At 51.7% G+C, this 87,990-nt stretch carries 71 protein-coding genes, 9 tRNA genes and 1 other RNA gene; 32 read left to right on the top strand and 49 right to left on the bottom strand.

Translation table 11 applies throughout. From position 1 onward, the window contains the following. The first annotated feature begins 130 nt into the window (after window positions 1-130). From NZ653_02840 to selB, 3 genes are read left to right on the top strand one after another with little or no spacing between them, the layout of a single operon-like run. On the top strand, window positions 131-1,114 hold the full coding sequence (locus NZ653_02840; GenBank protein MCS7286069.1) for a L,D-transpeptidase family protein: 984 nt from the start codon (window positions 131-133) through the stop codon (window positions 1,112-1,114). 16 nt (window positions 1,115-1,130) lie between these two features. Then, entirely contained in the window at window positions 1,131-2,300 is a 1,170-nt protein-coding gene (locus NZ653_02845; GenBank protein MCS7286070.1) for a hypothetical protein, read from the top strand. A 3-nt stretch (window positions 2,301-2,303) separates the two neighbouring features. After that, a complete protein-coding gene (gene selB, locus NZ653_02850) occupies window positions 2,304-4,211 on the top strand; it encodes a selenocysteine-specific translation elongation factor (GenBank protein ID MCS7286071.1) in 1,908 nt (635 codons plus the stop codon). Here selB and NZ653_02855 read toward each other — a convergent pair. The 4 genes from NZ653_02855 to NZ653_02870 form a co-directional block, all read right to left on the bottom strand. After that, on the bottom strand, window positions 4,126-4,698 hold the full coding sequence (locus NZ653_02855; GenBank protein ID MCS7286072.1) for a DUF1850 domain-containing protein: 573 nt from the start codon (window positions 4,696-4,698) through the stop codon (window positions 4,126-4,128). The two genes, selB and NZ653_02855, sit on opposite strands and share 86 nt — an antisense overlap. After that, window positions 4,699-5,691, bottom strand: coding sequence for a TAXI family TRAP transporter solute-binding subunit (locus tag NZ653_02860; GenBank protein MCS7286073.1), 993 nt, complete (start codon window positions 5,689-5,691; stop codon window positions 4,699-4,701). A gap of 1 nt (window position 5,692) precedes the next feature. After that, window positions 5,693-7,567 carry a TRAP transporter fused permease subunit gene (locus NZ653_02865; protein ID MCS7286074.1) on the bottom strand — a complete coding sequence of 625 codons (1,875 nt, stop codon included), beginning with the start codon at window positions 7,565-7,567 and terminating at the stop codon, window positions 5,693-5,695. A gap of 98 nt (window positions 7,568-7,665) precedes the next feature. Next, the gene (locus NZ653_02870) at window positions 7,666-9,378 is read right to left on the bottom strand and encodes a long-chain fatty acid--CoA ligase (protein MCS7286075.1); all 1,713 of its coding nucleotides are present in this window, start codon (window positions 9,376-9,378) and stop codon (window positions 7,666-7,668) included. Between the two features lie 625 nt (window positions 9,379-10,003). Between NZ653_02870 and NZ653_02875 the strand changes: the two genes are divergently transcribed. Continuing rightward, window positions 10,004-10,141: a hypothetical protein gene (locus NZ653_02875; GenBank protein MCS7286076.1), complete on the top strand. Its 138-nt coding sequence runs from the start codon at window positions 10,004-10,006 to the stop codon at window positions 10,139-10,141. A gap of 122 nt (window positions 10,142-10,263) precedes the next feature. Here NZ653_02875 and NZ653_02880 read toward each other — a convergent pair whose 3' ends face one another. Then, window positions 10,264-11,007, bottom strand: coding sequence for a metallophosphatase family protein (locus NZ653_02880; GenBank protein ID MCS7286077.1), 744 nt, complete (start codon window positions 11,005-11,007; stop codon window positions 10,264-10,266). Between the two features lie 438 nt (window positions 11,008-11,445). On the opposite strand from NZ653_02880, the gene cmk reads away from it, so the two are divergent. From cmk to NZ653_02895, 3 genes are read left to right on the top strand one after another with little or no spacing between them, the layout of a single operon-like run. Next, window positions 11,446-12,147, top strand: coding sequence for a (d)CMP kinase (gene cmk, locus NZ653_02885; protein MCS7286078.1), 702 nt, complete (start codon window positions 11,446-11,448; stop codon window positions 12,145-12,147). Next, window positions 12,140-12,769, top strand: a complete 630-nt coding sequence (locus NZ653_02890) for a 1-acyl-sn-glycerol-3-phosphate acyltransferase (GenBank protein ID MCS7286079.1) — start codon at window positions 12,140-12,142, stop codon at window positions 12,767-12,769. Before cmk ends, NZ653_02890 begins: the two co-directional genes overlap by 8 nt. A 15-nt stretch (window positions 12,770-12,784) precedes the next feature. After that, window positions 12,785-13,534, top strand: a complete 750-nt coding sequence (locus tag NZ653_02895; GenBank protein ID MCS7286080.1) for a glycerophosphodiester phosphodiesterase — start codon at window positions 12,785-12,787, stop codon at window positions 13,532-13,534. Here the strand turns inward: NZ653_02895 and NZ653_02900 are convergent. The 6 genes from NZ653_02900 to NZ653_02925 form a co-directional block, all read right to left on the bottom strand. Then, window positions 13,531-18,252, bottom strand: coding sequence for a hypothetical protein (locus NZ653_02900; GenBank protein ID MCS7286081.1), 4,722 nt, complete (start codon window positions 18,250-18,252; stop codon window positions 13,531-13,533). The two genes, NZ653_02895 and NZ653_02900, sit on opposite strands and share 4 nt — an antisense overlap. 65 nt (window positions 18,253-18,317) lie before the next feature. Then, window positions 18,318-20,468, bottom strand: coding sequence for a VWA domain-containing protein (locus tag NZ653_02905; protein ID MCS7286082.1), 2,151 nt, complete (start codon window positions 20,466-20,468; stop codon window positions 18,318-18,320). Window positions 20,469-20,481: 13 nt separating this feature from the next. Next, complete coding sequence (locus NZ653_02910; GenBank protein MCS7286083.1) at window positions 20,482-20,925, bottom strand: pilus assembly protein; 444 nt, start codon at window positions 20,923-20,925, stop codon at window positions 20,482-20,484. Continuing rightward, complete coding sequence (locus tag NZ653_02915) at window positions 20,925-21,320, bottom strand: hypothetical protein (GenBank protein MCS7286084.1); 396 nt, start codon at window positions 21,318-21,320, stop codon at window positions 20,925-20,927. Before NZ653_02915 ends, NZ653_02910 begins: the two co-directional genes overlap by 1 nt. Window positions 21,321-21,521: 201 nt before the next feature. Then, window positions 21,522-21,665: a Flp family type IVb pilin gene (locus NZ653_02920; GenBank protein MCS7286085.1), complete on the bottom strand. Its 144-nt coding sequence runs from the start codon at window positions 21,663-21,665 to the stop codon at window positions 21,522-21,524. A 22-nt stretch (window positions 21,666-21,687) separates the two neighbouring features. Further along, entirely contained in the window at window positions 21,688-21,831 is a 144-nt protein-coding gene (locus NZ653_02925) for a Flp family type IVb pilin (GenBank protein ID MCS7286086.1), read from the bottom strand. 422 nt (window positions 21,832-22,253) lie between these two features. Between NZ653_02925 and NZ653_02930 the strand changes: the two genes are divergently transcribed. Then, entirely contained in the window at window positions 22,254-22,394 is a 141-nt protein-coding gene (locus NZ653_02930; GenBank protein ID MCS7286087.1) for a hypothetical protein, read from the top strand. Beyond that, complete coding sequence (locus NZ653_02935) at window positions 22,376-23,743, top strand: MFS transporter (protein MCS7286088.1); 1,368 nt, start codon at window positions 22,376-22,378, stop codon at window positions 23,741-23,743. The genes NZ653_02930 and NZ653_02935 overlap by 19 nt, the downstream gene beginning before the upstream one ends. Here the strand turns inward: NZ653_02935 and NZ653_02940 are convergent. The 3 genes from NZ653_02940 to trpD are packed head-to-tail and all read right to left on the bottom strand — an operon-like array spanning window position 23,711 to window position 27,440. Beyond that, window positions 23,711-25,591, bottom strand: coding sequence for an immune inhibitor A (locus NZ653_02940; protein ID MCS7286089.1), 1,881 nt, complete (start codon window positions 25,589-25,591; stop codon window positions 23,711-23,713). The two genes, NZ653_02935 and NZ653_02940, sit on opposite strands and share 33 nt — an antisense overlap. Next, on the bottom strand, window positions 25,588-26,415 hold the full coding sequence (locus NZ653_02945) for a hypothetical protein (protein MCS7286090.1): 828 nt from the start codon (window positions 26,413-26,415) through the stop codon (window positions 25,588-25,590). The genes NZ653_02940 and NZ653_02945 overlap by 4 nt, the downstream gene beginning before the upstream one ends. Window positions 26,416-26,429: 14 nt before the next feature. Beyond that, a complete protein-coding gene (gene trpD / locus NZ653_02950) occupies window positions 26,430-27,440 on the bottom strand; it encodes an anthranilate phosphoribosyltransferase (protein ID MCS7286091.1) in 1,011 nt (336 codons plus the stop codon). Window positions 27,441-28,083: 643 nt separating this feature from the next. Here trpD and NZ653_02955 point away from each other — a divergent pair. Further along, window positions 28,084-28,157: transfer RNA gene (locus NZ653_02955), tRNA-Val, on the top strand. Between the two features lie 10 nt (window positions 28,158-28,167). On the opposite strand, the gene NZ653_02960 is transcribed toward NZ653_02955, so the two are convergent. The 6 genes from NZ653_02960 to ssrA all read right to left on the bottom strand — a co-directional run bounded on the left by NZ653_02960 (window position 28,168) and on the right by ssrA (window position 34,105). Continuing rightward, window positions 28,168-29,445, bottom strand: coding sequence for a DUF6206 family protein (locus tag NZ653_02960; GenBank protein MCS7286092.1), 1,278 nt, complete (start codon window positions 29,443-29,445; stop codon window positions 28,168-28,170). After that, complete coding sequence (locus NZ653_02965) at window positions 29,432-30,760, bottom strand: aspartate aminotransferase family protein (protein ID MCS7286093.1); 1,329 nt, start codon at window positions 30,758-30,760, stop codon at window positions 29,432-29,434. Before NZ653_02965 ends, NZ653_02960 begins: the two co-directional genes overlap by 14 nt. A 3-nt stretch (window positions 30,761-30,763) precedes the next feature. After that, complete coding sequence (cdd, locus tag NZ653_02970; GenBank protein MCS7286094.1) at window positions 30,764-31,171, bottom strand: cytidine deaminase; 408 nt, start codon at window positions 31,169-31,171, stop codon at window positions 30,764-30,766. 21 nt (window positions 31,172-31,192) lie between these two features. Beyond that, window positions 31,193-32,599: an LCP family protein gene (locus tag NZ653_02975; GenBank protein MCS7286095.1), complete on the bottom strand. Its 1,407-nt coding sequence runs from the start codon at window positions 32,597-32,599 to the stop codon at window positions 31,193-31,195. Between the two features lie 15 nt (window positions 32,600-32,614). Further along, entirely contained in the window at window positions 32,615-33,679 is a 1,065-nt protein-coding gene (locus NZ653_02980) for a site-2 protease family protein (protein MCS7286096.1), read from the bottom strand. A 67-nt stretch (window positions 33,680-33,746) separates the two neighbouring features. Then, window positions 33,747-34,105: a transfer-messenger RNA gene (ssrA, locus tag NZ653_02985) on the bottom strand. A 308-nt stretch (window positions 34,106-34,413) separates the two neighbouring features. Between ssrA and NZ653_02990 the strand changes: the two genes are divergently transcribed. The 3 genes from NZ653_02990 (at window position 34,414) to NZ653_03000 (ending at window position 36,967) form a co-directional block, all read left to right on the top strand. Next, a tRNA-Glu gene (locus NZ653_02990) sits at window positions 34,414-34,485 on the top strand. A gap of 28 nt (window positions 34,486-34,513) precedes the next feature. Then, on the top strand, window positions 34,514-35,851 hold the full coding sequence (locus NZ653_02995) for a TldD/PmbA family protein (protein ID MCS7286097.1): 1,338 nt from the start codon (window positions 34,514-34,516) through the stop codon (window positions 35,849-35,851). Window positions 35,852-35,872: 21 nt separating this feature from the next. Next, window positions 35,873-36,967, top strand: a complete 1,095-nt coding sequence (locus NZ653_03000) for a fructose-1,6-bisphosphatase (GenBank protein ID MCS7286098.1) — start codon at window positions 35,873-35,875, stop codon at window positions 36,965-36,967. Between the two features lie 18 nt (window positions 36,968-36,985). Here NZ653_03000 and cas4 read toward each other — a convergent pair whose 3' ends face one another. Then, the gene (cas4, locus tag NZ653_03005; protein ID MCS7286099.1) at window positions 36,986-37,486 is read right to left on the bottom strand and encodes a CRISPR-associated protein Cas4; all 501 of its coding nucleotides are present in this window, start codon (window positions 37,484-37,486) and stop codon (window positions 36,986-36,988) included. Window positions 37,487-37,505: 19 nt separating this feature from the next. On the opposite strand from cas4, the gene NZ653_03010 reads away from it, so the two are divergent. Further along, window positions 37,506-38,675, top strand: a complete 1,170-nt coding sequence (locus NZ653_03010) for a DUF2029 domain-containing protein (protein ID MCS7286100.1) — start codon at window positions 37,506-37,508, stop codon at window positions 38,673-38,675. 36 nt (window positions 38,676-38,711) lie between these two features. Here NZ653_03010 and NZ653_03015 read toward each other — a convergent pair whose 3' ends face one another. After that, a complete protein-coding gene (locus tag NZ653_03015; GenBank protein MCS7286101.1) occupies window positions 38,712-39,788 on the bottom strand; it encodes an ABC transporter permease in 1,077 nt (358 codons plus the stop codon). A 2-nt stretch (window positions 39,789-39,790) separates the two neighbouring features. Beyond that, complete coding sequence (locus NZ653_03020; protein ID MCS7286102.1) at window positions 39,791-40,903, bottom strand: ABC transporter permease; 1,113 nt, start codon at window positions 40,901-40,903, stop codon at window positions 39,791-39,793. A gap of 278 nt (window positions 40,904-41,181) precedes the next feature. Between NZ653_03020 and mutL the strand changes: the two genes are divergently transcribed. The 4 genes from mutL to NZ653_03040 are packed head-to-tail and all read left to right on the top strand — an operon-like array spanning window position 41,182 to window position 47,645. Further along, on the top strand, window positions 41,182-42,813 hold the full coding sequence (gene mutL, locus NZ653_03025) for a DNA mismatch repair endonuclease MutL (GenBank protein ID MCS7286103.1): 1,632 nt from the start codon (window positions 41,182-41,184) through the stop codon (window positions 42,811-42,813). A gap of 16 nt (window positions 42,814-42,829) precedes the next feature. Beyond that, window positions 42,830-44,254 (top strand): B12-binding domain-containing radical SAM protein, encoded by a 1,425-nt coding sequence (locus NZ653_03030; GenBank protein ID MCS7286104.1) that lies wholly within the window; start codon window positions 42,830-42,832, stop codon window positions 44,252-44,254. A gap of 1 nt (window position 44,255) precedes the next feature. Further along, window positions 44,256-46,814 carry a penicillin-binding protein 1C gene (pbpC, locus tag NZ653_03035; protein MCS7286105.1) on the top strand — a complete coding sequence of 853 codons (2,559 nt, stop codon included), beginning with the start codon at window positions 44,256-44,258 and terminating at the stop codon, window positions 46,812-46,814. Between the two features lie 24 nt (window positions 46,815-46,838). Continuing rightward, window positions 46,839-47,645: an MBL fold metallo-hydrolase gene (locus tag NZ653_03040; protein MCS7286106.1), complete on the top strand. Its 807-nt coding sequence runs from the start codon at window positions 46,839-46,841 to the stop codon at window positions 47,643-47,645. 172 nt (window positions 47,646-47,817) lie between these two features. On the opposite strand, the gene NZ653_03045 is transcribed toward NZ653_03040, so the two are convergent. From NZ653_03045 to NZ653_03080, 8 genes are read right to left on the bottom strand one after another with little or no spacing between them, the layout of a single operon-like run. Then, window positions 47,818-48,498 (bottom strand): hypothetical protein, encoded by a 681-nt coding sequence (locus NZ653_03045; protein ID MCS7286107.1) that lies wholly within the window; start codon window positions 48,496-48,498, stop codon window positions 47,818-47,820. Next, window positions 48,468-49,232, bottom strand: a complete 765-nt coding sequence (locus NZ653_03050) for a hypothetical protein (GenBank protein MCS7286108.1) — start codon at window positions 49,230-49,232, stop codon at window positions 48,468-48,470. The genes NZ653_03045 and NZ653_03050 overlap by 31 nt, the downstream gene beginning before the upstream one ends. Then, entirely contained in the window at window positions 49,232-50,167 is a 936-nt protein-coding gene (uvsE, locus tag NZ653_03055) for a UV DNA damage repair endonuclease UvsE (GenBank protein ID MCS7286109.1), read from the bottom strand. The genes NZ653_03050 and uvsE overlap by 1 nt, the downstream gene beginning before the upstream one ends. A 9-nt stretch (window positions 50,168-50,176) precedes the next feature. Further along, entirely contained in the window at window positions 50,177-50,785 is a 609-nt protein-coding gene (locus tag NZ653_03060) for a YbhB/YbcL family Raf kinase inhibitor-like protein (GenBank protein ID MCS7286110.1), read from the bottom strand. 40 nt (window positions 50,786-50,825) lie between these two features. Further along, window positions 50,826-51,929, bottom strand: a complete 1,104-nt coding sequence (locus NZ653_03065) for a geranylgeranyl reductase family protein (GenBank protein MCS7286111.1) — start codon at window positions 51,927-51,929, stop codon at window positions 50,826-50,828. A gap of 12 nt (window positions 51,930-51,941) precedes the next feature. After that, a complete protein-coding gene (locus NZ653_03070; protein ID MCS7286112.1) occupies window positions 51,942-52,763 on the bottom strand; it encodes an MBL fold metallo-hydrolase in 822 nt (273 codons plus the stop codon). Next, the gene (locus NZ653_03075; protein MCS7286113.1) at window positions 52,760-54,418 is read right to left on the bottom strand and encodes an NAD(P)H-hydrate dehydratase; all 1,659 of its coding nucleotides are present in this window, start codon (window positions 54,416-54,418) and stop codon (window positions 52,760-52,762) included. Before NZ653_03075 ends, NZ653_03070 begins: the two co-directional genes overlap by 4 nt. Before the next feature lie 15 nt (window positions 54,419-54,433). After that, a complete protein-coding gene (locus NZ653_03080; protein MCS7286114.1) occupies window positions 54,434-55,048 on the bottom strand; it encodes a hypothetical protein in 615 nt (204 codons plus the stop codon). A gap of 212 nt (window positions 55,049-55,260) precedes the next feature. On the opposite strand from NZ653_03080, the gene NZ653_03085 reads away from it, so the two are divergent. Next, window positions 55,261-56,496 carry an acyl-CoA/acyl-ACP dehydrogenase gene (locus tag NZ653_03085; GenBank protein ID MCS7286115.1) on the top strand — a complete coding sequence of 412 codons (1,236 nt, stop codon included), beginning with the start codon at window positions 55,261-55,263 and terminating at the stop codon, window positions 56,494-56,496. A gap of 15 nt (window positions 56,497-56,511) precedes the next feature. Here NZ653_03085 and NZ653_03090 read toward each other — a convergent pair whose 3' ends face one another. From NZ653_03090 to NZ653_03125, 8 genes are all read right to left on the bottom strand, one after another. After that, a complete protein-coding gene (locus NZ653_03090; GenBank protein MCS7286116.1) occupies window positions 56,512-57,333 on the bottom strand; it encodes a M23 family metallopeptidase in 822 nt (273 codons plus the stop codon). Window positions 57,334-57,496: 163 nt separating this feature from the next. Next, window positions 57,497-58,825 carry a transcription termination factor Rho gene (gene rho, locus NZ653_03095; GenBank protein ID MCS7286117.1) on the bottom strand — a complete coding sequence of 443 codons (1,329 nt, stop codon included), beginning with the start codon at window positions 58,823-58,825 and terminating at the stop codon, window positions 57,497-57,499. Window positions 58,826-58,905: 80 nt separating this feature from the next. Then, window positions 58,906-58,977: transfer RNA gene (locus tag NZ653_03100), tRNA-Gly, on the bottom strand. Between the two features lie 5 nt (window positions 58,978-58,982). Beyond that, window positions 58,983-59,055 (bottom strand) — tRNA-Thr (locus tag NZ653_03105). Window positions 59,056-59,066: 11 nt separating this feature from the next. Beyond that, window positions 59,067-59,139, bottom strand: a tRNA-Thr gene (locus NZ653_03110). Window positions 59,140-59,145: 6 nt separating this feature from the next. Continuing rightward, a tRNA-Ala gene (locus NZ653_03115) sits at window positions 59,146-59,218 on the bottom strand. A gap of 10 nt (window positions 59,219-59,228) precedes the next feature. Further along, a tRNA-His gene (locus NZ653_03120) sits at window positions 59,229-59,301 on the bottom strand. A gap of 7 nt (window positions 59,302-59,308) precedes the next feature. Beyond that, window positions 59,309-59,382, bottom strand: a tRNA-Ile gene (locus NZ653_03125). 151 nt (window positions 59,383-59,533) lie between these two features. On the opposite strand from NZ653_03125, the gene NZ653_03130 reads away from it, so the two are divergent. From NZ653_03130 to NZ653_03150, 5 genes are all read left to right on the top strand, one after another. After that, a complete protein-coding gene (locus tag NZ653_03130) occupies window positions 59,534-60,379 on the top strand; it encodes a tyrosine-type recombinase/integrase (protein MCS7286118.1) in 846 nt (281 codons plus the stop codon). Window positions 60,380-60,383: 4 nt separating this feature from the next. Continuing rightward, complete coding sequence (locus NZ653_03135) at window positions 60,384-61,241, top strand: purine-nucleoside phosphorylase (protein MCS7286119.1); 858 nt, start codon at window positions 60,384-60,386, stop codon at window positions 61,239-61,241. Continuing rightward, window positions 61,242-61,964 (top strand): hypothetical protein, encoded by a 723-nt coding sequence (locus tag NZ653_03140; protein MCS7286120.1) that lies wholly within the window; start codon window positions 61,242-61,244, stop codon window positions 61,962-61,964. Between the two features lie 358 nt (window positions 61,965-62,322). Further along, a complete protein-coding gene (locus tag NZ653_03145) occupies window positions 62,323-62,751 on the top strand; it encodes an Rrf2 family transcriptional regulator (protein ID MCS7286121.1) in 429 nt (142 codons plus the stop codon). Between the two features lie 18 nt (window positions 62,752-62,769). Next, window positions 62,770-64,197, top strand: a complete 1,428-nt coding sequence (locus NZ653_03150; GenBank protein ID MCS7286122.1) for a phosphoglucomutase/phosphomannomutase family protein — start codon at window positions 62,770-62,772, stop codon at window positions 64,195-64,197. Here NZ653_03150 and NZ653_03155 read toward each other — a convergent pair. Continuing rightward, entirely contained in the window at window positions 64,194-65,105 is a 912-nt protein-coding gene (locus NZ653_03155; GenBank protein MCS7286123.1) for a sugar phosphate isomerase/epimerase, read from the bottom strand. The two genes, NZ653_03150 and NZ653_03155, sit on opposite strands and share 4 nt — an antisense overlap. Window positions 65,106-65,756: 651 nt before the next feature. On the opposite strand from NZ653_03155, the gene NZ653_03160 reads away from it, so the two are divergent. Together NZ653_03160 and NZ653_03165 are read left to right on the top strand one after the other, a co-directional pair. After that, on the top strand, window positions 65,757-67,988 hold the full coding sequence (locus NZ653_03160; protein ID MCS7286124.1) for an alpha-galactosidase: 2,232 nt from the start codon (window positions 65,757-65,759) through the stop codon (window positions 67,986-67,988). A gap of 213 nt (window positions 67,989-68,201) precedes the next feature. Further along, window positions 68,202-69,488, top strand: coding sequence for an MFS transporter (locus NZ653_03165; GenBank protein MCS7286125.1), 1,287 nt, complete (start codon window positions 68,202-68,204; stop codon window positions 69,486-69,488). A gap of 431 nt (window positions 69,489-69,919) precedes the next feature. Here the strand turns inward: NZ653_03165 and NZ653_03170 are convergent, their stop codons facing one another. The 9 genes from NZ653_03170 to NZ653_03210 all read right to left on the bottom strand — a co-directional run bounded on the left by NZ653_03170 (window position 69,920) and on the right by NZ653_03210 (window position 78,830). Then, window positions 69,920-70,876 (bottom strand): tyrosine-type recombinase/integrase, encoded by a 957-nt coding sequence (locus NZ653_03170; GenBank protein ID MCS7286126.1) that lies wholly within the window; start codon window positions 70,874-70,876, stop codon window positions 69,920-69,922. 4 nt (window positions 70,877-70,880) lie between these two features. Then, the gene (gene clpX / locus NZ653_03175) at window positions 70,881-72,146 is read right to left on the bottom strand and encodes an ATP-dependent Clp protease ATP-binding subunit ClpX (GenBank protein MCS7286127.1); all 1,266 of its coding nucleotides are present in this window, start codon (window positions 72,144-72,146) and stop codon (window positions 70,881-70,883) included. A gap of 19 nt (window positions 72,147-72,165) precedes the next feature. Continuing rightward, entirely contained in the window at window positions 72,166-72,786 is a 621-nt protein-coding gene (locus NZ653_03180; protein ID MCS7286128.1) for an ATP-dependent Clp protease proteolytic subunit, read from the bottom strand. Continuing rightward, window positions 72,752-74,029, bottom strand: coding sequence for a trigger factor (tig, locus tag NZ653_03185; protein ID MCS7286129.1), 1,278 nt, complete (start codon window positions 74,027-74,029; stop codon window positions 72,752-72,754). The genes NZ653_03180 and tig overlap by 35 nt, the downstream gene beginning before the upstream one ends. 94 nt (window positions 74,030-74,123) lie before the next feature. After that, window positions 74,124-74,207 (bottom strand) — tRNA-Leu (locus NZ653_03190). Between the two features lie 92 nt (window positions 74,208-74,299). Continuing rightward, window positions 74,300-74,983 (bottom strand): phosphate signaling complex protein PhoU, encoded by a 684-nt coding sequence (gene phoU / locus NZ653_03195; GenBank protein MCS7286130.1) that lies wholly within the window; start codon window positions 74,981-74,983, stop codon window positions 74,300-74,302. A 181-nt stretch (window positions 74,984-75,164) separates the two neighbouring features. Then, window positions 75,165-76,250 carry a PstS family phosphate ABC transporter substrate-binding protein gene (locus NZ653_03200; protein MCS7286131.1) on the bottom strand — a complete coding sequence of 362 codons (1,086 nt, stop codon included), beginning with the start codon at window positions 76,248-76,250 and terminating at the stop codon, window positions 75,165-75,167. Between the two features lie 110 nt (window positions 76,251-76,360). Further along, complete coding sequence (locus tag NZ653_03205; protein ID MCS7286132.1) at window positions 76,361-78,136, bottom strand: cell wall metabolism sensor histidine kinase WalK; 1,776 nt, start codon at window positions 78,134-78,136, stop codon at window positions 76,361-76,363. Window positions 78,137-78,140: 4 nt separating this feature from the next. After that, the gene (locus NZ653_03210; protein ID MCS7286133.1) at window positions 78,141-78,830 is read right to left on the bottom strand and encodes a response regulator transcription factor; all 690 of its coding nucleotides are present in this window, start codon (window positions 78,828-78,830) and stop codon (window positions 78,141-78,143) included. A 198-nt stretch (window positions 78,831-79,028) separates the two neighbouring features. Between NZ653_03210 and larA the strand changes: the two genes are divergently transcribed. Genes larA through NZ653_03240 form a run of 6 tightly spaced genes read left to right on the top strand, consistent with a single transcriptional unit; the run spans window position 79,029 to window position 87,692 of the window. Then, window positions 79,029-80,324, top strand: a complete 1,296-nt coding sequence (gene larA, locus NZ653_03215; protein MCS7286134.1) for a nickel-dependent lactate racemase — start codon at window positions 79,029-79,031, stop codon at window positions 80,322-80,324. Then, window positions 80,321-81,619: a (Fe-S)-binding protein gene (locus NZ653_03220; GenBank protein MCS7286135.1), complete on the top strand. Its 1,299-nt coding sequence runs from the start codon at window positions 80,321-80,323 to the stop codon at window positions 81,617-81,619. The genes larA and NZ653_03220 overlap by 4 nt, the downstream gene beginning before the upstream one ends. Next, window positions 81,613-83,016, top strand: a complete 1,404-nt coding sequence (locus NZ653_03225; protein ID MCS7286136.1) for an FAD-binding protein — start codon at window positions 81,613-81,615, stop codon at window positions 83,014-83,016. Before NZ653_03220 ends, NZ653_03225 begins: the two co-directional genes overlap by 7 nt. A 4-nt stretch (window positions 83,017-83,020) precedes the next feature. Continuing rightward, window positions 83,021-83,836, top strand: coding sequence for a competence/damage-inducible protein A (locus NZ653_03230; GenBank protein MCS7286137.1), 816 nt, complete (start codon window positions 83,021-83,023; stop codon window positions 83,834-83,836). Then, entirely contained in the window at window positions 83,833-85,980 is a 2,148-nt protein-coding gene (locus NZ653_03235; GenBank protein ID MCS7286138.1) for a 6-pyruvoyl-tetrahydropterin synthase-related protein, read from the top strand. Before NZ653_03230 ends, NZ653_03235 begins: the two co-directional genes overlap by 4 nt. Then, window positions 85,977-87,692: a glycosyltransferase family 39 protein gene (locus tag NZ653_03240; protein MCS7286139.1), complete on the top strand. Its 1,716-nt coding sequence runs from the start codon at window positions 85,977-85,979 to the stop codon at window positions 87,690-87,692. Before NZ653_03235 ends, NZ653_03240 begins: the two co-directional genes overlap by 4 nt. Window positions 87,693-87,990: the final 298 nt, after the last annotated feature.

Consider the following 87,990-nt stretch of genomic DNA (forward strand, 5'->3'; position numbering starts at 1 on the left):
AGGGGGGCGAAAGCCCCCATCCCGGAAGTTTGGGGGTGCCCCCAAAACCACTTGTAACCCACTGCGAACAAAAACATTTGGGAATGCGAAACGGCAATGGTATAATTTCCCCTAAAAGAGGGAGCCCTTTATGGACGTCCATCAGGAAAGGATAGAATCCCTCCTCAAAGCTGCGGCCAGAGCTCGCAAGGAAAATAACCCAAGGCTTGCCGAGCGTTACCTGAGAATTGTCCTGCGTCTGGCTCCGGATCACCCTGGCGCCCTCAAACTCAAAAAACAAATAGAATCCGACAACACCCTTTACTTTTCCAACCTCCTCCTTTTTCTGGCTGGCCTCATCTTTCTGGCCATCCTCTGGATCTTGGCGCCTCCAGCTGGAAACCTAAACTTCCCCAGGGAACTTTCCTCCTCTGAGCCTTCGGGAAGTATGGCCTACGGTATTGCCATGATCGCCCTAGCTGAAGGAAAACTTCAAGAAGCTGCCAAACTTTTGGAAGAAGCCGCCAGAGAAAACCCAGAAATACCAGGCATTGAGGATAAACTTGCTTCCCTCTACTATAGGCTCGGCCTTGAGGCCCTGGAGCAGGGCAATAAAGACCTGGCTGGCCTGTGGTTTCAGAAAGCCTTTACACTCTTCCCGGGATGGAAAGAACCCGCTGTAGCACTGGCAAAACTGACCCCAACCCCCACGCCAACTCCGGTTCCATCCCCAACCCCGATCCCCACTTCCAAAACCCACAAGCGCATTGAGGTGATAATCTCGCAACAAAAGCTTTACGCCTGGGAGGGGAACAGACTCGTTTACAAATTTGTCTGCTCCACCGGAGCCCCAAGTTCTCCCACGAAAACTGGAACCTTCTCCGTAATAAGCAAAATCCCTATGGCCTACTCCTACAGATGGAGGCTCAAAATGCCCTACTGGCTCGGAATTTACAGGGTAGGCGATCTGGAAAACGGGATACATGCTCTACCCATACTTCCCAATGGCCAAACCCTATGGGCTGGTTATCTGGGGAGACCTGTGTCTTTCGGATGCATAGTCCTGGGCACAGAAGAAGCTCGCCTCCTTTACGATTGGGCTGAGATAGGGACACCGGTGGAGATAAAACCGTAGATTTGGGAGGAAAACTATGGAAATGGACCTTCCCCAGCTTGCTCAAATGGTTACCTGGCTTGATGAAGAAAGAAGGCGGGATCGATCCGAGCTAAAACAGCTCCTACAAAGAGTCGAAGCGCTATCTTTGGAAACCCATGGACAGAAGGAAAGCCTTCAGGAACTGGACAAAAAGCTTAACGAATTAAGGGCAGGGCTTGCCAGACTGGGCGAACTGGAAAGCTCTCTGGAAAACACTAAAAAAGAAATCATGCTCCTGATCCAGAACTACGAAGAAGAAAGGCGCAAGGCTTCTATGGAATTGGAGCGCCTCCATCAAGCAGAAAGGGCACGCCTGGCCAGAGCGATTGATGATTTGAGAAAAGAGATGGAACAATTCAGGAAAATTTCTGAAGAAATTAACATCCGTAAAGCAGAGGGTGCCAGGCTCAACGAAATGCTCCTGGCCTTGAGGGATCGCCTAGGCAATCTGGAGAAGGCCCTGGAAAATATGGAACACTCCTTAGCCTATGCCGAAGAGAGAGGCGATTACCTTCTCAAACGCATGGCTCAGGTCCAGCAGGAAAACGCTGGGCTTTTAAAGCGAGCCGGCGAACTGGAAAACCGCCTCGATTACCTTGCGGAACAACTGCATAAATTGAGCAAAAAGCAGGAAGAGATAATCCTTTTTCAGCAAAACCTCCGTCAGGAACAGGAGCGCTGGCTTGAAAGCCAGCAGATAACTGAACAGGAACGTCGTCGTCAAATGGAGGAATGGGCCAAACAGTTCGCTAAATTTGCGGAAAAAATGGCAGAATACTCTTCACTTCTGGATTTATATTCCCAACAATACGAAAAAAACCGCAAAATAGCTGAACAAACCGCTAAACTCCAGGAAAGCGTGGTGGCCACTGAAAGAGAGATTATGGAATTGCTGAGGGTAGCTGAAGAAAGGTTCAGGAAAGAATGGGAATCCTACCGCGAAGACACCGAAAGGCGCTGGAAACAGCAGGAAATGTTTATAGAGGAAAACCGAATCCGCCAGGAGACTAAAAACAGGGACTTCATGGTTAAGATCGAAGCCCTGGAAGAGGCCTTAAAAGGCCTTAGGGAAGAAGTCTCTTCCCTCCGCAGGATCCAGGAGGAAGGCTTGAGCAAAGTGCTATCAGCCTTTCAGGAATTTCTGGCAGCAACCATGGAGGATTGAACAATGTATGTCGTGGGCACGGCCGGCCACGTAGACCACGGAAAATCAACCCTGGTCAAAGCCCTCACTGGCATAGACCCCGACAGGCTTAAGGAAGAGAAGGAACGGGAAATGACCATAGACCTGGGCTTCGCTTGGCTCACGCTCCCCAACGGGGAAAAAGTGGGGATTGTGGACGTTCCGGGACACAAGGATTTCATTGAGAACATGCTGGCTGGTGTAGGAGGGATAGATGCCGCAATCCTGGTCATCGCAGCCGATGAAGGAGTTATGCCTCAAACAAAAGAGCACCTGGCTATACTGGACCTTCTCCAGGTCAAGGCAGGCCTCATAGCCCTGACCAAAATTGACCTGGTAGAAGACAAAGAGTGGCTAGAGCTCGTTCAGGAAGAAATAAGGGAGACAGTTAAAGGGACAGTTTTAGAAAACGCCCCCCTCGTCCCGACTTCCGCTAAAACTGGGGAAGGACTTGATCGGTTGGTTCAGGCCCTTCAGGATGTCCTGACACGAACCCCTCCCAGGATTGACCTCGGAAAGCCGCGTTTGCCCATAGACCGGGTTTTCACCATTGTCGGGTTTGGGACTGTGGTGACCGGAACTCTGGTGGACGGTTGCCTTCAAGTGGGACAAGAGGTTGAAATCCTGCCTCAGGGGTTAAGGGCTAGGATAAGGGGCCTACAATCTTACAAAGAAAAAATTCAGGAAGCACGGCCTGGAAGCAGGGTGGCCGTGAACTTGAGCGGCGTTGATAAAGAACAAATAAAGCGGGGCGATGTCCTCACGATCCCCGGATGGCTTGTTCCAACTTCCCTGGTGGATGTCCACCTCCGCTACCTGGCCGATGCCCCATTTCCTCTGCCTCACAGCGGCGAGGTCAAATTCTTCAGCGGTGCCGCCGAAGTTATAGCCAAAGTCCGGGTTCTGGACAGGGAAAAGGTCGGGCCTGGAGAAGAAGCTTTCGTTCAGCTGGTTCTGGAAAGGCCAGTCCCCCTGGTGAAAGGTGATGGTTTCATAATTCGCTGGCCTTCCCCACCCGTTACAGTGGGAGGAGGTAAGGTTATTGACCCCCACCCAGGGAAGAAACATCGTCGTTTCCGAGCTGAAGTGGTGGAAAAACTCAAAATTTTGGCCAGTGGCACCCCTGAAGAAATTTTCTTAAACACCTTAAGGGCACTGGAGCCGGTTCGCTTTCAGGAAATTCTCCCGCGCCTCGGCCTTGCCCGAGAGGAAGCCCTGGCTATTTTACAAAAACTCATGGAAAAGGGCGAAGTCATTACCCTTAAGCCCGAGATCGCAGGGGAAGAGGGATACATCCTGACGAAATCGGGCTGGGATAAACTCTTTAGCCGTATGGTTTCTTTTCTGGAGGATTACCACAGGCGTTATCCTTTGAGGAAGGGGATGTCTAAAGAAGAGCTGCGAAGCCGGCTTAAAATTCCTTCGGGGATCTTCGGAGAAGCACTGGCCAGGGCATCGGCAGAGGGAAAAATCCGAGAAGAAGAGGGGGTCGTAGCTCTATCATATCATGAGGTGAAATTCGCTCCCGAGCAAAAAGAGGCGGTGGAAAAGCTCCTGGCTCGCTTCAGAACCAGCCCCTATGCTACCCCATCAGTAGCAGAATGCGAAACTGTTCTGGGAAGCGAACTCTTTTCGGCCTTGCTGGAGATGGGAATCCTGGTGAAGGTCAGCCCCGAGGTGGTCTTCCTGGCGGAAACCTACAGGGAAATGGTTAGAAGGGTTATAGAAAGGCTCGAGCGGGAAGGGAAAATAACCGTGGCGCAGGTCCGGGATATGTTTGGAACAAGCCGTAAGTACGCCCTGGCCCTTATGGAGCACCTGGATGAGAGGAAGATAACCAGAAGAGTAGGCGATGAACGAGTGCTCTTGCAGAAGCCAGCAAGAGGTTTATAGGTTTTGCCTTCTTCACCCCCAGGGTTACTTTCCCCCCAAAACTCGCTTCTTCCTGGAAATTCAGCTCCTGACCCTTTATCTTAAGCCTGGGATTGCCGATTGCCCCTATAAGGAAGATAATTTGACGGAAAGGCTTCTTCACCCCTTTTATCCCAAAACCCCCACCGGTGTGATATAGATCTAGCAGGTCTTCAGGGGTGGCCACCATAGTATAGCCAGAAGTTTTATCATCAAAGTTAACCTCTTCCAGCCAGAGGATCCCATCCCGAACTACAAAATGCTCCGTAACTTGCTGACCGAACAGGGAATTCTTCCATGTTAACTGGACAGCCTCGCCTTCTCGGAGAAGAAAGAAAGTTTTCCTGGAAGGACTTTCTAATTCCACCAGGGTGTACCCTGGTAGCGGCAGGAAAAGCAAGAAAGGGGTTAAAAAAAGGGCCTTGCAGAGGCAAGGCAACCTCCACAAGGCCCCCAAAGCTTTTACCATTTATTTGAGAACCCCCTTCTCCTTGAAGAATTTTTCCGCACCAGGATGGAGGTACTTTAGAGCATCAGGAGTGACCTGCCCGAGAGACTTCTCAGGAGTGAGTTTGGCAGCGCCTTTCCACACGGCCGCCAGCTCGTTCAGGTTGGCAAAGATGACGTTAAGGATCTGATACAGCCTGTCGGCGGGGAATGTATCCATAGTCGCCAGCACAGCCGTGATTCCTATGGTCTCCACATCGCTTTCCACGCCCTGGTAAGAACCGGCGGCGAACTTAGTTTTGTGGAAGACGCCGGGGTTAGCAGCCATGATTTTCTCGGCCTCCTCTCCAGCTATGGGCACCAGCACCATCTTCAAGCCAGGGGTGGAAGCCAGGTCAATAATGGCCGAAGTGGGAACAGCCCCGCTCCAGAAGAAGGCATCAATTTTGCCATCCTTCAAAGCGGCTACGGATTCGGAAACCCCGAGCTTTTCCCTGGTGAAGTCCTTATCCCAGTCAATTCCCAGGGCCTTAAGGACGTAACCAGCCTGCTCTTCGGTACCGCTGTTGGGGGCTCCCGTTGAAACCCTCTTACCTTTCAGATCGTAAATGGTCTTTATACCTGTGCCTTCCTTGGTAACAATGTGGAGAGGTTGCTCGTAGAAGCCCATAACGAGCCGAACGGGCTTTTTAGCTCCGAGAGCTTGAATCTTGCCCTCGTTGGCCCAAACCACGTGGTAGTCATAACAGAAGGCCAGACCAGCTTTTCCCGTGGTCAGGAGCAGAAGGTTGTCAATGGCGGCAGTAGTGGACTCAGCCGTGGCCTCAGTATTGGGGACGTGCTTGGTTATGAGGCCTCCTATAGCCCCTCCCAGGGGATACCATACTCCCCCTGTTCCACCAGTGGCAATGCTGAAGGAGAGCTTTTCAGGCTTTTTAGCACATCCAGCCAACGTTGAAAGGAGAAGGGATAGGAAAAGCGCCAGTGCTAACAATTTTACTGTTATGGCTTTCATTTTACCCCCTCCTTAATAGGTTTAAAATTAAAAACGCAAATCCTGCGGCTATGCTTCCCCAGCTCAAGGCTGAATAACCAATGGGATAGACCACTAAGAGCAAAGCTCCTGCTACCAGAACGGCCCTTTCCACAAGGCTCATTCGGGTTTTAAAGTAGCCCACGATCCCAACGCTTATAAAAAGAATAGCCAGCAGGCTATTGAGAGTTGCCATCAGAAATGGCTTTGTCTCAGAGTTTATGATTAGCAAATTGAAACCCAAAGGCGTGGCGGAAAAGAGGAAAGGCACCAGAAAGGTGGAAATGCAGTATTTCCAGGATTGAAGCATGGCCTGGAAGGGATTACCACCTGTTATAGCAGCAGCGGCCGAGGGAGAAAGTCCTACCGGAGGGGAAACCTCGGAAAGAACGGCGAAATAAAAAACGAGGATGTGAGCCACGTAATCGGGTATACCAAGTTTAACCAGAGCTGGCGCAACCATTATTATTGTCATTATATAAGTGGCGGTGATGGGCAAGCTGAGCCCGATTATGAGGGAGGTTATGAACGCCAGGAACAGGGCTACAATCTTATTTCCTCCGCTCAGAGCCATAATTAAGCTGGAAATCTTAAGCCCCAATCCCGTCAGGGAAAAGGTTCCTACTATCAGGCCCGCAGCTGCCAGCAGTACAGCTACTGGCACCATATTCTTGCCCCCCTCAATGAGGGCTTCCACTATTCTACGAGGAGTAAGCCATTCATTTCTGTCCCGGCTCAGGAAACTGGTTAGAACTGTGGTTACAATTGCCCAAATGGCTGCTGATTCTGGGGAGCGTCCAAGAGCCAGAAGGACTACCAGCACTATCAGGGACAGAAGATGGTAGCCACGCTTCAGCATAACTTCCTTGAAAGTTATCGGAGGCACCGCAGGAGGAGAAAACCTGTGCTTTCTGGCTTCAAGCTCCACTATGAAGAAGGCGCCAAGGTAATAAAGCAAAGTGGGCATCAAAACCATTACCACCACACTCCAGAAAGAGATCCCCAGAAACTGCATTATGAGGAAAGCAGCAGCTCCCATGAGCGGGGGTGAAATCACCGCCCCGATGCCTCCAGCTGAAATAAGGCCAGCAGCCATATTAGGGGTGTACCCAGCTTCTTTGAGCACTGGCCACATAATAGGAGTCACAGACATTGTGGTGGCCACGCCACTGGCCTGTGGGCCCCCCAGTAAAGCTGTAGTTAAAATTGCACCCCTACCAGCGCTTGATGGCTTGCGCCCCATAAGAGAAATGGCCAGCTCCAGCCAGAATTTCCCGGCACCTGCTATATCCATAAAAACACCATAAACCACAAAAAGGATCACAAAAGAAGCGCTTACAGCTAAGGGGACCCCCAGCACTCCTTCCAGAGTCATATACATGTGGCCCACGATTCGATCGAGGCCGTAACCCTTATGTCCAAGTCCTCCAGGGACATAGTACCCGAATAGATCGTAAAGGAGGAAAAAGATGAGCACAAAGGTGAAAGTATTGCCCACCACGCGACGTGAGAATTCCAGCAGTAAAAGAATGACGATTAACCCCATAGCCACATCCAAAACGTTAGGAATCGTAGAGCGACGGAGGAAAGAATCCAGATCACGCAATGGGTAGTATATAGCCAGAAAGCCCACCAGGGCAAGAGGCAAGTCCACAGCCCACCGCCACTTCTTAGCCTCTTTTGACACTGGATAAGTCAGGGCCACCAAGACCAGAATGAAACCCAGGTGGATTATGCGGAATTTGTAAGTTTCTACAGGCCTGACAGCTCCGTAGAGAGACCAGCCCACAAAAGCAATATAAAATAAACCAGTTATGAAGGGGAAAATTTTCCCTTTCAGACTGGACCATTTAGGCATAGTTAAAATCCATCGTTGGAATTTCGGAGTTCATTTAAGGAAAATGAGGCATGGGGCCTCAGGAACCCTGCCCCATGCCTCGTTGCCGGAAAGGCTCTTTATTTCTTAGCCTGAAGCTTCTGCTTTTCTTCTTCCACCAAGACACGCCGCAGGATTTTCCCTACAGTGCTCTTGGGGAGCTCCTTCCGGAATTCCACTATCGTGGGGACCTTATAACGGGCCAGGTTTTTACGACAGAATTCAATTATTTCCTCTTCAGTGGCCGTCTCCCCTTCCTTGAGGACTATGTAGGCCTTGACGGTCTCGCCCCTGTAAGGATCAGGAATTCCGACTACCGCTGCCTCCTTGACCTTGGGATACTGGTAAAGGACTTCCTCAACCTCTCGCGGGTAGACGTTGTAACCACCAGCGATTATCATGTCTTTCTTGCGGTCCACAATGTAGAAGTAACCATCCTCGTCCATCTTGGCGATATCGCCTGTGAGGAGCCAGCCCTCTTTGAAGACCAATTCTGTTTCTTCGGGCATCTGCCAGTAACCTTTCATCACCTGAGGGCCTTTTATAGCCAGTTCACCTATTTCTCCAGGAGGCAGCTCTCTTGTGCCCGTCTCTAGGTCCACAATACGGGCATCAGTGTCGGGGAAGGGGAGGCCAATGGAACCTGCCTTGTTGAGGCCGTAGATGGGATTACAGTGAGTAACTGGAGAGGTTTCGGTAAGGCCATAACCCTCGCAAAGTTTACCGCCAGTTATCTCTTCAAATTTTTGCTTAACCTCAACAGGAAGAGGCGCAGCACCACTTATACAGGCTTTCACAGAGCGCAGATTGTATTTGGGAGTATCAGGGTGATTGTTGATGGCCACATACATGGTGGGCACCCCTGGGAAGAGGCTGACCTTATACTTATCAATAAGGATGAGCATTTCTTCGATATCGCGGGGGTTGGGCATAAGGATAAGGGTTCCAGCCGAATTTATGCCGAAGTTCATGCAAACGGTCATCCCGTAGGAGTGAAAGAGCGGAAGCGCCGTCAAAGCGATTTCCTGTCCCTCCCGCACGTCAGGAAGCCAGGAGCGAACCTGCAATGTGTTAGCAACCAGGTTATAATGGGTAAGCATAGCGCCCTTAGGAACTCCAGTGGTGCCGCCTGTATAGAGAAGGCAGGCAATATCTTCTTCGGGGTTTATCTCAACAGGAGCAGGGTTGGGGGGATACCTGGCCAGGAGGTCCTGGAACATTATGGTTCCTTCCACCAGCTCTCCCTCAAGGCGGTGCCCTTCCTTCTTTTCAACAGCCAGGGTGAAGAGAAACTTCAGTAAAGGCGGGAAATATTCCTTGATGTTAGTCACTATTATGTGCTTGAGGGGGGTCCTGGGCTTTATATTGCGGATAAGCGGATAGAACTTGGTTAGAGTTACAACTGTTTCCACCTCGGCGTTGTTGAATTGGTATTCCAGTTCTCTTTCCACATATAGTGGGTTTGTAGGGACGACGGTGGCTCCGGCCTTAAGGGCACCATAATAAGCTATAATGAATTGAGGGCAGTTGGGGAGGTGAATTGCTACCTTGGAACCCTTTTTTACCCCCAGAGCCTGAAGAGCAGTGGCAAAACGATCAACAAGTTCTTTAAGCTTCTTATAAGTGATCTGGCTCCCCATGTATCTCTTACCGATCTTTCCCCCAAAGATAAGTGCAGTTCGGTCGGGGTATTTTGCGGCGGTATCATCGAGGAATTTGTATAGGGGGATGAGGGGGTAAGAGATAGTACGAGGAACTCCGGTGTCATAAAACTTAAACCACACCTTTTCCATGGCCTCTCCTCCTTTGGGTTTTTAAGGCCTTTCCGGCAACATCGCCTTTATTTAGGAGTAATTTTACTATAAACTGGCTATTTATGCAAGCCCCACATCTTTGGATGCCTGAACAAATAAGCCAATTTAAATCGTGATAAAGGCGCTCCTGAGAACTCAACAAACCCATCCAGAGGGCCCACAGTGGATCATGCCTTAGTCTATCTTTCATGTTTCATGACCCGGCTGGGCGAGCATCTCCTCCGGCCGATGCCTCTTCCGGGGCTTTGCTCAGGCTCTCGAGGAGAGGGAAAAGTTATACTCTGAAAGCCATCCGGCAGTTGGTAAATCTCTGTCATCTGCTGCTTGTTCTGGAAGGCAAGCGAAGGTTGAAGAGTGAACGGGACGAGTCCTATCTGGTGCTGAAAGAATGGTATAGCCACCCCGGCCGTAATTGGACTTCTTCAATCCAGGGATACCAGAATTTTAAACCAGTGCCCTTTCGCTTTAATAAGGGTCTTAAGGCATGGTAAGCACAGAAGGAGCAGATTTCATATCCCCGCAGGGCAAAAGATTCCCCATATAGGGCCAATTCGACTGGCTGCAGCGCCTTCTGATAGTGGGGTAAGTCCAGCAAGGCAGACATGTGGGCTCCTGGATTTCCCTGGAAGAGGAAGCAGATTCGGCCAGAGGCGAGTTTGAGGCGATCTCAAGGCCCGATTCGGGAATTCTGGCCCCGGGATTTAGCAACGGCTATGCAATGATAGCTCTTTTGATAGCTTGAGCGAAACAACAGATAAAGCCTTGGCCGGGGGGTAAAAAGCTGACCTTTATACAAAGAGAATGAAGAGGCTTTAACCTTCATTGTGTGGATAAGCCAGATAAGATGCTGCACAGGCCTTTTGCTTACCAGCCGAAGGTAAGTCTGGCGATCAAACGGGGCGGGAGTCCTACTTTTTCCATTTTGTCCTGAGTTTTATTAACCGGATAATAAACCCTTCTGAGCTCCACAACACCACTGTTCAAGTCCAGTAAAGCGTAGCTTGCCCTCGGGTCTCCATCTCTAGGCTGGCCTACACTTCCAGGATTTATTATGAACCGAAACTCAGGATCTAAGGAGAACGGCTTGTTTTCCTCCAGAACAATGGTTTCACAAGCCCTCTGGTTAGCTTCGCGTAAGGCAAAGATCACCGGAATATGGCTGTGACCCACAAGACACCAGGGAGTGATAAAATGCTGGAAATTCTCCAGAGCTACCGTAGAGGTCAGGATATACTCCCATATTGGATAACGGGGGCTTCCGTGCACGATGGTGAGTTTATCTTCTAAAATTATCCTTTCGGGGAGACTGTTAAGGTAAGTTACGGACGTAGGGGTTAAAACGCTCTGAGTCCACAAAGTAGCTATTCTGGCATCAGTGTTAAATTCCTCAACCCCAAGCTTGCCAATAGCTGCCCAATCGTGATTGCCGGCCACACATGAGAGAGACGGTAACCCCTTTACACGTTCCACGCATTCATTGGGATCTGGTCCATAACCCACTATGTCTCCGAGGCAGAGCACTGCCTCATAGAGGCCTTCAGCATCTTTAAGGACAGCTTCCAAGGCTTCTAAGTTTGAGTGGACGTCGGATATAACAAGGAAACGCATTATTTCATTACCTCCTACGGAATTATAGACTTAAAGGAGTTTTTGTCAAAAAGCCCGCCCGTATAGTTCATGGGGGCTTTGCCCTCTGGGCTCTCAAAATTCCCCCACCCTTGTGGGCTTTGGGCTTGCCGCGGTTAAGGCCACTCGTGGGCGGGATGTAAGAGGTTATTGATCGCTCCCTTTTGGGGGTTTTCTGGGGGCACATCCCCCAGACCCCCTGCCAGGGGGCAAGCCCCCTGGACCCCCCGATTTCCCCCACCCTCGTGGGCTCAGGGTTCGCCACGGTTCCGGGTCCCACTCGTGGGCGGGATGCAAGAGTTGGCTGATCGCTCCCTTTTTGAAGGTTTCTGAGGGCACATCCCCCAGACCCTCGCCAGGAGCTTTGCCCTTAAACTTCCTTAAAGCACGATTTGCTCTCTAAAGCTCAGGTGTAGATAATTGATAACGAGGGAAGGGGATAGGATGAAACCCTCTATCATCGCAATAGACGGGCCAGCAGCTTCTGGCAAAAGCACTCTGGGCGAGAGGCTCGCCCGAGAGCTTGGTTATGTCTACTTTGATACCGGGGTTATGTACAGGGCAGTGGCCTGGATTGCTCTCAAACGCGGGATACCTGTGGAGGATGAAAAGGCTATTACTGCTCTTGCCCAGGCTATCCAGATCGAAGTTACTCCCCCTACTGTCCATGATGGCAGGCAATATTCAGTTTTCGTGGATGGAGAAGACGTAACCTGGGATATACGAAGGCCCGAGGTGGACAGAGTGGTTTCACCTGTTTCCGCCTATGCCGGGGTAAGAAAAGCCCTTACAGCCCAGCAACGACGCATTGGCCTCAGAGGAAAAATCGTAATGGTGGGAAGGGATATAGGAACTGTAGTTTTACCCGAGGCTGACCTCAAAATTTACCTTGAAGCTTCCCTGGAGGAAAGGGCAAGACGACGCTGGAGAGAGCTCTTAGCTATGGGCAAAAACATTTCTTACGAAGAAGTGTTGGCCATTATGCGCGATAGAGACCGTATAGACAGCACCCGCTGGCTGGCTCCATTGCGCCCGGCTGAAGACGCCGTGGTCATTGATACTACTTACCTAGATATAGAAGAAGTTTTCCAGAAAGTTATGGAAATCATTGGCGATGATTAAGAGGATTTTCCGCCGGATTGCAGTTCCAGTTTTGAGATTCCTTTTCAAGCTTCTGAGCAAAGTTGAAGTGCGGGGAAGGGAGAACGTCCCCAGAGAAGGGCCCATTATCATAGCCATAAACCACCTGGGACACCTGGATGCCCCCCTCGTTGTGGCTTTTACTCCAAGGGAAGTGGAAGGCATAGCCCTGGTTGACCTTTACAGGGTACCTGTAGTAGGACAGCTTCTGCGGCTCTACGGTGTAATTCCGGTGCATCGCGACCAATTTGACCGTAACGTAATAAACCTTTCATTGAAAGTGCTCGCTCAGGGAAAAGCCCTTGCTCTAGCCCCAGAAGCCCGCCGTAGCCCCTCTAAAGCCTTGGAAAAGGCCCGAAATGGGGTAGCATACCTGGCTATGAAAGGGCAGGTTCCAGTGATTCCCGCCGCAATCACAGGAACCGAAGATGCGCCGGAAAAGCTCCTTAAGTTCCAGAGGCCCCGAATTACGTTAACCTTTGGAAGACCCATTACCCCTCCGCCTTTCTCACGAAATAAGGCTGCATTGGAGAGTTTCACGGAAAAAATCATGAGGGAAATAGCAGCTATGCTCCCTCCCCGATACAGAGGCTATTATTCCTGAACAAGGAGGATGCTTATGGCTTTCCCCCTAAGACCACAGGGAAAGACCCTCATCCTTGGCCACCGCGGAGCTAAGGGATACGCCCCGGAAAACACTTTCCCTTCCTTCCAGAAAGCTCTGGAACTGGGAGTAGATATTATCGAGCTGGATGTTCACATAACCAAAGATGGCCGAATAATAGTCTGCCACGATGATTCCCTTGACCGCACCACAGGGCTGCGAAAGCTGATCGGAGAATCTACCTGGGATGAAATCCGGAACCTGGACGCCGGAAAATGGTTCGGGCCCGAATTTGCCGGAGCTAAAATCCCTCTTTTAGAGGAAGTATTGGAATGGGCCAGAGGGAGAATACCGCTCGTAGTGGAAATAAAGCGGGGCTTCGGGGAACGGGAAGATATAGTGGAAAAGACGGTTGAGATAATAAAAGAGTGTAAAATGGAACGCGAGGTAGAATTGATTTCCTTTGACCATCGCTTCGTCAGAAAGGCTAAAGAAATCGCCCCGGAAATACCTGGAGGTATCCTTTACGTGGGAGCACTCATAGACCCCGTCAGAGCAGCCAGAGATGCCCTCGCCGATGCCCTTCACCCCCACTTCGCCTATGTGGATAAAGCATTAATAGAGAAAGCTCATGAAGCCGGCCTTGCGGTGAGTGCGTGGGTGGTAAATGACCCAGAAACAGCGCGCCTTTTAGCCTTGTGGGGAGTGGACTGCATCGGATCTGACTACCCCGATAGGGTTAAGAAGGCTCTGGAAAGCCTTTAGCGTCCGCCCCAGTTCCGCAAGACCAGTGGGAGGAAAATTTTGCGCATTGCCTCACCCGTTATTTGCAAGTTACGCCGGCCCGCCCAGTTATTGACTTCACAGCTTTCCGATACGCACCCATTGCTATCGTGGCAATCCCAACTTTTATCACCCACGTCCACATAGGCATAGAGGTCATACGCCCCGGGCCTATCAACAGCAAACCCAGGTCTCACGTCAAAGTAGACTGTCTTGGATGTTCCGGGCCCAAGGTCTAATTTGGAGAGCCACTCAAAGCAGTATCCTTGATATTTATCCGGACAGGCCTGCAGAAGTCCATCCCAATCTCCTGAACGAGCTGGCGGAGATGAAGGATAGGCTTTGAGATAGAGGGCAAGGCCTACATAGCCACTCTGATTGATGGATCGATCGCCTTGATTGAGCACTGTTACAGTAACCCTCATAGTTCCAGTGAGGGGCACAGCACTCGGTGAAACCTCCAGCTTTTCCACCACCAAATCCACCCCGCCGGTTACGTTCCAATCGCTGGCTACATTGTTCCACGGATCCCACTCAGGCTGAGAAGTGTAAATGGTAACCGTAACCCCGACGCTTTCCGGAGGCGAGGAAGCAACCGATGCTGAAAAGCTAAAGGCAGAGCCCCTTCCTCCCGGTATCGGGCCAACAGTGCGGGTGAAGTAGTTCCCGGAGCCAGACCAGCCAGGGTTGGAACCCGCAATAAGACCATTGCTCAAAGTTATTCCCAAAACGGCACTACCCACTTGAATTCCGCAAACGTTAGTGTAAGCGATGGTATAAGTGAGAGATTCACCCCTGGAAACCAAACTTTTACCATCGCTCACGGAAACTGCAAGGTCGGGCACGAACTCGACAGGGTGCTCAACTTTCATTCCCCGTAAGCCCGGGAAGGTTCCATAGCTTTCCCGAGCTTCTATCCCGTAGAATTCATTGGTGATGGTGTGAACCTGACAGCGGGTAATGGAGGGATCAACCTGAACGACAAAACTCCTCTGGCCTGAAGCCCCCTGTCCGACAACTAACCCAGTCCAGGAAAGGACCCTATCGCTAACGCTGGCCCCTCCGGAGTTCACTAGGATAACCTTGGCAGGAAGCAGATCCGTCACCACCGTGTTCCTGGCAATCCCCCCCGAATTGGTGAAATAGAGGGTGTAAGTTATGAGGTCGCCTGGAAATACGAAGGAGCCGGATGGAGGCACTGAACCCTTACTAACCGAAAGGGCCGGGCATCCTGCTATAGCGTGGGTTATCAACCCAGAGGAGGCCAGCCCGAGACCTTGCCCGGTGGCATAGGCAACGTTGGAAATCGTCCCTGTAGTGCAAGTTATAACCTTAGCAGTAAAGGTTAGCCCAACGGAAGCTCCCACGCCCAAATTACCCAATTCCCAGCGAAGGACCCCACCTGAAAGGCTCGGGGGTGGGCTTCCTCCCACAAATTCCAGCTTAACATCCAGCGGGTCTGTGACTACCACGCTGAGAGCTTGTGCTGCGCCTGTGTTTGTGATGCGGATGGAATAAGTGATCAAATCGCCGGCCTGAACGGTGTTGCCGGCTCCGGGCAGGGAAGCTTTGCTGAGGACAAGATAGGGGGTTGGGGCTGTTACAGTATGAGTTACCGGGTTGCTCCGAAGAGTCTCCAAACACTCAGCCCTAATGTAAGCGTAGTTGGTTATAGTGCCTGAAGCATCTCCCTTTACCCGAGCGGTGAAGGTAACGGAGCCCGAAACCCCAGGCTTGAGGGTTCCTACACTCCAGCTTATCACATCTCCATCCTTTGTCCCTCCTCCAATATACTCAAGCCTTAAATCAATGGGGTCTGTTATCACTACGTTCCCGGCTGGCGATTGGCCTGTGTTAGTGTAGCGGATGGTATAAGTGATGGTGCTGTTGGGAGGGATTGAAGAGCCGGAAGGGGGTGAGGCCTCTTTAGTTATAATCAAAACAGGTGGACCGGCTACAGGATGAGTTATGGAATTAGAGGAAAAAACATCGGACTGCGCAGCTGTGGCGCGAGCTACGTTAGCTATTTCATAGCCTTCCTGAAGCCCGCATTTGACCCTAGCCGTAAGGGTTACAACTCCTGAGGAACCCGGCCCTAAAGGCCCTACCGTCCAGGTGACTGTACCGCCGGAGTGAACACCACCTGGGGCAGTGAGGAAATCCAGCGCGCTTGTATCCAGAGTATCGGTTAAGGCGATGGTAAAGGTATAGTAGCCAGTGTTGGTTACAGCGATGGAATAGGTTATGAGGTCATACCAGCGGACTCGAGAGCCAGGAGGTGGCGTTGAGGACTTAGAGAGGGAAAGAGTCGTGCCTTTCACTCTATAGGAAACCTCGTTGCTGAGCTGGGAGAGAACCGGTTCTACTTCATCAGACACAAAGGCCTGGGAATAGGCAACGTCGGTTATGAGGGTGCCAGCTGGGAGGCCTGGGGTTATACGCGCCGTGAAGCTCAACCATTTAGTTTCACCGGGAGTCACATTGCTTAGGGTCCAGGAAATGACCCCGTCCTTCAGGACTCCCCCACCAAAAGGAACAACGTTGAAAAGATAAGAGAGGTTTACCGGATCAGTTATGTTTAAGGTGGAGAATGTAGTGCGGTAGAGGTTGGAGAAAGCAATGGTGTAGGTAACAGGCTGTCCCCAATAGACGATACTCCCTGGCTCCGGATAGGCGCTCTTGTGGAGAGCGCGAATCCCAGTAATCTGAAGAGTGTATGTGGCAGATACGGGAGCGAATGTGTAAACTCTACCTAAGGCATCGGTGACAGGTGGATGGGCGATCCAGGCAGTATTTGTGATGTATTCCGAAGTGATGCCTTCCCTGATTCGGATGCGGAAGCGGGCAATACCCAACTTACCGTAGCTTTCAGCTCTGACAGTTCTTGTGTAATAGTTGCCACCGGCTGGGCTCCATCCCCAACCCACAAAGCTTGTGTCCGGGGGAAGCTCTTCGGTTATAACCGTTTGGGGCAGATCGACTCCTCCCGTGTTGGAAAAGATCAGGATGTAGTCAAGGATGTCGCCTGGAGAAGCTATACCGAGATAGGAAGTTTTAGTTATGCCGAGCTGGGGATCTGGCACTTCGTAGTAGAACTCAATCCAATCCAGAGACGGTGTAACGGTAATAGCCTGGCCTCTCGTGAGCTCCAATTGATACTGGAGTTTAAGCACCCCCGAAAGGTTCAGATTTATCGAGTTAGTCCCGGTAATAAAACTGCTCCAGCTTGACCAACCGCTCCATCCGCTTTCAGTTTGATGGCGCTCCCTGAACCTCAGCCCGGTATCCTGAGGGACAGAAGCGCTGTACCTTATCTGGGTGACCGTAACGGGCTTTCCTGGCTCAAATGAAATTATGCTGGAAAAGTAAAATCCCCTGGGAGCATAATAAGGTTCACCGGCCCCTGCTTCGTCTATGTTTCCCCTGTAGATGGTGTTTTTCCTCTGAGGTGGGGTCTCAGGCCCGTCTCCGCCTATGACATAAATATAGCTCCGCCAAATTGCGGTAGCGTGGAGGGAACGCTCCTGAGGTAAAATAGGTCCCCCAACCCATGCTCCAATGCCGGAGCCCCAGTCGTAAAGGCGTGTATCGGGGCTATTTTCATCCACCAGAGCCAACTGAACAGTATTAGACACCTGTTGTCCAAGCCCAACCTCTCCACCGGTGAGGAAAATTTCACCCCTTGCCTCAGCGACACCATGGCTGGAAAGGGGCTGAGGCAATCCACCTCCGGCGGAAGTATACCACCCAGTGAGGGTGGGAGTTGGCGGCGTTGATGAAGTAATCACATCCGCAAAGAGCACTTCACTCCTTGAACCATCAAGATTTTCTCCACCGATGACATAGATGGTCCTGCTCAGTTCACCAGTGTAGTAAACAGCGGCAAAGTTCCTGAGAGGCCACGGCAGTTTTTCGCTGGGCTCACAAAACCATTCACTCAGTGAACCGTCGGGATTTATACGAGCTTTACAAACTTCATCGGTTGGTTTGGCGTTGCCTGCACCTGTTCCTAAGTTACCTCCTATCACAAAGATAAACCCTTCTACCGCAATAGCTGAATGGTAATAACGTCCATATTCTTCCTCCAAAGGTGTGGTTTCTACCCATCTGCTTATCTCCCCCGTGGCTCCATTCACAGTGGCCGTGTAAACCTTGCTGGAGATAGAATTATCGTCCCTGATCCCGCCTATGTAATACAAAGTGGCCGTTAATTCGGAGTGAGGGTGAAGGACAAGGGCACCACTGCTCAGACCATCGTGCCCCACTCCTCCACACTCATACCTTCCTTTATTCTGTTTAGGGAGCCATGAGTCTTGAGGAAGAGTAACCCATGGCTGGAGAGAACCATCGGGGTTGATGGTGGTGCTGTAAACCTCGCGGCGACGGCAGCCATTGCTATCATCACCGCCCACCACGAAGATTTTGCCCTGCCAGGCTACTGCACTCAGGCTGCTTAACGCTATGGGTAAACTCTGAGTATCGGTTACCCATCGCCCCCCCTGCCACAGGGGAAGCAACCTTACTCCTCCCTCAGGGGTAAGGGCTGTGAAACGGAAAGAGCCGTCGGCAAAGTCCTCTGTGGAGTCTTCCTTAACCTTGAGAGCGAATGAAAAGGAGGAAATAGGGAGTAAAAACAGTAGAACGAACAATAAAAACATGGCCTCCATGAAGAGGACAAGAAGCCATTTACTCCTGACCATTTACTCCTCCGGGACAATCTACCCCCTCTACCTCCACCGGCAAGGGGGTAGAGGGGGTAGAAATTTTACGGGCACACTAACGGGGTTGAGTTCTTAAGGTAGAGGTTGATGTTTTTAACTTCGTAGGCAGGGGAACTGGATATCTCAATAGTGGGAAGCTGCTGAAGCGGGTTACCACCGAGAGTATCAGTCAAGATATCGTAGCGGAGGCCGTCCCTCTCGAGCCAGGCCGCTATCTGGTAGGTCCCGGGTTCAACGCCTGTGAACTGGAAAGCTCCCGTAGATGAAGCGGTGGTGGTCCTGTAAACCTGGCCATTCTTGTAAAGGACAACAGTAGCTCCAGCACCTGGAAGAGGATATTCTTCTATGTAACAATTCTCGCTTCCGATGTTTTGGACCCGTTCTGCTACACGGCGGTAAATTTGCTCCAACTCTGCAGGGCCAGGGGCCACGAAGAAGTGCGGTTTGGAAGGGTCAGTGTCGGGGGAAGCTATAGGCCTGAGGAGGTCATACTGGAAGTTATCTCCTATGGCGATGGAGAAGACTATAGCTCCTATTCCTCCCCTGTCTGCTGGCTTCTTGCTCTCGTTAGCCTGATTTATGGCATCATCAATAGCGGGCTGGTTGCATGGTGGGCTGGTCTGCCAGCTCTCACCTGCAAAACCGGTCCACTGCCCGTTAATGCGGATGTTGGCAATCCCATCGGAAGCCAGGATTATAACTGGAACGTTAGTCCCGCGGTTTGGTGAGTTAATGAGGATATCGTTGGCTTTCTTAAGCCCACCAGCTATAGGGGTCCCTCCTCTTGCCGAAAGGTTCTGGATTTTTTGCCTGACAAAATTGATGTTGGAAGTGAGGTCAGCCTCCACATGTCCTATGGCATAATATGTGCTTGTGCCTCCACCGCAAAGGAGCTGGTATCGTGATGTGGTGCCATCCAGCGGGAATTTAACCAGGGCTACCCTATCGCCTTTATCTGGCCTGAGGTAGTTGAGGAAAGTCAGGAGGACGTTTTTGGCTGTATCAATCTTTCTTTGCCTGTTAGCTCCGCTGCCCCAGTAATCGTTCATACTGCCGGAAGTATCGATAACCAATACCACATCCACAGGGATATGCTGGGTTGTGGTCACCACCTGAGTGAATTCGTTGAGTCTCAGAGCTTGAATAGCTACAGTCCCCACTATATTCTTGTTGGCCTGTGGCGGAGGAGATCCCTCACCAGATTTTACTGCGCAAACCCCGTACGAAGTGCACCCGGCCAGGTCAGAGGGCTCTGCCCATTCCTCAAAAGTGCCCACTATGACCTTATCGTTTGAACCAAATTGGTTGCAGTTATACGAAGATGGATAACCGCTCCTGCCTCTGCAGTAAGCCTTAATCTTGAACCTGGCAAACCCTACAACCTTGTATTGGGTATTAGCGCCCTGTCCCTGGCTCTGTTCGTAGACGATTAAAGTAACAGAAGAAGGACGTGTTCCGTCTATACGTTTTTGTAACTCTTCTCTTACCCCACTACCCCAGGTGACACCAGTGGTTCCATAGACCCACTCTCCCACGCTCCAGCGGCCACTTCTTGTGGTATCAGCCATGTTCTGGACCAGGGTCTGCTCATCGGGGTTCTGGTCTCTCCATCTTATCCATCCAAAGTTTCCAGGAGCTTGCGGATTACCCGTATCCCATATTATGTAGTCATAACCGAATACCGGAACGCCTCCGGTGCTGTCAAAGACTGAATCGTGAACGGCGATGGGGAAGAGGTTAGAAGCTGAACAAGAGCCACAGATAATGGTGGCTTTAGCGCTAGCTGGTGCTGGCATGCTTTCAAAACCGATAATGCGGGCGAAAAAGGTCCCAGAGTTTCTGGTGGCCTTGACCAGAACACCGTTAGCCTGAGAGGGGGGTGGGTTATTATTAGCGGGGATTAAACCCAATATATTGCCATCCTGATCCAGATAATAGGCCTCTATCCGGTCATTCTGCCAGGAAAGGCCATTGCGCTCAACGTAGTCGCGTACAGCTAAAAGGACGTTCTGATTAGTGACGTTTTGCTGGGTTAATTTATGAGCCCCAGCTATGGCCCCTGCTTCTACTGCGTTTCTGACAATCCGCTGCTGGGCATAGTAGTATCCCAGGTCTGTTACTAAGGCGAAAAGAGCCATAATGCCTACTATCGCCCCAGCGATAATTAAAATTGACTGACCTTTGTCCTTTTGCATATTTGTCACCTCCCTATTCATAAAATGAACCAGCTGCTGCGCTTATCCATATAGGCCTTATTACCTGAATCTCCCTACCACTCAAGGGGTTGGGCAAACTCAGGGACAGAAGGTTGAAGTGGTAAGAAACCTTCACCTCAAAGTAGCCCCCTGGCATCCTCATGTTGGGAGGAGGGCTTATCTCTATCTTCATTGGATAGGGTTCGGTGGTGTTAAGGAAGCCGGCCAGAGATTTTATGTAATCTTTCAAGGGTTTATCGGGCTGATTGGGGTTTTGCTGGTTCCATTCAGCCAGGGTAAGGGCATTATCCATCATATAGCTTACCCCCGCTCTGGCCATGTGACCGAGGGTTACATAAGTGTAGAAAACCAGGCTGAAGATCACAAGCCCAACAAGTAATGCTACGAATATAACTATAACCAGCGCAAATTCCACAAGGGATTGCCCCCTCTTCATCACTCACCCCTTATGGGCATCGTCACCTGCGCTGTTATTCGGTAACGGTTGGGGAGACCAAACCGGCCAAACCAGGGCAATTCTACTGTGCTGAAGAAAGTTGAAAGTTCATAGTCCACTTTGACTTTTACTGGTTTCCCTGCTCCTACTCCCTGATCCATTTCCGGAAGGTGAATTCTGAGGTTTCTGGTATCAAGGCCAGCCCCCTGCGCTTCGTAATATATCCTTGTGTAATACTGCTGGTAATCAGGATCAAGAGCTGGGTTATAACCTGGCTGCTGGACACGCCGGAGCCAGTCTGGACGGCCAGAGGCGTAAAGACAACCAGCTCGAGCAGCACTTAACACATTGAGGTAGGCAAAGAAAATGATCGCGAATTCGAAAAGGACCAGCAATGATAGTAAAAGAAAAGCTGCCCCTGCTGTAAACTCTAAGAGACTTTGGCCTCCCTCCTTACTCCTTCGGAACATATTTCTGCTTTCCTTCAGGAGAAATTATATTGCAATTTCGATGAAAACGCAATTTAAAAATCCAGGCCCCACCTTCTCTCAGGCGGGGCCTGGTGTCTTTTGGGGAATCTGGTGGATTGCTTCAGTTTAGATGGCGCTTATAATCCGGCTGAAGACGTTCCCGATAGCCGGGCCCAGGAGAGCCAGGACGGCGATAACGACAATAGCCACCAGGACCAGGATGAGGGCATACTCCACCAGACCCTGCCCCCTCTCACGCCGGAACAACATGGCCACTCACCTCCTTTCCTTGTTAAATTGCGCTTATGATAGCACTGAAGACGTTCCCGATGGCCGGGCCCAAGAGGGCCAGAACAGCAATAACGACAATAGCCACCAGGACCAGGATGAGGGCATACTCCACCAGACCCTGCCCCCTCTCACGCCGGAACAACATGGCCACTCACCTCCTTAAGTTACTCAATTTTAGCGTAGCACCAAAACCCGATAAGGGCAATAGTACTTTAGTTCTATGCTCCAAAGCTGAAAAGGGGGCCAGACCTTTCCACCAACTTTCATACACTTTGCACAGAAACTTCCACTCTGATATACTTAGCGTAGATTTCAATAAAAATTAAGCGCAAATGGGAAAAAAGCCCTTTGTCTAAAATTGAACTGATGGCTCTCATAACTGCCCTTTCGTGGGGGGGTTCTACCACTGGGATGGCCAGGATTGAACCCCTTTGTCTTCGATAAAGCTCGCCTCAGCCTAATGGTCCTTGAGCTAACCAGAAACCTTCATAAGTTCAATCACCTTTACCTTATGGAACTTTTGGACCTTTCCTGGTACACGATGGACCCACTTCTTCTGAGGCTTGGATGGAAGGGGATTACCTTATTACCTGGGCTGATTTCCCTATCGTTAAAGAAAAGTTTAAAATAGCCGTGGAAATGCATTACCACCTTTCTATGGAAAGAGTTCGTGGGTCAGAGGATGGCATATGGATGAAAGAAAAGTAACTCTCTGGGTAGCAGCCCTCGGAGCCTTTGTGGCCCCCTTCATGGGCTCTTCTTTCAACATCGCTCTCCCCTCCATCGGGAAGGAGTTTTCGGCTGGGGCAGTTATTTTGGGCTGGCTGGCTACCCTTTACCTCTTAGCTTCGGCGGTCTTCCTGGTTCCTTTCGGCAAGCTGGCCGACATCTACGGCAGGAAAAGGATTTTCCTGGCAGGTCTTACAGTATATTCCATCGCTTCTATTCTGTGTGGACTCACCACTTCTCTGAGGGTTTTCATGGTCCTACGCATCTTGCAGGGGATGGGAGCAGCAGCTATCTTCGGAACTGGAGTTGCTATCCTTACCTCTGTTTTTCCACCAGATGAAAGGGGCAGAGCCCTGGGAATCAATGTATCCTCCACTTACCTAGGCTTATCTTCAGGCCCTTTCCTGGGGGGCCTAATGACTCAATACCTTGGCTGGAGAAGCGTTTTCTTCCTTAATGCCTTCATAAGCTTACTGGCTGCAGGAGTTACTTTGAGTAAACTTAAGGGTGAATGGAGAGGAGATCCGAAAGGAAAGTTTGACCTCACCGGGTTCTTTGTCTACGCTATTGCCCTTTCAAGCTTCATTTATGGATTCTCTCGTTTGCCCCATGAAGTGGGTTGGCTTCTCACTGGGCTTGGAATTGTCACCCTCTTTTTCTTTGTTTGGTGGGAAAATCGAGAGCAGAGCCCTCTTTTGAGCATGAGGTTATTCCGGGGTAACCCTGCTTTTACCTTTTCCAATTTAGCAGCCCTCATAAATTACAGCGCTACTCATGCTGTGAGCTTTATCTTGAGCTTATACCTTCAGTACGTCCGGGGCTTTTTGCCAGGAAAAGCTGGGACCTTCCTTGTAGCTCAGCCCATTGTGATGGCCTTTCTGTCCCCCCTGGCTGGCAGAGCCTCAGACTGGGTTGAGCCCAGGATTTTGGCTTCAAGCGGGATGGCAGTAATAGTCGTAGGGCTTCTTCTGCTATCCTCACTGGGGCAGAATTCCCCCATTGAGTTCTTGCTGGCAGTGCTGGCTTTTCTGGGAGTTGGGTTTGCTTTCTTCTCTTCCCCTAATACCAATGCCGTAATGAGTTCGGTGGATAAAAGGTTTTATGGCGTAGCCTCAGCCACCCTTGCCACTATGCGCCTTACAGGTCAGATGCTCAGCATGGGCATCGCTACAATGGTCCTGAACCTATTTTTAGGGAATGCGCCTGTTAACTTCCAGACTCTCCCAGCATTCATGAAAGCAATGAAAGTCCTTTTTTACTTTTTTGCTCTCCTATGTTTCGGGGGAATCTTTGCTTCACTGGCCAGGGGAAACGTGCGTGAAGCTTAGGGTATAACGAGCAGGCTCAGAAGTAGCAGGAGCAAAGGCGCTAACCACCACTACTGCTCCGAAGTTCAGGACTACTTCAAAGGGGATATCATCGGCAAGTTTCCAGCGTTTAACTGATGGCGGTTTTCCCCCTTCAATTGCTTGAACTATCCACCCCTGTTTGACTACCCCATCAGTGTAGACGAAACCATTAGGCACCCATCCCCCGTAGCCCCTTTCAAAATCTTCATGGTAGCCAATCTCTGGTATGGTTACATTATCAATGAAAAAGCCCGGGCGATTAACAGCATCATCCGTTATGCATTCAAACCGCAGAAGGATTTCCTTCCCGGCCCATGGGGTGAGGTCCACTACCTCCTCAATCCACCCCCCTGATTTTCCGGTATAACCATAGCCCAGATTATGTCCTACCGGGTTTTCTGAGGTAGAGTGAAGCCCCCGTAGAATTTTCCAGGTTTTGCCTCCATCGGAAGAAACCTCCAGGTAGGCGTAATCGTAACCCTTTTCCAGATCATACCATGTCTGGAAGCGCAACGTGGCCTTATCGGTGTTTTTGAGGTTGAAATGGCGGGTGAGGGTTGAATTGCTCTCATCGCCTCGCCCCGACCACCACATGAATTTTCCGCTGTAAGGGGCAGGGGGGCCTAAAGTAACGGTTGTATTTCCGGTAAAACGCAGGAGGACAGGGTTTTCGGTCTGGATTTTAAAATAGTCGGTGGCGTACTGATGGACGGTCTCCGTCAAGGTGATGGGAAGGGTGGAAATTATCGCGGAGATTCGGGGTTTGGGAAGGTCAAGTTTATGATAACCGTAACCGGAGTCCGGATCATCCAGGTAATTGGCTACAGCCCAATCGGCAAAGAGGTCTTCAAAGCCGTAGCCATGGGGAGCCAGAACTTCATTGAAAGCTTGAGGGCCGTTTGATGGCGATTTTACCAGCCGCTGAAATGCTTCTTCGCCAAAGCGTTCCCAGAAATAGAGCATGAAGAGGAAGCTTGCTCCATAGTTAGGGTAAGCTTGCTCAAGGTCACCGGGCCAGGAGGTGAGCTGGGTATCGGGCTGCTCCAGGAAAGCTCTGGCAGCACCATCCTCTGAAAGGCCGCTCAGGAACTCCGCCATCTGAGAAAATCCTTCGTTGACCCATGTGTCCTCATTGCGATCTATGTACCACTGGAGCATATGCTGAAGTTCATGAACTAAAACCGAAAGATAATGTCTGGTCCCAGGCCTCAGGACTTGAAGGTTAAGGTAGAAGGCATTCTTCTCATTGGAATGAGCGTATACCTGGCGGGGGTAGTTATCGCTTCCGGAGAAATAGCCCCCAACTCCGGGCACAGTGCCGTTGAAGATGTGGATGCAGGAATTGCTCCAGGGAACAGGAGAGGATGGTGGACCGAAAGTCTCCATGATGTGGGGGTAAACCTCTTTCTCCAATTGTTCTACAGAAGCTCTAAGGGCTTTCCGGTCTACTTTAGCTCCTTCTTCCACCCAGACACAGAAGTTTGGGGTTAGGATGGATAAAGTGGCGGTAGTGGTAAAGTAGCGATTTGAAGGATGGTCAAGGAGCCAGAAAACAGCTTTCTCACCGGGGTGATGGAGCGCGGGAGTTGGGGTAGGGATTGGTCCCGGAGGTATTTTACCGAGCCTTGCGGCTATATCCCCCAAATCCCTGACCGGGAGTTCTGATGGTATCGGGTCAGGTACAGGGACGGGGGTAGGAGTTGGAGTGAACTGCGGAGTCGGAGAAGGCAAAGGAACTGGAGTGGGGCTTGGGGTAAAGACGGGATTGGGAGGAAAGCATCCTGAAAGAAGAAACAGGGCAAAGATGATGGGGAAAATCTTTTTCAAAGAGGTTCTCCTTCCACTAATTTGCTCCAGGCCCTTTCAAAGGCTGGAAGGAAGAAGCTTTTGCTATCGCCGGGGAAAGTTTGAGCCAGCTCCATACATAGGGAACGGAGCTGCCATGCCGCTGAGGCAGACAGGTGAGCGGTAATCTCCTGGATTCTGGTAGCAATGTAAGGGGCATAGGGTATTGAAGGGTAGGCAAAGAGGATGTTTTTCAGCATAGTCGCCAGATATAAAGCTCGGCCGATAGCATTGTTTTCTATGAATTTCCAGATTGATTTTTCGCTTTCCTCCAGACTAAGTTGATCCAGGGCAAGGTTCGTGTGCTCCGGGATAAAGCCGCAGCGGACAAGGAGCCTGGCAACGGCTAAATTTTTAATCCCTGAAGCTATAAGGTAAAGAAACCTTTCAAGGTGCTCTGTATCCCATCCTTTTTCCCGGCCACGACGAACAGCTTCAGGAGAAAGGCGATAACGGTAATATTCCTGAGAGCCGTGGAGGATGGAATGAGCGGCTGCCACCAGGATGGAAGCTTTGGCTATTATGGGGGCAAGCTTGGTTAAACTTTCAACGCAGGCCACAATGCGAGGTGTGCCAAACCAGGCCTCGTGGGTGACGGGATAGTCTTCGGAAACTCTAACCCCAAGCTTTTTCTCTTCTTCTCTCATTATCTTTTCGCGTCGGCTTACCGTATCCACCACGACAATTTCCAAGGTCTCCGGTGTCCCAAAGGGAGACCGGCGATAGAGCTGGGTGATAGTCTCCACAATCTGTTTTATTTCTTCCTCAGGCACATTACCCTGAACCGAAATGTTGAACTGCACCATATACTCCCACCACCTCACCTGTTGGTAAATTGAACCAGCTGGTTGAGTTTTTCCATAGCCCGGCCGGAGTCTATAGATTCCCGGGCCATCTCTAAAGCCTCTTCCATGTCGGAGGCTTTGCCTCCTATGAGGATGGCAGCAGCGGCGTTAAGGAGCACTATATCCCTGCGGGGGCCCTTTTCCCCTTCGAGGATGGATCTGGTTATAGCAGCATTTTCCTCAGGTTCCCCGCCTTGAAAGTCGGAAAGTCGGGCTCTGGGCAAGCCAAACTCCGTCGGATCCAGAGGGAAAGTGGTGACAGTTCCTCTTTCGAGGCGGCTCACTTTGTTAACTCCAGTGGTGGAGAGCTCATCCAACCCATCGGCCCCATAAACCACGAAGGCCGACTGGCTTCCCAGGGCTTTCAGGGTCTGAGCCACCAGCTCTGTGAGGCGACCATCGTAGAGGCCCAGGACCTGCCTCTTGGCTCCTGCCGGATTTACCAGGGGTCCGAGGAGATCCAGGACAGTGCGCACTCCTATTTCTTTGCGGGCCTGGAGGACGTGGTAAAGGGCCGGGTGGAAGGAAGGGGCATATATGAAGCCTATCCCTACTTCATCAATGCAACGGACGATTTTTTCAGGGCTTAAGTTGAGGTTTACCCCCAAGGCATTCAGGAGCTCTGCGCTTCCACATTTACTGGAGACAGCCCTTGCCCCGTGTTTGGCCACGGCCAGGCCTGCCCCTGCTACTACAAAGGCAGCAGTGGTGGAAATATTGAAAGTTCCCCACGGATCTCCCCCCGTCCCTGAGATGTCCACCAGGTCTTCACGGGCGGGCTTTATGAATAGGGCTCTTTCTTTCATCGCCATAGCACATCCCTGCAACTCCTGCGTTGTTAGCCCCTTTATCTGCAAAGCCACCAGGAAACCTCCAGCCTGCCAAGGGGAAACCTTTTCGTCCAGGATCAGGCTCATAGCCTCCTGGGCTTCTTCTGGAGAAAGGCTTTCTCCTTCTACGAGGCGGGAAATGTATTTGCGCAACAATTTTTTCCTCCTCAAAGATATTTCCAATCCATTATACCCCTGGCCTCAACTTGGTGCAAAAGTCTGAGGCCTCCGTAATGGGTCAAAGGAGCCAAGAACCACCTGCGCGGTATTCTGTACTCAGGTCCCTTGATATCAAATTTCGTGCCTTCAATACCATCCAAGCGATAAGTGCAAGCCAGGAAATGAGTCCCGGTTGCCCATCGCCGGTAGTTCTCTCAATGAGGGTGTGCGGGCAATTATCTCCGTTCCAAAGCCCATTTCCGAGCTAACGTTTGCCCTGCCCATTTCTTTTGAAATTTAGCGGGAATGTGCCAAGCAGAGGTTGTGGCATTTACGCCTTTCATGGGCAACAGCAAATATCCGGGGTGTCCTACCTTTTTCCAAAATCGCCTCTACCAACTTAACCTTGGCTTTACCCACATTCCAGAAGGTATCCAGAGCCCGGAGAACCAGGGTAGATAGGGCCCGCCCCGCTCACCCTTCAATCCCTGCTTGCCGCCCAAAACGGGCAGCAAATGATGGAGATTTACCAACCACCGGATGGCTTTCAGGGTGGGTTTGTCCAGATGCTCCAAAAATGCGGGCTGAGGTTCGGATGCTTGCTTCAGAAGGCATTTTGTGATATAATATAAACAGAAGTGGGCGGTTAGCTCAGCTGGTTAGAGCGCAGCGTTGACATCGCTGAGGTCACTGGTTCGAGTCCAGTACCGCCCACTTTTAATTTTCAGAAAATTGGTTTGGTCCAGATGCGGTAAAGTTCGGTAAAAAGAGCAATATACTTTACCCTTTTGCCCCCGAGGAGCCTGAGAGAGCGCCAAAACCTCCATATGAAGACGTCTTTTTTGTAGTATCTTTGCACTTCTTCCCAAGTAATGGGGGGCCAGTTTTCTTGCCAAAAAATGGAAAAAAGAGCCTCATTGCTCAACTCAATCAAAAGAGGTACCAGGTCAGGCCTGTGGCGAACTATGAAGTTTGAGACAAAATCCAGCATTATCGTCCGAAAATTGTAGTAACGGTTCAGCACTTCCTTGTCAAGGTTCAAAGCCTTTATAAGCCTCCGGGCAAAGGATGGAAGAGTTTGAAGGTAAATTTCAGGGCTAATTACGTCTCGCCCTTCTATGCGGATCATGGGGACAGTGGTATCAAGGTAGATAAGGCCTTCGTTCCCAGTCAGAGTCTCAGCGCTACCTTTAAACTCTCTGATTGCCCAATTGGGGATTTGGCCATCTATCCCTATCTGGATCCCCTCGCGAGCGTGGCGTTTGTTAAAATTGTAAACTTTGCCGTATTCTTTCAAAATCATCCGGTAAAGGATTGCAGCTGAGGTAGAGGTGAGTCTCTCTAAAAATCTGCCCACGCATACTCGCTCGGGATCTATCCTCCCTTGAAGCATGTAAACCGTCACCGGACCTGGCCCTTTGCCAGCAATCCGGACATCAAAGGGAGGAACTTCTACACCCACTTTATCCCGAAGAAGCCGGTTGTATTCTAAATACCAATAAGCATGATACTCCGCCGCCTCGCGAGATGGGAAGGGGAGCATCTTTTTGAAAACCATCCTTACGGGTTTTCCAGTTTCTGAATCGCACCATAAATCAAGCGGGCTTCCTTCTAAATCCAACACCCTGGTTATTTCTCCGAATCCAAGGAGGGTAACCCGTAGCTTTGGCCTCATCCGGAGTTCCGCTTCTCTTATCATTTTGTTTAGCGCCTGGCATGCAGCTCGCCAATAGCTTTTATAAAGCTTGCAGGCTTGAGGCGAACCCTTTTCCAACTCTGGCCATAGGCTTTCCATTTCCCTTACATAACCCAAAAATCTGCTCCATAAACTGAGAAGATAACTGGCAGCAAGGGGGGAAGTAACGGATTGAAACCATTCAGCCAAGTCATCGGGTTTTAGAGCGATAAAAAAATCCAGAGCTTTTCGGGCCTCACTAAGATAAAGGCCTGATTTAAGGCCAAGATCTTTCAGCTTTTTCCAGTCTTCTTCAGAAAAGGGCATCCAGAAACCTCCGCATGGGCCCTTCAAGTTTCACATTCATGACATCAATGTGCGGAGGGATAAATCTCCTGATTTTCTCCAACGCCTTTATAGACTTTTCAAGCGCCTCCAGAGCCTCTGTGGCTTCTTTTTCAGTGATAATAAGCGGGGGAAGAAACTGCAAGACCCGCCGGTCGTTGTTGGCAAAAAGGGCCAACACGCCGTTCTCATATAGCAACTTGGTCATGAGGGGGCCACAGTTGCGGTCAGGGAAGACGAGGCCTATCATGAGGCCTTTCTGGCGAATTTCCACCAGGGTGTTGGGGTATTTGCGATGCAAATCCTCAAACTTTTCAGCAAAGAAAGAGGCCATTTTGTTAACGTGATTCAAAAATTCTGCTTTGGCCGTTTCTTCCAGAACTTTTAGTGCTACCACACACCCGAGTTCAGCTCCGCCAAAAGTGGAAATGTGGATGAAAGGGTTTTTATCCAGGAAAGCGTTGAGCTCTTCACGGTAAGAGGTGGATGCTATCGGATAAAGGCCGCCACTCAAGCCCTTCCCTGCCACTAAAATATCAGGTTCAACTCCCCAGTGCTCTATAGCCCAAAACTTACCCGTGCGCCCCAAACCGCTCTGCACCTCATCCAGAATGAGGAGGGCCCCATATTTATTGCACAATTCCCTGACTTCTCCGAAGTAATCCTGCGGAGCTATGGGCATGCCCAGGGTGGCAGGAATTGTCTCCAGAAGCACAGCAGCCGTTTCATCGTCTATTTCACGCGCTAAAGCCTGAATGTCAGCGAAAGGGACTTGAACGAAACCTGGAGCCAGGGGGCCAAATGGCTCACGATACTCTGGGTCTCCGGCAGCGAGGGCTAAACCAGTGTGTCCGTGATATCCTCCCTTGGCTGAGATAATTTTAGGACGCCGGGTGTGAGCTCGGGCAAGCTTTATTGCAAAATCAATGGCTTCCCCGCCTCCTACAGCAAAGGTAGTGTAGGGAAGAGAACCCGGGGCAAGCTCTGCAAGGCGTCTGGCAAGCCTCGCTCGATGCTCGGATATGAGATGATGGTTGCCTATATCAAGCTCTTCTAAGGCTTCCCTCAAGGTCTGCAATATAGCAGGATGCCGATGGCCTAAATTGAACACTCCTCCATTGCAGTGGCAATCCAGCAATCTTTTATGGCCGTCTACGTCCCACAAATAGACTCCTTCCCTCCTCCCCGCCACAAAATCCATCCCGAACCCTGTCCAGGTGCGAGCTTTTCCAGAGGAAACAAAGGAGGAAAAGGTTTCGATGATATCTTTTTTGGACCACTGAGCTATAAAGGGCAAGGTTTACCTCCATAGAAAACGAGAGGTAAAGCCGAAAGGGTAAAGCTCTCTTAGGGTAAGGATTTTACTTTCCCCTTCGGCCGAGACCAAGATTACTTGGAAAGAGGAAAAGTCTTCGACAAATTCGGCCATGACCTGGAGGCACGCTCCGCAGGGAGGTGCTCCGTTAGGAGTGGCCACAGCTATGCCTGAGAAATCCTTTTCCCCTTCGGAAATGGCTTTGAAGAAAGCGATCCTTTCAGCGCATACAGTGAGGCCGTAGGAGGCGTTCTCCACGTTGCACCCGGTGTATATAGTGCCCGAGCGGCCTAAGAGGGCAGCGCCAACTTTATATTTTGAATAGGGAGCATGAGCTTTTTCCCTGGCCTCTAACGCCTGCTTGATGAGGGTTTCAACCATCTCTTTTTCCATAGGGCTCACCCTTTTCACGAACTAATGGTCGCTTGGGAAACTGAAGTTTTTTCCTACGATCACTCTGATATCTATGCCGTGGAGGTTAACAGGGCTATGGCGTATCTCTTCAGGTCTAACGTTGAACAGGAGGGCCAGTTGTTCCAAGGTATAACTTTTGTAGGTGTAGTTTACAATGACGGTGCGCTGATAGTCGGTTCGGTCAGCGGGGCCGTAAGCTACTATTTGGAAACCTTTTTCCATGAGAAATCTGGCTACTTTTTCTGCCAGCTCTTTGTCTTCCGTGCCGTTTTGGACCACTATTTTAGCTCCTTCTGCGGCCAGCCTCTGCTTTTCCATAGCATCTTGGGTCAAAAGCCGGCTTGCCGGTGGGGTAGGGGTGGCAAAAAGCTCTTCTATCAATGGGCGGATTTTCTCCCTCACAGGAATCAGAACATCGGCACCGCTTGGAGTTACAGTGTTTATGCACATGGAACTACCGATGATGGCTCTTTTTATGTTTTGAGGCTCTATTTCTCGCGCTATGGGGGCAAGCTCCAGGATAACTTCTGGAGGAATGTCGGTCTGAATTGTATCGGAGAAACTCTTGATTAATTCCGGAAGTTTCGGCAAAAGTTTGGGGATTAGATCCAGACTCATAACTCTTTCCCGCACCGCCATTATTATCTGCTGCTGACGGCGAAGCCTATCAAAGTCTGATGCACCATGTCGGGTGCGAGCGTATTTCAAAGCTAAATCCCCATTCATGTGATGCCATCCTGCCGGGATATAAAGGGGTTCATAACCGTAACCATCGTACGCAGGATAGGTGGGGTCATTTATTTCCTCTTCTACGTATATTTCAATCCCTCCGATTAAGTCAATTATCCGTTTGAATCCCTCAAAATTTATCTTCACGTAATAGTGAACAGGAACACCGAAATTGTACTGGACGGTCTTTTTGGCCAGGGCTGGGCCACCTCCAGGGTAACCGTGTTTATCCCCAAGGTAATTTGCAGTATTTATCCGGCCTTCGCCGTAGCCGGGAATTGGAACCCAAAGATCCCTGGGGATAGAAAGCATGGAAACTGTTTTAGAGTTAGGATCCACACTAAAAAGAATTATGGTGTCGGTCCGAGCAGGTCCCTTCTCACTGGGGCGCCTGTCTTCTCCCAAGAGGAGGATGTTTATCCTTTCGCCTCGCTTTATGTCAGGAAGATTGAGGGCTTCCTGGTATTCCTGGCTCTGTTGCAGATGGAAAGAAATTCCTGGCATTTTGTCAAGGAAAGAGGAGAAGAAAGGATTTGAAAAGTAAGAAGAAGCCCAAGCCTTTGCTGTCAGGTAAATCATAAAGGCCGTGTAAAGGGTGGCCACCAGGAAGAAGATGAGGAGAAGCAAACACATTCCTTCTATCCAGGCATCAACCCTGAATTGTTTTGAGCTTTCCAACTTTTATCACCTCCTTCAATAAACCAATACGAGGGGCTTAGGGGTAAAAAGGAGGGCGAAAATTATGAACATGGCTACTGCTATAAGGCGATCTGCTGGCTTCAGAGGGGTAACCTCGTCCATAGGCCTGGCGTGTTCTCTCCCCAGAAAGGCGATGAGCAAGGCCCAGATAAACCATCCCTGCCACCAGAAGCCCATTATTATTAAAGCGCCCACGATGAACCAGGTTAGAAGCTTGGCTTTATCTCCCAGGACAGCGTAAGCTATGTGTCCTCCGTCCAGTTGTCCTGCCGGAATAAGGTTGAGGCCGGTGACCATAAGGCTTGCCCATCCGGCGAAAGCCATGGGGTGAAGGAAGACATCTTTCCCACCAGAAGGCAAAATTTGGCCAAAAATCATGAGCTTGATCAACAAATAGAGGATTGAATTGCCCTCCATATAATAAGGGCGATCGGTTGGAAGGCTTTCTACTCTGGAAAGCAGAAGTCCTATGATCAGCATTGGTATACCAATCACGAGGCCGGCAAGAGGTCCTGCTGCCCCTATCCTCAAAAGGGCCCTGCGGTTTAGAGGTGGCGATTTCATCTTAATTATAGCCCCCATAGTTCCGAAGGGGCTCAGAGGCATAGGGATAAAGTATGGGGGGCTTACAGAAGAACCAAACTGTCGGGAAACAAAGTAATGGCCAAGTTCATGAGCCACGAGGCTACCCAGAAGGGCGACGGCAAATAACAGGCCAGAAAGCAGACTGGGCCTTTCTCCCATGAATATTCCGGTGAAAATTACCGAAAGGAGGGTGAGAACAAAAAGCAGTAGACTTAAAAACTTAGCTGGAGGGGATTCATGGATGACACCGGGAACAGTTACGACCTGCAGTCCTTGTTTATCTTTCCGAAAAAGAGGAGTATAGCCCAAGGGTTTTAATTCAGCGCTCAAGAGCGCGTAAGCTTTTTCTGGTTCGTAAAGAAAGTAACCTCTGAAGCGAAAAGCTCCCGGCAAATCAGGCAAGGGGGAGAAATTCTCTATACGAAAGACTTTCCCCACTGCCCTGAGTAGAAACTCTGGGATTATCTCTTCCATAATTATTTTCAGGCCTTTTAATTTTAAATTAGGCCAGGCAATGTCCTGAAGACACCGCCTGGCCCTAAGGTGGAGATGGCGGGAGTTGAACCCGCGTCCAGAGAACTTGGCCCGGGATGGTTTACAAGCTTAGTCGGCTACTTCGTCTCGCCCGAAACCTCCTGAGCCGACCAAGGTGTTTCGGGCCAGCCGATCTCTTCTTAAATGGCCCTATCGGCGTCAGGCCATCGCACCCCGAATTTTCTGACGCCCTTCCCCAGCTCTTCGGGGCTAAGCCAGGGAGGACGTGGCTGCTCCATTAGGCAGCCATCGGAACGGTTGCGTAGTTGGCACTTCTTTTTTTAAAGAACCCCTGTTTTACGAGGTTGGGGCACCTCGGCTTGCCACCCAGGACCACCGGTTCCCTGTCGACCCCACATCATCCCCTCAAGCTACTTAAATTATACACCCGAAAGGGTGCACTGTCAAATTGCTTTGAGGCCGTTTGAAATCCCTCAAGATTATGAACCAGTCACGGAGATGGCCCTGAACGCCAGAGCTTTTTGCGCTCAGCATCCAGTGCCTCATCGGATAAGCCACCTCTGTTTTTTGCGAAAGCCGTAATCCCTGCTCCGGCAAATCCTCCCCGTAGCTCCCGATTTCTCCACACTTCATTCTTATCCTGGGGCTTTTCAAGCAGCCTTTCAAGTGTGCTTGACAATAAGCTAAAGCTATGCTATATTTTTAAGCGGTATGGCGCATTCGTCTAGAGGTTAGGACGCGGGCCTCTCAAGCCCGAAGCAGGGGTTCGAATCCCCTATGCGCCATTTTTTATTTTAGCCCCAGGAGAAAAATATGATAGGTGAAGAAAAAGCCCGATTAATTTGTCAAAAGGTCCTTTCTTTTTCTAAAGCCGACCAAACAGAAGTCCTGCTCATCGGATACAACCGCCAGCTTACTCGTTTTGCAAACTCCTATATCCACCAGAATGTTTACGAAAGCGATGTCCAGCTAAGAGTAAGGGTGATAATAGGTAAACGCGTTGGAGTAGCAGTTACCAATCGTCTGGATGATCTTTCTATAAATCAGGTGGTAGATAACGCTATGGCCATTGCTCGCCTTCAACCAGAAAATCCAAACTTTAAATCGCTACCTCGCCCCGCTCCAGTTCCAGAGGTTAAAGTTTTTGATGATAAAGTCGCTTCCCTTTCACCGTCTGATAAAGCTGAAACGGTGGGAAAAATTTGCCGTAGGGCAAGGGAGCTGGGCCTCGTGGCTTCAGGGGCATATAGCTCTGAAACTTTTGAAGTAGCCGTGGCTAATTCCCTGGGCATATTCGCCTACTCACCAGGTACCGAGCTTTCTTTCAGCACTGTGATCATGTCCGACACAGGTTCAGGTTATGCGGCTGGAATAGGATGGCAATTGGAAAGCCTGGATCCGGAAGCCCTTGGAGAAGAAGCTATGCAGAAGGCCCTCAAAAGTCGTAACCCCAGAGAAATTCCTCCAGGCATTTACCCTGTTATTCTGCAAGAATACGCTGTCGCTGATATGATCGCTACCCTGGCTTACCTGGGGATGGGAGCTCTGGCTGTCCAGGAAGGGCGTAGTTTTATGTGTGATAACTTTGGCAAGCAAATAATGTCTCCCCTTATATCTATATGGGATGATGGCCTTGATCCTTCCGGATTGCCCAGGCCTTTTGACTTTGAAGGAGTCCCTAAGCAGAAGGTGATCATCATAGAAAAAGGCGTGGCTAAGAACGTGGTTTTTGACTCTTATACTGCTGGAATTGAAGGGCGAGATTCCACTGGGCATGCTCTTCCAGCTCCCAATACTATGGGGCCTCTCCCTATCAACCTCTTCATGGCTTCCGGTTCATCATCCTTGGAAGAGATGCTAAGTTCGCTGGACAAAGGCCTCCTGATAACTCGCTTCCACTACACTGTACCCGTAGATCCGAAACGCACCGTGGTAACAGGGATGACCCGAGATGGAACATTTTGGGTTGAAAAGGGAGAAGTAGCCTATCCGGTGAAAAATCTCCGTTTCACTCAAAATTATGTGAAAGCTTTTGCAGCGGCCGAGGCCGTTGCTTCATATGCTCGCCTCGTCCCAACCGATATGGGAGGGGTGAGAGCTCCAGCAATAAAAATAGCTGAATTTGAATTCACTGGAGTTACAGAGTTCTAAAGTTCCCAAAGGAGGGAAAATATGAAAGTCACCTTGAGCGTGATAAAGGCCGATATTGGGGGCCTTGTGGGACATTGCTATATCCACCCCGACCTTCTGGAAATCGGGGAAGAGTCCCTCAAAAAAGCTCGCAATGAAGGTCTCGTTATGGATTACCATATTACAGCGGTTGGCGATGACTTGCAGCTTATTATCACCCACAACAAAGGCGTTAATGCTGAACCAATTCACCGTTTAGCCTGGGAAACCTTCGAAAAGGCCGCAGCCAGGGCCAAAGAGTTAAAGCTATACGGGGCCGGGCAAGATCTCATAAAGGAGGCCTTTAGCGGAAATATAAGAGGTATGGGGCCTGGCCTGGCCGAGATGGAATTTGAAGAACGTCCTTCGGAACCCATTATTATCTTCATAGCTGATAAAACCTCCGCAGGCGCCTGGAATCTTCCGCTTTACCGAATTTTCGCCGACCCCTTTAACACCATCGGTCTGGTAATTTCCCCATCAATGCATGATGGGTTCGCTTTTGAAGTCCACGATGTAAAAGCAGGAACGAAAGTTCTGCTCAAATGCCCTGAAGAGCTCTATGATCTTCTTTTGTTAATTGGTTCTCCATCCCGGTATGCGATAAAAGCCGTATACCACAAAGCCACAGGCGAGATCGCGGCTGTATCTTCTACCGAACGTCTTTCCCTCATTGCCGGACGCTACGTCGGGAAAGATGACCCGGTATGCGTGGTGAGATGCCAGCATGAATTTCCAGCGGTTGGGGAGGTGCTGGAGCCATTCGCTTTCCCCCACCTGGTTGAGGGATGGATGAGGGGTTCCCACCACGGTCCCCTTATGCCGGTAGCCTTGCGCAATGCTACTCCCACTCGCTTTGATGGTCCCCCAAGGGTGGTAGCTCTGGGCTTCCAGTTAACTCAAGGGCATTTAATCGGACCAAAAGACCTGTTTGACGATCCCAGTTTTGACGAAGCGCGACGTTTCTGCAACGCCGTAGCCGATTACCTTCGCCGCCATGGGCCCTTCGAGCCCCATCGCCTTCCTATGGAAGAGATGGAATACACAACTTTGCCCCAGGTCCTGGCGAAGTTAAAAGACCGCTTTGAAGAAATCTAAACCTTAGCCAGAGTAATTTCATCTGAAGCATATGGACCTATATCCGCATCTATGGCATTTTGAGCTTTCTTTCACTTCTGGCTCCTGGCCCAGGGTTAAAGTCTTTCGCATCTCTTCCACAATTTTAAGAAGCTCGGCCTTAAGAGCTGGCGTATACTTTACACAAAAATGCCCATCTCGATAAGCTATAATGCCGTAAGGGGGGACAAAACCTGTGTTTTCCTCTACAAGGAGACAATAGGCTACGAGCTGAAATACATGAGAAGCATAGGGGGAATGGGGAGAGCGCCCGGACTTGATTTCCACGGGGATGAATTGGCCTTTTTCCTGGAAAAGGTAATCTGGCCGGCCCACAAGACGATGGCGGGGAGAAAAAAGTTCACGCTCGCACCGGCTCCATTTCTGCGAATCAGCTATATGAAGTTTCCCGCGAGGTAACCCCATGGCTTTCTTTTTTAAAGTTACCAGGGCTAGAATACCCAGAGCAAGCAACAACAGCGAAAGCCCCAAAAGAAGCACGCTTCCCTCCCGCTCCAAATTGCTATTTACTCTACTGCTCGCCTTTATTTTAGCATTAAATGTGACTTTTACCCAACGTATCTTTACTTCTCGTTTTCCCGGAGCTAACGATTTTTTCTCCCGCTGGGAGGGAGCGAGGGTTTTCTGGCAAGAAGGGCTCAGCCCCTATTCCCAGGAAGCCACTCTCTCCATTCAGAGGGGAATCTACGGCAGACCAGCATACCCCTATGAAGATCAGGGCCTGTTCGTTTACCCATTTTATACCGTTTTCTTTCTTTTCCCGTTAGTATGGTTCCCCTATTCTTGGGTTCAAGCCTTCTGGATGGTGCTTCTGGAATTTTTGTTGCTGACAGGATTTTGGCTTTGTATTGATCTGTTCCGGTGGCGTCCTCCCTTGACTCTTCTGGCCCTGACCGGCCTATGGACCATTCTTTTTTACTATCACGCCAGAGCCATAATCCTGGGTCAGTTTGCTGTGGTGGTTTTCTTTTTCCTGGCTCTTTCCCTTTGGGCTTTAAGTAAGCGCAAGGACTTCTTAGCTGGTGCCTCGCTGGCCCTTACTACTTTTAAGCCCCAGATGGTTTTCCTGGCTATCCCCTTTCTCCTCCTGTGGTCTGGCTATAAGAAGCGGTGGAGTGTAATTAAAGGTTTCACCGGGGTTATGGCCTTGCTCTTAGGACTTTCCTGGATTGCGGAACCCCACTGGTTCCAGGGATTTTTAAGCCAGGTCAGAGCTTACCCGGCTTATACGATTTTTGGCTCACCGCTCTGGATTTTAACTTCTTATTACTTTCCCGCCCTCGGAAAACCAGTTGAAGTCATTCTAACCCTGGCATTGCTTATCCTTCTGGGTTACTTCTGGGCCTTAGTTCTCAAAACTGAAAACGAATTTGTTTTCCATCAGGCCTTTGGCCTCACCCTCGTGGTGACTAATTTGATAGCTCCTCGCACTGCCACCACTAATTATGTCGTTTTCCTCATCCCCATCTGCTTTCTCTTTTCTCTTACGCGCCGTCACCTTTGGATTGCCCTGGGGGAAATTTTGAGCCTTCCGGCTTTCTGGGCTCTTTTTATCCTGACGGTGAAGGGAGATTTTGAACAGCCTCCTATGTATATCCCTCCGCCTTTCATCCTCCTGGCGGCTCTTCTGATTCAAAGCAGCCGCTTTCGCATGGCTTTCAGGATTTAACCCCTGATCCTGACTTCCCGTGGCGGAAGAGGTCATTTACTCCAGACTCCGCCTCACGTTCAGGGAAGCAATCGTGAGGATCACTATGCCCAGCAGTAAAAGCGTTAAAATTCTGGGCCAAAGCTCAAAGAAGCCGGCCCCTTTCAGCATTATGCTGCGTATTATAAAAAGGTAATGCTGAAGAGGGACGAAAAAGGCTATAATCCTGAGGTGGGTGGGCAGGTTTTTAATGGGGACGATAAATCCTGAAAAGGCTACATCTACCATAACCTGGATGAAAACGAAGAGGATGGCTTGTTGAGGATTGCGAGCCAGAGTTGATAGAGCAAGTCCCCATCCTGATTCTACCACTAAGAATAAGGCGGTAATAGCACCCAGCAGGGCTAAAGATCCCCTGAAGGGGACTCCATAAACTTTTGTAGCCAAAAGCAATAACAGCCAGAAGTTTACAAAGCCAGCCAGGAAAGCCACGAGTCCCTTGCCCAATATTATTTCTTCCCGACGCAGAGGACTTACCATAAGCTGTTCTATCGTACCCATCTCCCGTTCTCTCACAAGGCTGAGGGAGGCTATGGCAATGGTTATCTGATAGACGATAAAGCCCACCATAGCTGGCAAAGTGAAATGACGAACATCGTAAGTAGGGTTGAAAAGTATGCGGGTTTCCAGTTTTACTTTGTCTTCGGCTCTGATTCCGGTTTCCCGCAATTTACCGCTGGAGAAGGCATCAATTGCTTCATAGAGCCCTGAAAGTCCTAAGGATGCCGGAGTAACTGAGGAGCCATCCAGGAGAACGTAGATTTCAAATTCGCGCGATATTATAAGCCCCAAAGTAGCTTCACCCCTGGAAATTAGTTCCTCAAGCTTTTCCTGGCTTTCGGGATAAAAGACCACTTTGAGCCTGTGGGTTTCGTCAATTACCTTTACAAGTTCCCGGCTTGCCTTTGATTTATGTAGGTCCAGAACTGCTACGGGGATATCTTTTATCTCCCTACCGGTGGCTCTGGTCATCAAGGCGAACTCGAACATAGGGATAAGGAGGATGAAAAAGGTAAGGAGGATGTTGCGGCGCAGCTGTATAAATTCCTTCCAAATAAGGCTCACAATCCCCATATTTAACCGACCCTCTTCCGGAAGGAAGCGAAGCCAAGGCCGATAGAGATAAAACCAATAATCGCTAACATCAGGGCTGGTTCTATTAGTTGAGCGATTCCAAGCCCTTTAAGCATTACGCCTCTGCACACTTTTATGAAGTGAGTTGTGCACAGAGCATAGGAGGCCAGAAGATCAAGGGGCGATTCTTCTCTGAGCGGTAGCACAAGGCCAGCTATGAAGAAACTGGGCACTATGAAGTAAAGGAGGGTTAAAAACATGGTAGACTGCTGGTTTTTCACGCTCTGACCGATGAACAGCCCTACCCCCATGCTGGCCAGAAGGAAATCGAGACTTAATAGAAGAAAAGCCCAGACGCTTCCTCTGAAGGGGACTTTGAACCAGAAGGTAGCTACTCCGAGGGTTATAAAGGCACTTACAAGGCCCACCCCTAAATAGGCTGATAGTTTGCCCAAAAGATATTCCATACCCCGTATAGGGGAAGCAATCAACGCCTCGAAAGTTCCTGTTTCCCACTCCCTGGACAGGGACAAAGCCAGAGCCATGGCTGGCAACGTGAGGACAATAGCCATAAGCCCGGGTATGAGGGAAATCTGGGAATCAAGGCCGGGATTATAGCGTGCACGATAGAGAAGCTGCAGAGGAGGAGCAGAAACGGGAGGTGCAGGGGCTATTTCCTGCCCATACGCCTTTACCATCGCCTGAAGGTCGTAAAAAGTGCCTATAGCCTCAATTGGATCCATCCCATCCACCAGGGCCTGCACGGTAACCATTTCGCCCCTTTCCAGCTGCGAGGCAAACCCTGACCCTATCACGAAGATCACGTCCAGAGTGCCATTGCGCAAAAGTTCATGAGCTTCCCGATAGCTCCACACATGGCCTCTGTACTGGTATCCCCTCGTGGCGGATATCCTCTGGATAAATTGCCGCGAAAGCTCCGTCTGATCCAGATCCATTACCCCGAAATTTACGTTTTTCACTTCCAGGCCGAAGATAGAGCTCATTATCACCAGCAAAAATGGAGGGGAAATTATAACGAGGAGAATGGTCCTTATGTCCCTGCTTATGTGTTTAAGCTCTTTGAGGGAAATGGCCCAGAATCGCTTCAGGCTCATAGCTTTATTATACCCCCGATTTGTCCTTTGTCCAGATTGGTCGGGGTTCAGAGGAGGGTTGTGACAGGTGCTCTACGAGCCTAGCTGGCTTCATCCTCAGGATGCCATAGGGAGCGGAGGAAAGCCTGATAGCCGCCGCTCATCCGAGATTTCAGAGGACGCGATCCAGGTCGCTAGCCTGTGCCATTTTTCGGCAAATCTTGCCATAATTTTACTGGCGATTGGTGTCCTGACGGTTGACTTCAGTTAACCCTCAAGATATAATTTCCCCAAAAGCCATGCCCATAAGAATTCTTCCCCAAGAGGTAATATCCCGTATAGCTGCGGGGGAGGTCATTGAGAGGCCAGCTTCAGTGGTGAAGGAGCTGGTGGAGAATTCTATTGATGCTGGAGCTTTGGCCATAAGCATTGAAATAAGGGACGGGGGCCTCTCCCTCATTCGGGTTGCCGATAATGGCTCGGGGATACCGAGGGAGGATGCCCCTCTTCTGCTGGAAAGGTTTGCCACCAGTAAGATTTCCTCTCCGGAAGATCTCCAGGCCATCAGGACCCTGGGTTTCAGGGGGGAGGCTTTAGCCAGCATTGCTGCTGTATCCAAGGTTGAAATCCTCACCAGAGCAAAGGGTGAGGAGGTGGGGACGAGAATTAGAGCTGAAGACGGTGTTAAGACTATAGAGACAGCCGCCAGCCCTCAGGGAACCCAGGTCACTGTGCGGAATTTGTTCTACAATCTTCCAGCCAGAAGGAAATTCCTTAAATCCCATTTCCGTGAAGCTGAACTCGTCCGCACCACTGTTATCCGTTACGCTCTTTCTTATCCCCATATTGCTTTCAGGTTTACAGTTGACGGGAAAGAACGCTTTCTCGCCCCCAGCGCCAGGCCTCTGGAAAGGATAGCTCAGGCTCTAGGCAGGGATGTGGCTTCAGAGATGGTGGGGATAGACTGGGAAGGAGGGGATATCAAGGTGAAGGGTTTCATAAGCCGGCCTGCGCTGGGGAAGAGCGGACGGGATTGGCAGTTCTTCTTTATCAACGGTAGGCCTGTGAGAGCTGGGCTCCTGGCTGTAGTCCTGGAAAGACCTTACACTGGAAAGATTGCCCCCGGAAGAAGGCCTGTGGCCGTTATCTGGATTGAGGTGAACCCCAGCTTTGTGGATGTGAACATTCACCCCCGTAAGGCTGAAGTTCGCCTCGCCCAGGAAAGAGCCGTCTACTATGCTTTGGGTAAAGCTGTGGAAGAAGCTTTGAGCGCTTTCCCCCATAGGGAAGAATGTGCTCCAGTGGCATGGCCCTTTGAGGGGGTGTCTTACCTTCCGGCTGTGAAGGAGGTGAGGGAGGAATACTTCACCCCATCCTTTTCAATCCTTGGCCAAGTTGATTATACTTACATCCTGGCCTGGAGTTCAGAAGGGTTGATGGTGGTGGACCAGCATGCTGCCCATGAGCAGGTGCTCTTTGAAAAAATCCTGGAAGGGAAAGAGCGGTATCCCTTAGAGCCACCTTCGTATTTGGAGCTCCCTCTACCTGAGGCAGAACTTTTGGAAGAGCGCCTCGGGATTCTGCAGGAACTTGGCTTAGAAGCGGAGCCTTTTGGCAGAGGTGCTTTTGTTATCCGGGCAGCCCCTTTCCCATTATCATCGACTCTTTTACCAGAGCTTATGGAAAAAATCGTGGAAGAAATCCGGGAAACCAGTCGGCTTTCTGAAGAGGAGGTGCGGGAAAGATTGGCTTTGCGAATGGCTTGCCTGGCCGCTGTGAAGAAAGGCGATATACTTACTGCCGAAAGAATGCAGGAAATCGTTAATGAATTTTTCAACTCCTGGTCTCCATCCACCTGTCCCCACGGCCGGCCAGCTTTTTTCCTCCTGAGCCGGGAGGAAATAGAGCGAAGGTTCCTGCGAGGAAGATAGTACCGGGAGGGTGAAAATGAGGGTACTTTTTATTACAAGGCATGCCGATTATATTCCTTTTGGGCTTACGCATCTTTCCAGCATCCTTAAGAGAGAAGGACATCAGGTGGATCTGGTCATTGCTACTCATCAGGACCCCATCCAGGCGGCTAAGGAGTTTAAGCCGCAAATTGTGGGTTACACCATCTATACAGGCCTTCACCGCTATTACCTTGAACTCAACAAAGCCATAAAGGAGGCACTGGGTGGTAAAGTCCTCTCAGTTTTCGGGGGGCCCCATGCCACTTTCTTCCCCGAGGTGATTGAAGAGGAGGGCGTGGATGGAGTATGCATCGGGGAAGGGGAAGAGGCCATGGTGGATCTGGCCAATGCTCTGGAAGGAGGTTCAGATTACCTTTCAATTCCCAACTGGTGGTTCAAAAGGGATGGAGAGATAATCCGCAATCCCCTGAGGCCTCTGCTTGAAGATCTGGATTCTTTACCCTTTCCAGACCGCGAGCTTTTCTATTCCAAAGATGCTTTCAGTCGGGAGAGCGGGCTCAAGCATTTTATCTCCAGCCGTGGCTGTCCATACCGTTGTAGCTACTGTTACAATCAGGCTTTCAATGAGATATACCGCGGGCTGGGGAAAATCGTGCGGCACAGAAGTGTGGAAAACGTTCTGGAGGAACTCAGGTGGGTGAGAAGCAAATACCCCCTGCGGTTCGTGGTGTTCCTCGATGACCTTTTCATCTGGCCTCTGAAATGGGTGGAGGAATTTGCCGAGAAGTATCCGCGAGCGATAGGTTTACCCTTCTTCTGCAACGTGCGGCCGAACCTGGTGAGCAGGGAATTGGTGAGGCTTCTAAAGGAGGCCGGATGTCACAGCGTGGGAATGGGAGTGGAAACCGGCGATGAGGAGGTCAGGAGGAAACTCCTCAATAGAGATGTAAGCCAGGAACAAATTCTGGAAGCAGCTCGTCTTATCAAAGAAGCAGGTTTGAGGCTCATAACGACCAATATGATAGGACTTCCTGGTGGCTCTCTGGAGATAGACTTCAAGACTCTGGAGCTCAATATTGCCTGCCGGCCCGATTATGCCAACGTTTTCCTTTACCAGCCCTATCCCAGGACAGCCCTCGGGGAGTACGCGAGGGAACACGGCTTATTGGATGGTTTCTACGATGATATAGGACCGTCTGCCTGGGATCATTCCATAATCAAGTTTTCAAAAGGGGAAAAAAGGCAGATTGAGAACTTCTCTAAGCTTTTCGCCCTGGTGGTGGAGTGGCCTTTCCTGAAGCCGCTGGTGAGGTTACTTATCCGACTGCCGCCAAACCCTCTTTTCCGGCTTGTATACAAGCTCTGGAAGGGCTACACGATAAAGGCTAGGATTCATCCTTATCCAATCTCTCCAAGGGAGTTCTGGCAAACAGTCAGGCATTTCCTGAGGATGTATTGAAATGAAGGGGAAAAAAGAGCGAGAGCCGTACGCTTTCCTTTTGTGGGCTTTAATAGTTTCTTTCCTGGTTTCAAGCCTTTTCATTTCGGTGGGAGCCGCAGGGGCGGTTTTAGTTTACGCCTATGTTGCCCCGCAGCTTCCCCCACCGGAAGAGCTGGCCCAAAGAGCTGTGGCTTTCTCCAGTTCTAAGATTTACGATCGGGAAGGCCGCCTCCTCTACGAAGTAATCCCGCCAGGAGGAGGTAGGAGAACGGTAGTACCCCTGAGTTCTATATCCCCCTACCTTATAATGGCCACTGTCGCTACCGAAGATGCCCGCTTCTTCCAGCACAGGGGGGTCGACCCTCTCGCTATCCTGAGAGCTCTCTGGCAGGATATTAGGGCAGGTAAAGCAGTATCTGGAGCCAGCACGATACCTCAGCAACTTGTCCGGAACCTACTCCTCCCTCCTGAGGAGAAAAGCCAGCGAACTTTGAAACGCAAGATAAAAGAGGCAATTCTTGCGGCAGAAATATCCCGCCGCTATTCCAAGGAGACCATCCTGGAACTTTATCTGAATGAGATTTATTACGGCAACATGGCCTATGGGGCCGAAGCCGCTGCCCAAACTTACTTCGGAAAGAGCGCTTCTGAGCTCACCCTCGCCGAGGCCTCCTTCCTGGCCGGATTACCCCAAGCTCCGGCCACTTACGACCCCTACACTAACTTCAAAGCCGCCAAGGCCAGGCAGGCGGATGTCCTGCGGCTCATGGTTGAGGCGGGTTACATAACTCCGGAGGAAGCCGAGAAGGCTTATCAGGAGGAACTTAAATTAGTTCCACCGCGCTTTGAAATGAGAGCACCCCACTTTGTAATGTACGTCCGTCAGCTCCTGGAACAACGCTATGGACCAGAAGTGCTCTACAGAGCTGGCCTCAGGGTTTACACCACTCTTGACCTGCTCCTCCAGGAAATGGCCCAGGAAATCGTAAAGAGGCAGGTGGAAAAAATCAAAGAGAGAAAGGTGACCAATGGAGCTCTGCTGGCCATAAAGCCACAGACCGGGGAAATCCTGGTTATGGTAGGAAGCGCCGATTTCTACGACGAAAAAATCAGTGGGCAGGTTAACATGGCTTTAGCTCCCCGTCAGCCAGGCTCAGCCATAAAGCCTATCACTTATTTGGCCGCTTTTGAAAAAGGCTGGACCCCCGCTACGGTGATCTGGGATGTTCCAGTAGAGTTCCCCGATGGCTATAAGCCCACCAATTACGACAACCGCTTCCATGGTCCCGTTACGGTGAGGGTTGCCCTCGGAAGTTCCTACAATATACCCGCTGTAAAAGCTCTGCAGTTTGTTGGGATCCCTTCTTTCCTGGAGATGGCCCGACGCCTCGGTATTACTTCTTTCACCAGGTCCGATTACGGCCTTTCCATAACCCTCGGTGGGGGGGAAGTGAGCCTACTGGAACTCACCGCCGCCTACGCCGTTATAGCCAATGGTGGCAGGAGAGTCCCGCCGGTGGCCATCCTCCGGATAGAAGATGCTGCTGGTAGAGTTCTGGAGGAGTACACCCCACCACCCGGAGACCAGGTTATCTCCCCTCAACATGCTTACCTTATAACTCACATCCTGGCCGATAACTGGGCCAGGACCCCTACTTTCGGCCCTAACAGCGTGTTGAAGCTTTCAAGACCTGCTGCTGTCAAAACCGGCACAACAGACGACTGGCGTGATGGCTGGACTATAGGCTATACACCGGACCTGGTAGTAGGAGTGTGGGTGGGGAATGCCGATAATTCTCCAACCAAGAGGGTTCCGGGTGTGAGGGGAGCCGGCCCTATCTGGCGTGAATTTATGGAAAAAGCCCTTGCCAATGTTCCACCGAAGGATTTCCATCGCCCCCCAGGGATTGTGGAAGCAGAAATATGCGCTAAATCGGGGGCAAAGCCTTCTGAATATTGTCCCGAGAGAAGGATGGAACTTTTCGTAGCCGGGACAGAACCCAATGATCCGTCAAAAGATTTCTATCAGAAAGTTCGGATAGACAGGCTCACCGGAAAGCTCGCCACCGAATATTGCCCTCCCCATCTGGTGGAGGAACGCATCTATGAAGTTTACCCTCCAGAAGGGGAATGGTGGGCTCTGCAACACAACATACCTCAGCCTCCCAAGGAATACTGCCCCCTCCATACATTTTCACCCGAGGTCAGGATTGATTACCCCCTGGAAGGGCAAACACTCCAGGGCTTGATTGAGATCAGGGGTACGGTTAAGGTTCCGGATTTCTCCCACTACATAGTGGAGTATGGGCTTGGCCCTGACCCGGCGCGGTGGACGGCAATTGCTGGGCCGGTGTGGGTAATGGTAGAAAATGGCCTCCTGGCCCTATGGGATTCTTCGCTTGTGGAAAATGGATTTTACACTGTGAGGATTGTAGCCTTTGACCGTCTGGGCAATTTCTGGGAAGCCCGGGTGTGGCTTACGGTCTTCAATCTAGTACCCACCCCAACTCCAACCCCAACACCCGAGCCTACCCCAGTTCCTGCTTCTCCCACTCCTGCTGCGACCCCCGAACATTAAACTTCTAAAGGAGGTCAGGTAAGTATGCTTATAGTAAAATCGGTTGGGCCTGTAAAAGCCTTCAAAATGGGCAGAGATATACTGCCGGGTAGGGCTTTCTATTTTACTTCAGCCTATTTAGTGGATGGCCTCTTAATAGACGCCGGGAACCCCCACCAAAGGGGGGAATTTCTCAAAGCCCTGGAAAATACCCCCATCCATACCCTGGTAAACACCCACTCCCATGAAGATCACATCGGGGCCAATAGCCTCCTGGAGAAGCGGGGCATAGCGATAAAAGCTCACCGGGAAGCCTTGCCTATCCTCCGCAACCCTTCCCTGCTGGGAATGACCTTCTATCGCCGGTTCTTCTGGGGAATTCCAGAGCCATCGGAGGCTTCCCCGGTGGGTGAAAAGGTGGAAACGGAGAAGTATTCTTTCCTGATAATAGAAACTCCCGGCCACTCCCCGGACCATATAGCCCTTTATGAACCGTCGGAGGGGTGGCTTTTCAGCGGAGATGCTTACGTGGGCGGAAAAGACCTGGCTTATAGGAAAGTTTACAGACCCAAATTGATAATGGAATCTCTCAGGAAACTGGCCTCTTTGGAGATTAGCTACCTGTTTCCAGGAAGCGGGACCGTTCATCAGAATGGGCGGGAGAAAATTTTAGCAAAACTTGAGAGCCTTGAAGAACTAAAGGAGCGCATTCTGGAGTTGCACCAGCGGGGGTTCCCATCCAGTGTTATCGCCCGGAAAATCGTTGGGCATGAACCAGCTATCACGTGGCTAACCTTTGGGGATTTCAGCGCTCTCAATCTGGTGGAGTGCTTTTTGAGAGACTTCGCCTGATAACAGAGTTATCTGGAAACCTGTTCCCCAGAACTCCCCTTTTATCGGCTCTGCTGCGCTCCTGCAGGGTCTTTAGAAGTTCCGGAGCCCGTCCACAGGCTGGGAGCAAAAAGTTACAGTTCACCACTATTTTGGAGGATGTTTTGTAGTTCTACCCGCTTTACACTGAAACCTATCGCTGGAAGGGCCACCTTCTGCGCCTGGGTATTTCTCCGAGAACTTTTAACCCCAGAGCTTCCAGCTCTTCCCGGGAGCGAACAGATACATCAAGATAATCCAGGAGGAAAGCCAGGGCTATTCCAGCACCCAGAGCCAGAACCAGCTTTATCGGAAGGTCCAGCTTTTCCCGCAAGCTCGGCCCGATGGGGTAGATAACCGGTGGGTCTATTATTATTAATCTGGCTTCCTGCCCTCCGAGCTGGGGGAAAAACTCTTGAGGCTTCTGAATTAACTCCGCCACTGTTCCTGCTATTTCCTGAAGCTGACGAGGGTCATGCCAGGAAAGATGGACGGTAAGGACCCTGTGCTTTGACTCTGAAGCTATGGTTCCATACAGGCTTCCTGGGGGGAGCGAAATCCTTGATGCTACTTTGTCAGCGAAGGTTCGGCCTCTTACCACCTCTGCCATATCATCCACCATATACTCTGAGGCGAGCCAAGTGTAGTAGCGGTCGTATTCGTAATAGTTACCTCCCGATTGAGGGATCACTCCTACTACGAAACGCATAGAAGCACCGTAACGAGGAGCAGAGGGACGCCGGGTGAGGAAGCTGCCCGCCAGGACTATAAGAAAGATCAGGGCTATAAGCCAAAAGTAGCGTCTTAGAACTGCCCAGTATCTTCGCAATTCCATGACTCTTCCTCCATAGCGCATCCACCGAGCTCTTCCAGAGCTTCAAGGACTTTTCTCAAGGCTTCGGCTGGGGATTTAAGGACTAATTCGGGGTCAAGGTGGAGGGGAACCCAGCCCAAAGCAGCCAGCTCATAATCCTGAGCAGCGGATTTCTCCCGCACCAGACCCGAAAGGAGCGGTTCTTCATCGCACATCACAGCCAATTTCCCTCTGCGGCAGAAGAAAGCGAAATCTACTTCCTTTTCTTCTTCTTCCCCGTGAATAAGGAAGCGCCTCTCGGCAGGAAGGCCGTTTTCCCGGAACATCTCCCACAGGCTTTCTTCAGCTTCGCCTCCAATCCAGAGGTCATTTATTTCCTGGGCCCTGAAGAGTCTGCCTAAGGTTGTGGGGATAAAAGTAATTCGGCGAAGCCTACGGCTTGGTATCGGCCTGGGAAGCCTCTCAAGGGGGCCTATTTCAATTTTGTAGTACCAATCTTTGGCTCTGGGATGGGCTGATTCATCCGGCAGGAGCTCTTCCCTACGCGCAAGACGATAGGCTTTAACAGGCGCATAATAGTTTATTGACAGCCCCTCAGGGCCGAAAACCTTTGTCTGATAGAAAGCCAGGTATTCTGCTCCGAGGCGGGAAGGCGCCCTTTTTACCGGTATCCTGTACCACCCTTCCCGGCGCGCTATTTCCATATCCCTCAGGTTGTTCATTACTACCACCAGAACAGGAGCCATTTCATCCATTATTCCACCTCTAACTCTGGCGCAAATTTTTTCAGGTTTTCCCTGAGCTCAAGAAGGGCCAGGTCCCGTGCTTTCGCTTCCAACATTATATCAAAATTTCGGTTTTTCGCCTTCATAGCCATACGGCAGAAAGCGATGAACTCAAAAGGGTCCACAAAATCGGCATGCTCGGAAGGGTGCGGAGGGTAAGCCCTCTTCTTCCCGCCCTCTCCCATCAGCTTCATGGCCGTTCTGGGGGAGCTGAAGTGAACTTTGGGGGTTATACTTTCTGGCCATGTTTCAAGGCAGAGGCTAAGGGCTTCGTTCTCTTCCATACCATCGCTATGGTTGAGAAAGTGAAGGTGATCAAAAGTTATGGGAATCCCTGAGCGCTTATGAACCCAGAGGAGATCTCTGACCGAGAAAAGGGAATCATCGTTCTCCAGAGATAAACGGGAGCGAACCTCCTGTGGCACCTTTTCCAGAACCCGGCACAGGCGATCCAGGGCTGAGGCTTTATCTCCGTAAGTTCCTCCCGCATGGATAACCACGACTGCGTCGGGGCCCAGCCCCATCGCGTCCAGGATCCTGGCTAAAGCGGCAACACGCTGGAGGCTGCGTTCCACTGTTTCCTGGTGGGGCGAGGTCAAGTTGACATAGGAAGGGTGGAAGGAAAGACGTATTCCTCTCTCCCGGGCCATTCTTCCAAATTCTTCCAGTTCTCTGGAACATTCCTCTATCTGATGGTGGAAGGCCGGAAGGCCAGGATGTGTTACATAGGGAGCGAGTTCCGAAGCGAGCCTGTAGAATTTTATCCCCTTGCGCTCAAGGTAAAGGATTATATCCCGCAAGTAAGCCAGGCTCACGCTCAGGTGAGGGCTGTTCTGCCATCGGCGGGAATCATAGGGCCTGAGGCCAGGGTGCCCCAGGATTTTGACGGGGAAACCCAGGCGCAAGATTTCCTCCTAACGGGAGAATCGGCCCATGAGTTCGGCTACGGCCAGGATGTGACCTTCCATGGCTCTTAAAATCTCAGCTTTACGGGCTTTCGGTGGGATGTTCAGGGTTTTATCCAGGGCATAAAGTCTGAAAAAGTAGCGGTGCGTGGAACCTGGCGGAGGACACGGCCCATCATAGCCTATCTTCCCAAAGCTGTTGAATCCTTGAAAGGAGCCATCTGGCAGGGAAGGGAGTGGGGGAACACCTTCGGGCAAATTTGTGGTGGAGGGAGGGATGTTGTAGAGAAGCCAGTGGTTGAAGGGGCCTCCCGGGGCATCAGGATCATCGCATATGAGCACCAGGCTCTTAGCCTCCGCTGGGACTCCAGTCCACCCAAGGGGTGGTGAAATGTTTTCACCTTTACAGGTATAACGTTCGGGTATAAGGCTCCCGTTAGTAAAAGCCGGGCTGAAAAGGCTCATACCCGGCACGGTTGGGGTGGGGATAGGGGAAAGCAAAGCAGGGGTAAAAGTTGGGGTTGGAAAAGGAGGAGGGGATACAGGAGCAGTGGCTGGTCGGCAGGAAAGGGCGAGAACAGCGGTTATTATCAGGAGAAAAAGGTTTTTTCCTTTCATGCTTACCTCCTCAAAAACCTGGAGAAAGCCCGGCGGGCTTTTAAAATCTCCGGAAAAGGCCAGCAACGTAAAAGGGGAAGCGAGCCAGCATGGTCCTGTAGGAAAGTTTGCCCTCAAACATCCGGGCAAAATCTGCAATGATAAAGGGGTTACGGACCCCCAGTTCAAAACTGATTTCGGGATAGCGGTAGAAGACCCAAGCCCAGAGGCGAGCTGCTTTGAAGTTAGGGGCTAAAATCCTGTGAACTGCCCTGGTGTAAGAGGGCAGGTCGCCTTTGAGGATGGCCTGAACGGCAAGGTGTGCGCTCTTCACCCCATACCTTATGCCTTCTCCGAGAAGTGGGTCCATCATTCTGGCAGCGTCGCCAATTAGAACCGTTCGCGAGGAGTGAAGCCTGCGGTCCTTTAGGTAAACAGGCAAGGGGTGAGCCCTCAACGGAATCTTATCCGCGGGAAGGCCCAGGCGAGCCATCCAGTAGAGAAAAGTGGTCTTAAGGTTATCGCGGGTCTTGCCCATAGCCCCAATGCCCGCAGAAAGGACAGCTTTTTTAGGAAAAACCCATATATACCCCGGGTTTACGACTCCAAAGAGAAAGAAAGCTTTATTAAAGAAATCCAGAAGCTTTTCGTCAGCCGGGATTTCAGCCTCGAGGGCCGCTCCCACAGGGCCACCAGTTTCAAAATCAAGGGCTCGGGCTACCACCGAATTAGCTCCATCGGCTCCGATAAGGTAACGGGCCTGCCACCTGTATCCTTTTTCGGCTAACACGGTGACTTTGTCTCTATCTTCATAAACTCCGATGACTTTTACCCCTTCGGCCACCTCTGCCCCGGATTTCTCCAGGACAAACCAGTCAAACTGATCCCTCATCACCATCAGGACGGGTGAGGTGGGGAAGGGTACATCGACCTCTTTCTTACCCCGGAAAGAATAACGGACTCCGTTAATTTCCCTTTCAATCACCGGCTCAAAGTTGAGGTGGAAGAACTGTAGAACTGAACGGGGCACACCTCCGGCACACGGTTTATAGCGAGGGAGTTTTTCTTTTTCTATCACGAGCACCTTTGTCCCTTGCCTTTTGAGGAAGAAAGCTGCCGATGCTCCTGCTATCCCCCCGCCTACCACAATTACGTCGTAAATCATGGTGCTTGCTCCTTACAAGGTTATGGAAGAGCCGGCGGGGAAAGGCACAACACCATCCCCTAAAATCTCCCTCAAAATAGTAAGGGCCCTGGCACCAGTGCAATGGTTGATGTAAAGCCTTAATACACCCCAGTCCTTAAGGGTCTCCCCCGTCCTAAGTATGGTGAGCTCATCAGCATCCTCTAAATGAAGGCCTCCGAAGATGGCTTCCACGGGTTTTCGGAATCTTTCTTTTACGACGTTCAGGGTGTTGAGGATTCCCGCATGGCAGCATCCGCATACTACGGCTAATTTATTTCCCAAATCCAGTATGAGGGCGATATCATCCCGGTAAGGGTCAGGGACAAGGCGTCCTTCAATTCGGGCAAAATGGCGTTCACTGCGCCCCTCTGGCTCTGTCCTTGGGCTTATATCCCCCGAGGTCCAGATACCAGGGCTCACTTCCACAGGGTCTTTTCTCAGGATAAGCCTGAGCTTCAACATGGCTGCGGCCCAGCTTATGGGGAAACTTACATCTTTAAGCCTTTCTTCCCGGAGGGAGAAGCGGGGGATGAAGATATCGGGATGAGCATACACAGGAGTATCTGGTGTGCGTTCCAGGATGGCAGCCAATCCTCCTGTATGGTCAATGTGAGCGTGGCTTAGAACTATAGCTGAAAGGCTCTCGGGCTCAATTTCCAGGCGCGCCAGGTTCTGAAGGATCACTTTACCATTGGGGCCCGTGTCAAAGAGGATATAACGTTCATTGTGCTCAATTAGAAACGAGAGGCCATGCTGGTTCAAAAGCCTTGCACCAGGAAGTACAGAATCATCCACCACGCAGCTTACTTTCACGCTTTACCTCCCCTCAGCTTTCTGATGGCCAAAGGCAACTTGCCCGGAAGGTCTCCTGCTGTGGGGCCAGCCTCCCCCAGCTCTTCCTTTACCATTTCCCCGGCTAAAGAGTGCACGTAAGTCCCGACTACCGCAGCTTTAATGGGCTCAAGGCCCTGAGCTATGAACCCAGCGATCGCTCCAGCCAGAACATCACCGCTTCCTGCGGTGGCCATGGCCGGGTTGGCAAATGGATTTATGTATACCAAACCTTCAGGAGATGCTATGCAGGTATAAGCTCCCTTGAGGACGATTACTTGACCCCATTCCTGGGCCTTCTCCAGGGCCAAATCAATGCGGCGCCGATTTATCTCTTCGGTAGAGAGCCCGCAGAGCCTTGACATCTCCCCCGGATGAGGGGTCAGGACGTTTAACCCCTTTAGTTCTTCCCACCAGAGGGGCAGATCGGCAAGGGCATTGAGGCCGTCGGCATCTATTACCATAGGCGGTAAAGGAGGAAGGGGCGTTTCCTGGCTTCCAAGGAAGCCCATTTTCCTCTTTTCCCACTTTCCCCTGATTAGCTGGTGAACGAACTCAACTGTTTGCTTATCCCTTCCAAGGCCAGGGCCTAACAGAATCGCCTGGTAGGAGGGCCAGCTTTCGGAAAGAACTTCCAGAGCGTCGGGCACTATGGCACCCATGTCACTCGGAAGGAGCAAAAAGGTGGTTTCGGTAAGCTTTGAGGCAACGATGGGGTGGATGGAGCTGGGTATGGCCATAGTGACAAGCCCTGCCCCTACCCTCATGGCCCCCAGGCCTGCCAGGCAGGGAGCTCCTGTGTAATTGGTGGAGCCTGCTATGATCAGAACCTTGCCGAAGGTCCCCTTGTGGCTTCCTTTGGGTCTGGGAGGAAGCCATTTTTGAACCAGCTCCGGTGTGACCAATTCAACCCGAATGCCAGAGGCCAGCTCTTGTGGGATACCGATATCGGCCACTAATAGCTCACCTGTAAGCTCCGCCCCTGGAAAAAGGAAATGCCCCCTCTTTGGAAAACCAAATGTTACTGTGATATCAGCAGGGACAGCTGCCGGATCAGATTCCCCGGTAGTCCCATTTACCCCTGTCGGTATATCTACTGCCACGATGAAGGGACGGTGTTTCGCGGTAGAGGGCAACGCCCTCACCGAACGAATTGAAACCTTAGCGGGGGGATCAAATCGTTTCTCCCTTTCTTGAGCGAGGGTCCGGAGTATCAGTTCAAGGTCTCTCTTCACCGGTGGGCGGAACCCTGTACCCAGGAGGGCATCTACCACGATTTCGGCCTCTTTGAGGAGGCTCTGGAGGTTTTTGAGGTCTTCGTCTTCTTGGGCGAAAACCAGCGTAGTCCCTTCTTGGACGAGCCTGTCCACCAGGGGGTCACTTTCGGTTTGCCTTTTCCAAAGATAGGCTGTTACCTTGACTCCAGCCTTGAGGAGGTAATAGGCAGCGACCAGGCCATCGCCGCCGTTGTTACCTGGCCCTACCAGGACCAGCACAGTTTTAGGCGTGGGCTTAAGGGCCAGGATAACCCGGGCCACAGCGTGGCCGGCTTTTTCCATCATCCCGGCCACTGTAATCCCCTTTGAAACAGCCTCTTTCTCCAGAGAAGCCATCTCTTCGGCGGTTACTACTTTCACAAGACCCCTCCGGTTTCAGATTTCTTCAAAGGGCGCCAGGGAACGGCGTGTCCTCCTCCGTATGACCCCTTTAGTTTCCAACTCTTTGATTAATCCAGCCACCTCCTCCACGGTTATATCAACCCAAGCTTTTCTCAAGGTTTCGGTGATTTGCATTATATTCTGGGCCCTTGTCAGGCTCATAACCAGGGCCCTGGCTTTGGGGGAAGAACCCGCATCCTTGAGGGCTTCTTCCGGAGTTCGGTACTGGAGCCCGATCTCAAAAAGGATGTCTGGCGGAGGAAGGGCCTCTTCCACCTTCGCCGGAGCTGGAACTTCAGGGATTTCGGGGCAGATTTTCTGGGCCTGTCTGGCGGCAAGGAGCAGGACACCTTCCTTTTCAAAGCCTTCCAAGACAAGGATGCAGGAGCGGGAAACCTTAAAAGCCATGATTTTTCTTCCCCCTTCTAGGCCCTTTACCTGATAATCGCCTACTTCCCACAATTCTGACCCAGCCTTTACAATTTTAGAGGCTAAATCTTCGGTTTCGGGGGCAAGTTCAGAGTGGATTTTTTCCCCTTTCCGATTGAAAAGGGCCCAGCGGGTTCCCGGGGGTATAAGCTCTCGGATCCTGGGGATAACTTCTTCCATAACTCTTTCTCCTAACAGGGTTTCAGAGTCAAGGCCCTGCAGCACAGGAAAGCTTTAAGCTCGGCTCCTTCCTTAGGAATAATAGAACAAATTCAGGAATCACGCAAGGATTTGACCAGACTTAAAGCAAAGGCTAAAATTTCCCCAGGCCCTGGGGGTGGGTAAAGGGGGCTTGGGGGAACTTCCCTCAATCCCAGAATTGGAGGTGCAACATGTTAGAAGCACTCCTTACGCCTCAGCAAAGAAAACTGCGGGAAGAAGTCAGGGATTTTGTTAAATGGGTTCCCCGCCAGCTTATTTTGGACATGGATGCCGATAAGGTGCGTTATCCCAGAGAATTTGTGGAGGAAGCTGCCCGGCGGAACCTTCTCGGGCTGCGCTTTTCTCCCGAATACGGAGGAAGAGGCTTAGGCTGGGCCGAAGAAATCATCGCCCTTGAAGAGGTAGGAGTTCTTGGCACTTCCCTGGCCTGTCTCTATTCCCTTCCAAGCATCGTTGGGGAAGCCCTTCACAAGTTTGGCACACCAGAGCAAAAGGAGCGATGGTTAAAACCACTCCTCCAAGGCAAGTTAATGGCTGCTGAAGCCCTCACCGAACCAAGAGGGGGTTCCGATTTCTTCGGAACTACCACCACCGCTCAAAGGGAAGGTAACCATTACATCTTAAGAGGCCACAAACGCTTCATTGTGGGGGCTGAAGGAGCTGATTTCTTCCTGGTTTATGCCAGAACTGACCCCAGTGCACCCTCCCATCAGGCTCTTACGGCTTTCATCGTGGAAAGGGGGCCGGGGGTTGAGGTGCAGTATATATATGGCTTGATGGGAACAAGAGGGGGTGGGACAGGTAAGGTCTACTTCCGGGATGTGAGGGTTCCGGTTGAAAATGTCATTGGGAAGGAAAATGGCGGTGCTGACGTCTTCTGGCACATGATGATTCCGGAGAGGATGACCAGCGCGGCGGGAGCTCTGGGCATGGCCAGAGCGGCTCTGGAGATAGCCGCCCGATATTCAGACAAACGCAAGGCTTTCGGGCAGAAAATTCGCTCTTTCCAGGGGGTTTCCTTCAAAGTGGCCGAGAGCATTACTTTACTGGATGCGGCCAGAGGACTTGTTTATTTGGCCGCAAAAACGATAGATGAAGGAGATGAACCTGGCCGAGTCAGGAGGCTTGTCTCGGAAGCCAAGAAATTCGCCACTGAAGCTGCCTGGCAAATTGTAAATCACGCGATGCAGATTCTCGGAGGCATAGGTTACACCACCGTCTACCCCATCGAAAGGCTGCTGCGGGACACAAGGCTGATTATGATCTGGACCGGCACCAACGAAATCATGAACCTTATAATCCAGCATGAATATTTCAAAGAGCTTCTGGAGACAAAGCCTGAGGTGAGGGATGTAGAAGCCGATGCGCCTGAAGCGCACAGGGAGGAGGAGAAAGTATACGAATGACCTTCCTTCAGAAAATCAGGGCAAAAAGCCCAGAGGGTTACGGGGCACCCCGTTAAGCCTTATCTCAAAGTGCAGGTGGGGTCCAGTGCTTTTGCCCGTATTCCCCGAAAGGCCTATTATCTGGCCCTTGTGAACTGACATCCCCACATCGACCTTTACCACGCTGAGGTGAGCATAATATGTCATGAACCCGTTGCGGTGGTCTATTACGACCAGTTTTCCGTACCCTTGATCGTTCCAGCCTGCATAAACTACGAAGCCTGAATCGGCCGCATAGACAGGGGTACCCTCAGGCACTCCAAGGTCTATAGCCCGATGAAGCCGCCAGTAATACTGGGTTATATAGAGCACTCCATCAATTGGCCAGGCGAACTTTCCAGTCCCCTTGGCTGCACCGGGTGGTATCGGTCCTGTATAATGGCGGACAATCTTTGGTTTGTAAGGTTTCTCGCCACCGGGCACTATGATCTTTTGCCCCGGGGTCAGTTCGTAAGGAGGTTTCAGGTTATTGAGAGGGAAGTTTATTATGGCCGAAGGGTCTACCTTGTATTCCTTGGCCAGCTTCTCCACTGTGTCACCGGCTTTCACCGTGTGATAGACGCCGGAAACAGGCAATATAACGATTTCCATCCCCACTGGAAGCCAGTCCGGATTGTCTTCCAGATCGGGGTTTGACCACATAATGGTTTCAGGGGTTATGCCGAAGCGCCTGGCAATATCGAAAACCGTATCTCCAGCCTGGACCGTATAGGTAATAACAGTATCGCGGGGTCTTTCCTGAATCACGGTGTGGAAGACAGGGAAAGGGCTCAAGGCTTCATTCCAGAAGGAATGCATATTTGTGGGGGCTGCTATGGAAAGGAGCCCTTTACGTTCAGAGGTAGAGGACGGAACCGTCAGCCATTCATCTGGAAATTTAATGGGCACTCCCTCGGCCAGCATTACAAGGAAGAAAAATCCTGCTGCCAGGAAAGGGGGAAGCTTTCTCATTGCATGGGCCTCAGGGGATGGACTTATTGAGGAGTTCTAAGAATTCCCTGTTACTGCGGGTTTTGCGCATGTGGTCGAGAAGTGCCTGCATCGCATCAGTTATATCCATTCCGGAACCGCTGGGGGGAGGAGAAATCATGTAAGAGAACATCCGGCGCATGAGCCATACTCGGTTAAGGGTGTATTCGTCCAGGAGAAGCTCTTCGCGGCGAGTGCCAGATTTTTCAATATCAAAAGCTGGGAATATGCGTCTTTCCTGGAGTTTACGGCTTAGGTGCAATTCCATATTGCCGGTACCTTTGAATTCCTCATAGATTACATCGTCCATGCGGCTTCCGGTATCTATTAAACAGGTGGCTATAATGGTCAGGCTTCCCCCTTCCTGGATATTACGGGCCGCGCCGAAGAAGCGTTTGGGTGGGTAAAGGGCAGCAGGGTCAATACCCCCCGAGAGAGTTCTTCCGCTTACGGGGACCAGTAAGTTATAGGCTCTGGTCAGGCGTGTTATCCCATCCAGAAGGATTACCACGTCTTTTTTGAGTTCTACCAGTCTCTTGGCCCTCTCTAAAGCCAGTTCAGCCACCCGGGCGTGGTTTTCTACCGGGTCATCAAAGGTGGAGGAGATCACTTCCACTCTGGGATCAACCGAGCGCTCGAAGTCCGTTACCTCCTCTGGGCGTTCTCCTATCAGGAGCACCATCAGGTGGATATCGTCGTAGTTAGTGGTGATGGCATTGGCTATGTGCTTAAGGACAGTGGTTTTTCCGGCTTTCGGAGGAGAAACGATTAGGCCACGTTGCCCTCGGCCAATGGGAGCGATGAGGTCCAGAAGCCTTGTGGTGAGGTTATCGGGTCTGGTTTCCAGTCGGATCTGCTTGTTAGGGAAGATGGGGGTGAGTTCATCGAAGTGGGGGCGGTTTTTGGCCAGTTCAGCGTCCATACCGTTTACGGCTTCGACTTTTATTATGCTGAAGTATCTCTCGTTTTCCTTCGGTGGGCGGACGTGGCCGATAACGAAATCTCCGGGCCTGAGGGCAAAGCGCTTGATTTGGGAAGAAGATATGTAAATATCCTCGGGGCCGGGTAGAAGGTGGTCGGATCGGAGGAACCCGTGGCCTTCGGGCATTATATCCAAGATTCCACCCCCGAATATATAGCCCTGTCTTTCGGCGCTGGCCTTCAGGATACGCAGGATCAGCTCGTTTTTCTTAAGTCGGCTGTAGCCGCTTACTCCCAGGCTTTTAGCTATATCCTGAAGTTCGTTTAAAGTTTTGCTTTCCAGCTCAGCCACAGAAAAATCTGGAGGCAGGAGTCCTACACCGGTTTCAAGCTCCAGCACTTTTACACCTCTCCAAAGGGGATTTTTAAATTACAATGGGGCATGTTTAGTTCTGTGAGGCTTTAAATTCTTCGTCATAAAGCGGGCGACGGGATTCGAACCCGCGACCTTCTCCTTGGGAGGGAGACGTGCTACCTCTGCACCACGCCCGCACAAGAGCCCTCGGTCGGACTCGAACCGACACCCCGGCGCTTACAAGGCGCCTGCGCTACCGATTGCGCTACGAGGGCATTAATATTTTAGCCGCCCATCGGATTCGAACCGATAACCTGGCGCTTACGAGGCGCCCGCTCTACCCGTTGAGCTAGGGCGGCCCAGAATGGAGCCGAGGGGAGTCGAACCCCTGACCTCGTCAATGCCATTGACGCGCTCTCCCAGCTGAGCTACGGCCCCATTCGAACCAGGTGGCCAGCGGGTCTCGAACCCGCAACCCTCGGAGCCACAGTCCGATGCTCTGCCAATTGAGCTATGGCCACCGCCCTTTGGGGCAGGGTGGATTCGAACCACCGACCTCTCCCTTATCAGGGGAGTGCTCTGGCCACCTGAGCTACTGCCCCTTTCGCTTTTCTATTATAATATAAAGCCCACTATTTTGCAAGTCCTTGAATTGAAAGTAGCCCGCCTTCCCAAAGTTTTCATTTATGGCAAATTGTGGTAAAATAAAAACCAAATGGAGCGCACCCCAGCAAAAGTTAAGGAGAGAAAGCCATGAAAGAGGAGGTGAGAAATTTTCTGGAGTATCTGCGTAAGGAAAAGGCTTACTCCGAGCATACCATAGAAAGTTACTGGAATGACCTTTCTTACGCAGCGAATTTCTTCTTCAAGAAGAAGGGTGCCACTTTCAAATGGGCTGACTTGAAACCAACGGATGTGCAGGAGTTTGTTTCCCACCTCAGGGGGAGAGGCTATGCTATGAGCTCCATCTCCCGGAAAATCTCCTCTTTTCGATCGTTCCTTCACTTCCTCCACCGGGAAGGCGTAATAGCCCAGAGCTATTCTGAGCTTCTCGGAGGGGCCAAAACGCCGAAACGTCCTCCCAAGTTCTTGTCCGATGAGGAACTATCCAAACTCCTGGAAGCCCCGTCAGCTCAGGGTGGGCCGAAGGCTTTGAGGGATAAAGCTATCCTTGAAGTCCTTTCCTCCACAGGAATGAAAATCATTGAGCTTGTAGCTCTGAATTTGGACGATGTGGACCTGGCCTCAGGGGCTGTGCGGATCATATACAAGAAGGGGAAGGAAAGGGTAGTAAGCCTGAGCGACCAGGCCCGGGAAGCCCTGAGGGTGTATATAGAACAGGGCCGCATGCGCCTTATAAATCCTCAAAACCCAACTGACGCCCTTTTCGTAAACGCCAAAGGCCAGAGGCTCACACGCCAGGGGGTTTGGGTAATAGTAAAACAATACGCCAGAAGCGTGGGGATGGAGACAAGCCCGAAGATCTTCCGCCACTCCCTCATCCGCAAGAAACTTCTGGAAAAAGCGAAGCCCAGGGATCTGAAAAAAATCCTGGGCTACTCAGGCCACCTGGATACGACCCTTTACAGCGGAGAATAGGGATATGACCGAAGCCTTCTTCTCCCACTCGGACTATTTGCGTTTTGCCGCTTTATTCAAAGAAAAACTGGGATGGATACCGGCAGTGGGGATAATCCTGGGCTCTGGCCTCAATCCCGTAGCCGATGAAGTAGAAGTGGAAGCTTCAGCCCTTTACAGCGAAATCCCCGGCTTCCCTGTCCCAATGGTGGCGGGACACGAAGGCCGAATCCTGGTCGGCAGAATAAACGGGTTTCCGATCCTGGTCTTCCAGGGCCGCCCCCATTACTATGAAGGCTACTCAATGCAGGAAGTAGTCCTCCCGATAAGGGTTTTCCAAGTATCTGGAGGCAAAGTATTGATTGTAACCAATGCTGCTGGAGGCCTTAACCCCTACTTTAAGCCCGGAGACTTGATGCTCATAACCGATCACATAAATATCCCAGGGCTGGCTGGTATCCACCCATTAAGGGGGCCCAATGAAGAAACCATCGGCCCCCGCTTTTTAGATATGGTCAACGCTTACGACCCTCAGCTTCGCTCCCTGGCTCAGAAGGCAGCTAAGAAAGCAGGGATTGAACTCCACGAGGGAATATACGTTATGCTCACAGGCCCGTCCTATGAAACCCCCGCTGAAATTCGTTTCCTTCGCCTCATAGGCGCCGATGCCGTAGGAATGTCTACCGTCCCCGAAGTCATAGCTGCCCGCCACGGCGGGATGAGGGTCTTAGGCATATCAGGCATAAGCAACGTCATCCCAATACAGCACGGAGAAAAAGGCCCTGACCATCAGGAAGTTCTGGAAGCGGGGAAGAAAATGGTCCCTAAATTGCAGGCTCTCCTCCGTCACCTCATCCCGATGATATACGAAACGGGGGTTTAAATGTCCATTCTCATAGAAATCCTGGCGAAGAATACCCACTGGCTCTGGCTTTTGTGTATAATCTGGGCCATATACAACCTTAGACAGGCTTTCCTGGCCCGCAGGGAGAGAAAGGCGGCGCGTTTCTCCCTGGAGAAAGAAGCTGCGCAGGCCCGCCTCTACCGGACATGGGGCTGGAGCGCGGCTCTCTTCTTTTTCCTGGGTTTCACCCTTTACCTCCAGCTGGCAATATCTCCAGGGTTGGAAAATCCGCCGCCAGCCCAGGAATCCGCCAGCAATGTTCTTCCCCTTCCCACGCCCACCCCAACCCCCAAACCCACCCCGACCCCTATTCCAACCCCTCCCAGGCCTCCAACTCCTCCCATGATTTACTTTCCCACCCCTGAGCTGACTCCGACTCCAACTCCGCTTCCCCCCTGTCCTAACCCGGGAGTGGTTATCACAAGCCCCGGGGTAAACGCTACTATAAGGGGCCCCGTGGAAATAAAGGGGACTGCGAACATCCCCAACTTTCAGTTCTACAAACTTGAGTTCGGAGCAGGCCAGAACCCCCAACTTTGGTCCTTCATCCTTTCCGGCAACACACCAGTCGTGGGCGGAACCCTCGGGATTTGGGATCCTTCCCCTCTACCGCCAGGGGAATACAGGCTTCGCCTCGTAGTGGTGGATATAACGGGAAACTACCCTCCTCCATGCGAGATTCCAATCAGGATTCAGAGGTAAAAGCTTATTGAAAGAGCAGTATATTCTTTGGAGGGAGAAGAAACCTTCCCAGCCGGGGATTTGGGAATTTCTTATTGTAACCCCACGCATCACCCTGGTAAACTGGGCCCGAACCGGCGGCAAGCTCTGCAGTACCCATTACGGGGTGGTGAACCTCAGGAGTGGGTGACCGGTAGTTAGGCGTGAGCAGGCCTGAACCCCTGAGCCCACAGAGGTGAAAGCGAGGTCAAACCCTATCCCGCAAAATTTTTAAAAGGGAGTGAGCTTCAGCCTTTTGGCCCGCCTGTGAGTGGGGCCCAGAACCGGCTGTAAACCCTGAACCAGCGGGGGTGGGAGAAACCACTGAAGGGAGGTGAAAATGATGATTATCTCGAGAAAAACCGATTATGGCCTGCGTATCCTTCTGGAGCTTTCCAAACTGCCTCAGGGAACAGCGATATCAGCCAAAGAACTGGCCTTCCGTCAGGGAATCCCCTTCCCATTCCTCAGCAAAATAATCGCCGATCTGGCCTCCAAACACATTGTGGAGACCAAGAGAGGAATGAAGGGGGGGATAAAGCTCTCTCTGACACCAGATTCCATCTCCGTCCTGGATATAGTGGAAGCCATAGACGGAGGCATAAACCTCTGTTACTGTTCCGCCCGCTCTATAGATTGCCAGCGGCAAAACTATTGCTCCATCCGCAAAAACCTCAAACTGGTGGAAGAAAAACTCAGGGAAGAACTCCGTAAAATTACCATCGCTGCCCTGACCCAGGAGGAGCTCAGGGCATTGGGGGAAGCCTAAAACGACGGAGGAACAGAGATGCCAATAGAGTTCGGGACCGACGGCTGGAGGGCCGTAATAAGCGATGATTTCACCTTTGAGAACCTCCGCTATGTAGCCCAGGGCATAGCCGAAGCCTTCGGACCTGGAAGGAAAATCGCCATCGGCTTTGACACCAGATTTCTTTCAGACCGCTACGCTGCAGAAGTGGCCAGAGTGCTGGCCGCCAATGGGATAACGGTCTACCTTACAAGAACAGATACTCCGACCCCGGTTCTGGCCTTTGCCATTTCCCACCTTAAGGCTGACGGTGGGGTGATGATAACCGCAAGCCACAATCCTCCGCGCTACAACGGTGTTAAAGTTAAAGGGCCCTACGGTGAACCCAACAAGGCCTTGGCTAAAAAAGTTGAAGCAATAATAAATGCCAACCTTGAGCGTAAAATTCCTCCCCGCCTTGTGGATTACGAAAAGGCCCTAGCTGAAGGAGCGATTGTAAGGTTCGATCCCGCCCCTCCTTACTTCGAGCACGTAAAGAAGCTGGTGGATTTCTCCCTTATAGCCCAAAGTGGCTTTAAAGTAGTGGTGGACCCCATGTATGGGGCCGGACGAGGGTATATAAAGAGTCTGCTTACAGAAGCGGGCCTCTCTTCAGTTTTAGAAATAAGGGGAGAAATGAACCCGGGCTTTGGGGGAATCCATCCGGAGCCTATAGCCCGCTATTTGGAGGCTCTGGTTCAGGCGGTAAGGGAGGGCAGAGATGTAGGCCTTGCCCACGATGGCGATGCCGACCGGATTGGGGCTGTTGACGCTGAAGGGAATTTTGTGGACCCTCAAAAGATTTTCGCCCTCATACTTCGCTATCTGGTGGAAGAAAAGGGGTGGAAAGGGGCTGTGGTTAAAACCATATCCACCACTATGGCTGTGGACAGGCTGGCTTCCCGTTACGGCCTGCCTCTCTATGAGACACCTGTTGGCTTCAACTACATAGCTGAGCACATGATCAGCGGAGACGTCCTTATGGGTGGGGAAGAATCGGGCGGGATGAGCGTGAAAGGCCACATCCCCGAAGGCGATGGAATCCTTATGGGGCTTCTGGTTCTGGAAGCGATGGCAGCCAGTTCAATGCCCCTTAAAGCTCTTGTGGAGGACCTGATTTCCGATCTTGGGCCTCTTCATTACGCCAGGAAAGATATTCCTTTGGAGAAGCCATGCTCAAAGAAAGCCCTCACCGAAGCTCTTAAAGCTTCAGTTCCCTCCCGGATAGCCGGGGTAGAGGTTAAAGGGATAAGCGATCTGGATGGTTTCAAATACTTCCTGGGTGAAGAAGGCTGGCTTCTCGTAAGGCCATCAGGGACAGAACCTCTCTTGCGGATTTACGCTGAAGCTGTAGACCATGTCCTGCTAAGGGCTTTCTTAGATGAAGGGGAGAAACTGGGCCTTAAAGCCCTCGAGGCTGGACTTTAAATAGGTAGCTGACCCATTACTTCTCGCAATCTTTCTAGGGATTTTATGGCTTCAGGGATAGTTAACTCAAAGATGATCGGCCCTTCAAAGTTTACCTTTTTCAAGGAGGAGAAGAAATCCTCCAGGGGGACTTCCCCTTCTCCGAGGGGCAGGTGATCGGCCCAGCGAGCGGTTCCGTCGGGCTCAAGCCTGAACCAGGCATCGTGCAGGTGGACCTCTTTGAGGCGGGGTAAGCATTTAGCCAGAGCCTCGTGGAAATCCACCGGGCCGGGCATACGGGCAAAGACATGCCCGGTATCAAAGCAAACGGAAAGGTCAAACTCCTCTGCCAGGCCGAGGGTCAAGTCCAAAGGGAACTGGATGGTTTCTACTGCCAAGGCTCTGGGTGGGAGGTTTGTCCGTTCAAGAATCTCCTCAATGCTTCGGGCAGCATTGCGCTGGAAAAGCAGCATAAGGAGGGGGCGGGCCAGGTCAGGTATGGAAGGTGATGTGAAGAACTCGGTAGCGAGGGGGCCTGTAGCGTGGAAGACATAGACCTCTGGCTCCAGAGGTGCGAAACGCAGGATTGCATCCACCATAACGTCTACTGCTGCTTTTCTGACTTCCTCAAAGGGGCTTGAGGGCTCAAGGGACCACAGGGGAAGGTGAACAGTGTAGCTTAATCCCAGGCTTTCTTTAAAATCCATAAGGCGCTTGAGAGTGGGGACACCGAAGCTATGGGGGAAGAAAATATTGAGGTCGGTATTGAGCTCGAGGAGCCGGAATCCGTAACTGGTGATGCGCTCCACCATGGCTGGCACGTCAAGGGGGGGCAACTTTTCTGGAAGGCCGCCGGCTCCGGTCAAAAGTGGTGCGGCCATTTCCAAAAGAAGGGGTTCCTGAATAATTTCAATCCCCAGCCGGACCATATTTGCCTCCGATTTTGTTTTCTGGTTTCATGATACTACGAGTGAAGATTTAGGGCAAATCCCGTTTGCGGGCTGATCTGCCCCTGGTTTACAGGGGTAACTGGGCAAATGGTAAAGCTCTTTTTAGGAGAAAATTTCGCCCAATTAAGATCTTTTCCCGGTAACCGGGAGTCGTTAGACAGGAAATCCATTCCTCGTCCCTTACCGGATTTGACAGTAGAGGAAAAATGGATGTAAAATAAAGCTGGATTTTGCACTAAAGCCTTTAACAGACTACGAACCTTAACAATTAAATATGCCTTTGATTGTAATCGAACCAGAGTGGGATTGAAAGGTGTGGCGGTGGGAGTCATCTACTCCTACCGTTTTAGTCAGAGTAGGCTTGAAAGCTCGACCTCCCTTCGCCTGCACTGTAAAATCAACTGCTGTTATGGTCGAGTTAGAGAGGGCTTGATTGATGATTCATGTATCTTGTCGTAATCGCACCAGAGTGAGTTTGAAGGGAAAGGTTTCATTCCTCCTGGCCCACAAAATCTTCACCGTAATTGCCCCATAAAGAGGTTGAATCCTGTTAGGGCCTCGGCTGCTTTATTTGGTCGTAATTGCAGCATAGTAGAATTTAATGGGTTCGTTCTTTTCACAGGAGTTGCTATGACCGGAAAACTTGGGCTAAAATTTTGGGGTGAAAAGTTTGCAGTTTTATTTTCGGCTTTGTTGGTTTTAGTGGTTATGCTCAGCTCTGGTTGCAGCCCAGCATTATCGGAAAAAGGCCAGCTCCTTCCCCATCATGCTGCCAACTATAGGGAAACCGTTTCTATTTCCAACGATCGTGTGACCATCTCTTTCAGTTTGCCCACAGGGTTGATCTCTTTTGCGGCCAGAGGGCGGGAGGTTTTTGAAGGTGCATTTTTCGGCGCCTTAATAAACGGAGAGGAATGGGTAAGTTCTCAATTTACCTGGGAAGAGTGGAGCAAAATTACCATAGCCGACGCTTTGGGCCACGGTAATAGCCTAATTGTTATCAGCACGGAGAACAGGGGAATCAGGTGGGTATTGGAGATCACTCTATACGAAGGCAAGGATTATGCAATCTTCCAGCACACACTGACCAATACAGGTCAACAAGCTGTAAAGGTAGGTGGTCTGAAGCCTCTTGCTGTGGAGGCCAACGGCAAATTCTCCAGAGATTTCTCCTTAAGAGGGGCCGTGGTTTTCATTAACGGTTATACCAGCGTCGGCTACAGGGGAGTGGTGCCTGTATTGCCTGTTCCCCACGTGGCAATACCCGGCTCCTTGCCCGATGGCACAGGTAACCTCCGTTTCGGTGATTACTCCGGGTGGTGGGTGCATGCCCTCTGGATCAGGAACAGGGGAATAGGGTTTATTGCCGGTGCACTTACAGCTGAGAAGTGGAAGACTTTTATTGATTTACGCCAGAATCTTCTTACCGGTAGAATATCCAGCTGGAGCGTGAACAACCTGGGCGATGCGCTGCTCCCTCCAGGTCAAGCTTTTGCTTCGGAAAAGATTATGATAGGGGTGTGCACCAACCCTCTGACCTGCCTGGATGAGTACGGAGCGGCTGTGGGAAAGGTTAACCAGGTTAAGCCAGCCCCCGCTTCCCTCGGATGGTGCTCTTGGCCTTACTATTACCGGAAGATCACCGAAACAGAGGTGTTGCGCAACGCTGCTTTTATGAAAGAAAGGCTCTCTCCCGCTTATAAATACGTCCTGATAGATAGCGGGTGGTTTACTTTCCGCGGTGATTGGAAGGCTAATGAGAAGTTCCCTGAAGGGATGAAGGCCACTGCTCAGAAGATCCGCAACCTGGGGCTGAGGCCAGGCCTGTGGTTCGCCCCTTTCCTGGTGGATAAGGGGTCAGCCCTTTTGCACCAGCATCCCGATTGGTTTGTGAAAAATGAGGATGGTTCGCTTTATGTTTATAAGCAAGACCCAGGAGCCCCGGAAAGGTACGTACTGGATGGTTCCCACCCTGAAGTGCAGGCGTGGCTGGAAAAGCTTTTCAGCACCGTAGTCAATGAATGGGGATACGAGTATCTGAAGCTGGATTTCCTACAAGCGGGCGCGGTGGAAGGCAAAAGATATAACCCTGCTGTAACTTCCCTGGAAGCTCTGCGCCAGGGCCTGCGGGCGATCAGAAGGGGAGCCGGCGATAAGACTTATATCCAGCAGGCTATAGGCCCATGGCTGGCGCCGGTGGGGATCCTCAACGAAAGCCGCATGGGCATGGATACAGAATTTCGCCTGAGCGCTGGCCTAACGACTAGCGATATTCCATGGCTCAACTGGCAATACGCCACCTGGTATATCCGGAACAACATAGCTGGCTACTTCGCCAGGGGCAATCTTTTCAATGTGCAGTCAGGCGAAGGGATCAGACTTGGACCCTGGTCTCTTCAAGAGACGAAGACTCTGCTGGCTACTTACGCCTTGAACGGCAACCTGTGGCTTGCTGGGGATTTGACAGCCTTGTCCCCGGAACAGATAGACTTGCTGAACAATGAGGCCATTATCGCTTTGAGCACTTCTAATTTAAGGGTCAAGCCCGCAGATCTTTTTGAAAGGCCGGATTTCCTGGCAGCCTTTGGCGCCATGAATGTGTTTGGCGATAGCCAGCGTTTAACTTACGGTAATTTACCCACTGTCTGGTATGCTCCTGTAGAAGGCTCACTGCTGGTCGGCCTGTTCAATTGGGGGGATCGCAGGACTACAGTAACTTTACCCCTGGCTAAGATAGGGCTGGATCCAGATAGAAGGTATTCCTTTTTTGACCTCTGGACCGGCCAGAAAGTAGGAGAATATCGGGGAAGCATTACTATACCGATTGACGCTCATTCTCATATGCTGCTGAGGATAGAATGAGTTTTTGTCCGAGTTGGTGGCGGGCCTATCGTTGCGCCGGGCGCGGTGCGCGTCGTTTGCTTTCTGGATTTATATTTTAGCGCCAGGCACCGCTGACCGACCGGCGGATCAGTTCAGTCTAGCTATTTGTGGCCCAGTTGAAGCCCGGTCGGTTGAATTGTTCAAAGAGATTGCCATGTTTGGTTAGCCGGGAAATAAAACAGGAGGATTACTATGGCTTATCCGATAAGGCGCTGGCCCGTTGTGGTCATCTTTTTTTCTTTCATGCTCCTGCATCAGATGGATAAATTGCTCATCGGGCCTCTGACTACTCCTATTATGGAGACTTTCCGGATCAATGAGGCCCAGATGGGGGCAGTTTTCAGCGGAGCCCTGCTAGTAGGAGGCTTGCTTTACCCTGTCTGGGGTTACCTTTACGACCGGTTCGCCCGGCCTAAATTACTGGCCCTGGCTGCCTTTATCTGGGGTTCCACCACCTGGTTAAGTGCCCTTGCTCCTAATTACAGCACCTTTCTGGTCACCAGAGCTTCCACTGGCATAGATGATTCCAGCTACCCCGGGCTCCATAGCTTGATATCCGATTACTTTGAGCCTGGCATACGGGGTAAAATATACGGATTGTTGCAGCTGGCCGCCCCCCTGGGTTACCTGCTGGGCATGGTCCTGGCTTTCAGTTTGCGGGATGTTATCGGCTGGCGGGGTGTGTATTATATAACCGGGGCCATGGGCATAATTCTGGCTCTGGCTATATACCGCTGGGTTATAGAAGTGCCACGGGGTCGGGCGGAGCCGGAAATGGCTGGCCTGGAGCAGATAAGCGTTTATAAATTTGACCCCAAGTTAGCTCGTGGTCTTTTCCGCAAGAAGAGCCTGGTCCTTCTCTACCTTCAAGGTTTCTTCGGCGTTTGGCCCTGGCAGGTCATCACTTACTGGTTTTTCCGCTATCTGGAGACGGAGCGGAAATATAGTGCGGATGTAATAATGATAACTATGCTGGTGGCTGTCCTGGTTCTGGCCTCCGGGTATTTTATAGGCGGCGCTATAGGCGATTTCTTGTTCAGGCGAACCCGCAGGGGGCGTATTATTGTTTGCACTGCTGGTGTTTTTTTGGGTTTAATTTTCCTGGTTCTGACTATGAAGACGCCGCCGGAAAATTACGGCACTTTTATGGTTTTCTTGATTTTAACTGCTCTCTTCATACCCTTTGCGGCACCTAACACCCTTTCCACTGTTTATGATGTTACTGAGCCTGAGGTACGGAGCACTGCTGTTGCCATTTCTAACTTCATAGAACAAGGAGGCACGGCTGTAGCACCATTCCTGGCCGGGCTTATCGCCACTGTATCATCTCTGGGCGATGCCATTCTCATTATTTGCACTGCGGGGTGGCTGGTGTGTGGTACTATCTTTCCCCTGGTGGGCTGGCTGCTGCCCAGGGATATGGATGCCCTGCGTCAGTTAATGCGCCAGAGGGCGGAAATGGAGATGGCACGAGGATAAGTGGGGTTAGCAGTTTTTGAGGTTTCTGGGGGCACATCCCCCAGGCCCCCTGCCATGGGGCAAGCCCCCTGGACCCCCGAATTTTTCCCGCCCTCGTGGGCTTTGGGTTTGCCACGGTTTTGGGTCCCACTCGTGGGCAAGATGCAGGAGATGGCTGATCGCTCCCTTTTGGGGTTTCTGGGGGCACATCCCCAAGACCCCCTGCCAGGGGGCAAGCCCCCTGGACCCCCGAATTTTTCCCACCCTCGTGGGCTTGGGGTTTGCCACGGTTTTGGGTCCCACTCGTGGGCGGGATGTAGGAGATGGCTGATCGCTCCCTTTTGAGGTTTTCGGGGGATGCCCCTAAAGTCTCAGGGAATGGAGGGTTTTTTCCTCACTTTCGTGGGTGGGATGCGGGTATTCGTTGGTCGCTAATTTTCAGATGCCCCAGGCTAAAAGCGGCGCCTTTTTATAGCCTCTTCAGGAGGAAGAGTAGTGCGGTCAAAGATCTCACGGATATGAGGCTTGGAATAGTGGGCATAAACGCGTTTGGTGGTGCTTATGTCAGCATGACCAAGAATATCCTGAATGGCTTCCAGAGGAGCTCCTTCTTCCAGCATTTGGGTGGCCCTGTAGTGCCGAAAGTCATGCGGGGTGACATGGAGACCAAGAGCTCTGGCAGCTTTCTTTACTGTGGCCCAGATGCTCACTGTGCTTAGCCGACAACCATAATCCCGACCGTGAGAGATAAAAAGGGGCTCGTAGTGGTCTTTTCTCTCTTCCACATATGCCCGAATAGCTTCCTGGGCCTCTGAAGTCAAAAAGATGAAACGCTGCCTCTGACCTTTGCCCACCACCACGACTTCTCTGCGGCGACCATCAGCCACATCCTTGCGGTTGAGGGAGGCTACTTCGGCTATTCTACCCGCAGAGGCATAAAGGGTGTGAACTATAGCACGGCTCCGCAGGAGCCGCAGACGCTCAAGCCTGTCCTCCGGAAGGGGCTGTTCATCGTAAAAGAGGACTACCGCTGGTAACTCCGGATCAGGCATGGGAATAGGATAAGAAGCACGAGGAAGGATGGCCTTAACTTTTTCTTTAGCTCTTTCTATAGAGAAATCAGGTGGCAAGAGACGATGCCGAAATAAGTAACGGAGGAAGGCAGTAGCAGCAGCAAGGTAGGTTTGCTCTGTGAAGCGGGAAAAGCCCCTTTTATCAAGCCAGATAAAAAACTCTTCCAAGGCTTCCTCCCCTATGGAGGAAACCACAGGGTTTATCAATCCACTTCTTTCCGCGAGGAATTCCATAAAGGCCTTAAGGCCGGTGGAGTAAGTCTTATGGGTGCAGGGGCTTGCTTCCAGCCCCCTGAGGAATTTTTCTGCCGCTTCACCCAGGGATAAGTCTACCATTGTCTCAGGCCGTCTCTTTCAGCTTATCCCACCAGTAAATTGGAATTCCACGGCTGTTTATCAGGATTGGGTGCCCTTTTCCCCGGATGGCATCGGCATTGACAATGCACCGGGTTACATCTGGCATAGAGGGTATTTCGTACATAACGTCCAGAAGCGTTTCTTCAATGATGGTGCGAAGACCCCTGGCCCCAGTTTTGCGCTTGAGGGCCTCTTCAGCAGCAGCTTCCAGAGCTTCAGGAGTGAAAACCAGTTCCACTCCATCCAGGGCAAAAAGTTGCTGGAACTGTTTAACTATGGCATTCCTGGGCTTCGTCAGGATGTCAATCATCGCTTGTTTATCCAGCGGGTCAACGCTCACGATAACGGGCAAGCGGCCTACAAATTCCGGGATAAAGCCGAACTTCATGAGGTCATCGGGAATGACTTGGCGCAGGAGTTCAGCAGTTTCCAGCTCCCGAGCCTTTGGTTCGCCTTCCCTCAGGAACCCTACCCTCCCTTTAAGGCCTATGCGTTCCGCTACAATTTTATCTAGACCCTCAAAAGCTCCTCCGCAGATGAAGAGGATATCGGTGGTGTCAATCTGGATGAATTCCTGGTAAGGGTGTTTACGCCCACCCTGAGGAGGAACGTTAGCTATGGTCCCTTCTATAATCTTGAGGAGGGCTTGTTGAACTCCTTCACCTGAGACATCCCTTGTAATTGAAGGGTTATCGCCTGATTTGCGAGCAATTTTGTCTATCTCATCAATGTAAACAATGCCCTTTTGGGCCCTGGCAATATCGTAATCAGCGGCCTGGATAAGGCGGAGGAGGATGTTCTCCACATCCTCTCCAACGTATCCTGCCTCGGTAAGGGAGGTGGCGTCAGCTATGGCAAAAGGGACGTCCAGGATTCTGGCGAGGGTTTGGGCCAGAAGGGTCTTACCACAGCCAGTGGGGCCGATAAGTAGGATGTTGGATTTCTGGATTTCTACTTCGGCGGCATTTTTGCGGTTCAAAATCCGCTTGTAGTGGTTGTAAACGGCTACGGAGAGAACCTTTTTGGCCCTGTCCTGGCCCACCACATATTGGTTCAAAGCCTCATAGATTTCCTTTGGGGAAGGGACGTGAGGGATGAATTCGTCCTCTTCTGGCCTTCCTTTTTCTTCAAAGATTCTCACACATAGTTCGGCGCAGCCCCGGCAAATATAAACATCGCTGGGGCCAGCTATGAGCCTTCCGGCTATCGTCTCAGGCCGGCCACAGAAAGAGCAATGAGGCAGAAACATTTAATTACCCCTTCTTCACCTAAGTTCCCGGTGCTCCCCTCTTTTTGCCAGGAGGAACCTCTAAAACCTCATCTATAATCCCGTATTCAACAGCACCCTTGGCATCCATGTAATAATCGCGGTCAAAATCCTGAATTATTCTCTCCAGCGGTTGGCCAGTGTGATAGGCCAAAAGCTCCTGAATTATCCTCTGGACTCTCAAGAGCTCTTTGGCCTGGATTTCAATGTCGGGTGCGTAACCCTGTATTCCACCTCCGGCCGGGTGCATGTGGATCGTGGCATGAGGCAAAGCGTAGCGCTTCCCTTTGGTCCCAGCTGCCAGAAGAACCGTCCCCATGCTGGCAGTCCAGCCCACGGCTATGGTGGACACGGGTGCTCTTATAAGCTGCATAGTGTCGTAAATGGCAAGACCGGGGTATATCGCTCCGCCCGGACAGTTTATGTAGAGATAAATGTCCCTTTCCGGATCTTCCCGGTCCAGATAGAGAAGCTGAGCCACTATCAGGTTGGCCACCTGATCAGTAATGGGCGTGCCCAAAAATACTATCCTTTCCTTAAGGAGCAGGGAGTATATGTCGTAAACCCTCTCGCCTCTCCCTGTAGATTCAATCACCATCGGGATTATGGCTCTCGCCCTCATCCACTTCCTCCTCCAGCATAATTTCCAGAAGACGTCTCTCAACCTTAGCTCTGAATAGAGCCATGGTAAGGCCCTGTTTAAAATTAGGGGAGCGAACGTCTCTTTTGGTCTTTTTGTCGGTTAATGTGGATTCAAATTTCTCCAGAACTTTGGTAACCTCTTCTTCTGAAATTTTCAGCCCCTCCTCTTCAATGAATTTACGCAAAACCAGGCGCCTCTTCAGCCTTTCAGTGACCTCTGGCAGTATTTCCTGCCGGTGTTCCTCCAAAGTTTTGCCCTGCATTTTCAAGTAATTTTCGAGCGAAAGGCCTCTCTTCCGCAAAGCCTTGTCCTCTTCTTGAAGGAAGTTTTCTATTTCTAGTTCCACTAAAAGAGGGGGCATCTCCACCTTAGCGTTCTTTACCAGGATATCCAGAGCTTCCGCAAGGGCCTCTTCTTCGTTAACGAATTTCTTCAGTTCCAGCAATTCCTGCTGAATTTGTTCTTTCAGTTCCGAAAGAGAATTAAAATCTCCTACGGAACGGGCGAATTCGTCATCGAGGGGTGGAAGTTGCTTTTCCTTGACCTCATGGACTTTGACCTGAAGGGTGATCTCCTCATTTTCTTTTTGCAGGGTGAAGGTTTTTTCCTGGCCAGGGGTGAGGCCCTCCAGGTTCTGGCTCAGCCCTTTAATTGGCTCAGTCTCAGGGTCCAGGTATAGGACGACGTTTTCCATCTTGTTTTCCTGGTGGCCTGATTTAAAGGTTAAATCGGCTATTATGAGGTCCCCTCCGGAAGCAGCGCGTTCCACCGTAATCCACGTGGCTTTCTCCTCTTGGAGCTTCAGAAGTTTTTCTTGAATTTCTTCCTCGTTGACCTTAACTTTTTTTCTTTTCACCCTCAAACTTCGGTAATCTCCCAGGTCAACGATGGGCTTGAGGGGCACCTTAAAAGTTATGGAAAAAGGCTCCACCGAAACTTCGTGAACTTGCCCCGGGGCTATGGGCTCAAGGTTGAGGTCAGTTATAAGTTTGGGGTAAATTTTCCGGGACAATTCTTCAAAGGCCACTTCGTAAATTAATCGCTCCCCCACTGTGCGCCGGACAACATCATAGGGAGCTTTGCCTTTCCGGAAGCCTGGGATGTTTATTTCGCCTGATATAATCTGGACGGCTTCCTTGAGAGCTTCCTTTTTTTCTTCACCGTCAAATTCTACTTTTATCAAAATCTCGCGGTTGCCCAGTTCTTCCGTGGTTACTTTCATCCTTCTGTCCTCCAACCTGATTTGCCAGAAATCAAAGTGGAAGCATTATACCATGTTAGAGCCAAAATTAAAAGCGCCCGAAGGCGCCTTTCGTTGGGGAAGGAGGGACTCGAACCCTCACGGGCAAAAGCCCACGTGATCCTAAGTCACGCTCGTCTACCAGTTCCGACACTTCCCCGCCCTTAAATAATTATACCCTCAGCCTCCGTGTAAAGCAACCCAAAACAAACGGAACTTGGGCAGAGGCCCGCCACAGGGCCAGGGGGTGCGCTAATTAATCCCTTCAGGCCCTTCACCCTCTATGTCCATCTCTATCAGTTCTCCGGTGACTATGAAAACTATCCGCTCGCAGATATTGGTTACCCGATCGGCTGCGCGTTCCAGGTTGTGGGCTACCCAGAGCAGGTATGTGGCCTGATCCAAAGTGCGGGGGTTAGCCATTATGCAGGCAAGCAGTTCGCGATAAACTTGGTTGTATAGAGCATCTACTTCATCGTCTTCAGCCGGGATGGCTCGCGCCAGTTTCGCATCTTCCCGGATAAAAGCATCCAGAGCCCGGTGGAGCATGTTTGTTGCTTTCTGGGCCATGCGCGGGATGTCTATAAGAGGTTTAATCAGAGGTTCGTTGCCTATCATTAAGCTGATTTTGGCAATGCCTTTGGCATAGTCTCCCATGCGTTCCAGTTCGGTCGCAATCTCCAGAATGGCTGCCAGGATGCGCAGGTCTCTGGCCATGGGCTGCTGAGTGGCAATAAGGGTTAGAACTTTGGCTTCAATTTCAAAGCGCTTTTCGTTGATGATCTGATCCCCGGCGATCAGCCGTCGCGCCCCTTCTGTGTCTCGCCGCCTTAGAATTTCTACAGCGTCCAGGATGGCCTGCTCTACCATGCTACCCAAGATGAGGACCTCGTCCTGGAGACGTTGAAGGCTTTGTTCAAAGGTTTGTCTCACCATACCCCTTCCCCCTGATGGGGTTAGTGGGAACTTAATCTCTCCCTGGGAATTTTACCTCCCGGGGAGGTCACTGTTTATGAAAGTTTGGTTTGCCCTTCTTAAGGGCTCGCAGTGATGCGGTAAGAATCCAGAAGGTGGCCTTGCAAGGCCACCTTCTGGATTGTTGCGGGCCTGTGTCCGGCTACTGTTCGCGCTTGAGGAGCTCTTCCAGCGTAATTCCCGGTTGCGCTCCTTTGCCACCAAAGACGGAACCCGTTTTGCCTTTCTCAAAGCGCTCCAGGGCCAGTTTGTATACCTCAGCCGGCAGTGGTATGTAGCCCACTTCCTTAATCAGGGTCCCGGCGTTTTGATAATCCAGGTAGAAGCGGATGAAGGCCTTTACTTCAGGGCGATCCGCAGCGGCCTTGCTGACGTAGATGAAGAGGGGTCGGGAGAGGGGCTGATAGGTGCCATTGCGCACCGTTTCCATGGTTGGGGTAATGGGGCCAGCTCCGTTGTTGGGGTTGCCGTCGTCAATGGGTACTATCTTGAGCTTGTCTTTGTTCTCTTCGTAGTAAGCCAGGCCGAAGTAACCCAGAGCCAGAGGGTCGGTGGCTACACCCTGGACCAGGACGTTGTCATCTTCGCTGGCCAGGAAGTCTCCCCGGCTGCTGCCGCTCTTGCCCACAATGGCTTCGGTGAAATAATCGTAGGTGCCTGAGTCAACTCCTGGGCCATAGAGGTTGATGGGCTTGTTTGGCCAGTTGGGCCGAATGTGGTTCCAGTGGGTGATTTTACCCTGAGCATCGGGTTCCCAGATTTTCTTGAGTTCCTCCACGGTCATGTAGTCAACCCAGTCATTCTGGGGGTTCACCACTACCGCCAGTCCATCGTAGGCTATGGGCAGTTCAATATATTCAACCCCGTTTTTCTGACACTGTTCCATTTCTGAGGATTTAATGGGGCGAGAAGCATCGGCTATGTCGATCTCGCGGTTGCAGAATTTCTTGAAGCCACCGCCTGTCCCGGAGATGCCCACGGTGATGCGGACTCCAGGGTGTTTTTTCTGGAATTCTTCGGCCATGGCTTCGCTGATGGGGTAGACCGTGCTGGAGCCGTCTATAAGTATGGAACCCGTTAGCTCAACGCGCGTCGGCGTCGGGGTTGGGGGGACTGGAGTTGGAGTCTTCGTGGGCTCGGGAGTTGGGGGTGTGGTGGGCTGAGGCGCCGGAGTACAAGCCCCCAGCAGCAGAGCTAATGCTATTAGACTGATCAAGGTTTTACGCATGGCTTCTCCTCCTTTCGGTTTTTTAGTTTGCCAGGAGGAGTCTACCATGCGTTGTTTAACAGCGCTTCAACGGCCGGTTAAAGTCGGGTAAAATCTGTGTAAAAGTTTTGTTAAAAGGAGCTTGCGGGCAAGGCGAAGTAAAAGGTGCTCCCCTGGCCTTCCACACTCTCAGCCCAGATGCGTCCTCCATGGGCCTGGACGATGTGCTTGGCTATGGCCAGGCCCAGGCCGGTGCCACTGCCTGAGCGGGCGCGGTCAACTTTGTAGAAGCGCTCAAAGATACGAGGCAGGTGCTCCGCAGGGATGCCTATGCCGGTATCGGCTACCTCAACGATCACTTCAGGTTGCTGAGGGGCCTCCTTTGCCGCATAAGCCCGTATTGTTATCCGTCCACCGGCCGGGGTAAATTTGATGGCATTGTGCAGAAGATTAGCAACAACTTTCTGCATCTGCTCCACATCGGCCAGGACTGGAGGAAGGTCAGAAGGCAGATCCACAGTCAGGGTAAGGCCAGCCCGCTCTGCCTGAAGGCGCAGCCTTTCCAGTGGCGGGAGCACTATTTCGGCCAAGGTGGCAGGAGCCAGACGCATAGGAGCGTGACCAGCTTCTATCCTTGAAAGCTCCAGCAATTCTTCCACCAGCCGGGTCAGGGATTCCACTTCGGTTTCCATGCGATCCAGAAAACGCCTGGCGGTTTTGGGGTCTTCCATGGCGCTTTCCCTCAGGGTTTCCACCAGGGCTTTGAGGGCAGCCATAGGGGTTCGCAGTTCATGGGAGATATTGCTGATGAAATCCCGGCGTACTGTCTCCAGCCTGCGGATCTGGGTCAGATCCTGAAGCAGTGTCAGGCAGCCATCCCGAGCACCAGCCCCCAGTGGGGTAGCAATTACCCGCAGGAAAGGGCCATGTCCCACCATTTCCACTGTATTGCTCTGCTCCTCGCCCTTTTCCTGACAGCGACGCCATATCTCTACTATTTGGTGATCGCGGACAACCGCCACGAAACGTCGTCCGATGGCTTCTTTTTCGGAGACTCCGAGAATTCTGGCGGCGGCGGGATTAATTAACCTTATTCTCTCTGAGCTATCGGTTATGACCACGCCGTCGGCCATATAGTTCAATACGGTGACAAGGGTTTTCTGACGGTCGGCCAGAGCTTCCATCCTGGCTTGGAGTTCTTCCCCCATGCGGTTAAAGGCTTCAGCCAGTTGGCCCAGTTCGTCTTTGGAAGGGCGAAGGATGCGGACCCCTAAATTCCCGCGAGCCATCCGCTCAACCAGGCTCACCAGTTCCCGGAGCCGCCGAGCCAGTTGCTCAGCTATGAGGAAAGCCAATAGCCCGGCCAGGAAAGCTGTCATAAGGGATGCAGCCATGACTGATCGGCGAAGGCGAGCCACGCTGGTCTCAATCTGGGTCAGAGGCAGGGCGATGCGGACAATCCCCACCACTCGGCCATCGCCCCTGACTGGTACGGCAACGTACATCATTCTGTAGCCCATTGTGCGGCTGTAACGGATGCTGACCCCCAGACCTCTGGCCAAAGCTTGCTGAACTTCCGGACGGTCAAGGTGGTTTTCCATGAATTCAGGGTTTTCGTGGGAATCGCCCAATACAGCACCGTCAGCCCTTATTATAGTCACGCGGGCTTCCAGGAGTTTTCCCCAGCGCTTCGCCAGGGGTTGTATTTGCTGAACAGTACTGCTTTCGGAAAGCAAGGGGCCGAGAGCGTCGCTCAAAAGCCTGGCTTCCGCCGCCAGCTTAGCCTCCAGATCAGCCAGGTAAGTCTGCTGCACGAGATTGGAGGAGAAAAGGGTCAGAGTTGCTGTGGCCAGTAAAATGACGAATAGATAAGGGATGGCAATGCGCCAGCGTATGGAGCGGAACATTGTTTCATCCTTCAAATCGGTAACCTATTCCCCGCACGGTAACGATGCGTGTGGGATTATCGGGGTCGGGCTCTATTTTTTCCCGCAACCATCGGATATGGACGTCTACTGTGCGGGTGCCTCCGGCGTAGTCCCAGCCCCACACCCTTTCCAGGATCAGATCTCTGGAAAGCACAATGCCTTTATTACGGGCCAGGAAGACCAGAAGGTCATATTCCCGGGGCTTCAGGTTCAGGGGTTTACCATCCATCAGCACTTCGCGTCGGGCCAGATCTATGGTGAGATTTCCGAAGACCAGCCGTTCTGTGGGGGGTTTCTCTTCCCGGTCCAAGCGCACCCGGCGCAGCAGGGCTCTTACCCGTGCCAGAAACTCGCGCATGCTGAAGGGCTTGGTCATATAGTCATCGGCTCCCAACTCTAAACCCATTACTTTGTCCACTTCATCTGTGCGGGCAGTGAGGATGAGGATGGGCACGTTCATCTCCTCTCGCAGTTTTCTGCACACTTCAAAGCCATCCAGCCTGGGCAACATAAGGTCCAGCACGATGAGGTCTGGCTTTTCCCGCCGGGCCACCTCCAGTGCGCTCAGACCATCGGTAGCGGTGTAGACCTTGTAGCCATGATGGGTGAGATTATATTCAAGGGTTTCCAGCAATGTGGGTTCATCTTCCACAACAAGCACCTTTTCGTCCATACACACACCTCCAAAGGCTAAATTAGTATAACTCCAGAAATCCATGAGAGCAAGGCACCAGATGTAAACCGCCATTAGCTCGCTGCTGGTCTTCTATTTCTGGGTTCGGCTATACCGCCCGGCAAAGATTTGATCCTCTTGACACAGTTATGCCTTCATGGTATAACCCTCCAGGAAGCCAGAATCCAGGAGGAAATCATGTTCAAAGTCCCCTTTGGCAAGGGATTTTTAGAGTTTGAACTTCCTCCAGGCTTTGAAGGCTACGTGGTGGAACCGAGAGAAGCGGAACCAGTCCCCGATCTGAATTGGGCCGTAAGAACAGCCCTGGCTGAACCTGAGGATTCACCCCCTCTAAAGGAGATGGCCAGGCCCGGTGATAAGGTTTGCATTGTGTTCACCGATGCCACCAGAGCAAGCCCGGATCATGTCCTGGTTCCAGCTCTTCTGAGGGAACTTAAGGAAGCAGGAGTAAGAGATAGCGATATAACCCTGCTTTGCGGGGTTGGAATGCACCGCCCCTCCACATACGAAGAGAAGGTGGAAAAGCTTACCGCCGAAGTGGTCAGGCGCTATCGGGTTATTGACCATGAAGCTCAAAATCCCAAAATGCTGGTAGACCTCGGAGAGACTGAAACAGGTATACCCCTCCTGGTAAACCGCATAGCCTGCGAGGCCGATATCCTCATCGCTACAGGGGTGGTGGAACCTCACCAGTACGCAGGCTATTCCGGAGGGCGCAAGACGGTAGCCATAGGAGCAGGAGGAGAAAAGACTATCCAGGCCACTCACAGCCCCTGGATCCTGGAGCATCCCGGAACGCGACTGGGCCGCATTGAAGGAAACCCTTTTCACGAAGCTATCACCGAAGCAGCCAGGAGGGCTGGCCTACGTTTCATCCTGAATGTAATCAATAACGACAAAGGGGAAGTGGTGGCGGTGAAAGCAGGAGAACCCGAGGCCGCTTTCCAGGAGCTTGTAACTTTAGCCCGAGCCATTTACGAGGTCCCCGTCCCCAGGCAATACGATGTAGTAGTGGCCGGGGTGGGATACCCCAAGGATGTGAACCTTTATCAGGCTACAAGAGCTGCCAGTTACATTTATTTTGCCCCATCCCCCGTGGTCAAACCCGGAGGTTTCATCATCGTCCCGGCTCCCTGCGATGAAGGGCCAGGGCAGGGGGTGGGAGAGCAGAGGTTCTTTGAAGTCCTCAAGAACGCTCCCGATGTCCAATCCATATTGGAAGAGGCCCGCAAGCACGGCCTTAAGGCAGGTGAGCAGAGGGCTTTCATAATGGCTAAAGTCCTGGAAGGATGCCGGGTCATAATCGCCGGCGCGAAGGACCAGGAAATGGTCCGCCAGGCTAAGATGATACCCGCTTCCGATTTGAAGGAGGCTTTCAGCATCGCTTCTTCAGAACTCGGAGGCAGAGGTGAAGTCCTTATAGTCCCCCATGCCCTCCTTACTTTGCCCATAGTTCAGGAGAAAAGTTTATGAACCCGGAATCATTGCTCCCCACTGAAGAACAATACCTTTTCTGCATAAGGTGCGGCCAGTGTGTAACAGAATGTCCTACTTTCAGGGTGACCCTGAAGGAAACTCAATCCCCACGAGCGCGGGTTATGTTAGTCCGCAAATTCCTGGAGGGAGAACTGAGCCCCAGCCCGAACTTTGTGGACCAGATTTACAGCTGTCTTGATTGCCTAGCTTGCAATGCCGTCTGCCCGGTTGGGATCAAGCCCGCAGATCTGGCCCTCCAGATGAGGGCTTATCTCCACAAAACCCAACCGCAGCCTTGGATCAAACCCCTTGTTTTCAGGGTCTACTTCACTCACCCCAGGCTTATTGAGCTCTCCATGCTCCCCTTTGTCCTCTATCAGCGCCTGGGGCTCCAGAGGCTTCTGCACTCCCTGAAGGCGAACAACCTCCTTCCGGCTCAGCTTCGGGACCTGGAAAGGCTCCTCCCTAACCCTTTGCCTCTTCGTCCGCTGAGGGCTTCTCTGCCTGAGTTGATTCCGGCCAGAGGGGAAAGAAAGCGCAGGGTTGGGTTTTTCTTGGGATGCTTCCAGAACACCATCTTCGCTCAAGGGAGCGCTGCATCCATAAAGGTCCTTGCGGAAAACGGTTGCGAAATCTTCATGCCCAGGAACGTCCGGTGCTGCGGCATGCCCCACCTGGGCTACGGCGAGCTGGATACTTTCCTGGAGTTAGCCCGCCACAACATCGCTCTCTTTGAAAGAGAAGACCTGGAAGCCATCGTCACCGATTGCGCTACGTGTGGTTCCACCCTCAAGGAGTACGGCCACTATTTCAAAGATAACCCTAAGTGGAGCAAGAAGGCTGAGAAGTTTTCCCGCAAGGTTCGGGATGTGAGCGAGTTCCTGCTGGAAACAGGGTTCCGGAGACCAGCCCGCAAACTGCCCCTCAAAGTAACCTATCATGACCCATGCCACCTGAGAAGGGCACAGGGGATGTGGAAACAGCCGAGGCAAATTCTGGAGGCTTCAGTAGAGGAATTTGTGGAAATGGAGGGAGCTGATACCTGCTGCGGTTCGGCTGGAACTCAGATCCTGACCCATTACGAGACTTCCATGGCCATACTGGAAAGAAAGATAAAGCAGGTGGAAGCATCTGGAGCCAGCGTATTGGCTACAGGTTGCCCCGGATGCCAGCTTCAGCTGGGGCTTGGCGCAAAGAAACGCGGCCTTAAGGTGCAGGTCTTTCACCCCGTTGAGCTTTTAGACCTGGCCTATAGTTATAGCTCTGACGATTCCCAGGAGGAAAGATGTTAGCTCCTCAAATTATCCGGGAACTCAAGAAAATCGTGGGCGAGAAGAACGTGCTAACTTCCCCGGAGGATCTCATAGCCTATTCCTACGACGCCACTTTCCTGGAGCACAGGCCCGATGCGGTTGTCCTCCCGGGGTCCACGGAAGAAGTGAGCGAAGTGATGAAAGTGGCTTACAGGGAAGGTTTACCGGTTATCCCCAGAGGTATGGGGTCGGGCTTGGCCGGTGGTTCAATACCTTTCTCCGGAGGGGTAGTGCTCGCCCTCACCCGCATGAACCGGATCCTGGAAATAGACGAAGAAAATATGACGGCCTGGGTTGAGGCAGGAATCATCACCGCTGAATTCCAGGCCGAAGTGGAAAAAAGAGGGCTCTTTTACCCGCCCGATCCCTCTTCTCACAAATACTCCACCATAGGGGGGAATGTGGCATGCAATGCCGGAGGTCCCCGCTGCCTCAAGTACGGCGTGACGGGTGACTATGTCCTGGGGATGAAGGTTGTCCTGGCCGATGGGAGAATCCTTAAGACCGGAGGCAAAGTTATAAAAAACGTTACCGGCTACAACCTTTCGCACCTTTTTATCGGCACGGAAGGAACCCTGGGGGTTATAACGGAAGTCCTTCTCAAACTTATATCCAAACCCCGCTACGTTTCCACAGCTTTCGCCGTTTTCCCCAACCTTGAGGACGCCGGCAGGGCAGTCCACCGCATCCTTCTGGCAGGGATAACCCCTGCTTCCATTGAACTCATGGATCAGACCACCATCGGGACAGTGGAAGAATACCTGCACCTGGGGCTTCCCACCTGGGCCGAAGCCATCCTTATCCTGGAGGCCGACGGCAATCAGGAGGAAGCCGTCCTCAGGGAAATAGAGGCCATTGCCAGGATATGTCGGGAGAATGGAGCTGTGGAAGTTAAAGTGGCCAGGGATGAGGCTGAAAGGAACAGTCTCTGGAAAGCTCGGCGCTCCGTTTCTCCCTCCCTGGCCCGCAGGGCTCCCAATAAGCTGGGGGAAGACATAACCGTTCCCCGAAGCCGGATCCCGGAAGCCGTAAGGAGAATCCGGGAAATATCCCAAAAATACGGCCTTCCGGTAGTCGTTTTCGGCCACGCCGGCGATGGAAACCTCCACCCCAACATCCTCTTTGATAAGCGCCGTCCGGAGGATATGGAAAAGGTGGAAAAGATTGCGGGCGAAATCTTCAAGATGGCTGTAGAAATGGGCGGAGTGCTTTCGGGGGAGCACGGGGTGGGGATTTTGAAGCAGCCTTACCTGGAAATGGCCGTTGGGCCTGTGGCGGTAGAAATCATGAAAGCCATAAAGCAGGCTCTGGATCCCAAGGGTATCCTTAATCCGGGGAAAGTGGTACCTCTTGGTGTCTCGTGGCGAGGCGAGTGAGAGCATGGGGCAGGTCCGTTGCGAGATAATAGCCATAGGAAACGAACTTCTGCTCGGAGAAGTTCTTGATACCAACACTCACTGGCTCTGCCGGCAGTTGACCGGCCTCGGGGGAAAGGTAACCCGATGCCTTGTGGTGGGGGATGACCCTGAAGAAATCGGATGGGCATTGAAAAGTTGCCTGTCCAGGGGGGCAAACCTTATAATCACCACTGGCGGCCTCGGCCCAACAGCCGACGATATTACCCTTCAGGCCATAGCCGGGGCCCTGGACCTCCCTCTGGAAGAGAACCCGGAGGCCCTAGAGATGATTGGAACCCGTTACCTTACTTTATACCAAGCAGGTTACGTTCAGGAACCTTCTGTGACCCCTCCCAGGCGTAAGATGGCCCTTTTCCCAAAGGGTGGTAAGCCCCTGTTCAATCCCGTGGGAACTGCCCCGGCCATGCTTCTGGAATATGAAGGAAGCTACATCCTCTCCCTCCCCGGCGTCCCCGAGGAGATGAAGGGCATATTCCGCTCTTCTCTGGTTCCCTTCCTGGAAAAAATTTTCGGCCAGGCCTTTTATGAAAGCATAACCCTCTCGCTGGAATGGGGGGATGAATCCTCAATCGCCGAAATCCTGGACAGGGTAGCCAAACAGCATCCCAACGTCTACATGAAATCAAGAGCCAGGGCTTTCGGAAGAGAGGTCCGCCTGAAAGTAACCTTGGCGGCTTCCGGGTCCAGTTCTGAAGCGGTCAGCAGAGCTATAGAGGAGGCCCTCTCCCATCTGGAGAAAGAATTAGCTTCCAGAGGCATAAAGGTGAGCAAAGCATGATGAAGCGATTCTTGTGGCTCCTGCTGGTTCTGATCCCTTGTTTTCCCTTAGCGAGGGAGGGATTTTTTCATACGGACGACGGGATCTTCCACTTTTACCGGTTCGCCTCCCTCACAAGGCACATTGAAGCCGGCCACCTCTATCCCCGCTGGTTCGCCGACTTTGCCTTTGGCTATGGACACCCTATCCTCAATTTCTATGCCCCCCTGACTTACTACCTGGCCTTTCTCATCCATTTGCTGGTCCGCAACCCAGTAATAGCCATGAAAGTGCTGATCGTTTTAAGTTTTGTAGCTTCCGCCTGGGGGATATACCTCTTGGGAAGGGAGCTCTGGGGAGAAGAGGCAGCGTTCCTCGCTTCAGTACTCTACGCCCTATTCCCCTACCATCTTGCTGATGTCTACACCAGAGGAGCAATCCCGGAGGCCCTGGCTTTTGTCTTTCCCCCAATAATCCTCTGGAGCTGGCTCAAAGGGTATTTTCTGATAGGAGGACTCGCCTGGGCTGGTCTCCTCCTCACCCACAACCTTTCAGTCCTCCTTTCTATTCCACTGCTTTTCCTCTGGGGGCTGGCATTAATCTCAGCTGGCAGGCTTTCTCTGAAGGGTTTCGTTAAACTTTCTCTGTCCCTGACCTTAGGGACTGGCCTGGCCGCTTTTTACTGGCTCCCCGCCCTGAAGGAAATGAAGTTCGTTTTTATCGGAGTGGCAGGGGTAAGCAGAGGCTATGAGAAGCACTTTCTGGATTGGGGGACGCTTCTTGGCCCCCATTTCTTCTATCCTTACACTCCGGCCGGCACTGTGGCCCTGCATCCCATTCCCTTTGTCTTCCTACTTTTAGCTTTGGGCGGTGCTGTGTTTCTAATTCGGGAGAGAAAAAGGGAATGGCCTTTTACAGCCGCTCTCATCCTCACTTTGGCCCTCAGCATCTTTATGCGGTGGGATGGCTCCCTCCCACTCTGGCGCACTCTGGAAAGATGGCTTGATGCCCTGCAGTATCCCTGGCGTTTTATGCTCCTCACAGCCATTTCTTCTGCTCTGCTGGGAGGAGGAACTGCCTTCTTCCTGATGGACTTGCAAAAAAGAAGCGGTTTACCTTGTCCCATCTGGACTTTACCCATTCTGCTGGCGATTCCGGTGTCCCTCTGGAATCTTCCCCTAAAACCTATGCCTCTGACCCCTTCTGACCTCAAAGCCTTTTCCATGTGGGAGACTGATTTCAATAACCGGCAGATCGGGGCCACATGGACGGCTGAGTTCGTCCCGGTCACGGTTAAAGCTGATCGCACAGCCGTCCCGATTCCCCGCCTTCCAGGGGAACCCAAATACGAACCCCTTAAAGTTATCCCTAAGCTCATCCCCGGCCCTCAGCGTCCCCTGGACTCCCGCTGGGAAGTGGAGACACCGGAGGCCATCCGCCTCGTGTGGCATCAATTCTATTTTCCTGGCTGGAAGGTGCTACTGGACGACCGGGAAATCCCGGTAGAACCTGTAGGACCTCTGGGTCTTCTTTCGTGGGAAATCCCCGCAGGGAAGCACACGCTCAGGATAGTTTTCAGCGATACTCCCCTGCGCCGGTGGGCCTTTTACTTGAGCCTGTTTTCTTTCCTCGTAATCCTTCTGTGGGTTTACCGGGAGTCGCCGGGAGCGTTGAAGGCAATTCTGACAGGCGGCGGGCTTCTATTTCTGGCTCTGGGCTTATACCTTTATCCCTTCAACCCCCCGGCATCTCCCTCTGCCGTCTCCTACAACCTGGAAGGCAAGGCTTTACTGGTGGGCTTTTCCGCTCCCGACCTGATCTCACCGGGCTCGCAAGTGGAGGTAACCTTGTACTGGTTATGCCTTGAAAGCGTGGATGAGAACTTCAAGGTTTTCGTCCACATCTTTGACCCAGCCACCGGCAGGATAGTTGCTCAGCACGATGGGGACCCGGTAGGGGGCTTCACTCCCACGACCCGATGGCTTCCCGGGGAAATAATCGTTGACAATCACCCTGTTCTGGTTCCGGTGGATGCCAGGCCAGGCCGCTATGCCCTCGGAGCCGGGCTCTACCGCTTCCCTGAAGTTCGGAACCTCCAGGTTCTGGGGGGATTATTCCCCGATAACAGGATTTTGCTCAAAGAGATAAAGCTGGAAAAGAGATGAACCACCGGCGGCTTTTCTTTCTTATTTTGGCCTGTTATTTTGCACTGGCCTCTATATATTCAGCCCTGACCCCCTTGGGGGAGGCTCCCGATGAGGCTCCTCACTTTTCAGTGATGGTTTACATAGTGAGACATGCCAACCTTCCTGTAGGGCCCGAAGAGCACGAGGGGTTCCAGCCACCCCTCTATTACATCCTGGGAGCAACCCTGGCTTCCCTCTTTGATTTGAGCCGTTTCGCCATCATAGCCAATTCCGATTACAACCTGAGCGACCCGTTAGCTCCCAAGAACCTTCTGCTTCACACTTCCGATGAAATTTTCCCTTTCGCTGGTTGGGCAATGGCCTGGCGGCTCGTGCGGATCCTGTCCATGATCTGCGGAGCGATTACCTTGTGGGCCATTTACCGGCTCGGCCTCCTCCTCTATCCTGACGATCCGGAGGTGGCCCTTGGAGCTGTAGCTCTGACAGCTTTCACCCCGTATTTCCTGTTCATAAGCGGCGTGGCCAACAACGATAACCTGGCAACTGCCTTCGGTGCCCTGACCATTTTCGTGGTAAGCTTTGGGCTTACCCGGAAAATTAAAAGGCCAGAGCTCTTTGCCTTTTACTCAGGCCTGCTTTGGGGGTTGGGAACCATAAGCAAAGTAAGCCTGATGGTCCTGGGGGTGCCCATTGTATTTCTGGTCCTAAAGCTTGCCCGGGACTCGCAGGAAAACCGGGTGTGGAAATTCCTAAGCCTCTCGCTTCTTTCAGCGGTCGGGATGCTCCTGCCGACAAGCTGGTGGTTTATCCGTAACCACCTTCTTTACGGCGACCCTTTGGGGTGGCAACTCATCCTTCAGGCCAACGCTCTTCGCGCAGCTCCTCTAAGCTGGGGAGATCTGGTATGGTTAGCCCGGGGGCTGTACCGCTCTTGGTGGCTGGCCTGGATAGGAATAAGCCTCCCGAGCTGGCTTTACTGGCTTTTGGGGCTTATCCCTCTGGCAGCTCTTCTTGGCTGGTTCAGGGGGAAGCCTGCTGGCTCGTATCCCCTTTTCTGGGGCATTATGGCCCTCTATGTCCTTGGGGTTATGGTGGCGCTTCTAAAGTGGACCGCTACTGTTCTGGGGACCGACCAGGCCCGTCTTCTATACCCGGCTTTACCTGTCTTTTCCCTTTTCACCGCTGCGGGGCTGAGGATATGGGGTAAAGGCTTGCTGAAGGGTGTGATCCTTGGCCTCTTAATTCTTGCTGTATCTTCGCCCTGGCTTTTTATCTATCCTGTTCACAGCCCACCGCCTTACATCCCTGCTGGCGAGATGCCTTCTCCTCTGGCAAAATTCGGAGACGTCATAGCCCTTCAGGCTTTTGAAATGGAGCCAGACCCCTGGGTTCCTGGTGGGGTTGAGGAAATAAAACTCACCTGGCGTACTTTTGCTCCCCCGAAGGAACACTACTGGCTCTACATGAGACTTGTGAACGAAAAAGGTGAAACAGTATGGTTCAAAGATGGCTCCCCGACGGCGGGCCGTGACACCACAGACCGCTGGCCGGGTGGAGTTCTCATTCCTTCCAGGCATCGGATTTACCTGCCGGAAGGCCTTGCTCCAGGCCGGTACAAACTTTTGATTGGCTTTCACCGTTTCGGCAAGTGGGAATGGCTACCGGCTTTCAGGGGGGACAGGTTTGAAGGGGACCTGCTGGAATTAACAGAGATAAGCCTTTCCAGATAACCGCCTCTCCGCATCATAGCGAAAGAGTGCCTCCAAACCTTCACAAAGGGAGCGTTCAACCACCCTTCGCATCCCGCCCACGAGTGGGACCCATAGCCGTAGCAAACCCTATGCCCACGAGGGCGGGAAAAATCAGGGGTCCAGGGGGCGAAAGTCCCCTGGCAAGGGGCCTGGGGGATGTGCCCCCAGAAACCCTAAAAAGTGAGCAGCCAACCCCTGCATCCCACCCACGAGTGGGACCCTGGACCATGGCGAACCTAAAGCCCACGAGGGTGGGAAAATTCGGGGGGTGGAGGGG

Source organism: Anaerolineae bacterium, from assembly GCA_025062375.1.
Lineage (GTDB): Bacteria > Chloroflexota > Anaerolineae > SpSt-600 > SpSt-600 > SpSt-600.

Bases quoted from the DNA above. Each gene is read 5' to 3' on its own strand.
- NZ653_02840 (MCS7286069.1), top strand. From the start codon at position 131: ATGGACGTCCATCAGGAAAGGATAGAATCCCTCCTCAAAGCTGCGGCC.
- NZ653_02845 (MCS7286070.1), top strand. From the start codon at position 1,131: ATGGAAATGGACCTTCCCCAGCTTGCTCAAATGGTTACCTGGCTTGAT.
- selB (MCS7286071.1), top strand. From the start codon at position 2,304: ATGTATGTCGTGGGCACGGCCGGCCACGTAGACCACGGAAAATCAACC.
- NZ653_02855 (MCS7286072.1), bottom strand. From the start codon at position 4,698: ATGGTAAAAGCTTTGGGGGCCTTGTGGAGGTTGCCTTGCCTCTGCAAG.
- NZ653_02860 (MCS7286073.1), bottom strand. From the start codon at position 5,691: ATGAAAGCCATAACAGTAAAATTGTTAGCACTGGCGCTTTTCCTATCC.
- NZ653_02865 (MCS7286074.1), bottom strand. From the start codon at position 7,567: ATGCCTAAATGGTCCAGTCTGAAAGGGAAAATTTTCCCCTTCATAACT.
- NZ653_02870 (MCS7286075.1), bottom strand. From the start codon at position 9,378: ATGGAAAAGGTGTGGTTTAAGTTTTATGACACCGGAGTTCCTCGTACT.
- NZ653_02880 (MCS7286077.1), bottom strand. From the start codon at position 11,007: ATGCGTTTCCTTGTTATATCCGACGTCCACTCAAACTTAGAAGCCTTG.
- NZ653_02890 (MCS7286079.1), top strand. From the start codon at position 12,140: ATGATTAAGAGGATTTTCCGCCGGATTGCAGTTCCAGTTTTGAGATTC.
- NZ653_02895 (MCS7286080.1), top strand. From the start codon at position 12,785: ATGGCTTTCCCCCTAAGACCACAGGGAAAGACCCTCATCCTTGGCCAC.
- NZ653_02900 (MCS7286081.1), bottom strand. From the start codon at position 18,252: ATGGTCAGGAGTAAATGGCTTCTTGTCCTCTTCATGGAGGCCATGTTT.
- NZ653_02905 (MCS7286082.1), bottom strand. From the start codon at position 20,468: ATGCAAAAGGACAAAGGTCAGTCAATTTTAATTATCGCTGGGGCGATA.
- NZ653_02910 (MCS7286083.1), bottom strand. From the start codon at position 20,925: ATGAAGAGGGGGCAATCCCTTGTGGAATTTGCGCTGGTTATAGTTATA.
- NZ653_02920 (MCS7286085.1), bottom strand. From the start codon at position 21,665: ATGTTGTTCCGGCGTGAGAGGGGGCAGGGTCTGGTGGAGTATGCCCTC.
- NZ653_02925 (MCS7286086.1), bottom strand. From the start codon at position 21,831: ATGTTGTTCCGGCGTGAGAGGGGGCAGGGTCTGGTGGAGTATGCCCTC.
- NZ653_02930 (MCS7286087.1), top strand. From the start codon at position 22,254: ATGGAAGGGGATTACCTTATTACCTGGGCTGATTTCCCTATCGTTAAA.
- NZ653_02935 (MCS7286088.1), top strand. From the start codon at position 22,376: ATGGATGAAAGAAAAGTAACTCTCTGGGTAGCAGCCCTCGGAGCCTTT.
- NZ653_02945 (MCS7286090.1), bottom strand. From the start codon at position 26,415: ATGGTGCAGTTCAACATTTCGGTTCAGGGTAATGTGCCTGAGGAAGAA.
- NZ653_02960 (MCS7286092.1), bottom strand. From the start codon at position 29,445: ATGCCCTTTTCTGAAGAAGACTGGAAAAAGCTGAAAGATCTTGGCCTT.
- cdd (MCS7286094.1), bottom strand. From the start codon at position 31,171: ATGGAAAAAGAGATGGTTGAAACCCTCATCAAGCAGGCGTTAGAGGCC.
- NZ653_02980 (MCS7286096.1), bottom strand. From the start codon at position 33,679: ATGGAAGAGATAATCCCAGAGTTTCTACTCAGGGCAGTGGGGAAAGTC.
- NZ653_02995 (MCS7286097.1), top strand. From the start codon at position 34,514: ATGATAGGTGAAGAAAAAGCCCGATTAATTTGTCAAAAGGTCCTTTCT.
- NZ653_03000 (MCS7286098.1), top strand. From the start codon at position 35,873: ATGAAAGTCACCTTGAGCGTGATAAAGGCCGATATTGGGGGCCTTGTG.
- NZ653_03015 (MCS7286101.1), bottom strand. From the start codon at position 39,788: ATGGGGATTGTGAGCCTTATTTGGAAGGAATTTATACAGCTGCGCCGC.
- NZ653_03020 (MCS7286102.1), bottom strand. From the start codon at position 40,903: ATGAGCCTGAAGCGATTCTGGGCCATTTCCCTCAAAGAGCTTAAACAC.
- mutL (MCS7286103.1), top strand. From the start codon at position 41,182: ATGCCCATAAGAATTCTTCCCCAAGAGGTAATATCCCGTATAGCTGCG.
- NZ653_03030 (MCS7286104.1), top strand. From the start codon at position 42,830: ATGAGGGTACTTTTTATTACAAGGCATGCCGATTATATTCCTTTTGGG.
- pbpC (MCS7286105.1), top strand. From the start codon at position 44,256: ATGAAGGGGAAAAAAGAGCGAGAGCCGTACGCTTTCCTTTTGTGGGCT.
- NZ653_03040 (MCS7286106.1), top strand. From the start codon at position 46,839: ATGCTTATAGTAAAATCGGTTGGGCCTGTAAAAGCCTTCAAAATGGGC.
- NZ653_03045 (MCS7286107.1), bottom strand. From the start codon at position 48,498: ATGGAATTGCGAAGATACTGGGCAGTTCTAAGACGCTACTTTTGGCTT.
- NZ653_03050 (MCS7286108.1), bottom strand. From the start codon at position 49,232: ATGGATGAAATGGCTCCTGTTCTGGTGGTAGTAATGAACAACCTGAGG.
- NZ653_03060 (MCS7286110.1), bottom strand. From the start codon at position 50,785: ATGAAAGGAAAAAACCTTTTTCTCCTGATAATAACCGCTGTTCTCGCC.
- NZ653_03065 (MCS7286111.1), bottom strand. From the start codon at position 51,929: ATGATTTACGACGTAATTGTGGTAGGCGGGGGGATAGCAGGAGCATCG.
- NZ653_03080 (MCS7286114.1), bottom strand. From the start codon at position 55,048: ATGGAAGAAGTTATCCCCAGGATCCGAGAGCTTATACCCCCGGGAACC.
- NZ653_03085 (MCS7286115.1), top strand. From the start codon at position 55,261: ATGTTAGAAGCACTCCTTACGCCTCAGCAAAGAAAACTGCGGGAAGAA.
- NZ653_03090 (MCS7286116.1), bottom strand. From the start codon at position 57,333: ATGCATTCCTTCTGGAATGAAGCCTTGAGCCCTTTCCCTGTCTTCCAC.
- NZ653_03130 (MCS7286118.1), top strand. From the start codon at position 59,534: ATGAAAGAGGAGGTGAGAAATTTTCTGGAGTATCTGCGTAAGGAAAAG.
- NZ653_03135 (MCS7286119.1), top strand. From the start codon at position 60,384: ATGACCGAAGCCTTCTTCTCCCACTCGGACTATTTGCGTTTTGCCGCT.
- NZ653_03140 (MCS7286120.1), top strand. From the start codon at position 61,242: ATGTCCATTCTCATAGAAATCCTGGCGAAGAATACCCACTGGCTCTGG.
- NZ653_03145 (MCS7286121.1), top strand. From the start codon at position 62,323: ATGATGATTATCTCGAGAAAAACCGATTATGGCCTGCGTATCCTTCTG.
- NZ653_03150 (MCS7286122.1), top strand. From the start codon at position 62,770: ATGCCAATAGAGTTCGGGACCGACGGCTGGAGGGCCGTAATAAGCGAT.
- NZ653_03155 (MCS7286123.1), bottom strand. From the start codon at position 65,105: ATGGTCCGGCTGGGGATTGAAATTATTCAGGAACCCCTTCTTTTGGAA.
- NZ653_03160 (MCS7286124.1), top strand. From the start codon at position 65,757: ATGACCGGAAAACTTGGGCTAAAATTTTGGGGTGAAAAGTTTGCAGTT.
- NZ653_03165 (MCS7286125.1), top strand. From the start codon at position 68,202: ATGGCTTATCCGATAAGGCGCTGGCCCGTTGTGGTCATCTTTTTTTCT.
- NZ653_03170 (MCS7286126.1), bottom strand. From the start codon at position 70,876: ATGGTAGACTTATCCCTGGGTGAAGCGGCAGAAAAATTCCTCAGGGGG.
- clpX (MCS7286127.1), bottom strand. From the start codon at position 72,146: ATGTTTCTGCCTCATTGCTCTTTCTGTGGCCGGCCTGAGACGATAGCC.
- NZ653_03180 (MCS7286128.1), bottom strand. From the start codon at position 72,786: ATGAGGGCGAGAGCCATAATCCCGATGGTGATTGAATCTACAGGGAGA.
- tig (MCS7286129.1), bottom strand. From the start codon at position 74,029: ATGAAAGTAACCACGGAAGAACTGGGCAACCGCGAGATTTTGATAAAA.
- phoU (MCS7286130.1), bottom strand. From the start codon at position 74,983: ATGGTGAGACAAACCTTTGAACAAAGCCTTCAACGTCTCCAGGACGAG.
- NZ653_03200 (MCS7286131.1), bottom strand. From the start codon at position 76,250: ATGCGTAAAACCTTGATCAGTCTAATAGCATTAGCTCTGCTGCTGGGG.
- NZ653_03205 (MCS7286132.1), bottom strand. From the start codon at position 78,136: ATGTTCCGCTCCATACGCTGGCGCATTGCCATCCCTTATCTATTCGTC.
- NZ653_03210 (MCS7286133.1), bottom strand. From the start codon at position 78,830: ATGGACGAAAAGGTGCTTGTTGTGGAAGATGAACCCACATTGCTGGAA.
- larA (MCS7286134.1), top strand. From the start codon at position 79,029: ATGTTCAAAGTCCCCTTTGGCAAGGGATTTTTAGAGTTTGAACTTCCT.
- NZ653_03220 (MCS7286135.1), top strand. From the start codon at position 80,321: ATGAACCCGGAATCATTGCTCCCCACTGAAGAACAATACCTTTTCTGC.
- NZ653_03225 (MCS7286136.1), top strand. From the start codon at position 81,613: ATGTTAGCTCCTCAAATTATCCGGGAACTCAAGAAAATCGTGGGCGAG.
- NZ653_03230 (MCS7286137.1), top strand. From the start codon at position 83,021: ATGGGGCAGGTCCGTTGCGAGATAATAGCCATAGGAAACGAACTTCTG.
- NZ653_03235 (MCS7286138.1), top strand. From the start codon at position 83,833: ATGATGAAGCGATTCTTGTGGCTCCTGCTGGTTCTGATCCCTTGTTTT.
- NZ653_03240 (MCS7286139.1), top strand. From the start codon at position 85,977: ATGAACCACCGGCGGCTTTTCTTTCTTATTTTGGCCTGTTATTTTGCA.